At 62.4% G+C, this 113,691-nt stretch carries 101 protein-coding genes, 4 tRNA genes, 3 rRNA genes, 2 other RNA genes and 5 pseudogenes (2 of these 115 only partly in view); 38 read left to right on the forward strand and 77 right to left on the reverse strand.

Translation table 11 applies throughout. The features are described from left to right. The 15 genes from ftsZ to rnpB all read right to left on the reverse strand — a co-directional run. Positions 1-263 carry the start of a cell division protein FtsZ gene (gene ftsZ, locus LK440_RS13090; RefSeq protein ID WP_005011962.1) on the reverse strand. 922 nt of this gene lie to the left of the window's left edge, so 263 of the gene's 1,185 nt are visible here — the first part of the coding sequence; it begins with the start codon at positions 261-263; its stop codon lies off the left edge, out of view. 195 nt (positions 264-458) lie between these two features. Continuing rightward, on the reverse strand, positions 459-1,685 hold the full coding sequence (gene ftsA / locus LK440_RS13095) for a cell division protein FtsA (protein WP_005011957.1): 1,227 nt from the start codon (positions 1,683-1,685) through the stop codon (positions 459-461). 4 nt (positions 1,686-1,689) lie between these two features. Continuing rightward, complete coding sequence (locus LK440_RS13100; RefSeq protein WP_005011954.1) at positions 1,690-2,514, reverse strand: cell division protein FtsQ/DivIB; 825 nt, start codon at positions 2,512-2,514, stop codon at positions 1,690-1,692. An 8-nt stretch (positions 2,515-2,522) separates the two neighbouring features. After that, positions 2,523-3,476, reverse strand: a complete 954-nt coding sequence (locus tag LK440_RS13105; protein WP_005011952.1) for a D-alanine--D-alanine ligase — start codon at positions 3,474-3,476, stop codon at positions 2,523-2,525. Beyond that, the gene (gene murC, locus LK440_RS13110) at positions 3,473-4,879 is read right to left on the reverse strand and encodes a UDP-N-acetylmuramate--L-alanine ligase (RefSeq protein ID WP_005011951.1); all 1,407 of its coding nucleotides are present in this window, start codon (positions 4,877-4,879) and stop codon (positions 3,473-3,475) included. Before murC ends, LK440_RS13105 begins: the two co-directional genes overlap by 4 nt. Beyond that, on the reverse strand, positions 4,876-5,949 hold the full coding sequence (murG, locus tag LK440_RS13115) for an undecaprenyldiphospho-muramoylpentapeptide beta-N-acetylglucosaminyltransferase (protein ID WP_005011950.1): 1,074 nt from the start codon (positions 5,947-5,949) through the stop codon (positions 4,876-4,878). The genes murC and murG overlap by 4 nt, the downstream gene beginning before the upstream one ends. Further along, positions 5,946-7,139 (reverse strand): putative lipid II flippase FtsW, encoded by a 1,194-nt coding sequence (gene ftsW, locus LK440_RS13120; protein WP_005011949.1) that lies wholly within the window; start codon positions 7,137-7,139, stop codon positions 5,946-5,948. The genes murG and ftsW overlap by 4 nt, the downstream gene beginning before the upstream one ends. Further along, positions 7,136-8,668, reverse strand: coding sequence for a UDP-N-acetylmuramoyl-L-alanine--D-glutamate ligase (murD, locus tag LK440_RS13125; RefSeq protein WP_005011948.1), 1,533 nt, complete (start codon positions 8,666-8,668; stop codon positions 7,136-7,138). The genes ftsW and murD overlap by 4 nt, the downstream gene beginning before the upstream one ends. Then, positions 8,665-9,834 (reverse strand): phospho-N-acetylmuramoyl-pentapeptide-transferase, encoded by a 1,170-nt coding sequence (mraY, locus tag LK440_RS13130; protein WP_005011947.1) that lies wholly within the window; start codon positions 9,832-9,834, stop codon positions 8,665-8,667. The genes murD and mraY overlap by 4 nt, the downstream gene beginning before the upstream one ends. Beyond that, positions 9,824-12,646, reverse strand: coding sequence for a bifunctional UDP-N-acetylmuramoyl-L-alanyl-D-glutamate--2,6-diaminopimelate ligase MurE/UDP-N-acetylmuramoyl-tripeptide--D-alanyl-D-alanine ligase MurF (gene murF, locus LK440_RS13135; RefSeq protein WP_005018819.1), 2,823 nt, complete (start codon positions 12,644-12,646; stop codon positions 9,824-9,826). The genes mraY and murF overlap by 11 nt, the downstream gene beginning before the upstream one ends. Beyond that, positions 12,643-14,376 (reverse strand): peptidoglycan D,D-transpeptidase FtsI family protein, encoded by a 1,734-nt coding sequence (locus tag LK440_RS13140; RefSeq protein WP_005018817.1) that lies wholly within the window; start codon positions 14,374-14,376, stop codon positions 12,643-12,645. The genes murF and LK440_RS13140 overlap by 4 nt, the downstream gene beginning before the upstream one ends. Then, positions 14,373-14,660, reverse strand: coding sequence for a cell division protein FtsL (gene ftsL / locus LK440_RS13145; protein ID WP_005011928.1), 288 nt, complete (start codon positions 14,658-14,660; stop codon positions 14,373-14,375). The genes LK440_RS13140 and ftsL overlap by 4 nt, the downstream gene beginning before the upstream one ends. Continuing rightward, positions 14,660-15,733, reverse strand: coding sequence for a 16S rRNA (cytosine(1402)-N(4))-methyltransferase RsmH (gene rsmH, locus LK440_RS13150; protein ID WP_005011927.1), 1,074 nt, complete (start codon positions 15,731-15,733; stop codon positions 14,660-14,662). The genes ftsL and rsmH overlap by 1 nt, the downstream gene beginning before the upstream one ends. An 8-nt stretch (positions 15,734-15,741) precedes the next feature. Beyond that, a complete protein-coding gene (gene mraZ / locus LK440_RS13155; protein ID WP_005011924.1) occupies positions 15,742-16,170 on the reverse strand; it encodes a division/cell wall cluster transcriptional repressor MraZ in 429 nt (142 codons plus the stop codon). Between the two features lie 293 nt (positions 16,171-16,463). Next, an RNA gene (gene rnpB / locus LK440_RS13160) (RNase P RNA component class A) lies at positions 16,464-16,867 on the reverse strand. 77 nt (positions 16,868-16,944) lie between these two features. On the opposite strand from rnpB, the gene LK440_RS13165 reads away from it, so the two are divergent. Continuing rightward, complete coding sequence (locus LK440_RS13165) at positions 16,945-18,753, forward strand: ATP-binding cassette domain-containing protein (protein ID WP_005011919.1); 1,809 nt, start codon at positions 16,945-16,947, stop codon at positions 18,751-18,753. Positions 18,754-18,790: 37 nt separating this feature from the next. Here the strand turns inward: LK440_RS13165 and pyrC are convergent, their stop codons facing one another. Beyond that, positions 18,791-19,849 carry a dihydroorotase gene (gene pyrC, locus LK440_RS13170; RefSeq protein ID WP_005011918.1) on the reverse strand — a complete coding sequence of 353 codons (1,059 nt, stop codon included), beginning with the start codon at positions 19,847-19,849 and terminating at the stop codon, positions 18,791-18,793. Positions 19,850-19,861: 12 nt separating this feature from the next. Further along, positions 19,862-21,055, reverse strand: coding sequence for a M20 aminoacylase family protein (locus LK440_RS13175; protein ID WP_005011916.1), 1,194 nt, complete (start codon positions 21,053-21,055; stop codon positions 19,862-19,864). Between the two features lie 148 nt (positions 21,056-21,203). Here LK440_RS13175 and LK440_RS13180 point away from each other — a divergent pair, with 148 nt between their 5' ends. Then, complete coding sequence (locus LK440_RS13180) at positions 21,204-21,482, forward strand: SWIB/MDM2 domain-containing protein (RefSeq protein ID WP_005011912.1); 279 nt, start codon at positions 21,204-21,206, stop codon at positions 21,480-21,482. Positions 21,483-21,699: 217 nt separating this feature from the next. On the opposite strand, the gene LK440_RS13185 is transcribed toward LK440_RS13180, so the two are convergent. The 8 genes and pseudogenes from LK440_RS13185 to LK440_RS13220 form a co-directional block, all read right to left on the reverse strand. Beyond that, entirely contained in the window at positions 21,700-22,074 is a 375-nt protein-coding gene (locus tag LK440_RS13185; protein WP_005011909.1) for a DUF4870 family protein, read from the reverse strand. A gap of 237 nt (positions 22,075-22,311) precedes the next feature. Next, positions 22,312-23,165: pseudogene (locus tag LK440_RS13190) on the reverse strand (IS3 family transposase). Positions 23,166-23,667: 502 nt separating this feature from the next. Then, positions 23,668-23,780: ribosomal RNA gene (gene rrf, locus LK440_RS13195) — 5S ribosomal RNA — on the reverse strand. 137 nt (positions 23,781-23,917) lie between these two features. Further along, positions 23,918-26,797 (reverse strand): 23S ribosomal RNA (locus LK440_RS13200). A 314-nt stretch (positions 26,798-27,111) separates the two neighbouring features. Continuing rightward, positions 27,112-27,187, reverse strand: a tRNA-Ala gene (locus tag LK440_RS13205). A 20-nt stretch (positions 27,188-27,207) separates the two neighbouring features. Then, positions 27,208-27,284: transfer RNA gene (locus tag LK440_RS13210), tRNA-Ile, on the reverse strand. A 97-nt stretch (positions 27,285-27,381) separates the two neighbouring features. Continuing rightward, positions 27,382-28,913: ribosomal RNA gene (locus LK440_RS13215) — 16S ribosomal RNA — on the reverse strand. Together the 16S, 23S and 5S rRNA genes with 2 tRNA genes alongside form the textbook arrangement of a ribosomal RNA operon. Positions 28,914-29,828: 915 nt before the next feature. Then, the gene (locus LK440_RS13220; protein ID WP_005018783.1) at positions 29,829-30,305 is read right to left on the reverse strand and encodes an Lrp/AsnC family transcriptional regulator; all 477 of its coding nucleotides are present in this window, start codon (positions 30,303-30,305) and stop codon (positions 29,829-29,831) included. A gap of 140 nt (positions 30,306-30,445) precedes the next feature. Between LK440_RS13220 and hppD the strand changes: the two genes are divergently transcribed. Then, a complete protein-coding gene (gene hppD, locus LK440_RS13225; protein WP_005018766.1) occupies positions 30,446-31,558 on the forward strand; it encodes a 4-hydroxyphenylpyruvate dioxygenase in 1,113 nt (370 codons plus the stop codon). 61 nt (positions 31,559-31,619) lie between these two features. Here hppD and msrA read toward each other — a convergent pair whose 3' ends face one another. Beyond that, positions 31,620-32,177 carry a peptide-methionine (S)-S-oxide reductase MsrA gene (gene msrA / locus LK440_RS13230; protein ID WP_005018764.1) on the reverse strand — a complete coding sequence of 186 codons (558 nt, stop codon included), beginning with the start codon at positions 32,175-32,177 and terminating at the stop codon, positions 31,620-31,622. 16 nt (positions 32,178-32,193) lie between these two features. After that, a complete protein-coding gene (locus LK440_RS13235; RefSeq protein ID WP_005018762.1) occupies positions 32,194-32,529 on the reverse strand; it encodes a c-type cytochrome in 336 nt (111 codons plus the stop codon). 178 nt (positions 32,530-32,707) lie between these two features. Between LK440_RS13235 and lgt the strand changes: the two genes are divergently transcribed. After that, positions 32,708-33,502, forward strand: coding sequence for a prolipoprotein diacylglyceryl transferase (lgt, locus tag LK440_RS13240; protein WP_005018757.1), 795 nt, complete (start codon positions 32,708-32,710; stop codon positions 33,500-33,502). On the opposite strand, the gene LK440_RS13245 is transcribed toward lgt, so the two are convergent. The 4 genes from LK440_RS13245 to LK440_RS13260 form a co-directional block, all read right to left on the reverse strand. After that, positions 33,471-34,232 (reverse strand): SIMPL domain-containing protein, encoded by a 762-nt coding sequence (locus LK440_RS13245; RefSeq protein WP_005018754.1) that lies wholly within the window; start codon positions 34,230-34,232, stop codon positions 33,471-33,473. The genes lgt and LK440_RS13245 overlap by 32 nt on opposite strands. A gap of 93 nt (positions 34,233-34,325) precedes the next feature. Then, a non-coding RNA gene (ssrS, locus tag LK440_RS13250) (6S RNA) lies at positions 34,326-34,509 on the reverse strand. A 36-nt stretch (positions 34,510-34,545) separates the two neighbouring features. Beyond that, positions 34,546-34,857: a cell division protein ZapA gene (locus LK440_RS13255; RefSeq protein ID WP_005018752.1), complete on the reverse strand. Its 312-nt coding sequence runs from the start codon at positions 34,855-34,857 to the stop codon at positions 34,546-34,548. Continuing rightward, positions 34,857-35,303, reverse strand: a complete 447-nt coding sequence (locus tag LK440_RS13260) for a hypothetical protein (protein WP_025341334.1) — start codon at positions 35,301-35,303, stop codon at positions 34,857-34,859. The genes LK440_RS13255 and LK440_RS13260 overlap by 1 nt, the downstream gene beginning before the upstream one ends. 482 nt (positions 35,304-35,785) lie before the next feature. Between LK440_RS13260 and LK440_RS13265 the strand changes: the two genes are divergently transcribed. Together LK440_RS13265 and LK440_RS13270 are read left to right on the forward strand one after the other, a co-directional pair. Beyond that, positions 35,786-36,241 carry a tripartite tricarboxylate transporter TctB family protein gene (locus LK440_RS13265; protein WP_005018747.1) on the forward strand — a complete coding sequence of 152 codons (456 nt, stop codon included), beginning with the start codon at positions 35,786-35,788 and terminating at the stop codon, positions 36,239-36,241. A gap of 21 nt (positions 36,242-36,262) precedes the next feature. Next, complete coding sequence (locus tag LK440_RS13270; RefSeq protein WP_005018744.1) at positions 36,263-37,768, forward strand: tripartite tricarboxylate transporter permease; 1,506 nt, start codon at positions 36,263-36,265, stop codon at positions 37,766-37,768. Between the two features lie 55 nt (positions 37,769-37,823). Here the strand turns inward: LK440_RS13270 and LK440_RS13275 are convergent, their stop codons facing one another. Next, positions 37,824-39,044 (reverse strand): ISL3 family transposase, encoded by a 1,221-nt coding sequence (locus tag LK440_RS13275; RefSeq protein ID WP_005012861.1) that lies wholly within the window; start codon positions 39,042-39,044, stop codon positions 37,824-37,826. A gap of 199 nt (positions 39,045-39,243) precedes the next feature. On the opposite strand from LK440_RS13275, the gene LK440_RS13280 reads away from it, so the two are divergent. The 3 genes from LK440_RS13280 to LK440_RS13290 all read left to right on the forward strand — a co-directional run bounded on the left by LK440_RS13280 (position 39,244) and on the right by LK440_RS13290 (position 42,554). Then, positions 39,244-40,149: an NAD(P)-dependent oxidoreductase gene (locus LK440_RS13280; protein ID WP_005018740.1), complete on the forward strand. Its 906-nt coding sequence runs from the start codon at positions 39,244-39,246 to the stop codon at positions 40,147-40,149. A 158-nt stretch (positions 40,150-40,307) separates the two neighbouring features. Then, the gene (locus LK440_RS13285; RefSeq protein ID WP_005018738.1) at positions 40,308-41,237 is read left to right on the forward strand and encodes a LysR family transcriptional regulator; all 930 of its coding nucleotides are present in this window, start codon (positions 40,308-40,310) and stop codon (positions 41,235-41,237) included. A 96-nt stretch (positions 41,238-41,333) separates the two neighbouring features. Then, positions 41,334-42,554 (forward strand): ISL3 family transposase, encoded by a 1,221-nt coding sequence (locus LK440_RS13290; protein WP_005012861.1) that lies wholly within the window; start codon positions 41,334-41,336, stop codon positions 42,552-42,554. Positions 42,555-42,607: 53 nt separating this feature from the next. Here the strand turns inward: LK440_RS13290 and LK440_RS13295 are convergent, their stop codons facing one another. From LK440_RS13295 to LK440_RS13315, 5 genes are all read right to left on the reverse strand, one after another. Continuing rightward, a complete protein-coding gene (locus tag LK440_RS13295; protein ID WP_005018735.1) occupies positions 42,608-44,128 on the reverse strand; it encodes a tripartite tricarboxylate transporter permease in 1,521 nt (506 codons plus the stop codon). Between the two features lie 5 nt (positions 44,129-44,133). Further along, entirely contained in the window at positions 44,134-44,583 is a 450-nt protein-coding gene (locus LK440_RS13300) for a tripartite tricarboxylate transporter TctB family protein (RefSeq protein ID WP_005018732.1), read from the reverse strand. A 228-nt stretch (positions 44,584-44,811) separates the two neighbouring features. Then, positions 44,812-46,314: a sensor histidine kinase gene (locus LK440_RS13305; RefSeq protein ID WP_025341333.1), complete on the reverse strand. Its 1,503-nt coding sequence runs from the start codon at positions 46,312-46,314 to the stop codon at positions 44,812-44,814. 22 nt (positions 46,315-46,336) lie between these two features. Next, positions 46,337-47,023 (reverse strand): response regulator, encoded by a 687-nt coding sequence (locus LK440_RS13310; RefSeq protein ID WP_005018726.1) that lies wholly within the window; start codon positions 47,021-47,023, stop codon positions 46,337-46,339. Then, on the reverse strand, positions 47,004-47,573 hold the full coding sequence (locus LK440_RS13315) for an RNA pyrophosphohydrolase (protein ID WP_005018723.1): 570 nt from the start codon (positions 47,571-47,573) through the stop codon (positions 47,004-47,006). Before LK440_RS13315 ends, LK440_RS13310 begins: the two co-directional genes overlap by 20 nt. Before the next feature lie 65 nt (positions 47,574-47,638). Here LK440_RS13315 and LK440_RS13320 point away from each other — a divergent pair, with 65 nt between their 5' ends. The 8 genes from LK440_RS13320 (at position 47,639) to ybgF (ending at position 54,574) form a co-directional block, all read left to right on the forward strand. Then, positions 47,639-49,369: a proline--tRNA ligase gene (locus LK440_RS13320; protein WP_005018720.1), complete on the forward strand. Its 1,731-nt coding sequence runs from the start codon at positions 47,639-47,641 to the stop codon at positions 49,367-49,369. A gap of 53 nt (positions 49,370-49,422) precedes the next feature. Next, the gene (gene ybgC / locus LK440_RS13325) at positions 49,423-49,845 is read left to right on the forward strand and encodes a tol-pal system-associated acyl-CoA thioesterase (protein ID WP_005018717.1); all 423 of its coding nucleotides are present in this window, start codon (positions 49,423-49,425) and stop codon (positions 49,843-49,845) included. A 2-nt stretch (positions 49,846-49,847) separates the two neighbouring features. After that, positions 49,848-50,522 carry a protein TolQ gene (tolQ, locus tag LK440_RS13330; protein WP_005018715.1) on the forward strand — a complete coding sequence of 225 codons (675 nt, stop codon included), beginning with the start codon at positions 49,848-49,850 and terminating at the stop codon, positions 50,520-50,522. Then, a complete protein-coding gene (gene tolR / locus LK440_RS13335) occupies positions 50,522-50,983 on the forward strand; it encodes a protein TolR (RefSeq protein ID WP_005018713.1) in 462 nt (153 codons plus the stop codon). Before tolQ ends, tolR begins: the two co-directional genes overlap by 1 nt. 34 nt (positions 50,984-51,017) lie before the next feature. Then, a complete protein-coding gene (gene tolA / locus LK440_RS13340; protein ID WP_005018710.1) occupies positions 51,018-51,938 on the forward strand; it encodes a cell envelope integrity protein TolA in 921 nt (306 codons plus the stop codon). A 16-nt stretch (positions 51,939-51,954) separates the two neighbouring features. Next, positions 51,955-53,271, forward strand: coding sequence for a Tol-Pal system beta propeller repeat protein TolB (gene tolB, locus LK440_RS13345; RefSeq protein ID WP_005018709.1), 1,317 nt, complete (start codon positions 51,955-51,957; stop codon positions 53,269-53,271). Positions 53,272-53,302: 31 nt separating this feature from the next. Beyond that, entirely contained in the window at positions 53,303-53,797 is a 495-nt protein-coding gene (gene pal, locus LK440_RS13350; RefSeq protein ID WP_005018707.1) for a peptidoglycan-associated lipoprotein Pal, read from the forward strand. An 87-nt stretch (positions 53,798-53,884) separates the two neighbouring features. Beyond that, positions 53,885-54,574: a tol-pal system protein YbgF gene (ybgF, locus tag LK440_RS13355; RefSeq protein WP_005018704.1), complete on the forward strand. Its 690-nt coding sequence runs from the start codon at positions 53,885-53,887 to the stop codon at positions 54,572-54,574. A gap of 48 nt (positions 54,575-54,622) precedes the next feature. On the opposite strand, the gene LK440_RS13360 is transcribed toward ybgF, so the two are convergent. Further along, a complete protein-coding gene (locus LK440_RS13360; RefSeq protein WP_227944841.1) occupies positions 54,623-55,054 on the reverse strand; it encodes a YbaK/EbsC family protein in 432 nt (143 codons plus the stop codon). Positions 55,055-55,101: 47 nt separating this feature from the next. Further along, a complete protein-coding gene (locus LK440_RS13365; protein ID WP_005013747.1) occupies positions 55,102-56,052 on the reverse strand; it encodes an IS481-like element IS481 family transposase in 951 nt (316 codons plus the stop codon). A 211-nt stretch (positions 56,053-56,263) separates the two neighbouring features. Here LK440_RS13365 and LK440_RS13370 point away from each other — a divergent pair, with 211 nt between their 5' ends. Further along, on the forward strand, positions 56,264-57,061 hold the full coding sequence (locus LK440_RS13370) for an alpha/beta fold hydrolase (RefSeq protein ID WP_005018699.1): 798 nt from the start codon (positions 56,264-56,266) through the stop codon (positions 57,059-57,061). Positions 57,062-57,093: 32 nt separating this feature from the next. On the opposite strand, the gene fusA is transcribed toward LK440_RS13370, so the two are convergent. The 5 genes and pseudogenes from fusA to LK440_RS13395 all read right to left on the reverse strand — a co-directional run bounded on the left by fusA (position 57,094) and on the right by LK440_RS13395 (position 62,820). Next, entirely contained in the window at positions 57,094-59,208 is a 2,115-nt protein-coding gene (fusA, locus tag LK440_RS13375) for an elongation factor G (protein WP_005018697.1), read from the reverse strand. 152 nt (positions 59,209-59,360) lie between these two features. Next, positions 59,361-60,214: pseudogene (locus LK440_RS13380) on the reverse strand (IS3 family transposase). A gap of 157 nt (positions 60,215-60,371) precedes the next feature. Further along, complete coding sequence (locus LK440_RS13385; protein ID WP_005018693.1) at positions 60,372-60,836, reverse strand: universal stress protein; 465 nt, start codon at positions 60,834-60,836, stop codon at positions 60,372-60,374. An 85-nt stretch (positions 60,837-60,921) separates the two neighbouring features. Next, positions 60,922-61,266, reverse strand: coding sequence for a TIGR01244 family sulfur transferase (locus tag LK440_RS13390; RefSeq protein WP_005018691.1), 345 nt, complete (start codon positions 61,264-61,266; stop codon positions 60,922-60,924). A 72-nt stretch (positions 61,267-61,338) separates the two neighbouring features. Further along, complete coding sequence (locus LK440_RS13395; RefSeq protein WP_005018689.1) at positions 61,339-62,820, reverse strand: aminotransferase-like domain-containing protein; 1,482 nt, start codon at positions 62,818-62,820, stop codon at positions 61,339-61,341. Positions 62,821-62,947: 127 nt separating this feature from the next. Here LK440_RS13395 and LK440_RS13400 point away from each other — a divergent pair, with 127 nt between their 5' ends. Genes LK440_RS13400 through LK440_RS13410 form a run of 3 tightly spaced genes read left to right on the forward strand, consistent with a single transcriptional unit; the run spans position 62,948 to position 65,432 of the window. Beyond that, the gene (locus LK440_RS13400; protein ID WP_005018686.1) at positions 62,948-63,832 is read left to right on the forward strand and encodes a DMT family transporter; all 885 of its coding nucleotides are present in this window, start codon (positions 62,948-62,950) and stop codon (positions 63,830-63,832) included. Positions 63,833-63,856: 24 nt separating this feature from the next. Next, positions 63,857-64,489 carry a LysE family translocator gene (locus LK440_RS13405; RefSeq protein ID WP_005020419.1) on the forward strand — a complete coding sequence of 211 codons (633 nt, stop codon included), beginning with the start codon at positions 63,857-63,859 and terminating at the stop codon, positions 64,487-64,489. 46 nt (positions 64,490-64,535) lie between these two features. Then, positions 64,536-65,432, forward strand: coding sequence for an alpha/beta hydrolase (locus tag LK440_RS13410; RefSeq protein WP_005018681.1), 897 nt, complete (start codon positions 64,536-64,538; stop codon positions 65,430-65,432). Here the strand turns inward: LK440_RS13410 and LK440_RS13415 are convergent. Further along, positions 65,422-66,321, reverse strand: a complete 900-nt coding sequence (locus tag LK440_RS13415) for a ChbG/HpnK family deacetylase (protein WP_227944731.1) — start codon at positions 66,319-66,321, stop codon at positions 65,422-65,424. The genes LK440_RS13410 and LK440_RS13415 overlap by 11 nt on opposite strands. 21 nt (positions 66,322-66,342) lie before the next feature. Between LK440_RS13415 and LK440_RS13420 the strand changes: the two genes are divergently transcribed. Next, complete coding sequence (locus tag LK440_RS13420; RefSeq protein ID WP_017685334.1) at positions 66,343-66,750, forward strand: GtrA family protein; 408 nt, start codon at positions 66,343-66,345, stop codon at positions 66,748-66,750. Here the strand turns inward: LK440_RS13420 and LK440_RS13425 are convergent. Together LK440_RS13425 and LK440_RS13430 are read right to left on the reverse strand one after the other, a co-directional pair. Then, complete coding sequence (locus LK440_RS13425; RefSeq protein WP_005018676.1) at positions 66,686-68,275, reverse strand: ArnT family glycosyltransferase; 1,590 nt, start codon at positions 68,273-68,275, stop codon at positions 66,686-66,688. The two genes, LK440_RS13420 and LK440_RS13425, sit on opposite strands and share 65 nt — an antisense overlap. Then, complete coding sequence (locus tag LK440_RS13430; protein WP_005018673.1) at positions 68,272-69,318, reverse strand: glycosyltransferase family 2 protein; 1,047 nt, start codon at positions 69,316-69,318, stop codon at positions 68,272-68,274. The genes LK440_RS13425 and LK440_RS13430 overlap by 4 nt, the downstream gene beginning before the upstream one ends. 161 nt (positions 69,319-69,479) lie before the next feature. On the opposite strand from LK440_RS13430, the gene LK440_RS13435 reads away from it, so the two are divergent. After that, positions 69,480-69,995, forward strand: a complete 516-nt coding sequence (locus LK440_RS13435; RefSeq protein ID WP_025341329.1) for a GNAT family N-acetyltransferase — start codon at positions 69,480-69,482, stop codon at positions 69,993-69,995. Here LK440_RS13435 and LK440_RS13440 read toward each other — a convergent pair. The 5 genes from LK440_RS13440 to LK440_RS13460 are packed head-to-tail and all read right to left on the reverse strand — an operon-like array spanning position 69,989 to position 76,436. Continuing rightward, on the reverse strand, positions 69,989-70,165 hold the full coding sequence (locus LK440_RS13440) for a hypothetical protein (RefSeq protein ID WP_005018666.1): 177 nt from the start codon (positions 70,163-70,165) through the stop codon (positions 69,989-69,991). The genes LK440_RS13435 and LK440_RS13440 overlap by 7 nt on opposite strands. Positions 70,166-70,169: 4 nt before the next feature. Then, complete coding sequence (locus tag LK440_RS13445) at positions 70,170-71,582, reverse strand: efflux transporter outer membrane subunit (protein WP_005018665.1); 1,413 nt, start codon at positions 71,580-71,582, stop codon at positions 70,170-70,172. Between the two features lie 12 nt (positions 71,583-71,594). Next, positions 71,595-72,722 (reverse strand): ABC transporter permease, encoded by a 1,128-nt coding sequence (locus tag LK440_RS13450; RefSeq protein ID WP_005018662.1) that lies wholly within the window; start codon positions 72,720-72,722, stop codon positions 71,595-71,597. After that, positions 72,723-75,446: a ribosome-associated ATPase/putative transporter RbbA gene (gene rbbA / locus LK440_RS13455; protein WP_005020418.1), complete on the reverse strand. Its 2,724-nt coding sequence runs from the start codon at positions 75,444-75,446 to the stop codon at positions 72,723-72,725. It abuts the gene before it with no gap. Between the two features lie 3 nt (positions 75,447-75,449). Further along, the gene (locus LK440_RS13460; RefSeq protein WP_005018658.1) at positions 75,450-76,436 is read right to left on the reverse strand and encodes an HlyD family secretion protein; all 987 of its coding nucleotides are present in this window, start codon (positions 76,434-76,436) and stop codon (positions 75,450-75,452) included. Between the two features lie 374 nt (positions 76,437-76,810). Between LK440_RS13460 and LK440_RS13465 the strand changes: the two genes are divergently transcribed. Continuing rightward, positions 76,811-78,031 carry an ISL3 family transposase gene (locus LK440_RS13465; RefSeq protein WP_005016668.1) on the forward strand — a complete coding sequence of 407 codons (1,221 nt, stop codon included), beginning with the start codon at positions 76,811-76,813 and terminating at the stop codon, positions 78,029-78,031. A gap of 44 nt (positions 78,032-78,075) precedes the next feature. Here the strand turns inward: LK440_RS13465 and LK440_RS13470 are convergent. The 3 genes and pseudogenes from LK440_RS13470 to LK440_RS13480 form a co-directional block, all read right to left on the reverse strand. Then, positions 78,076-78,150 (reverse strand) — tRNA-Val (locus LK440_RS13470). 49 nt (positions 78,151-78,199) lie between these two features. After that, positions 78,200-78,934, reverse strand: a complete 735-nt coding sequence (gene dnaQ / locus LK440_RS13475; protein ID WP_005018655.1) for a DNA polymerase III subunit epsilon — start codon at positions 78,932-78,934, stop codon at positions 78,200-78,202. 7 nt (positions 78,935-78,941) lie between these two features. Further along, positions 78,942-81,869 (reverse strand): annotated as a pseudogene (locus LK440_RS13480) (efflux RND transporter permease subunit); the annotation flags it as partial. Between the two features lie 74 nt (positions 81,870-81,943). Between LK440_RS13480 and LK440_RS13485 the strand changes: the two are divergent. After that, positions 81,944-83,164 (forward strand): ISL3 family transposase, encoded by a 1,221-nt coding sequence (locus LK440_RS13485; RefSeq protein WP_005011985.1) that lies wholly within the window; start codon positions 81,944-81,946, stop codon positions 83,162-83,164. 1 nt (position 83,165) lies between these two features. Here the strand turns inward: LK440_RS13485 and LK440_RS13490 are convergent. The 4 genes and pseudogenes from LK440_RS13490 to LK440_RS13505 all read right to left on the reverse strand — a co-directional run. Next, positions 83,166-83,324: pseudogene (locus tag LK440_RS13490) on the reverse strand (efflux RND transporter permease subunit); the annotation flags it as partial. Positions 83,325-83,339: 15 nt separating this feature from the next. After that, entirely contained in the window at positions 83,340-84,422 is a 1,083-nt protein-coding gene (locus LK440_RS13495) for an efflux RND transporter periplasmic adaptor subunit (RefSeq protein ID WP_005018652.1), read from the reverse strand. 124 nt (positions 84,423-84,546) lie between these two features. After that, entirely contained in the window at positions 84,547-85,008 is a 462-nt protein-coding gene (gene rnhA / locus LK440_RS13500; protein WP_005018651.1) for a ribonuclease HI, read from the reverse strand. 68 nt (positions 85,009-85,076) lie between these two features. Further along, a complete protein-coding gene (locus LK440_RS13505) occupies positions 85,077-85,841 on the reverse strand; it encodes a class I SAM-dependent methyltransferase (protein ID WP_005018650.1) in 765 nt (254 codons plus the stop codon). 17 nt (positions 85,842-85,858) lie between these two features. Between LK440_RS13505 and gloB the strand changes: the two genes are divergently transcribed. From gloB to LK440_RS13535, 6 genes are all read left to right on the forward strand, one after another. After that, the gene (gloB, locus tag LK440_RS13510; protein ID WP_005018649.1) at positions 85,859-86,668 is read left to right on the forward strand and encodes a hydroxyacylglutathione hydrolase; all 810 of its coding nucleotides are present in this window, start codon (positions 85,859-85,861) and stop codon (positions 86,666-86,668) included. A 7-nt stretch (positions 86,669-86,675) separates the two neighbouring features. Then, entirely contained in the window at positions 86,676-88,088 is a 1,413-nt protein-coding gene (locus tag LK440_RS13515) for a transglycosylase SLT domain-containing protein (protein ID WP_005018648.1), read from the forward strand. A gap of 58 nt (positions 88,089-88,146) precedes the next feature. After that, a complete protein-coding gene (gene fabI, locus LK440_RS13520) occupies positions 88,147-88,932 on the forward strand; it encodes an enoyl-ACP reductase FabI (RefSeq protein WP_005018647.1) in 786 nt (261 codons plus the stop codon). A gap of 114 nt (positions 88,933-89,046) precedes the next feature. Next, a complete protein-coding gene (locus LK440_RS13525) occupies positions 89,047-89,427 on the forward strand; it encodes a hypothetical protein (protein WP_227944732.1) in 381 nt (126 codons plus the stop codon). Positions 89,428-89,474: 47 nt separating this feature from the next. Beyond that, positions 89,475-91,550, forward strand: a complete 2,076-nt coding sequence (locus LK440_RS13530; RefSeq protein ID WP_227944733.1) for a TonB-dependent receptor — start codon at positions 89,475-89,477, stop codon at positions 91,548-91,550. A 93-nt stretch (positions 91,551-91,643) separates the two neighbouring features. Continuing rightward, positions 91,644-92,336 (forward strand): tellurite resistance TerB family protein, encoded by a 693-nt coding sequence (locus LK440_RS13535; RefSeq protein WP_169510514.1) that lies wholly within the window; start codon positions 91,644-91,646, stop codon positions 92,334-92,336. Here LK440_RS13535 and LK440_RS13540 read toward each other — a convergent pair whose 3' ends face one another. The 3 genes from LK440_RS13540 to LK440_RS13550 form a co-directional block, all read right to left on the reverse strand. Further along, the gene (locus LK440_RS13540) at positions 92,337-93,278 is read right to left on the reverse strand and encodes a tripartite tricarboxylate transporter substrate binding protein (RefSeq protein WP_370510758.1); all 942 of its coding nucleotides are present in this window, start codon (positions 93,276-93,278) and stop codon (positions 92,337-92,339) included. It lies immediately after the preceding gene. A gap of 103 nt (positions 93,279-93,381) precedes the next feature. Further along, positions 93,382-94,272 carry a carboxylating nicotinate-nucleotide diphosphorylase gene (gene nadC, locus LK440_RS13545; protein ID WP_025341328.1) on the reverse strand — a complete coding sequence of 297 codons (891 nt, stop codon included), beginning with the start codon at positions 94,270-94,272 and terminating at the stop codon, positions 93,382-93,384. 103 nt (positions 94,273-94,375) lie between these two features. Then, positions 94,376-95,272: an NUDIX hydrolase gene (locus LK440_RS13550; protein WP_005018636.1), complete on the reverse strand. Its 897-nt coding sequence runs from the start codon at positions 95,270-95,272 to the stop codon at positions 94,376-94,378. 154 nt (positions 95,273-95,426) lie between these two features. Between LK440_RS13550 and LK440_RS13555 the strand changes: the two genes are divergently transcribed. Further along, the gene (locus LK440_RS13555; protein WP_005018635.1) at positions 95,427-95,642 is read left to right on the forward strand and encodes a hypothetical protein; all 216 of its coding nucleotides are present in this window, start codon (positions 95,427-95,429) and stop codon (positions 95,640-95,642) included. A 19-nt stretch (positions 95,643-95,661) separates the two neighbouring features. Here LK440_RS13555 and LK440_RS13560 read toward each other — a convergent pair whose 3' ends face one another. Both LK440_RS13560 and LK440_RS13565 read right to left on the reverse strand, forming a co-directional pair. Then, entirely contained in the window at positions 95,662-96,510 is an 849-nt protein-coding gene (locus tag LK440_RS13560) for a winged helix-turn-helix domain-containing protein (protein ID WP_005018634.1), read from the reverse strand. Positions 96,511-97,018: 508 nt separating this feature from the next. Further along, entirely contained in the window at positions 97,019-99,121 is a 2,103-nt protein-coding gene (locus LK440_RS13565) for an outer membrane protein assembly factor BamB family protein (RefSeq protein WP_005018633.1), read from the reverse strand. Between the two features lie 227 nt (positions 99,122-99,348). On the opposite strand from LK440_RS13565, the gene nudC reads away from it, so the two are divergent. Further along, entirely contained in the window at positions 99,349-100,122 is a 774-nt protein-coding gene (gene nudC, locus LK440_RS13570) for an NAD(+) diphosphatase (protein WP_005018632.1), read from the forward strand. Positions 100,123-100,152: 30 nt separating this feature from the next. Next, positions 100,153-100,563 (forward strand): cupin domain-containing protein, encoded by a 411-nt coding sequence (locus LK440_RS13575; RefSeq protein WP_005018631.1) that lies wholly within the window; start codon positions 100,153-100,155, stop codon positions 100,561-100,563. A gap of 11 nt (positions 100,564-100,574) precedes the next feature. Here the strand turns inward: LK440_RS13575 and LK440_RS13580 are convergent, their stop codons facing one another. Beyond that, positions 100,575-101,012, reverse strand: a complete 438-nt coding sequence (locus LK440_RS13580) for a universal stress protein (RefSeq protein ID WP_005018630.1) — start codon at positions 101,010-101,012, stop codon at positions 100,575-100,577. A gap of 222 nt (positions 101,013-101,234) precedes the next feature. Here LK440_RS13580 and LK440_RS13585 point away from each other — a divergent pair, with 222 nt between their 5' ends. Continuing rightward, positions 101,235-102,803 carry an argininosuccinate lyase gene (locus LK440_RS13585; RefSeq protein ID WP_005018629.1) on the forward strand — a complete coding sequence of 523 codons (1,569 nt, stop codon included), beginning with the start codon at positions 101,235-101,237 and terminating at the stop codon, positions 102,801-102,803. Positions 102,804-102,851: 48 nt separating this feature from the next. Here the strand turns inward: LK440_RS13585 and LK440_RS13590 are convergent. Next, a pseudogene (locus tag LK440_RS13590) lies at positions 102,852-103,669 on the reverse strand (LysR family transcriptional regulator). 101 nt (positions 103,670-103,770) lie between these two features. Between LK440_RS13590 and LK440_RS13595 the strand changes: the two are divergent. Beyond that, positions 103,771-104,226, forward strand: coding sequence for a multidrug/biocide efflux PACE transporter (locus tag LK440_RS13595; RefSeq protein WP_005018628.1), 456 nt, complete (start codon positions 103,771-103,773; stop codon positions 104,224-104,226). Between the two features lie 9 nt (positions 104,227-104,235). Here LK440_RS13595 and LK440_RS13600 read toward each other — a convergent pair whose 3' ends face one another. Genes LK440_RS13600 through LK440_RS17900 form a run of 4 tightly spaced genes read right to left on the reverse strand, consistent with a single transcriptional unit; the run spans position 104,236 to position 107,155 of the window. Continuing rightward, positions 104,236-104,706 carry an MFS transporter gene (locus tag LK440_RS13600; protein WP_005018627.1) on the reverse strand — a complete coding sequence of 157 codons (471 nt, stop codon included), beginning with the start codon at positions 104,704-104,706 and terminating at the stop codon, positions 104,236-104,238. Then, positions 104,703-105,923, reverse strand: a complete 1,221-nt coding sequence (locus LK440_RS13605) for an ISL3 family transposase (RefSeq protein WP_005012861.1) — start codon at positions 105,921-105,923, stop codon at positions 104,703-104,705. The genes LK440_RS13600 and LK440_RS13605 overlap by 4 nt, the downstream gene beginning before the upstream one ends. A 25-nt stretch (positions 105,924-105,948) precedes the next feature. Beyond that, positions 105,949-106,371, reverse strand: coding sequence for an MFS transporter (locus LK440_RS17895; protein WP_250637134.1), 423 nt, complete (start codon positions 106,369-106,371; stop codon positions 105,949-105,951). After that, positions 106,304-107,155: an MFS transporter gene (locus LK440_RS17900; RefSeq protein WP_250637133.1), complete on the reverse strand. Its 852-nt coding sequence runs from the start codon at positions 107,153-107,155 to the stop codon at positions 106,304-106,306. Before LK440_RS17900 ends, LK440_RS17895 begins: the two co-directional genes overlap by 68 nt. Before the next feature lie 82 nt (positions 107,156-107,237). Here LK440_RS17900 and LK440_RS13615 point away from each other — a divergent pair, with 82 nt between their 5' ends. Then, the gene (locus LK440_RS13615) at positions 107,238-107,645 is read left to right on the forward strand and encodes a carboxymuconolactone decarboxylase family protein (protein ID WP_005018626.1); all 408 of its coding nucleotides are present in this window, start codon (positions 107,238-107,240) and stop codon (positions 107,643-107,645) included. Positions 107,646-107,822: 177 nt separating this feature from the next. On the opposite strand, the gene LK440_RS13620 is transcribed toward LK440_RS13615, so the two are convergent. The 5 genes from LK440_RS13620 to LK440_RS13640 form a co-directional block, all read right to left on the reverse strand. Continuing rightward, the gene (locus LK440_RS13620) at positions 107,823-108,479 is read right to left on the reverse strand and encodes a glutathione S-transferase (RefSeq protein WP_005018625.1); all 657 of its coding nucleotides are present in this window, start codon (positions 108,477-108,479) and stop codon (positions 107,823-107,825) included. A gap of 190 nt (positions 108,480-108,669) precedes the next feature. After that, a tRNA-Ser gene (locus LK440_RS13625) sits at positions 108,670-108,760 on the reverse strand. 94 nt (positions 108,761-108,854) lie between these two features. Beyond that, complete coding sequence (locus tag LK440_RS13630; RefSeq protein WP_005020411.1) at positions 108,855-109,754, reverse strand: LysR family transcriptional regulator; 900 nt, start codon at positions 109,752-109,754, stop codon at positions 108,855-108,857. Positions 109,755-110,026: 272 nt separating this feature from the next. After that, positions 110,027-110,458: an MFS transporter gene (locus tag LK440_RS13635; protein ID WP_052109218.1), complete on the reverse strand. Its 432-nt coding sequence runs from the start codon at positions 110,456-110,458 to the stop codon at positions 110,027-110,029. Next, complete coding sequence (locus LK440_RS13640; protein ID WP_052109217.1) at positions 110,404-110,967, reverse strand: MFS transporter; 564 nt, start codon at positions 110,965-110,967, stop codon at positions 110,404-110,406. The genes LK440_RS13635 and LK440_RS13640 overlap by 55 nt, the downstream gene beginning before the upstream one ends. 90 nt (positions 110,968-111,057) lie before the next feature. Between LK440_RS13640 and LK440_RS13645 the strand changes: the two genes are divergently transcribed. Beyond that, positions 111,058-111,828 (forward strand): AraC family transcriptional regulator, encoded by a 771-nt coding sequence (locus tag LK440_RS13645; RefSeq protein ID WP_025341326.1) that lies wholly within the window; start codon positions 111,058-111,060, stop codon positions 111,826-111,828. Here the strand turns inward: LK440_RS13645 and LK440_RS13650 are convergent. Next, a complete protein-coding gene (locus tag LK440_RS13650) occupies positions 111,825-113,345 on the reverse strand; it encodes a SpoVR family protein (RefSeq protein WP_005018622.1) in 1,521 nt (506 codons plus the stop codon). The genes LK440_RS13645 and LK440_RS13650 overlap by 4 nt on opposite strands. Next, on the reverse strand, positions 113,342-113,691 hold the end of the coding sequence (locus tag LK440_RS13655) for a YeaH/YhbH family protein (protein WP_005018621.1). The gene runs 913 nt beyond the window's last position; 350 of the gene's 1,263 nt are visible here — the last part of the coding sequence; its start codon lies beyond the right edge, outside the window; its stop codon occupies positions 113,342-113,344. The genes LK440_RS13650 and LK440_RS13655 overlap by 4 nt, the downstream gene beginning before the upstream one ends.

The raw sequence follows: 113,691 nt of genomic DNA on the forward strand, positions 1-113,691 counted from the left end.
ATTTCCTCGCGCGCCGTTTCGGCGGCCGCACGACCCTGTTCGGGCTTGGCGCCTGCGCCCAGACCCGTACGGCCCAGACGAATCTGCACCGGAGCGTTGGTCGCCGCCAGCGCCTGGGCATCCGTGTTGGCGCAGATGAAATCGACGCCGCTCACACCGCTACGGATCATATGCGCGACGGCATTGCCGCCCGCCCCCCCAACACCCACGACCTTTATGACGGTCCCTTTGGTGTTGTTCTCAAGCATCTCAAAGTTGATCATGATGACTCCCTCACAAGTCCGATTTCCAAAAGCCTGATTTCCAAACGCCGAAATCCCCAACAACCTGTTTTCTATCGCCTCAATTCCGCAGCCGACTGGCTATCAATCCGCTACGGAGTTGGGACGCTCCCTCTTCCGCCACCGGCCGCAGGCTGCACGGCTGACAACGAGGAATGGACCCGCACCCACCCCTGCTCAATTCATGAACCACTCTTTCATGCGCGCCAGCAGGCTCTTGAAATTACCTGTCTGGGCGGCAACCTTGCGGCCACGCACGCGCTGCATGCGCGCTTCCTGCAACAAGCCCATCACCGTCGAGAAACGCGGATTGCGCATCACGTCGGCCAGGCTGCCTTCGTACTCGGGTACCGCGACGCGCACCGGCTTGAGGAACACATCCTCGGCCAGTTCGATCATCCCGGGCAGTTGCGCCGAGCCGCCGGTCAGCACCACACCGGAGGCGAGCAGATCCTCGTATCCGGAGTCGCGCACGACCTGTTGCACCAGCGAAAACAGTTCTTCGACACGCGGCTCGATCACCGCGCCCAGCGCCTGGCGCTTGACCTGGCGCGGGCCACGATCGCCCAGCCCAGGCACCTCGACGGTCTCGTCCGGGCTGGCCAGCACCTGCTTGGCCACGCCATAGCGCAGCTTGATTTCTTCAGCGTCCGGCGTGGGCGTGCGCAGCATCGCCGCGATGTCGTTGGTGATCTGGTCACCAGCGATGGGGATCACAGCGGTATGCCGGATGGCCCCGCCCGTGAAGATGGCCACATCCGTGGTACCGCCTCCGATGTCGACCAGCACCACGCCCAGCTCCTTCTCGTCTGCCGTCAGGCAGGCAAGACTGGAGGCCAGAGGCTGCAGGATCAGATCCTGGACTTCCAGGCCGCAACGGCGCACGCACTTGACGATGTTCTGCGCCGCGCTGACCGCGCCGGTGACGATGTGCACGCGCACCTCGAGGCGCAAGCCGCTCATGCCGATAGGCTCGCGGATATCTTCCTGGCCGTCGACGATGAATTCCTGCGTCAGCACATGCAGAACCTGCTGGTCGGTCGGGATGTTCACCGCCTTGGCCGTCTCGATCACACGCGCCACGTCGGTCGCGGTGACTTCCTTGTCCTTGACCGCGACCATGCCGCTCGAGTTGAAAGAGCGGATGTGGCTGCCGGCGATGCCGGTATAGACGTCGCGGATTTTGCAATCTGCCATCAGCTCGGCTTCTTCGAGCGCGCGCTGAATGGAGTTGACGGTGGTCTCGATATTGACCACTACGCCCTTGCGCATGCCGCGCGACTCGTGCTGCCCCAGCCCGAGTACTTCGAAGCGGCCTTCGGGCAGGATTTCGGCCACCACCGCAATCACCTTGCTGGTGCCGATATCGAGGGCGACGATTAGGTCCTTGATGTCACGGGTCATGGCGTCAATTTTTCTTGGCAGGTTTCGATTTGGAATGTGATTTGTTTTCCGACGGCGGCAAGGGCGCGAGCGCCAGGGCGAAGCCGTTGGGGTAACGCAGGTCCGCGCCCGTCACGGTGCGCCCTTCCAGATGGCCGGCCACACCCGGCCAGACTTGCACGAAGCGTTGGATGCGCGCGGCAAACGGCAGCGCGCCGGGCAAACCGTGCGGGTCGGGTGCATCGGCACCCGGATCGCGACCCAGATCCAGTGTCATGCCATTGGAGAGCACGGCTTTCCAGGCATAGCGCGGGCTCAATTCGAGTTCCTTGACGTGCAGATCGAGCGGCGCGAACCAGCGCGCCAGCTCCGCATACCGCTGAACCACCAGGCTCTCCGCACCATCCGGACCCGCGAACTGCGGCAAGGCATCCTCGTCCTCCAACTCGCCGGTGTTGGCAGTGAAGGACTCGCCCCAGGTGTTGATCATCTGGTTTTCGTTCCAGAGCGCCAGGGGCTGCTGCTCCTCGACCCGCACGCGCAGGATGTTCGGCCAAATGCGGCGCACGGTGGCATGGCGCACCCATGGCACCGATTCGAAAATCTCGCGTGCCTCGTCCAGATCCACGGTAAAGAAATTGCCCTTGAAGCGGCCGGCAATGGCCGAGCGCACCGCGCCGGGCGACACATAATGCAGCTCGCTGTCCGGCATGGGCTCGAGCTCCACGGCGGCCAGATTGAAATAGGGCCGTTGCGCCACCCACGCCACGCCAGACAGCAGCAAGGCAGCAACCGCCAGCACGGCAAGCGTGTTGGCGATCAGGTTGATGGTGCGAGCCTCGTTCCACACAGGGGATCCTATTGTTCAGTACGCGCCGCAGCGCGCAGCTTGCAGGAGGCTTCGGCCAGAATGGCCACGCAAAGGTCGGCGTAGTTCAGGCCGACCGCGCGAGCAGCCATGGGGACCAAGGAGTGGCTTGTCATGCCAGGCGATGTATTCAATTCCAGCAGCCAGGGCCGGTTCTGGTCATCGAGGATGAAGTCGGCGCGCCCCCATCCTTCGCAACCCAGAACACGATAGGCCAGCACGGCGATTCGCTCGACGTCCGCGGCCACGCCCTCGGGCAGATCGGCCGGGCAGAAATATTTGGTGTCGTCGGTGAAATACTTATTCTGGTAGTCGTAGTTGCCATCGGGCGCGACGATCTCAATGACAGGCAAGGCGCGGGCGCCCCGCCCGGTGCCCAGCACGGCGACGGTCAACTCGCGGCCGCGCACGAACTGCTCGGCCAGGACGACTTCGTCGAAATGCGATGCAGAGGCGTAAGCCTGCTTGATATCCGAATAGCCGGCGACCTTGGTGATCCCGACCGTCGAACCCTCATGCGGCGGCTTGAGAATGAGCGGCAGCCCCAAACGGTCCGGCACCTGGCGCAGATCGGTCTGCCCATCGATTTCTTCGAAGGCGGGCGTCGGCAGGCCATGCTGCAGCCAGATGCGCTTAGTCAGTATCTTGTCCATCGCCACCGCCGACGCGGCCACGCCACTGCCGGTGTAGGGGATGTTCAGAAGCTCCAGCGCCCCCTGAATGGCGCCATCCTCGCCATAACGGCCATGCAACGCAATGAAGACCCGATCGAATCCTGCCGCCTGCAACTCGGCCAACCCCTGCAAACCGGTATCGAACAGATGAGCATCCACGCCCGCGCTGCGCAGTGCGTCATGCACTCCCGCGCCCGACATCAACGAGACCTCACGCTCGGCGGACCGGCCGCCATAGAGCACGCCAACTTTTCCGAAATCGTGCGTCATGCCCACTCTCCCAACTGGGATGGAACCTTGCTGATGGAACCCGCCCCCATGATGATCAGCACGTCGCCGTCGCGCATGAAACCGCGTACGGTCTGGGGCAGCTCTGTCACATTCTCGACAAACACCGGCTCGACCTTGCCGGTCACGCGCAACGCACGCGACAAGGCGCGCCCATCGGCGGCCACCAAGGGCGCCTCTCCGGCCGCGTAGACCTCGGTCAGCAGCACGGCATCGGCCGTACCCAGAACGCGCACGAAATCTTCGAAGCAATCGCGGGTGCGTGTATAACGATGTGGCTGGAAGGCCAGCACGATGCGCCGTTGCGGCCATGCGCCACGGGCAGCGGCCAGCGTCGCGGCCATTTCCACCGGGTGGTGGCCATAATCGTCGACCACGGTGTACTTGCCGCCTCCGTGCTCGGCCGAAACGGGGAAATCCCCCCATTGCGTGAAGCGACGGCCCACGCCCTTGAAGGCGGCCAGCGCCTGACAGATGGCCTCATCGGATACACCCAGCTCGGAGGCCACGGCGATCGCTGCAAGCGCGTTGCGCACATTGTGCAGACCAGGCAGGTTCAGTTCGACCTCCAGCGTCGGCAACTCGATATCGCGGTCGCGACGGCGCACCGTAAAGCGCATGCGAGTGCCCTCGGCACGCACGTTCTCGGCGCGCACTTGTGCTTCGGCGTTCAATCCATAGGTCGTAATGGGCCGCGACACGAAAGGCATGATTTCGCGCACATTGGCGTCGTCGACGCACAGCACGGCCGAACCGTAGAACGGCAAACGCTGCGTGAACTCGATGAAGGCGCTCTTGAGGCGCGCCACATCGTGCCCATAGGTATCCATGTGATCGGCGTCGATGTTGGTGATGATGGCCATCACCGGCAGGAGATTCAGGAAAGAAGCATCCGACTCATCCGCCTCGACCACGATGAACTCGCCCTGGCCCAGTTGCGCGTTGGCGCCGGCGGAATTCAAGCGCCCGCCGATCACGAAAGTGGGATCCAGTTCACCGGCAGCCAGCACGCTGGCAACCAGGCTGGTCGTGGTGGTTTTGCCATGCGTGCCCGCCACGGCGATGCCGCGCTTGAGCCGCATGAGCTCGGCCAGCATGACCGCGCGCGGCACCACCGGGATGCGTGCGGCACGCGCGGCGATGACCTCGGGGTTGTCGCCGGCCACGGCGGTCGAGGTGACGATGGCATCGGCACCCGCCACGTTCTCGGCCGCATGGCCGATGGCAACCTGCAGCCCCAGATCGGCCAGGCGCCGGGTCACGGCCGACTCGTTCAGATCGGAGCCGCTGACGCGGTAGCCCAGATTGAGCAAAACCTCGGCGATGCCGCTCATGCCCGAGCCGCCCACGCCGACAAAATGGATATGTTGGATACGATGTTTCATGATCGACGCCTCGCTGCCGCCATGCAGACGTCGGCGATATGTTCCGCCGCATCCGGGCGCGCTTGTGCGCGCGCCCGCTCGGCGACGGCTTGAAGTTCAGGACGATTGCGCTGCCCCAGCCAGCCGGCCAGCCATTCTGGGGTAAGAGCGTTTTGCGCTTGCAGCCAGGCAGCCTGCACCTCGCTCAGATAACGGGCATTGGTGGTCTGGTGATCGTCGATGGCATGCGGAAACGGCACGAACAACGCCGCCACGCCCGCTGCAGCCACTTCGGCCACCGTCATGGCGCCCGAACGGCAGATCAGCAGATCCGAATTGGCCAGCGCGCCTGCCATATCCTCGATGAAAGGCAGGCACTCGGCCTGCACGCCAGCCTGCGCGTACGCGGATTGGAGAGCCTGCAAATGCTGAGCGCCCGCCTGGTGAACGACCACCGGCCGCTGCTGCGGTGCAATGCGGGCCAACGCCTGCGGCACCACGGTATTGAGCGCCTGAGCCCCCAACGACCCGCCCACCACCAGGACGCGCAACGGCCCCTGGCGCTCGGCGTAACGCAGCGCCGGCGCAGGCAGCTTGCACACGTCGGCCCGAACGGGGTTACCGACGTCATCCGCGCCCGGCAACACATTCGGAAAGCCCGTGAGCACACGGTTGGCCATGCGCGCCAGCCAGCGATTGGCCGTGCCTGCCACAGCGTTCTGCTCGTGGATCACCATGGGAGTGCGTCGCAATGCCGCGACCAGCCCGCCCGGGAAGGCCACATACCCCCCCATGCCCAGCACCACATCGGGCTTGATGGCCGACAGATGGCCCCAGGCCTGCACCACGGCTCGGGTCAGGAGCAAGGGCAGCTTCACGAGCGCAGCGGCACCGCGCCCCCGTACCCCCCGAAAGCGCAGCGGAGCCAGGGCGATGCCCTGAGCCGGCACGAGCTTGCCTTCCATTTTGTCGGGGTTGCCCAGCCAGCGCACCTGCCAGCCGCGCTGGCGCAGGATATCGGCGACGGCCAGGCCCGGCATGATGTGCCCGCCGGTGCCTCCGGCCATGATGAGAATGGTGGGCGCGCTCATACGCGGCCCCCGCGCATCATCGTGCGGTTCTCGTAGTCGACCCGCAACAGCATGGCCAGGGCGCAGAGGTTCATCACAATGCCCGAACCGCCATAACTCATCAGCGGCAGGGTCAGCCCCTTGGTCGGCAAAAGCCCCAGGCAGACCCCCATGTTGATGAAGGCCTGCACGCCGAACCACATCGCGACGCCATCGGCCAGCAAACCGGCAAAGGTGCGCTCCATCGCGATGGCCTGCCGGCCGATATCGAAACCGCGCTGCACGATGATGCCAAACAGCACAATGACGAGCATGACGCCGGCAAAGCCCAACTCCTCGCCCACGACTGCCATCAAAAAGTCGGTATGCGCCTCGGGCAGGTAATGCAGTTTCTCGACGCTGGCGCCCAGGCCGACCCCGAACCATTCGCCACGTCCCAATGCGATCAGCGAATGAGAGAGCTGGTAGGCACTGCCATAGGCGTTCTCCTGATTCCAGGGATCGAGATAGGCAAACAGCCGGGCGCGGCGCCACGGCGACAGCCAGATCAGCATCAGGAAGGTGCCCACCAGCACCGCCAGAAGACTGCTGAAATACTTGCCATTGATGCCGCCCAGAAACAGGATGCCGATGGCAATGGCGACGATCACCATGAAGGCACCCAGGTCCGGCTCGAGCAGCAACAGCATGCCTACCCCGCCCAGAGCGCATGCCATGGGGAGAAAACCGCGCGCAAAAGCCTGCATGTGCTCCTGCTTGCGCACGGTGTAATCCGCCGCATAGAGAAGAGCGGCCAGTTTCATCAGCTCGGAGGGCTGGAAGTTCAAGGGCCCCAGCGGGATCCAGCGATGCGCGCCATTGACCTCGCGACCAATCCCTGGAATGAGTACGGCCACCAGCAGCACCAGCGACACCATGAATAACGGCATGGCCAGGCGTTGCCAGACACGTATCGGCATGGTCAGGACCACGGCGCCGGCCACCAGGCCGACCGCAACGAAGATCCCATGGCGCAGCACAAAATAGTAGCGGCCGTAAGAGGCATAGCGCGGGCCGTCAGCCAGGCCGATGGACGCCGAATACACCATGAGCAGACCCAGCAGCAGCAGCGTCGAGGCCGCCACGATGAGGGGCAGATCGGTATTGCGCATACGGGTGCGCCCGGGACGCACGGCGTTGACGCTGGCGGTCAGCTCGGCAAACAGGCTCATGCCACCTCTCCCTGATCGCGGGCCAACTCATCGACCTCTTGCGCGAAGACTTCGCCGCGATGAGGATAGTTGCGGAACATATCCAGGCTGGCGCAGGCCGGCGACAGCAGCACGGCATCACCGGCTTGCGCCAGTTCGGCAGAGCGGCGCACGGCCTCGCGCATGTCCTGAGCCTGGACCAAGACCACGCCGGTGTCGGCCAGTATGTCGCCAATGGCCGGGCCGTCGACACCAATCAACACGACGGCACGGGCATGCCGGGCAACGACGGCCCGCAAGGGAGAGAAATCCTGTCCTTTGCCCTGCCCGCCGGCAATCAGCACTACGCTCTGACCCAACCCTTCGAGGGCAGCCACCGTGGCGCCAACATTGGTGCCCTTACTGTCATTGATGTAATCAACGCCGCCTACGTTGCGCACAAAGGCCGCACGGTGCGGCTCGCCGGCATACTCGCGCAACGCGCGCAGCAAGGCTCCCCAGCCCAGCTCGAGCACCCGTGCCAGTTGCAACGCCGCCAGAGCATTGAGCGCGTTGTGCACGCCACGGATGCGCAAGGCATCGACCGGCATCAAGCGGCTCATGCGGCCAGCATTGCGCACAGGCGGCGGCGCGTCCTTTTTGCGGCGCACGGGCGCGGCCTGATCGTCGAAGTCGCTTGGCTCGCAAGCCACCAGCCAGGACACGCCCTGCCCGAGCTCCAGGCCCATATCACCGACCCATTGCGGCAGATCACGCCCGAAGCTGCGCGCGTTCAGGCCCTTGAGGTCGCTGACCATCGCGGTGGTCAGGGGGTCATCGCGATTGACAATCGCCACACACGCCATCGTCAGCAGGCGGGCCTTGGCTTGCGAGTAGGCCTGCATGCTGCCGTGCCAATCCAGATGATCCTGGGTGACATTGAGCACCACGGCAGCATCCGCGCTCAGACTGCGGGTGGTTTCCAACTGGAAGCTGGAAAGCTCCAGCACCCAGACGTCAGGCAGCTGGTCTTGATCCAGAGCCTCCATGAGCGCGGTCAGCGCAGCCGGGCTGATATTGCCTGCCGCACGCACGCTCAGGCCACTGGCCTCGATCAACTGCCGGGTCAGTGCCGTCACCGTGGTTTTGCCATTGGTGCCAGTCACGGCCAGCACGCGTGGCCGGTAGTCGCGTGCCTCAGCCAAACGAGCCAACGCGCGCGCAAACAGTTCGATCTCGCCTACGACCTCGACGCCACGTGTGGCGGCGGCCCTGAGCAGGCTTGCCGCAGGCTCCTGTCCCGGCGACAGCCCTGGGCTGAGCACGAGTTGCGAGACGCCATCGAGCAGCGCTTCATCGAACTGACTGGCGCAGCCCAGATGGTATTGGACGTCAGCCTCGCGCAGCGCCACGCGCAGGGCATCCAGGCCCCCCGGCTGCGTACGCGTGTCAGCCACGCGAAGGCGTGCGCCCTCACGTGCGCACCAGCGCGCAGCGGCCGCGCCCGTCTCGCCCAATCCGAGGATCAGGACCAACGGTGCGTCGGCACGGGAGGTTTCTTCAGTGTTCATCGCAACTTGAGGGTCGAAAGGCCAATCAGCACCAGCATCATGCTGATGATCCAGAAACGTACGACGACCTGGGTTTCCTTCCAGCCGCCAACCTCGAAATGGTGGTGCAGTGGCGCCATCCTGAAGATCCGCCTACCCTGCCCGTATCGTCGCTTTGTGTATTTGAACCAGGCCACCTGCAGCATTACCGACAGGGTTTCGACGACGAACACGCCGCCCATGATGAAGAGCACGATTTCCTGGCGCACGATCACGGCGATCGTCCCCAGGGCTCCGCCCAAGGCCAGCGCGCCGACATCACCCATGAACACTTGCGCCGGGTAGGCGTTGAACCACAAGAACGCCAACCCCGCCCCCCCTATGGCCGCACACAGCACCATGAGTTCGGCAGCTCCCGGGATATAGGGAAACAACAAGTACTTGGAGTAATCGACCCGGCCGACCACGTAGGCAAAAATACCCAGCGCGCCCCCGAGCATGACGGTGGGCATAATGGCCAGGCCATCCAAGCCGTCGGTCAAGTTGACGGCGTTGCTGGTGCCAACGATCACAAACCAGGTCAAGGCCACGAAACCAAGCACGCCGAGCGGATAGCTGACCGACTTGAAAAACGGCACGATCAGATCGGCGCGCGTAGGCAGCGGCATGCTGAATCCGCTGACCACCCAGGCTTTAAAGAGCGGCCACAGCTCCGTGTTGGCCGGTGCCGAGACGGCAAACGCCAGGTAGACCGCGGCCACCAGGCCGATCGTCGCCTGCCAGAAAAACTTCTGCCGCGCAGGCATGCCCTCCGGATCGCGATGCACCACCTTGCGGTAATCATCCATCCAGCCGATCCAGCCAAATCCGAAAGTCACCAGCAGAACCACCCAGACAAAGCGATTGGTCCAGTCGGCCCACAACAAGGTGCTGATGGCGATAGAAATCAGAATGAGCGCTCCGCCCATGGTGGGCGTGCCGGTTTTGACCAGATGGGTCTGAGGGCCGTAGGCGCGTACGGCCTGGCCGATTTTCATTTCCGTCAGCTTGCGAATCACCCGCGGACCCGCGGCCAGACCAATGAGCAAGGCCGTGGCGCACGCCAGCACGGCGCGCAAGGTGATGTACTCCAGCACCCCGATGGCGCGTACATCGTCAGACAACCAACGAGCGATCTCAAGCAGCATGCTTGTCCTCTTGGCCGAGGGCCGTCTGGTTGTCGTTCACAGAAAAAGCCGTCACTACCCGCTCCATGCGCATAAAGCGCGAACCTTTAACCAATACGCTGGCCGCACCCAGGCCGCGCAATGCGGCAACGACTTCGTCTACCGATGCGCAGGCGAGCGCCGTCGCGCCGAATTCGGCAGCGGCCGCACGGCTGGCGTCACCTAGCGTGAACAGCGCGTCGATCCCATGATCGCGCGCATACCCGCCGACCTCTCGGTGCATGGCGGGCCCGTTGTCCCCGACTTCGCCCATGTCCCCGAGCACGAGTGCGCGCGGGCCGGGCAGTTGCGCGAGAACCTCGATGGCCGCGCGTACCGAATCGGGGTTCGCATTGTAGGTGTCATCAATGAGCAGCGTTCCGTCACTCATTTCCTTGCGTTGCATGCGGCCCTTGACCGCAGCAAAGCCCTGCAGGGCACGAATCGCGCTGGCCAAAGGCGCTCCTGCGGCCAGCGCGCAGGCAATCGCGGCCAACGCGTTGCGCAAGTTGTGCTCACCAGGCACGGGCAATGCCAGTTCTGCCACCCCGGCCGGTGTTACCACCCGACACAAGGTGCCCATCAGATCGGCGCGCACATCTTGCGCGTAGACATCGAGACCGGGCTGCAGACCGAAACGCAATACACGCCGCGCACCGGCCAATTCGTCCCAAACGGCGGTATAACGATCATCGCCGGGATAGACAGCCACCCCATCGTCCGGCAATGCCGCAATCACCGCTCCGTTTTCGCGCGCGACCGCCTCGACGGTATGCATGAACTCCTGGTGCTCGCGTTGGGCGTTGTTGACCAGAGCCACCGATGGCTGGGCCATTTGCGCCAGGAGTGCGATTTCGCCGGGATGGTTCATGCCCAGTTCGAAGACGGCGGCACGATGCTCCTGGCGCAGCCGCAACAGCGTCAGCGGCAAGCCGATGTCATTGTTGAAATTGCCGGCCGTCGCCAGGCGATGTGCCTGGCCCTGCCAATCGGCCAGAACGGCCGAGATCATTTCCTTGGTGGTGGTTTTGCCATTGCTGCCCGTCACGGCAATCGCAGGCAGCACAAAGCGCGACCGCCAGGCTTTAGCCAGACGTCCAAGTGCCTGACGAGTGTCACCGAGCACCAGTTGCGGCAGCGCCGCGTCGGCCACGGCATGCGCGACCACGGCGGCGCACGCTCCGGCGGCTGCAGCCTGGGCCAGATAGTCATGACCATCAAAGGACTCGCCAGCCAACGCCACAAAAAGTTGCCCGGCAGCGATACTGCGAGTGTCGGTCGACACACCGCTGACATGAGACAACGCAAAAGCGGCGCGCGCCCACTCACGATCATCGAAGGCGACCTTGCGGCCCGCGATTTCCTGGTAGGTTTCGTGCCCCTTGCCGGCCAGCAGAACGATGTCTTCGGGTCTGCTGGCCCAGATGGTCTGCAAAATGGCCAACGCACGGTCGACCTGGGTCTGAACAGAACCGCTTTGCCCCACCCCTGCCAGTATCTGCTCGATGATGGCTTGCGGGGATTCGCTGCGCGGGTTGTCGCTGGAGACGATGATCCGGTCGGCCAGCCCTGAGGCAATTCGACCCATTTCGGGGCGCTTGCCAGGATCCCGGTCTCCGCCGCAACCGAACAGGCACACGAGCGCGCCACCGCGCGCCTGCGCGACAGGCCGCAACGCCGATAGCGCGCGCGCCAAGGCGTCTGGCGTGTGGGCGTAATCCACCACGACCAGAGGCGATGTCAAGGGCGCCGCCAATGGCAGCGCCGTGACCGTCTGAAGCCGGCCGTCGACGGCTGCGGCCGCTGCGATCTGACGCGTGACCGCCGAGACAGGCCAGCCCAGCTTCAGCAGCATGCCCGCCACCAACAGCAGATTGGACACATTGTGCCGCCCCAATAGCGACGTGACGACCTGAGCCTCCCCCTGCGCCGTCCTCAATGTGAAGACCTGCCCATGCGCGGTAGCCTGCAGATCGCAGACATAGATCTCTGCGTCAGCGGATTCGATCGAGTATCCGCTGGCAAGCCCCGCCGGCAGGGTGGCCAGCAAACGTTGGCCGGCGGGATCGTCGGCGTTGATCACCGCGGCCTGCAGCCCGGGCCAATTGAACAGCAAAGCCTTGGCGGCTTCGTAGTTCTGCATCGTCCCGTGGTAGTCGAGGTGATCTCTTGTCAGATTCGTAAAGCCGGCGACAACCAGACGCACGTGGTCCATGCGCCCCTGTTCCAGCCCGATGGACGACGCCTCCATGGCGACCGCCTGCGCGCCGGCATCACGCATGGCCGCCAGCCAGCGGTGCACGGTGACCACATCCGGCGTGGTCAGGCTGCCGCCCAACGAGCGGCCGTCCGGCAATACGCCGCCCAAGGTGCCTATCGTGCCGCAAGGCTTGCCCAGACCGGTCAGAGCCTGAGCCAGCCAGTGCACGCACGATGTCTTGCCATTGGTGCCGGTGACGGCCAGCACGTTCAGGCTGGCCGAAGGCTCGCCGTACCAGGCGTCAGCCAGCGCTCCGAGCATGGCGCGCAAGCCTGCCACGGCCATCAGGCGGGTGTCTCGCGGCAAGCTCAGACTCAGCCCATCGGCGTCATAGACCACTGCCGCCGCGCCCGCAGCCAGCGCCTGCTCGATATAAAGGCGGCCATCGCCATGCACGCCGCGGCACGCGAGGAACACGTCGCCTGGACGCACCTCGCGCGAGTCCAGGTGCAGGTCGGCCTGCGCCCCCACTCGGCCGCGCAGGTCCTGCAAGACCGGCTGAACGCTCCCGGCGACGGTGCGTACGTGACTCATCGCGCGCCCCCGCCCTCGACCCCGGCCACGATGGTGGACTCGAACGGCGCATCGGGTTGCACACCCATCAGGCGCAGCGTACCGCCGACGATGCTGGAAAACACCGGCGCGGCGATGGCACCGCCGTAATAGCCGCCGACCTGCGGCTCATCGATGGACACTGCCACCACGACCTTGGGATTGGAGACTGGCGCAAAACCCACGAAGGAGCTGCGATAACGGTGGGTGCTGTACTTGCCGTCGACAATTTTGCGTGCGGTGCCGCTCTTGCCGGCCACGCGATAGCCCTGCACCTGTGCGGCTTTCGCACCATCCGGGCCGGCAGCGGCCTCGAGCATGGAGCGGATCAAGGCGGTCGTTTTAGGCGAATAGATTTTTACGCTGGTCGGGTCGCTATCGCGCTTGACCAAGGTCAGCGACACCATGTCGCCATCGCGGGCGAAGGTCGTATAGGCCCGCGCGACTTGCAGCAGCGACACCGACAGGCCATAACCGTAAGCCATCGTGGCTTTCTCGATCAGGCGCCAGCGGTCCCATGGCCGCAAACGGCCGGGGGCCGCACCCGGGAAGCCCAATTGCGGTGCCTGTCCAAGGCCCAACTCCGTGAAACGATCCCACATTTCACGGGCCTGCAGCTTCTCGGAAATCATGGTCATGCCGATATTGCTGGAGCGGCGCAGCACCCCAGCCACGTCCAGCATGCCATTGCGGCTGACATCGCTGATGGTGGAGCCCTGGTACTGAAACCGCCCGTTGCCCGTATCGAACATGGTCGAGGTGCTGATGCGCCCCAGATCCAACGCCAGGGCTGCAGTGAAGGGCTTCATGATGGAGCCCGGCTCGAAGGTATCGGTAATGGCCTGATTGCGCAGCGTGGTGACTTTCCAGTTCTCGCGGCGATTCGGGTCATACGACGGCAGATTGGCCAGGGCAAGCACCTCACCGGTGTGCACGTCCAGCACGACGGCCGTGGCAGCGCGTGCCTGGTGCTTATCCAGGGCGTTCTGCAGCTCTTTGTAGACCAGGTACTGCAGACGGGTGTCGATGGACAGCCGCAGATCACGGCCGTCGACTGGCAGTGTGACGGCCTGCACATCCTCGATGACGCGCCCGAGGCGATCCTTGATCACGCGCCGTGAGCCCGGCCGGCCGGAGAGCTGCTGGTTGAAGGTCAGCTCAACGCCTTCCTGCCCCTGATCCTCTACGTTATTAAAGCCCACGATGTGGGCTGTCACTTCGCCTTCAGGGTAATAGCGGCGAGACTCGGGCTGCTGATGAATGCCAGGCAAGCCCATCTGCTTGACCTTGTCGGCCACATCCATGGGCACCTGGCGCTTGATGTAGACGAAATTTCGGTCATCGTCGGTCAGCCGGCGGCGCAACTCCGCTGCCGGAATCTCCAGCAGCTTGCCCAGCGTATTGATCTGCTCTGGGGTGGCGACCTTGGCGTCCTCCGGAATGGCCCAGATGGCGCGTGCCGGGACGCTGGAGGCCAGCACCACATTGTTACGATCCAGAATCTTGCCACGTGTGGCCGACAGCGTCAGCGTGCGCTCATAGCGCCGCTCGCCCTGCTGCTGCAGAAATTCGTTGGTCAAGCCTTGCAGAAACAACGCTCGGCCGGCCAGCACGGCCAGCCCCGCGAACAGCATGATCAGCACCAGGCGCGCACGCCACATCGGTAACTGGCCGCGCAACACGGGGTTGTCGAAGAAAGGAACACGTTTCACTGTGCGCCTCCTACGATCGGAGCCGGCTGCACCATATAGATGGTGCGGTCCGGCACGATGGGAATCATCTTCAAGTCTTCACGCGCGGCACGGTCAACACGCGCGTTGCGCGCCAACTCCGCCCGCTCGAGTTGCAGCCTGCGCCAGTTGGTATCCAGATCGCGCGCTTCGGCCTGCCCACGCCCCAACTCGATATAGAGTTGGCGCGCCTGGTAGCGGCTCGTGACCAGAGAGATGGCCGAGAGCATCAGCAAAGCAGCAACGATGAGGCTGGCGCGACCCATCAGCGGCGCCTCCCCTTGGCCGCTGGCGCGGCACCTGGCACTGCCGGCACAAAGCCGGCGGCTCCGTCAGCGGGCAGCGACTGCGCCGTGCGCTCGGCCGCACGCAAAATGGCCGAACGCGAACGCGCGTTACCGGCGACTTCTTCGTCATCGGCCACGACTTTGCCCAGTGATTGCAAAATGGGTTGGGGCAATTCGCTTTCCCGCAGAGGCAGGCGCGGATGCGCGGCAGCGGGCCGGGCCGCCGCCGCGATGCACTGCTTGACCATCCGATCTTCCAGCGAGTGAAAACTGATCACTGCCAACCTCCCCCCTGGGGCAAGCAGCTCTATAGCTGACGCGAGGGCGCGCGCGAGCTCTTCGAGTTCCCGATTGATGTAAATCCGTAAAGCTTGAAAGGTGCGTGTGGCCGGATGCTGCCCCTTTTCGCGCGTGCGGACGGCGCTGGCGACGCACTCGGCAAGCTCGAGCGTGGTGCGCAGCGGCCGTGTTGCGCAGCGAGCAGCAATCGCCTTTGCAACCTGAAAAGCAAACCGTTCTTCGCCATAATCTGCGATCACCTCCCGCATCTCTTCCACACTGGCTTGCGCCAGCCATTCCGCAACCGTGGGGCCACGGCTCGTATCCATCCGCATATCCAGCGGGCCATCTCTCATGAAAGAGAAGCCCCGCTGCGCGTCATCGATCTGAGGTGACGACACACCCAGATCCAGCATCACGCCATCGACCTGTTCGATGCCGCGATCCATCAAAGCTTCGGCCATGGTGGCAAAGCCCCCATGCACCACCTGCACCCGCCCATCCTCAGCGGCCAAGGCCTGGGCCACCGCAATGGCCTGAGGGTCTTTATCGAACACCACCAGGCGCGCCTGGGGTCCGAGCCGGCTGAGCAGCTCGCGGCTGTGGCCGCCACGGCCAAACGTGCCATCCACGAACGTGCCGCCAGCGCGCCGGCTTTCTGCGGCCGCCTCATCCCGGGGCCGTGTGCGAGAGGCGCCCCTGCCGCCAAAATCGGCTTGCAGCAAGGCATCCACCGTCGGCTCCAGCAGAACGGGCCGGTGCTCGAATTCCATAGTCGGTTTCAGAACGAAAACTGATTCAACACGTCCGGCATCCCCTGGGCCATATCTTCCGCCTCGCGGCGGGCCAGGGAAGCGGCATCCCAGAGCTCGAAGTGCGCGCCCATACCGAGCAGCATCACGTCGCGCGTCATTCCGGAAGCGTTGCGCAGTTCAGGAGCGATGAGGACCCGGCCGGAACCGTCGATCTCAACGTCCTGGGCATTTCCTAATAGCAGCCGCTGCAAACCGCGCGCCGACATCGGAAAGGCCGCGATTTGCTCGCGCTTCTTTTCCCACTCGGGTCGCGGATAGACCAGCAAGCAGCCATCCGGATGGCGAGTCAGGGTCAGCCGGCCTTCGGCCTGCGACACCAGGGCGTCACGATGCCGGGTCGGGATCGAGATCCGGCCCTTGGCATCCAACGTGAGCGCGCTGCTTCCCTGAAACACGGATCTGCCCCACTTAATTGCACAAATTCCTACTTTTTCCCACTCTACGGGAAGGCTTAGGAAGGGTCAAGCCAGCGGTTGCAATTTTTTCAATCACAATAAGGACTTAGAGCAATTTGTAAATGAGGGAACAGAGAAAACATCCTGATAAATCAGCATGTTGCGCCGCGAACTCAAAGTCCTTAATCAAGAAGTGATCACAAACAAGTGGTTTCTCGCTCGGACGAGCCGACAGATCAGGGCGGCAAAGGGCAGCGGCCGGCTCAAAGGCCGGCCGCGATGCGATGAATAAAAAGCAGAGCAGATCTATAGGCCGGATTCTGTACGCCAGGCTACCCTGGCGGGCAATCATTCCTCTGGGCGAACCATTGCTGGAACGCTCTAGCCACCTACCCGCATACTCGAGCGAGCCGCTCTTCCAGGCCCGAAGGCCGTGCGCATGCCTATTTGATGTTGCTCCGGATAGAGGTTGCCGCGTTTCACCCTGCGACGCCGGCAGCCGTTTCCAGCTGTCACGGCACGGAGTGGCCGTGCCGGTGCATTCTTGCGAATGCCCGCCCCGCAGACTCGTCTCTGTGGCCCTAGTCCTCGGCTTGATGCTTGCGCACCTCGCCGGACGGCCGTTAGCCGCTATCCTGCCCTGTGGAGTCCGGACCTTCCTCGATGAACTGGTCACCGCGATTGCCCGATCTGCCCTGCGGCCGGCATTGTAGTACAAGCAGCCTGTCCGCCCGGTTCCTGCGACAATACGGATTACGTTCCGCGCAGAATCTCATGGCTCAAAACACGCTCATCTCCCTGACCAACGTCCAGCTGGCTTACGGCCACCACCCCTTGCTCGACCATGCCGACTTCGCCATCCAGGAAGGCGAACGCATCGGCCTGATCGGGCGCAACGGCGCCGGCAAATCCTCCCTGCTACGCCTGCTCGACGGCCGCAACCAGCCTGACGACGGCGATATCAGCCGCAGCTCCGGGCTGCGCGTGGTGACGGTCGAGCAGGAGCCCATCCTCGACGAAACCCGCAGCGTCTATGACGTGGTGTGCGACGAAGAAGCCAACCCCGAAGACTGGCAACGCCCGGCTCGTGTCCGCGCCACGCTGGAAAAGCTCGGCTTGCCCACCGATGCATTGATCGCCGGCCTGTCCGGCGGCACACGCAAGCGCGTCGCGCTGGCTCGTGCGCTGGTCGACCAGCCCGATTTGCTTCTGCTGGACGAGCCCACCAACCACCTGGATTTCGAAGGAATCGCCTGGCTCGAAGAACTCTTGCGCACCTGGAAAGGCGCCGCCGTCATCATCACTCACGACCGGCGTTTTCTGGATGCCATCGCCACCCGCATCGTCGAACTGGACCGCGGCCGCCTGTTGAGTTTCCCCGGCAATTTCAGCCAATGGCAGGAGCGCAAGGCGCAATGGCTGGAAGCCGAACGCCTGGAGCAGGCCCGTTTCGACAAGCTATTGGCGCAGGAAGAGGTCTGGATACGCAAAGGCGTCGAGGCACGGCGCACCCGCAATGAAGGCCGCGTGCGCCGGCTCGAACGTTTGCGCGTCGAGCGCGCCGACCGACGCGAGCGCATGGGCAACGTCAACCTGGCCGTTGCCCAAGGCCAGCGATCCGGCAAGATCGTCTCTGAACTACGCGACGTCAGCAAAACCTTCGGCGACAAAGCCGTGGTGCGCGATTACTCGACCACCATCCTGCGCGGCGACCGCATCGGCATCATCGGCCCCAACGGCGCAGGCAAGACCACGTTGCTCAAACTCATCCTGGGCCAATTGGCGCCCGACAGCGGCACGGTGCGTACCGGCACGAATGTCGAAGTCGCCTATTTCGACCAGATGCGCGCGCAGCTGGACGAAAATGCGGCGCTGGCCGACATCATCAACCCCGGCAGCGAATGGGTCGAAATCGGCGGCACGCGCAAGCACGTCATGAGCTACTTGGGCGACTTTCTGTTCTCGCCGGCGCGGGCGGGCTCGCCCGTGCGCAGTCTGTCAGGCGGCGAGCGCGCGCGCCTGCTGCTGGCACGGCTGTTCGCACGACCCGCCAACATCCTGGTGCTGGACGAACCCACCAACGACCTCGATATCGAAACGCTGGAGCTGCTCGAAGAGTTGCTGCAGGATTATGCCGGCACCGTCCTTCTGGTCAGCCACGACCGCGCCTTCCTGAACAACGTCGTGACCCAAACCATCGCCTACGAAGGTGATGGCCATTGGCGCGACTATGTCGGAGGATATGACGAGTGGATGCTGCAGCGCCCTGCGCCCGTGGCCAGCCAGATCGACAGCGCGCCGGCCACAGCGCCGGCTGCGCCAGCGCCGCGCGCCAAGCCGGCACGCTCGGCCAAGATCAGTTCCTGGGAGTTGCGCGAGCTCGAAGAACTCCCCGATGTGATCGCAGCCTTGGAAGCCGAGCAAGGGGCGCTGAGTGCCAAACTCGCTGATGGCAGCCTCTACAGGGAAGCGCCGGATGAGGTCGAGCGGATCCAGACAGAACTGGCTCGCATCGAAAAAGACCTCGAAGCCAAATTCTCGCGCTGGGAAGCGCTCGAAGAGCGGCGCGGCGCGGGCGCTTGACGCATCCCGCCCCTGGCCGGGCTGCGCTCAAGATGGCTCAGGCCTGCACACTCCAGTGCAGCGCCTCGCCCGCGGCCAGCGGTACGATCGAGGAATTGCCATAAGGCAATTCCTGCGGAATCGTGTACGCCTGGCGCACCAGAGTCAGCTTGCCCGAATTGCGCGGCAGGCCATAGAAGTCCGGGCCGTGATGGCTGGCGAAGCCTTCCAGCTTGTCCAGTGCTCCCGCGTTGTCGAATGCCGTGGCGTAGAGTTCCATCGCATGCAATGCGGTGTAACAGCCGGCGCAACCACAGGCATGCTCTTTCAGGCCCTTGGCGTGCGGCGCGCTGTCCGTACCCAGGAAAAAGCGCGGGCTGCCACTGGTGGCTGCCTCGACCAGGGCCTGACGATGCACTTCACGCTTGAGAATCGGCAGGCAATAGTAGTGCGGGCGCACTCCGCCTTGGAAGATCGCATTGCGGTTGTACAGCATGTGCTGGGGCGTGATCGTTGCCGCGATGGGGCCTTCGGCGTCGCGCACATACTCGGCGCCGTCCTTGGTGGTGATGTGCTCGAACACGACTTTCAGGCCCGGGTAGGCGCGGCGCAGCGGTCGCATGACGCGGTCGATGGAGACGGCCTCGCGGTCGAAGACATCGATAGCCGGATCCGTCACCTCGCCATGCACCAGCAGGGGCATGCCAGCTTTCTCCAGCGCCGCCAGAGCGGGGCCGCACTTGCCCAGCAAGTCCGTCACGCCCGCATCGGAATTGGTCGTCGCGCCGGCCGGATACAGCTTGACGGCAAACACCTGACCGCTCGCCTGGGCACGCTCGATTTCGGCAGCCGGCGTGTTGTCCGTCAAATACAGCGTCATCAAAGGCGTGAAGTCGACACCCTCGCCCAGGCTTGTGTTCAACGCGGTGAGGATGCGGTCGCGATAGGCCAGTGCCTGCTCGGTGGTGGTCACCGGCGGCTTGAGGTTGGGCATGATGATGGCGCGTGCGAACTGCCGCGCCGTATCGCCGACCACCGCTTCCAGGGCGGCACCATCGCGCAAATGCAGGTGCCAGTCGTCGGGGCGGGTAATCGTGAGTTGGGCTGGGTTGGACATGGTTGAGGGCCTTTAGTCGGCCAAGGGCATACCGAGCTCGGCCAGGGCAGCAAACCTCGCACTGCCCAGCGGAATGACGGCGTCATTGAAATCAAAATGGGAGTTGTGCAGCACGCAGCCCGATTCCGCCCCGCCTTGGCCAAGGCGGAAGTAGGCACCGGGCTTGGCTTGCAGCATAAACGAAAAATCCTCCGAGCCCATGGACGGGATCAGATCACGTACGACCTTCTCCTTGCCCACCATCTCGGTGGCGATGTCGGCCACCAGCGTGGCGTGCTGCGGCGTGTTCAGGGTCGCCGGATAGATGCGCTCGTAGTTGACCTCCGCTGTCGCGCCAAACGCGCCTGCAATCGCTGTGGCCAGTTCGCGCATGCGCGTCTCGACCATTTCCTGCACCGACTTGCGAAACGTACGGACGGTGCCGACCATCTTTGCTTCGCGCGGAATGACACTCATGGCGCCAGGGTGGCCGGCCTGCAGCGAGCCGATGGACACCACGGCAGAATCGAGCGGATTGACGTTGCGCGAAACGATAGTCTGCAACGCCGTGATGAGATGGCCCGCAACGGTCACGGGATCAATGGTCTGGTACGGATGTGCGCCGTGACCGCCGTGCCCGTTGATCACAATCTCGAAGCGATCGGCCGCCGCCATCATCGGCCCCGGATTGACGCCGACCGTCCCCGCAGGCAGCCCCGGCCAGTTGTGCAGGGCATAGATGGCGTCGCAGGGAAAGGTATCGAACAAGCCATCGTCAAGCATGGCCTTGGCGCCGCCCCGGCCCTCCTCGGCGGGCTGGAAGATCAGGACGGCCGTGCCGTCGAAATTGCGGCTTTGCGCCAGATAACGCGCCGCGCCGAGCAGAATCGCTGTGTGACCATCATGTCCGCAGCCATGCATCAAGCCAGGCTTGGTGGACTTGTAGTCGAACGCGTTATCCTCGGTCATGGGCAGCGCGTCCATGTCGGCGCGCAGGCCGATCATACGCCCACTATCGCAGCGCCTGCCGCGGATAACGCCCACCACCCCGGTCTTGCCTATCCCCCGGTGCACCTCTATCCCGAGCGCCTCCAGGGCGCCGGCAACAATGCCCGAAGTCCGCACCTCTTCGAACCCCAGTTCGGGGTGCGCGTGCAGATCGCGGCGCAGGGCCGTGAGTTCGTCATGGAAAAGCCGTATCGATTCAAGCGTGGAGCGTGCGTACATAGGACGTTACAGGAACCTGGCTAAGGGGTGTGTGTAGGCCGATTTTAGTTGCTACAGAGGATAAATGACTTTGTCTTTACCCAGTAGACACGTTATGCTGCGGCCCGCAGGACTTTTTTTCCAACTTTCAGAGAAGGAGCGCCGCATTATGGCCACACCCTCCAAAACCGCGACCCCGCGCAAACCGAATGCCGCGTTTATGAAGCCCCTGACTCCCAGCGCCGAGCTGGCCGCCGTCATCGGTTCGGAAGCCGTGCCGCGCACCGAGGTCACCAAGAAGATCTGGGACTACATCAAGAAGCACAACCTGCAAGACGCCAGCAACAAGCGCAACATCAACGCCGATGCCAAGCTGCTGCCCATCTTCGGCAAAGATCAGGTCACGATGTTCGAACTGACCAAACTGGTCAACGCTCACCTGAAGTAAGCACCAGGGTCGCGGGCGTACTCCGTACGTCCCTTCCTTGCTTGGCCGGCTCCCTGAGCCCGCCGACGCTGACCGGTAGTCGCCTGTCCTGCCTACCTGGCCATGCTGTCATGCATGATCTTTCCTGCTTGCCCTGACGCTTCATCTGCGCCTATGCGCACCCCGGGGCAGAATGCAAAAAAGCCGGCAGCAAGCCGGCTTTTCTGCAACGAGACGCTCAGGCGTAGCTCGACGGAGGGTTTCCCTCCAGCAACGCCAGCCATCCCCTGATCAAGCGATATAGCACCCAAACGACGGTGGCTATCATGCCGATCCAACCAATGTAGATCAGTGTCAGCACAAAGCTGATGGCCAGCCACAGCAGCGACCACCAGAAGGTGCGCAGCAACCAGTCAAAGTGCGAAGCATAGACCGTCCCTGCGGTGTCCGAGCGCTTCAAGTACATCAGCACCACGGCCGCCAGCGTTGCCACGCCAAGAATGCCGCCGGTCAGAAAACCCAACGCAAACAGGCCATAGGAAACATGCGCCAAGGTGCGCAGATCCAGGGGATGGGAACCCGGTAGGGGATTGGGAGATTCGCTCACGATCACTGCTCCATCGAATACATTCGCCCAATCTTACCGCACTATGCCGGAAGTTCCCGATGGGCGTTGTTATTTAGGTACGCACCAGAAAATAGCTCTTGCAGCATGGCTAGATGCGAGGGATTTTCATCACCGAGGCCGTGCCGCTGGATCTTTTGTCTCGCCCCGCCAGCGAATTCGCTGGTGCACAGCGCGTCAGCCCCTCGTGCGGCGATTTTGAAGAGATCTGACCTGCCCCCAGATTTAGTACGGCACCGACATAGAGCCCAGGGGTAAAAGACCTTCTTTCTGATGAGCCTGCACGAATTGCGCCGGCGTTAAATATCCGAGCGCGCTGTGAGGCCGATCGGTGTTGTACTCGACTCGCCAGTTTTCGATCAAGCTTTTAGCCTGTCGCAGGGACAAGAACCAGTGCTCGTTAAGGCATTCGTCGCGGAACTTGCCGTTGAAACTTTCGATATAAGCGTTCTCCACCGGCTTACCCGGCCGAATAAACGACAGCTTTACGCCTGCTTGGTAGGCCCAGGCGTCCAAGGCTCTTCCGGCGAACTCTGGCCCGTTGTCCACGGTAATAGATCGCGGCAGGCCACGCATCTCCGCCAGCCGTTGCAGCACCATGGCAACACGCAGTCCCGGCAACGACGTATCGACCTCGATGGCCAGGCATTCGCGAGTGTAGTCATCGACGATAGTCAAACAGCGGAATCGGCGGCCATAGGCTAGGCCGTCGGCCACAAAATCCATTGACCAACTCTGATTCGGCGCGATTGCCGCTGGGCGAACCACGCGCTCGGTCATTAATGTCCTGACCGCCTCGCGTTTGGCCTGCGGGCTGACTACTTTCGGCTTAGCAGATCCTGAAGCGCCGCCTTGTCCAGCATCGACTCGGCCAACAGCTTCTTGAGCTTGTTGTTCTCCTGCTCCAGCTCCTTGAGCCTCTGAGCGTCCGACACCGTCATGCCACCGAACTTCGCCTTCCAGTTGTAGTACGTTGCCTCGGAGATTCCGTGCTTGCGGCACAACTCTGCGGGCTTGGCACCTGCATCGGCTTCCTTGAGCACGCCGATGATTTGCTCTTCCGTAAATCGTTTCTTCATTGCCATTCCTTTGGGAACGGACTCTACATCGATTTCGTACTAATCACGGGGAGCAGGTCATACCGAGCGCGTAACCCAGGAAACAAGGGCCCGGCATGCGTCTTCGCCCGGCATGACTCCCGCTCGATCACGCGTCAGCAGAAAACACACCGCTTGCGCAACGCTCTAGAACGGCTAGCTGCGCAATGCTGCCCACAGTGGCGCCAGGCAGCGTTCCGGCATCGTCGAGTTGCACGAGCAGCGGCGCGTAGGCTTGCGCCCCAACCTTCTGTGCAGAAAGCCTCGCCTGCGTGGCGACGCTAGGGTCAGGCCAAGCCGCCATGCGTCAGGTCCGGCGTCAATCAAGCAAACGACAGGGACTGGCAAAGAGGCGTTGGCAGAGGGGGGAGGCAACCATGTCCGACATCGGGTCGAACATGTGGAGATCGCCTCACGGGTGTAAATGTTTTGCGCAAAACAAAACCCCGTAAGCGGATAGCTTACGGGGTTTTGAGGAATAAAAGCCTGACGATGACCTACTTTCACAGACGTACGTCCACTATCATCGGCGCGAAGGCGTTTCACTGTCCTGTTCGGGATGGGAAGGAGTGGGGCCACCTTGCTATGGTCGTCAGGCGTAACCGGCTAAGCGGTTGACGCGTTGTCAACGGCTTGAATTTGGAAGAAGCAGCAACTGAGGTTGCGTTGATGTATGTTCAGACGGCACTGGCGCGAACTGGCCAGCAATCGTATATGTAAGACTAAAGAGTTATAGGATCAAGCCGCACGGGCAATTAGTATCGGTTAGCTTAACGCATTACTGCGCTTCCACACCCGACCTATCAACGTCCTGGTCTTGAACGACCCTTTAGGGGGATCTAGTCCCCGGGATACCTAATCTTCAGACGAGTTTCCCGCTTAGATGCTTTCAGCGGTTATCTCTTCCGTACTTAGCTACCCGGCAATGCCATTGGCATGACAACCGGTACACCAGAGGTACGTCCACTCCGGTCCTCTCGTACTAGGAGCAGGCTCCGTCAAGTATCCAACGCCCACGGCAGATAGGGACCAAACTGTCTCACGACGTTTTAAACCCAGCTCACGTACCTCTTTAAATGGCGAACAGCCATACCCTTGGGACCGGCTACAGCCCCAGGATGAGATGAGCCGACATCGAGGTGCCAAACACCGCCGTCGATATGAACTCTTGGGCGGTATCAGCCTGTTATCCCCAGAGTACCTTTTATCCGTTGAGCGATGGCCCTTCCATTCAGAACCACCGGATCACTATGTCCTGCTTTCGCACCTGTTCGACTTGTCAGTCTCACAGTCAAGCACGCTTATGCCATTGCACTATCAGCACGATTTCCGACCGTACCTAGCGTACCTTCGAGCTCCTCCGTTACACTTTGGGAGGAGACCGCCCCAGTCAAACTGCCCACCATGCACTGTCCCCGATCCGGATAACGGACCAAGGTTAGAACCGCAAACAAACCAGGGTGGTATTTCAAGGTCGGCTCCCTCGAATCTAGCGACTCGAGCTCAGCGCCTCCCACCTATCCTACACAGGCCGGTTCACAGTCCAATGCAAAGCTACAGTAAAGGTTCATGGGGTCTTTCCGTCTAGCCGCGGGTAGATTGCATCATCACAAACACTTCAACTTCGCTGAGTCTCGGGAGGAGACAGTGTGGCCATCGTTACGCCATTCGTGCAGGTCGGAACTTACCCGACAAGGAATTTCGCTACCTTAGGACCGTTATAGTTACGGCCGCCGTTTACCGGGGCTTCGATCAAGAGCTTGCACCCCATCACTTAACCTTCCGGCACCGGGCAGGCGTCACACCCTATACGTCGACTTTCGTCTTTGCAGAGTGCTGTGTTTTTAATAAACAGTCGCAGCCACCGATTCTCTGCGACCCCATCATGCTCAGCGCGCAGGCGCCTCACACTACCGGGGCATACCTTCTCCCGAAGTTACGGTATTAATTTGCCGAGTTCCTTCTCCCGAGTTCTCTCAAGCGCCTTGGAATATTCATCCCGTCCACCTGTGTCGGTTTGCGGTACGGTCTCGTACAGCTGAAGCTTAGAGGCTTTTCTTGGAACCACTTCCAATCACTTCGCGAGACATGCTCGCTCGAGCCACACCCTTGATTTACGCGCCCGGATTTGCCTAAGCGCCATCTTCAATGCAGCAACAGGGACATCCAACACCCTGATGATCTTCCGCGATCCGTCCCCCCATCGCACTGTACGACGGTGCTGGAATATTAACCAGCTTCCCATCAGCTACGCATCTCTGCCTCGCCTTAGGGGCCGACTCACCCTGCGCCGATGAACGTTGCGCAGGAAACCTTGGACTTACGGCGAGGGGGCTTTTCACCCCCTTTATCGCTACTCATGTCAGCATTCGCACTTCTGATACCTCCAGCAGCCTTCACAAGCCACCTTCGCAGGCTTACAGAACGCTCTCCTACCGCGTGTACATAGTACACACCCGCAGCTTCGGTTTATCGCTTAGCCCCGTTACATCTTCCGCGCAGGACGACTCGATCAGTGAGCTATTACGCTTTCTTTAAAGGGTGGCTGCTTCTAAGCCAACCTCCTGACTGTCTATGCCTTCCCACTTCGTTTCCCACTTAGCGATAATTCGGGACCTTAGCTGGCGGTCTGGGTTGTTTCCCTCTTGAGTCCGGACGTTAGCACCCGGTGCTCTGTCTCCCAAGCTGTACTTGCAGGTATTCGGAGTTTGCCATGGTTTGGTAAGTCGCCATGACCCCCTAGCCATAACAGTGCTCTACCCCCTGCAGTAATACTTGAGGCACTACCTAAATAGTTTTCGGAGAGAACCAGCTATTTCCAGATTTGTTTAGCCTTTCACCCCTATCCACAGCTCATCCCCTAGTTTTTCAACACTAGTGGGTTCGGTCCTCCAGCACGTGTTACCGTGCCTTCAACCTGGCCATGGGTAGATCATCTGGTTTCGGGTCTACACCCAGCGACTGGACGCCCTATTCGGACTCGCTTTCGCTACGCCTTCCCTATTCGGTTAAGCTCGCCACTGAATGTAAGTCGCTGACCCATTATACAAAAGGTACGCCGTCACCCCATAAAGAGGCTCCGACTGTTTGTATGCATACGGTTTCAGGATCTATTTCACTCCCCTTCCGGGGTTCTTTTCGCCTTTCCCTCACGGTACTGGTTCACTATCGGTCGATCACGAGTATTTAGCCTTGGAGGATGGTCCCCCCATCTTCAGACAGGATTTCACGTGTCCCGCCCTACTTCTCTTACGCCTAGTTCCACACTCTGCATTTCGTCTACAGGGCTATCACCTGCTACGGCCGGACTTTCCATTCCGTTCGACTATGCAAAATGCTAAATCGTAAAGGCTCTTCCGATTTCGCTCGCCACTACTTTCGGAATCTCGGTTGATTTCTTTTCCTCGAGCTACTGAGATGTTTCAGTTCACCCGGTTCGCCTCCACTGGCCTATGTATTCAGCCAGGGATACCGCTTGCGCGGTGGGTTTCCCCATTCGGATATCTGCGGATCAATGCTTGTTTGCCAGCTCCCCGCAGCTTTTCGCAGGCTACTACGTCCTTCATCGCCTGTGATCGCCAAGGCATCCACCATATGCACTTAGTCGCTTGATCCTATAACACTAAAGTCTTATAGGTGCTGTTCATTCGTGCTTGTGCCGTTCATAAGTTCAAAGCATCTGACCAAACGCTTGCGCGCCCAGCCAGTTCTTGAGACTTGGAACAAAATCATGCAATCACAACCCGTATCCGTCCTCATCGACTCGCGCCGACTACTAAACGAACACTTTACGTTGTGTTTCTTCCAAATTGTTAAAGAACATATATAGCTGTCGGGCCAAAACCCAACGCTTAACACTGACTCGCAGCACTAAGCGTTGCTCTCTCGCCTTCTGGTCTCGCCCCACACCCATCCTCTGGACAGGCTTTGGTGGAGGTGAACGGGATCGAACCGATGACATCCTGCTTGCAAAGCAGGCGCTCTCCCAGCTGAGCTACACCCCCATTTCCCTCTCAGGAAACCTTGGTGGGTCTGGTTGGATTCGAACCAACGACCCCCGCCTTATCAAGACGGTGCTCTAACCGACTGAGCTACAGACCCGCGAAACCTTTCTCTCTCGGATCAGCAGCCACCGATCCAGCAGCTATATAACAACAACCGATAAGCGTGGACACTTGACACGAGCACTCAAGCTCTTAAAGGAGGTGATCCAGCCGCACCTTCCGATACGGCTACCTTGTTACGACTTCACCCCAGTCATGAATCCTACCGTGGTAATCGCCCCCCTTGCGGTTAGGCTAACTACTTCTGGTAAAACCCACTCCCATGGTGTGACGGGCGGTGTGTACAAGACCCGGGAACGTATTCACCGCGACATGCTGATCCGCGATTACTAGCGATTCCGACTTCACGCAGTCGAGTTGCAGACTGCGATCCGGACTACGACCGGGTTTCTGGGATTGGCTCCCCCTCGCGGGTTGGCAACCCTCTGTCCCGACCATTGTATGACGTGTGAAGCCCTACCCATAAGGGCCATGAGGACTTGACGTCATCCCCACCTTCCTCCGGTTTGTCACCGGCAGTCTCATTAGAGTGCCCTTTCGTAGCAACTAATGACAAGGGTTGCGCTCGTTGCGGGACTTAACCCAACATCTCACGACACGAGCTGACGACAGCCATGCAGCACCTGTGTTCCGGTTCTCTTGCGAGCACTCCCAAATCTCTTCGGGATTCCAGACATGTCAAGGGTAGGTAAGGTTTTTCGCGTTGCATCGAATTAATCCACATCATCCACCGCTTGTGCGGGTCCCCGTCAATTCCTTTGAGTTTTAATCTTGCGACCGTACTCCCCAGGCGGTCAACTTCACGCGTTAGCTGCGCTACCAAGGCCCGAAGGCCCCAACAGCTAGTTGACATCGTTTAGGGCGTGGACTACCAGGGTATCTAATCCTGTTTGCTCCCCACACTTTCGGGCATGAGCGTCAGTGTTATCCCAGGAGGCTGCCTTCGCCATCGGTGTTCCTCCGCATATCTACGCATTTCACTGCTACACGCGGAATTCCACCTCCCTCTGACACACTCTAGCTCGGTAGTTAAAAATGCAGTTCCAAGGTTAAGCCCTGGGATTTCACATCTTTCTTTCCGAACCGCCTGCGCACGCTTTACGCCCAGTAATTCCGATTAACGCTTGCACCCTACGTATTACCGCGGCTGCTGGCACGTAGTTAGCCGGTGCTTATTCTGCAGGTACCGTCAGTTGCACAGGATATTAGCCCGTGCCGTTTCTTTCCTGCCAAAAGTGCTTTACAACCCGAAGGCCTTCATCGCACACGCGGGATGGCTGGATCAGGGTTGCCCCCATTGTCCAAAATTCCCCACTGCTGCCTCCCGTAGGAGTCTGGGCCGTGTCTCAGTCCCAGTGTGACTGGTCGTCCTCTCAAACCAGCTACGGATCGTCGCCTTGGTAGGCCGTTACCCCACCAACTAGCTAATCCGATATCGGCCGCTCCAATAGTGCGAGGCCCGAAGGTCCCCCGCTTTCCCCCGTAGGGCGTATGCGGTATTAGCCACGCTTTCGCGTAGTTATCCCCCGCTACCGGGCACGTTCCGATACATTACTCACCCGTTCGCCACTCGCCACCAGGCCGAAGCCCCGTGCTGCCGTCCGACTTGCATGTGTAAAGCATCCCGCCAGCGTTCAATCTGAGCCAGGATCAAACTCTTCAGTTTAATCTCTGTGTTGCGCCATCAGTGTTACCCAATGACGACTTTCGCTTGCTCAAAGGAAGTGAGGGATAGTTTCGAAAAACTATTCCTTACTTCATATATGAGCACTTGATAGTTTCGCTTCCCGACCAGGCTGAAACCCAGTCGTTGCGCACTCACATCAAGTGCCCACACTTATCGGTTGTTTAATTGTTAAAGAGCGGTACTGCCAAACTGCTTCGCTTGCCTGCCAACGTCGTGCAACTTACAGCGCCTTGCCTTGCTGTCGTCGCTGCATCGTTGTCAGCAGCAGAGAAACGAGATTATGAAGAAGTTTTTTAAGTTTGTCAACTCGGCTTCGCTTTTTTCGCGACGCTCGCAAAATTTCTTCTGCTCACGTTTGCCTTGCCAACTCACCACCTCCTCAGAGACTCGCGCCCCCGGGATCACCCCTCGGCAACCCTGCTTAGCAACTAGCGAAGCGTCCTGCGCCTTTCAGTGCAGATCAGGATTAACCCTGACGTTTCGTTAACTGCCAAGCCCGAAACTATAACACAACTTTTGCAGATCATGCAACCGAAGCCGCTTTATTTCTACACCGTCGTGCAACACTGGAATCCCGGCCGGCTCTTCGCCTAATCCTCACTCCCCGTGTTCGAAATCACTTCCCGCTTCCTGCGCCCCGCTCATGCGGCAATCGCCTCGGAAACCGAAAAACCAATCTCGCTTCGGTCCTCACTACACCGACTGCGTTGCATCTGCGTTGCTGTCTGTGCTGCGAGGGGGCGAACTATAGCATAGAAAAAAATCGTGTGTCACGGCTTTGACACCTTTTTTATAAAAAACCTGTTTTTTGTGCCGTGACCACGGGCCTTACGCCCCCGATTTTTTGTCCCCCCTCTATATAGAGGGGCCGCTACAGTCGCTACAGAGCCAATATTAGACGTGCAGCTCGGTCGTTTCCTTGACCTGTTGCAAGGCAAAGAAGGATTTCATGTCGACTACCGCAGGGTGCAGCATGAGTGTATCCATGGCAAATCGAGAGAAGTGCGCCAGATCCTGCACCTGGACACGCAACAGATAGTCCATGTCGCCCGACATGGCATAGCACTCTACGACCTCCGGCCAGAGCAGCACATCGCGATGAAAGTCAGCCATCGACGCGTGACTGCCGCCCACATGCTTGTTCAAGCGTATGGTTACGTAGGCCAGCAGCCCCAGGCCGACTTTGTCGGCATCCACCAGCGCTGCATATCGCTTTATGTACCCCTGTTCTTCCAGTCGACGCACACGGCGCAGGCAGGGGCTGGGAGAGAGAGACACCCGGTCGGCCAGCTCCTGGTTGCTTAAGCTCCCGTCGCGCTGCAGCTCGGTCAGAATTCGCCGATCTGTCCTATCAAGTCCGTTTTCGGACATATTTGTCCCCTAAATCCACATACAGAGCTATTGTATTGCGCATGGTATGGGTATTGGCGCTATTTTTGCAATCGCCTGCCGCCGCAAATGCCTAGAATTTTGGGTTTCGCACACCAACAACGAGACAAGGACGCGCAGCCATGACTACGCCATTCCAGCCCTGGGACAACCCCATGGGAACCGCCGGTTTTGAGTTCATCGAATACACCGCCCCCGATCCCGTGGCGCTGCGCAAAGTGTTCGAACTGCTGGGCTTCAAGGCAATTGCCAAGCACCGCCACAAGGATGTGACGCTTTACCGTCAAGGCGGCATCAACTTCCTGATCAATGCCGAGCCCGATTCGTTTGCGCAACGCTTCGCCCGCCTGCATGGGCCGTCTATCTGTGCCATCGGCTTTCGCGTGGACGATGCCGCGCGCGCGTACAAACGTGCCCTGGAACTCGGCGCCTGGGGGTTCGATTCGCACAGCGGCCCCATGGAGCTGAACATTCCCGCCATCAAAGGCATCGGCGACTCGCTCATCTACCTGGTCGACCGCTGGCGCGGCAAGACGGGGCACGGCGGCATCGGTGACATCAGCATCTACGACGTCGACTTCGTCCCGCTGGACCCGGCCAATGCCCAGGATGACTTGACCTACGCCGGCGCCGGCCTGACGCTGGTCGATCACCTGACCCACAATGTGCACAAAGGCCGCATGGCCGAGTGGGCAGAGTTCTACGAGCGCTTGTTCAATTTCCGCGAAGTACGTTACTTCGATATCGAGGGCAAGGTCACAGGTGTGAAGTCCAAGGCCATGACCTCGCCTTGCGGCAACATCCGCATCCCCATCAACGAAGAGGGGACCGAAGAAAAAGGCCAGATCCAGGAGTATCTGGACCTCTATCGCGGCGAGGGTATCCAGCACATTGCGATGGCCACGAACAATATCTACGAAACCATCGAGGCGCTGCGCAACAACGGCGTCGTCTTTCTCGACACGCCCGAAACCTATTACGAACTGCTCGATCGTCGCTTGCCGCAACACGGCGAAAACGTGGAAAGACTGCAGAAGAACCGAATTCTTCTCGACGGAGCACCCGGCGGCGGGCTGCTGCTACAGATCTTCACGGAGAACCAGATCGGCCCGATCTTCTTCGAGATCATCCAGCGCAAGGGCAATGATGGATTCGGCGAAGGCAACTTCAAGGCTTTGTTCGAGTCGATCGAGCTCGATCAGATGCGCCGCGGCGTAGTCAAATCGGCCGACTGACCGCGGCACGGCCGAGAAAAAACAAAGCCCCGATTGGGGCTTTGTTTTTTAGGCATCCGTCTCAGCGTTTGAGGCGATCGTGAAACTGCTTGCGAAATTTCGCGACTTTGGGCGCGATCACGAACTGGCAATAGCCCTGTTCGGGATGCAGCTCGAAGTAATCACGATGGTAGTCTTCAGCCGGCCAGAAGCGGGTCGGGGCAAGCAAGCGGGTGACGACTGGCGCATCGTAGATGTGCGCAGCATCGACCTCGGCGATGACAGCCTGAGCCTGCTCGCGCTGCGCTTCGGTTTGCCAGAATATCGCCGACTCATATTGAGGGCCGACATCGTTGCCTTGACGGCCCGGCGTGGTCGGATCATGGGTAGCGAAGAAGACCCGCAGCAGATCGGCATAGCTCAACTCGGCTGGATCGAATTGCACCTCGGCAACTTCGATGTGACCGGTATTCTTATTGCACACCTGTTGATAGCTGGGATTGTCGACGTGGCCGCCCGCATATCCCGGCCGCACGCTGACGACGCCACGCAAGTCTTTCAACACCGCTTCGACGCACCAAAAGCAGCCACCGCCAAGCACTGCGATTTCGAGGCCGGGACGAGCAGAGGATTCGGACATGATGATTTCCTAGAGATCAGGGTTTCTTCGCCGGGGTCAGGGACAGCACCCATTGGGCCAACTGCCTGGCCTCTTCGGGCGAAACGTGGGATTGCGCAGGCATGGGGACAGCGCCCCAGGCACCCCGCCCGCCCATACGGATCTTGTTGGCCAAATAGTCGATAGCTTCAGGGTGCCCGGCATAACGCTCGGCCACGCTGTTCAACGGTGGGCCCACACGCTTGCTGTCGACCTGGTGACAGGCCATACAGGCCTTGCTCCTGGCGAGTTCAAGACCTGTGGTCTGCGCTTGAGCCACGGACGTCAGCAGCAAAACCGCGCCGCCCACAACCAGCTTGAGATTCAAAGACATAATACGGACTTCCGCTACACAGGGCGCACGCCAGACCGCCCCCTACTGCAAGGATGGTAACCGAGTTTTCCAAGAGGAACGATTCCCTTCACAAGTCTGTCCGTCCAACTATTCCTGCTCGCCAGGAACATGACAGGCACGCCGGTTATCATCGACTAAATTTTCTCACAGACCTCTCATGCTTCAAGCACCTCAATTCGACCCCGTCGCCCTGCGTCTGGGTCCGCTCGCGATTCACTGGTATGGCCTGATGTATTTGCTGGCGTTCGCGCTGGTCTACCTGTTGGGCCGCTATCGCATCAATCGCGGCCAAGGCGGCAACCTGACCGCCAAGGATCTCGAAGACCTGATTTTCTACAGCGTCTTGGGCGTGGTATTGGGCGGCCGCCTGGGTTATGTGCTGTTTTACAAACCCGGCTATTACCTGAGCCACCCGCTGGAGATCGCCTTCCTGTGGGAGGGAGGGATGTCATTTCACGGCGGCCTGATCGGCGTCATCCTGGTGATGCTGCTGTTCGCTCGTAAAAAAGGGGTGAGCTTTTTCACGATCAGCGATTTCATCGCTCCGCTTATCCCCCTGGGGCTGGGCGCCGGACGCATGGGTAATTTCATCAACGGCGAACTCTGGGGCCGGCCTTCGACGGTCTCCTGGGCAATGGTTTTTCCACAATCGGGCGACAGCCTGCCCCGCCACCCTTCGCAGTTGTACGAACTCGGGCTCGAGGGTTTGGTACTGTTTGTGATTCTGTGGTGGTTTTCGAGCAAACCACGCCCTACCGGCCAGGTTAGTGCGCTGTTCTTGATGGGGTACGGCGCCTTCCGGTTTTTGGTGGAATTTACCCGCGAACCGGACAACTTCCTGGGCCTGCTGGCCGGCGGCATGAGCATGGGGCAATGGCTGTCATTGCCTATGTTCCTGGCCGGCCTGGCAGTGTTTGTCTTTACTGCAAAACGATCGTCCCGCCAACCGTGACGCTGACGGTCACCTCGCCGGCCTCCAGGGGTACGCCCGGAGCCGGCGCGGCCGCCGCATCAGCCTTGGCCATCTGCGCCGACATCATGCGCGGCATGGGGGCCGAAGCGCCTCCGCCTCCGCCCAGCTCCAGTTTGGCCAGCCGATAACCGGAAAAGCCAAAAGCGTTGGCCGGCGCCAGCGCGCGCTCCTTGAAGGCCTGAGCTGCCTGGCCCAGCAGCTTGCGTTCCTCGGATTCGCGCCCCTCGCGCGACAGGAAGAATGCAATATTCGAGATTGCCGTCTTGTCCGCCAGTTTGGCGGCCAGTGCCGAGGCGGCCTCGAAATCCTTGGACTCCAGCACCACCTCGCCCTGCCCCCTCCAACTGACGATCTTCCCCTTGGGGTTGGTGTTGGGCCAGACGTTGTAGCCGCCAGAGCGCACCTCGATATTTTTGGCGCCTCGGGCGCGCTTGACGACCTCATCCAGCGCGGCGGTCAAGCGCTTGCCCGTCGCGGCCTGGTCATTGCCCTCTACCTCGACCGACAGGCTGATGCGCACCGTGTCCTGCCTGACCTCGGCCGAGGCCGAGGCCTGCAAGCTGAGTTCGGGCGCGGTGCTGCGCGCGGCTGCCTCGGACGCGGCCGGGGTCGAGGTTTGCGCAAAACTTGGCGATGCGCCGGACAACGCCACAGCGGCGCAGCAGGCGGCCGCGATTCGGGTGAGCGACAACGCAAAGGATCGGTGCATGAGGAAACCCGTAAGGTGGGTGGGAAGGCAGGCCCGGGCGAATCCGGCCCCGGGGCAGGCCCTCGCTTCGAGGCGAAGCAGGCCTGCCGGGATAGATGCCCCGCGTGTGCCGTCTAGGCCGGCATCTCGAACCCTTAGGTTCAAGGTGGTCGCGATCCGAAGAGCATCGGGTTCGTCAACAAGTGACGATCACTCCAGCTCAACACTCCCGCAACCATTATGCCGATAGCATCGGTTCAGAGAATGTATGGCCAAGTCACGAGCACCGCAGGGACAAACTGACAACGCAGCGTCCAGGGGACATCAACTACGTTTAAATAAGCTTTTCCTGGCCCGACAGTGCGCCATCGAGCAACAGGTTCATTTCTTCGATTCTACGCTTGAAGTCGCCAACTGCCAAACCTCCAAGCGGGCCGTCGGGGGCCTTCATGGCGAGCAGCTCCCCGGCAATCTGCAAGGCAGCCATGACGGCGATGCGTTCATTGCTGGAAATTTTCCCGGTGCCCTGGATGCGCAGCATGAGGTGATCCACATGACGCACCGCGGCAAGCAGCACGGGTTTTTCTTCGGCCGAGCACGCGAGTGAATAGTCGCGGCCCAGGATAGAGACATCTAGGCGTTCCATCAGGCTTGTTCTCCCGCTGCGGCGCCAGGAAGGCGCGCCAGTACCGCGTCGATGCGCTCGCGCGCCGATGAGGCGGCCAGGCGCAGACGCTGCACCTCGGCATCACGCGCGGCCAGCGCGTGTTGCATCTGGCGTTCGTGCTCGCCTATCCGGGCCTCGAGCGCGAGGCGGTCGGCGGACTCGCGCGCCAGTTGCTCACGCAGCGCGGCTTCGGCCTGTTGGGATTCGGCCTTGCAAAGGTCGAGCGCGCCGCTGTGGTCGCGCATCTGTTCTTTGAGGGCCTGGAGTTCGGCTTCGCGGTCGGCGCAGCGCTGTTTGAGCGCGCGCGCTTCCGCATCGCTGTCGTTGAGACGAATACGCAACGCATCACGCTCGGCGTGCAGTTGCCGGGTGCGTTGCACCAATTGCCCAATTCGGGCGGCGAGTTGATCGAGGTCTTGCAGCATGGGCACTATCGTAAACCATCCGGAACCGATTCGGGCCTCTTCACGCAAGCTGAGAAAACCGGCAATATTCAGTACCACCTGAAAGCTTTTTGTCAGATGCCTGTCGCGGCCCGCAAGAAAGGCCACCCTCGCAGCAGCCCCCGGATGGCTTTCGCGAAACTTTCTTCAAGCTTTCATTTAGCTTTCAAAACGCCTTCAAACTGACGCCGCGGTTACAGAATAGACCCGGATCATCCCCTATTTGTGCCAAAACTGCGGGAAAACCCCAGTGATTCTGGCGCAAGCCAGGGTTTGCATGCGTGATCCCCTCCATTACCATTCGGCCTTCAAAAAAGCGCAATCTCGCTTTCAACAAAAGCGCTGAAAGCTTTCAACAACAACGAATGGCACCCCCTAGTGCCTTTTTTGTGCCCGCCAGCAGTGGCCAACACCGTAGCGGGCTTGCACCAATCTACACGCTGTAAAACAGGAGCCAACCAATCATGCAGCTACGCAATCGACAGGATTTCTGGTCGGGGGTGATGTTCATCATCTTCGGGCTGGGATTCTCCTGGCAGGCCAGCAGCTACCAAATGGGTACTGCGGCCCGCATGGGACCGGGGTACTTCCCCTTCTGGCTGGGACTCGTCCTTGCCTTGCTGGGCGCGATCGTTCTGATCGGCTCGCTTTCCAAGAAGGCCACCGAAACACACGTAGACCGTTTCGATTGGCGCATCGTATTTCTGGTCATTGGCTCCGTCATCGTCTATGCCCTGGTGCTCAAGCTCCTGGGCGTCTACATCGCCGTCTTTCTGCTGGTTGTGCTCAGCAGCCTGGCAAGCCATGAGTTCAGTCTCAAGGTCGCGTTGGCCAACGGCGTTTTCCTGGTGGTGTTCACGTACCTGGCCTTCATCAAGGGTCTGGGCCTGATCTTCCCGCTGTGGCCGTCGTTTATCTAAGGCTAGAGGAGAACACTCGCCATGGAATTGCTTGACAACCTCCTGCTGGGTTTTTCGGTGGCCATCAGCCCCGAGAATCTGGCCTATGCCCTGCTGGGCTGCATTCTGGGTACGCTGATCGGCGTGCTCCCCGGTATTGGCCCGGTTCCGACCATCGCCATGCTGCTGCCCATCACTTACGTGCTGCCGCCGGTTGCCGGCCTGATCATGCTGGCCGGGATTTATTACGGCGCTCAGTATGGCGGTTCGACGACGGCCATTCTGGTAGCCCTGCCCGGTGAGACATCCGCGGTGGTGACCGTGCTGGATGGCCACCAGATGGCCCGTAACGGCCGAGCTGGCTCCGCGCTTGCCATCGCCGCGCTGGGTTCGTTCTTCGCCGGCTGCGTGGCAACCCTGCTGCTGGCTGCCTTCGCGCCCCCGCTGGCCGAAGTGGCTTTCAAGTTCGGCCCTGCCGAGTACTTCTCGCTGATGGTGCTGGGTCTGGTCGGCGCTGTCGTGCTGGCTTCGGGCTCCTTGCCCAAGGCCATCGCCATGATCATTCTCGGCCTGCTGCTGGGCATGGTCGGCACCGACGTGAACTCGGGCGTCGCACGTTTCGACTTCGGCGTTCCCGAACTGCAAGACGGCATTGACTTCGCCATCGTGGCCATGGGCGTGTTCGGTTTCTCCGAAATCATGAACAACCTCGAGCAGAAGGAAAACCGCGTCGACATCACCGACAAGATTGGCTCCCTGTACCCGAACAAGCAGGAATTCAAGGAAGCGGCTCCCGCTGTACTTCGCGGTACTGCATTGGGCTCGGCGCTTGGCATTCTGCCTGGCGGTGGTGCCGTGCTGTCGTCGTTCGCCTCCTACACGCTCGAAAAGAAGATCTCGAAGAATCCCGAGCGCTTCGGCAAGGGTCATCCGGCCGGCCTGGCAGGCCCGGAGTCGGCCAACAACGCGGCAGCTCAGACTTCCTTCATCCCGCTGCTGACCCTGGGCATCCCGGGCAACGCCGTGATGGCGCTGATGGTTGGCGCCATGACCATCCACAACATCCAGCCGGGTCCGCAGGTCATGTCCAGCCACCCCGAGCTGTTCTGGGGCCTGATCGCCTCGATGTGGATCGGCAACCTGATGCTGGTGATTCTGAACCTGCCTCTGATCGGCTTGTGGGTCAAGTTGTTGAAGGTGCCTTACCGCGTCCTCTTCCCGGCCATTCTGGTGTTCTGCACCATCGGCGTGTATTCGTTGAACTACAACAGCTTTGACATCTTCATGACGGCCGCTTTCGGTGTCGTGGGTTATGTCTGGTCCAAGTTGAAGTGCGAAGGTGCACCGCTGCTGCTGGGTTTGGTGCTGGGCCCCATGATGGAAGAAAACTTCCGTCGCGCCCTGCTGCTGTCGCGTGGCGACTTCTCGACCTTTATCACCCGCCCGCTGTCGGCCTCGCTGCTGGCCCTGGCCCTGGCTCTGGTGGTGGTGGTCGCGCTGCCCGCGATCCGCAAAAAACGCGAAGAGACCTTCGTCGAAGAAGATTAAGCAATCCTTTTGCGAGCAACGTCAACCGGGCCCTTGGGCCCGGTTTTTTTTTGGTTCATCGAGGAATACCGGGGAATGCAGACCGGATCTTGAGGAAGAAGTACTCCTGATCGCGGTAGCCGTAGGCGCGGCGCTTGATGACTTTGATGGTGTTGTTGATGCCCTCGACGATGCTGGTGTTGAGCCGGTGGCGACAGCGAGACAGAATCCCGTGCAGATAGGCTTTTAGCTTGAGCGCGAAGTGAGCCAAGGCGGCGATGCCGCTGCCCCGAGCCTGTTGCAGCCAGTGATCCCATGCCTGGCGGGCGTAGCCGGGGTGTTGGTAGAACCACAGCTGTTTGAGCTCATCGCGCATCAGATAAGCGGTGAGCAAGGGCTGGTTGGCCTGGAGCAACTCGTCCAACTTTACCGATTGGCACGGATCGAGGTTTTTGCGATTGCGCAGCAGTAGCCAGCGACTGGACTTGATCACCCGGCGGGCCGGCTTGTCGTGCCGCAACTGGTTCGCTTGGTCTACACGCACCCGGTCTATCACTTCACGGCCGTACTTGGCCACGACGTGGAACAGGTCGTAGACGATCTCGGCGTTGGGGCAGTTGGCCTGGATCTCCAGCTCATAGGCCGTCGTCATGTCGATCGCTACGGCCCGGATCTGCTGGGCAACCCCAGTTGGCAGTTGTTCGAAGAAGGCTCTGGCCGTCTCGCGCGAGCGGCCATCACCGATCCATAGCACCTGACGGCGGATCGGATCGACAACGACCGTGGCATAACGATGGCCCTTGTGTAGAGCGAACTCGTCCATCGCTAGGTAGTGGATCTGGCTCCAGTCCGGCTCTTGGATCGCCCGTCGCAGCAGGGCCTTGTCCAGCGCCTTGACCGTGTGCCAACCCAGTTGGAAGAAGCGCGCCACGGCCAGAATGTTGCTGGACTCAAGCAACTGGCTGACCGCCTCGGCCAGCCGGTCGGTCACTCGCTGGTAACGGCCCAGCCAGCTCAGCCTCTCCAGATGCGGTCCACCGCACTGCTCGCACCAGACCCGCCGACGCGGCACTACCAGCGTCACTCGCAGCGCCATTAGCGGCAGATCCCGCACCCGGCGCGTGGTCGTCTCATGCACCTGCCGACATCGGTTGCCGCAGTGCTCGCAGTGCATCGTTCGCGCTGAAGGCTTCAGGTAAATCGTGACCGTCCGGCTCTCACCTTCAGGCCACACGACCCGCTCCACCCGATAACCTTCCCACCCACCCAACCTCTCGATCGTCTTGCGGTCCAGCATGATCCCGGCCTTGATCCTTGAAAAATCAAGGATCAAGCGTAACGGCAATCAAGCACGGCTCCACGCTATTCCGCGATGAACCTTTTTTTTCGCCGGTGCCGCGCGCGCCCGACAGCCTGCCCAGATCCCCCTCGCCGCAGGCGAACGATTGCGGTAAGTTAACGGATTCGCTGTCTCACACTCACCGGGAACATCAGGCATGGCAAGCATCGGCTCCAAAACCTATGACAACGTCGCGGCCAAGAAGGTCGCCTTCCTCGGGCTCGGCGTCATGGGCCTTCCCATGGCAGGCCATCTTGCCAAGGCCGGACACGACGTAACGGTCTACAACCGCAGCGCCGCCAAGGCCCAGGCCTGGGTGCAGGAGTTCGGCGGCAAATCTGCCCCAACGCCTCGCGACGCCGCAAAGGGCGCAGACATCGTGTTTGCCTGCGTGGGCAATGACGACGACTTGCGCAGCGTGGTGCTGGGCGAAGAAGGTGCCTTTGCCGGCATGACCAAGGCGTCGACATTTGTCGACCACACGACCGCTTCGGCGGATGTGGCGCGTGAGTTGTATGCGCGCGCCAAGGAGCTTGGACTGAATTTCGTCGACGCCCCCGTCTCGGGCGGCCAAGCCGGTGCGGTCAACGGCGTGCTCACCATTATGTGCGGCGGTGAGGCGCCCATATTCGATGCCGTCAAGCCTGTGGCCGCCGCTTATGGGCGCGCGGTCACTCTGGTGGGCGCGCCCGGCGCGGGGCAACTGGCCAAAATGGTCAATCAGATTTGCATCGCGGGGGTCGTACAGGGGCTTTCGGAAGCCATCGCCTTTGGTCAGGCTGCGGACCTGGACATGAAGGTCGTGCTCGACGTCATCAGCAAAGGCGCCGCGCAGAGCTGGCAGATGGAAAACCGTGGCGGCACCATGGTCGACGACAAGTTCGATTTCGGTTTTGCGGTGGACTGGATGCGCAAAGACCTGGGCCTGGTGCTGACGGAGGCCCGCAACAATGGTGCCCGCCTGCCGCTGACGGCCCTGGTCGATCAGTTCTACGGTGATGTTCAGAAAAAAGGCGGCGGCCGCTGGGATACCTCCAGCCTCATCACCCGCCTGCGCGACTGAACGCCCAACGGAAGCGATGACCACGACGAGGGCAGCAAGCCCTCGTTTTTTTTTCCCCACCCTCTGGCGGGGCGGTGCCCGCCTGCGCGCCGAAACGGGGCTTCATCTGTGCCGTGAACCGGCCTATGATGAAGCAGGTGTTCCCTCACAGAACGAACATGCAAGACCTCAACGACCTCTTTTATTTTTCTCAAGTCGTCGACCAGGGCGGCTTCAGCGCGGCGGCGCGGGTCCTCGATCTGCCCAAATCGCGCTTGTCGCGGCGTATTTCTCAGCTGGAAGAACGCTTGGGTGTGCGGCTGTTGCAGCGTACGACGCGGCGCCTGCGTCTGACCACGGCAGGCGAACGCTATCTGCATTACTGCCGCGAGATGACCTCGGCGGCACGCGCGGCCGATGAAGCCATGCGGCAAATGCAGACGCAGCCGGCGGGCCCGGTGATCGTAAGCTGTCCGATCTCCATTGCGCAGCAGTTGCTCGCCCCCTTGTTGCCCGAATTTCTGGATACCTGGCCCGAGGTATCCATTCAAATGCTGGCGACGAACCGGTGGGTCGACCTGATCAGCGAAGGTGTCGACCTGGCGCTGCGCGTGCGCACCAAGCTGGATACCGATGCCGAACTGGTGGTGCGGCAACTGGGCGCGGCCACCAGCACACTGGTGGCCAGTCCGGCTTACTTGCAGCGTCACGGTACCCCGGAGTCGCCCGAAGCCTTGGTCCAGCACAACACACTCAGCTTCAACGACCCGCAAACCGAAGTCATCTGGTCGTTGCACGATGGTCAAGGCCAAGAACGCGCCATCACGGTGGCCCCCCGCCTTTGCTGCAATGATTTCATCGTGCTTACCGAGGCTGCCGTCCGGGGACGCGGGGTGGCGCTGCTGCCTTCGGCGGCCACGGAGGCGGAGTTACGCCGGGGCGAACTGGTGCCGGTGCTGCCGGACTGGCGCTCGCCCGAAGGCATCGTGCATTGCATCTACCCCTCGCGGCGCGGAATGATTCCGGCCGTGCGGGCCTTTCTTGACTTCCTGTTCGAACGCCTGCCACCGAGCTATGAGCGCATGGGATTGAAGCCCGTGAGCCGCTAGCGCAGGCAAAAAAAGGTTCATCGCGGAATAGCGTGGAGCCGTGCTTGATTGCCGTTACGCTTGATCCTTGATTTTTCAAGGATCAAGGCCGGGATCATGCTGGACCGCAAGACGATCGAGAGGTTGGGTGGGTGGGAAGGTTATCGGGTGGAGCGGGTCGTGTGGCCTGAAGGTGAGAGCCGGACGGTCACGATTTACCTGAAGCCTTCAGCGCGAACGATGCACTGCGAGCACTGCGGCAACCGATGTCGGCAGGTGCATGAGACGACCACGCGCCGGGTGCGGGATCTGCCGCTAATGGCGCTGCGAGTGACGCTGGTAGTGCCGCGTCGGCGGGTCTGGTGCGAGCAGTGCGGTGGACCGCATCTGGAGAGGCTGAGCTGGCTGGGCCGTTACCAGCGAGTGACCGACCGGCTGGCCGAGGCGGTCAGCCAGTTGCTTGAGTCCAGCAACATTCTGGCCGTGGCGCGCTTCTTCCAACTGGGTTGGCACACGGTCAAGGCGCTGGACAAGGCCCTGCTGCGACGGGCGATCCAAGAGCCGGACTGGAGCCAGATCCACTACCTAGCGATGGACGAGTTCGCTCTACACAAGGGCCATCGTTATGCCACGGTCGTTGTCGATCCGATCCGCCGTCAGGTGCTATGGATCGGTGATGGCCGCTCGCGCGAGACGGCCAGAGCCTTCTTCGAACAACTGCCAACTGGGGTTGCCCAGCAGATCCGGGCCGTAGCGATCGACATGACGACGGCCTATGAGCTGGAGATCCAGGCCAACTGCCCCAACGCCGAGATCGTCTACGACCTGTTCCACGTCGTGGCCAAGTACGGCCGTGAAGTGATAGACCGGGTGCGTGTAGACCAAGCGAACCAGTTGCGGCACGACAAGCCGGCCCGCCGGGTGATCAAGTCCAGTCGCTGGCTACTGCTGCGCAATCGCAAAAACCTCGATCCGTGCCAATCGGTAAAGTTGGACGAGTTGCTCCAGGCCAACCAGCCCTTGCTCACCGCTTATCTGATGCGCGATGAGCTCAAACAGCTGTGGTTCTACCAACACCCCGGCTACGCCCGCCAGGCATGGGATCACTGGCTGCAACAGGCTCGGGGCAGCGGCATCGCCGCCTTGGCTCACTTCGCGCTCAAGCTAAAAGCCTATCTGCACGGGATTCTGTCTCGCTGTCGCCACCGGCTCAACACCAGCATCGTCGAGGGCATCAACAACACCATCAAAGTCATCAAGCGCCGCGCCTACGGCTACCGCGATCAGGAGTACTTCTTCCTCAAGATCCGGTCTGCATTCCCCGGTATTCCTCGATGAACCAAAAAAAAGGGCGGCACCAAGGCCGCCCCACACGCTGAACCGTATTATCTTCAGGCCGCTGTTTGAGCCGTTTGCGGCTTTTTGCGGTTGCGCCGTGCGAAAGCCCAGATCTGCGCGAGAATCAGCAGGGCACTGGCCCCGATGAACCAGGCACTGATGGGCCGCTCCACAAAAATCATCATGTCGCCCCGCGACAGCAGCAAGGCCCGGCGGAAGTTTTCCTCGACCATCGGCCCCAGCACAAAGCCCAACAAGATAGGCGCGACCGAGAAATCCAGGAACATCAAAAATGCGCCGATCACACCGAATGCCAGCACTTCCCATATCTGGAACAAGCTGTTCTGCGTACTGAATACCCCCACTGCAATGAAGAACAACGCAGACGGAAACAGATAGCGATAAGGCACCTGCAGCAACTTGACCCATACGCCGATGAGCGGGACGTTGAGCACCATCAACAACACGTTGCCCACCCAGAAACTGGCGATCAGCCCCCAGAAGATGTCCGGATGCTCAGTAATGAGCTGGGGACCTGGCTGGATACCCTGAATGAGCAACGCACCAAGAATGAGGGCCATCACCGCATCGCCAGGGATGCCCAGGCTCATCGTCGGAATGAAGTCGACCTGCGTTTTGGAGTGCGAAGAGGCTTCGGGCGCGGCAACCCCCGCGATCATGCCCGTGCCGAATTTTTCAGGTGTTTTGGAAACCTTGCGCTCGAGCGCATAGGCGATGAAGGTCGTGATGGTCGGGCCCGTGCCAGGCATGGCGCCAAACAGCGTGCCGACCAGCGTGCCCCGCACCATGGGCATGAAGGCTTCCTTCATCTCGGCTTTGGATGGCCGCATATCCCGCACACGCAGCTTGGCGCCGGTGCTGATCGAGGCCATGCGATTGACGCTCATCAGGAAGTCGGCCACGCCGAACAGGCCCATCGAAATGGCCACCAGCTCCAGCCCATCGGACAGATCCAGCAGACCGAATGAAAAACGGATCGTGCCCGTGTTCACGTCGGTTCCGACCACGCCGCACAGCAGGCCAAACAGTGTCATGGCCACGCCCCGCAGCGGCGAACCGCGCGACATGGTGGCGCCGGCCAGCAGGCCCAGCAGCATGATGGAGAAGATTTCGGTCGGGCCGAATTTGAATGCCACCTCGACCAGCAACGGCGACGCGAAGACCATCACGATGATGCCGATGGAGGCGGCAAAGAACGAACAGATCATCGTGATGCCAAGCGCTGTCCCGCCTTTGCCCTGCTTGGTCAATGGATAGCCGTCCAGGCAAGTCACGGCATGCGGCGGGTGCGAGGGCAGGTTCAGCAGAATTGCGCCGATCGCGCCCCCGTACTGCGAACCGTAGAAAATACCGGCCAGCATCAGAATCGCTGGCACCGGCTGCATGACGTAGGTCAGCGGCAGCAGGATGGAGATAGCCGACAGCGCGCCCATACCGGGCAGCACGCCAATAAGGTTACCCACCAGCACGCCAAAAAACGACCACATCAGGTTGTGCCACTGGAACGCGACACCGAACCCGTACCAGAGGTCAGTCAAAGATTGCATGATCATGGTGCTCAACCCCAGCGAAACAGCGGCAGCTGCAGTTGCAGCGCCCACCAGAAGACAACGACGGCGATCGCGCACATCGACAAGGACAGGAACAAAGCCTGTTTCAACGTGTTGGTGCGATCACCCAGCGCGGAGATGAACACGATGGCGAACGTGGCCGGCAGAAGGCCTCCCCACTCACCGAGGAGCAGAAACGCGAGAATGCCCAACAGAATGCAGACGCTGCCACGGATGTCCGGAAATGCGTGGTTATGCCCAGCCGGCTCCGGCGTCTCGGGCGCCTCTTTGCCAAGGTCCGCCGCGCCCTTGGCACGTGCCGACATGGCAATCAACAAACCGACAAAAGCCAACAGAGCGCCTACTGCTGCGGGGAAAAACCCCGGACCCATGTGGGACAACGTGCCCAGATGGTAGTCAGTACCGGCATACACGGCCCCAAGGCCGACCAGCACCATCAACACGCCCCCGTAGTAGTCCTTTTTATAACTAGATAAGTCCACGCTTGCTCCTCGCGCGCCCTGGGCGCGGTTGATCCGCCTGCGCCCCAAAAGCGAGCGCGGCCTGTCCCGTTTTCAATGGGACCGGCACGCAGAATACGAAGCGAAGCTGCTAATCCGCTTTCTATTGACTGTCGGGCTCCTGAATCCCGGGGTTATCCCTAGGCAGATTCAGCATGTTTTACGTCAGGGACGGCTGTCAGGGCCTGTCGGGGAGATCGCCACATCGATTATGGGCATCCAGAAAACGGCAGCCAGGCCGTGTCCGCCCTGCTCGTTCGGTTCACCATCGCAGAGGTCGATGTCACCATCGTTGCGCCGCGCAAAGCCACGCGCGATAGCCAGGCCCAGACCCGTGCCCGAAGAGGCGGCCGAGCGCTCACCGCCAATGCGGTCAAAACGGGCAAAGGCCCGGGCACGCAACACGGGGTCGATGCCCGGGCCGTTATCGGCGACGATGACTTCTGCCCGATCGGCTTTTTTGACCACGGAAACTGTGATCCGCGCGCCTGGCGGGGCATAGTTGATGGCGTTGTGCACGAGATTTGAGAGCAACTCGTGCAGTTCTGCCTCGCTGCCCATCACCGGTACCACCACCTGCCCGAAGTCCTCACGAGCGGTGTCTTCGCCGCGCGCATCGACCCAGCCCAGATCCTGGCGTTTTTCGTGGGCAAGAGGCAGATACTGCAGCACGACCCCGCGCGCCAGATCGTTCAGATCGAGTACCTGCCGTGGCGTGACCTCGGCCTGGTTGGCATGCGCCAGGGACAGCAACTGCTCTGTCAAACGGCGAGTACGGCCCAACTGGTCGACGATGGCGCGCAAGCCCTCCTGCGCACGCGCCGGGTCGCGCTCGCGCAAGGCGTATTGCGCCTGCGTGAGCATGATGGCCAGCGGGGTACGCAATTGATGCGAGGCGTCCGCCAGGAATTGCGCCTGTCCGTCGATGACGTGACGATGGCGGGCAATGTGGTAGTTGACGGCTTCGACCAGCGGCGCGACTTCGCTAGGCACGCGTGAAGCATCCAGCGCCGTGAGGTCGTCCTGGCGGCGCGAGCGGATGTCATTGCGCAGGCGCACCAGGGGCCGCAAGGCCCAGGTCACTCCCCACCAGACCAGTAACGCCACCAAGGCCAGCATGCGTGCATCACGCAGGACCTCCTGGCGCTGAGCGGCGGTTTCGGCCGCCAGCCGCTTGCCCATGCTTTCGGCCACGATGACCAACACCTGCCGGTGCTGCCCGTGATAATAGAGGTCGCGCAACACCGCCACGGCTCGCACTGGGTCATTGCGATAGACCGCGTCGTAAAAAATGGGCTGCCCATTGCCTTGGGGCCACACTGGCGGGCGCGGCATTTCGGGCATGCCGGCCAGGCTGCGACCGTCTTTCGGCTGCTCCTTGGCCCCTTCCGGCCAGGGAGGGTCGATTTCTTCGATGCGGAAATATTTGCGCAGGCCTACCCGCGATTCCAGCATGACCTGGGCGTACAGGGGCGTAGCCACCTGCAGGCTGCCATCAGGATGGAACTCAAGGCTGCTCTCGAGCACACGAGCCGGCTCCAGCAAGGCCGAGTCATAGGCCTCGTTGGTGATGGCCGACAGCGTGCGATAGTCGTTCAGGCTGTCGATGACCAACAGCAGAATCACCCCGGGCAGCAGCAGCGAAATCAGCAGCGCCCGGATGCCCAGCAAGGGCCGGCGCCACCGGCGCTCAGGACTCGGTGGGCTCACGCGCCACGCTTTCGAGCATATACCCCAGGCCCCGTACCGTCACGATACGCACGTCGCTGCCAGCGAGTTTCTTGCGCAACCGGTGCAACACCACCTCGATGGCGTCCGGATTGGCCTCGCTGTCATGTGTGAACACCTTGCCGAACAACTGCGCCTTGTCCACCGGATAGCCACTGCGGGTCAGCAAGGCCGCCAGCGCGGCGTGCTCGCGCGGGGTCAGAAAGAGCAACGCGCCATCCAGCGTGAACGCCCGGCTCTCGCCGTCGTATGACAGCGAACCGCATTGCAGCCGCGGATGCTGGCGGCCCCGACTGCGCCGCACAAGCGCGGTCAGGCGGGCTTCCAGCTCTTCAAGGGCGAAGGGTTTGGTCAGGAAGTCGTCGGCCCCCAAATTCAGGCCCCGGACACGATCCTGCAAGGCACCCTGCGCCGTCAGCAGCAATACCGGAGTGCGGTCGTCACGGTTGCGCATCTCGCGCAGCAAGACCAGGCCGTGCTTGTCGGGCAGACGCAGATCCATGACGATGGCATCGTACTCATTACCGGCCATCAGGCCTTCGGCCGTGCGTGCATCCGGCGCATGATCGGGTAGAAACCCGCTCTGCGCCAGCGCACGCATGAGCCAAGAGGCCATGTCGCGCTCATCTTCAACCAGCAATATGCGCATGTCCGTCTGTTTCCGCGGAATTATCAGAAGAGCGAGGTCCGTGCACACGCTGGCGCAAATAGCGCGTTTCGTGATGCCTGCGGAACAGGATCGTAGCCAGCTCGTTCAAGGCCTGTGTGTAAACATCGCGCTTGAACTCGATCACCGCGTCCAAGGGCACCCAATACTGGCTCCAGCGCCAGGCGTCGAACTCCGGATGCTGCGTCGAGCGCAGGCATACGTCGCTGTCGCGCCCAACCAGGCGCAGCAGGAACCAAATCTGCTTTTGTCCTTTATAGTGGCCACGCCACTCACGCCGGACGAAGTGATCCGGCACGTTATAACGCAACCAGTCACGTGTACGCCCCAAAATACGGACATGCTCGGGCTTGAGGCCCACTTCCTCATGGAGTTCGCGATACATGGCCTGCACCGGGCTTTCGCCATATTTGATGCCGCCCTGCGGGAATTGCCAGGCATGCTCCCGGATTCGCTTACCCCAAAAGACCTCGTTTTTACCGTTGACGAGAATGATGCCGACATTGGGGCGGTAGCCTTCGCGATCAAGCATGGGCCACCCCCACCGAATTCAATACAATTACGGACGATTATACGTATCTGCTGCCACCTTTAAACATGCGCGCATCCAACTACCATCTCAACACCCTGAAAGAGGCTCCTGCCGAGGCAGAAGTCGCCAGCCATAAACTCATGACGCGGGCCGGCATGATCCGGAAACTGGCCGGCGGCATTTACACCTACATGCCCCTGGGCCTGAAGGTCATCCGCAAGGTTGAAGGCGTCATCCGTGACGAAATGAATGCCGCGGGTGCCGTGGAGCTGCTGATGCCGGTCGTGCAACCGGCCGAGCTCTGGGTAGAATCGGGCCGCTGGGAGCAATACGGCCCCGAACTGCTGCGCATCAAAGATCGGCACCAGCGCGACTTCGTGCTGCAGCCGACCTCCGAAGAGGTCATCACCGACATCGCGCGCAATGAGATCCACAGCTATCGTCAGCTGCCGGTGAATTTCTATCACATCCAGACCAAGTTCCGGGATGAGCGCCGCCCACGCTTTGGCGTGATGCGCGGACGCGAGTTCACCATGAAGGACGCCTACTCCTTCGACCGGGACGAGGCTGCCGCCGGCCGCAGCTACGACATCATGTTCGATGCCTACCACCGGATTTTCCGCCGTCTGGGACTGGAATTCCGTGCCGTGGCCGCCGACACCGGCTCCATTGGCGGGTCGCGCAGCCATGAGTTCCAGGTGATCGCCGATACCGGAGAAGACCTGCTGGTCTTTAACCCTGATTCGGATTACGCAGCCAATATCGAACTGGCCGAAGCGCCCTGCCTGCTGGCCGAACGCGCCGCGCCGACCGAAACCATGCAGGAGGTGTCCACCCCGGGTGCGGCCAAATGCGAGGACGTCGCCAAGCTGCTCGGCCTGCCGTTGACTCAGACCATCAAGCCCATCGTCCTGGCCACCGAGTCCGAAGACGACGGCGTGCAGATCTGGCTGCTGCTGCTGCGTGGCGACCACGAACTCAATGAAATCAAGGCAGGCAAACTGCCGGGGCTGAAGAACTTCCGCTTTGCCACCGAGGCCGAGATCGTCGAGCACTTTGGCTGCAAGCCGGGCTATCTGGGCCCCATCGGCACGATCAAGCCAGTCCGCATCATCGCCGACCGCACGGTGGCCAACATGGCCGATTTCGTTTGCGGCGCCAATCGTGAGGACTTCCACCTGCGTGGCGTGAACTGGGGCCGCGATCTTGCCGAAGCCGAGCTGGTGACGGACTTGCGCAATGTCGTCGCCGGCGACCCTTCCCCCGACGGCAAGGGCACGCTGGCCATCCAGCGCGGCATCGAAGTCGGCCACGTGTTCTTCCTGGGCACCAAGTACTCCGAAGCCCTCAAGGCAACCTTTCTGGACGAGACGGGCAAGCCGGCCGTCATGCAGATGGGTTGCTACGGCATTGGCGTGACCCGCATCGTCGGAGCGGCCATCGAACAGAATTTCGACAGCAAGGGCATCATCTGGCCACGCGCCATCGCTCCCTTTGAAGTCGTGATCTGCCCGGTTGGCTGGGGTAAAAGTGAAACGGTGCGTAACAAGGCCGAAGCGCTGTACGCCGCCCTGCGCGAGCATGGCGTGGATGTCATTCTCGATGACCGCGATGCCCGCCCGGGCGTGATGTTCGCTGAATGGGAGCTCATCGGCGTGCCGCTGCGGGTCACCATTGGCGACCGTGGCCTGAACGAGGGCCTCGTCGAAGTCCAGACTCGCCGTCAGACAGAGGCTGAAAAAATTTCGCTGGATTCGGCACTGAAAGAGATACTGAACAAGCTCGAAACGCTGTAGACTCCGCCCCGGGTCGTCATTGACCCGGGTTTCCCCTAGGCCGTTTATCCATCGTGAGCCAGCCGACGTCTGCCGAATCCACTCTGAGCGTACGTGTCTACTATGAAGACACTGACGCCGGCGGAGTGGTTTTCTATGCCAATTACCTCAAGTTCTTCGAGCGTGCCCGCACCGAATGGCTGCGCAACCTCGGAGTCGATCAGTCTCGGCTGGCGCGCGAGGAAAAGCGGCTGTTTGTCGTCCAGAGTCTGGAGATGGCCTACCGGTTGCCGGCGCGGCTCGATGACCTGCTTACGATCCGCAGCCGTGTCACACGACTGGGCCGCGCTTCTATACACTTTGCGCAGCGTGCCGAACGGGATGGGGAACTGCTAGCCGAAGGGCAAATCCAAATCTGCTGCGTAGACTCGGAACGCTTGCGACCCGCGGGGTTGCCCGATTTTCTCCGCGCCCTACTGGAATTCACTCAGGAATAACCATGCAAGTCACCAGCGACATGTCGATGTCCTCGCTGATTCTCAATGCCAGCGTGCCGGTTCAATTCATCATGCTGCTGCTCCTGGGCATCTCGGTTATGTCCTGGACATATATCTTTGCCAAGAGAATGGCGATCAAGCGCGCGCATCAGCAAACGCGCCGCTTCGAGGATGACTTCTGGTCGGGCGGCGATCTGGCCATGCTGCAGCAGGCCGTGGCCAGCCGCCGCGATGAGCAAGGCGCCCTGGCCCGCATTTTCGACGCGGGCATGACGGAGTTTCTCAAGGCCCGCCGCGGCGGCGGCGACTCGGTCGAGCTGCTGGACGGCCCGCGCCGCGCCATGCGTGCCGCCTACCAGCGTGAGATGGACTCCCTGGAGTCGCACCTGAACTTTCTGGCCTCGGCCGGCTCGGTCAGCCCCTACATCGGGCTGCTGGGTACGGTATGGGGCATCATGCACGCCTTCATCGGCTTGTCGAACATGCAACAGGCCACGCTGGCGTCGGTGGCCCCCGGGATCGCCGAGGCCCTGATTGCCACTGCCATCGGCCTGTTTGCCGCCATCCCCGCCGTGGTGGCCTATAACCGCTTCACGAACGACATCGACCGCATTTCGATCCGTTTCGACAGCTTCGTCGACGAGTTCCTGAACATCTTGCAGCGGCAGGTGCGCTAATGCCTTCGGTACGCTCCAGCGGCCGTGGCGGCCGCCGCATGAAGGCCGACATCAACGTCGTGCCCTACATCGACGTCATGCTGGTGCTGCTGGTGATCTTCATGGTCACCGCCCCGCTGATCACGCCCGGGCTGATCCAGTTGCCCTCGGTGGGCGCGGCGGCCGATGTTCCCGCCAAACCGCTGGAAGTCCAGATTTCCCAGGATGGCCAGATTGCCCTGCGCATGCGTGAACCGGGCGCCGAACTGCAGGATATCGCCCGCACGGCGCTGGTCAGCGAAGTGCGTTCGCGCATCACCGCCGAGACACCGGTGGTGATCGCCGCCGATGGCAAGGTCCCTTACGAAACCGTGGTCAAGGTAATGGACGAGTTGCGCAGCAATGGCGTCACGCGCCTGGGCCTGCTGGTGGATCAGGGTGGCAGTTCGCAGCCGCCGTCCACGCCCGCCAAGAAACGCTGACCGGCGCACATCGCCCGCCTGACCTCGCAAGCCCATGCCCCCGATTATCCGATCCGACAGTAAAACCCCGTGGTCCCCTGAGCGCAAGGACAATGCCAAGTCCCTGGGCCTGGCGGTGCTGGCACACATACTGTTGGTCATCGTGCTTTTCTTCGGGCTGAACTGGCACACCCAGAACCCCGGCCCGGTGCAGGTCGAATTGTGGATGGACGGCGATACGCCCGATGCGACGCCGCCCAAACCGACTCCCGAACCCGAGCCGGAACCCGCGCCGCCGCCCAAGCCCGCCCAAACGCAGCCTGAACCGCAACCCGATCCGGAAATTGCGCTGGAAGCTGCACGCAAAAAACGCGAGCAGGAAGAGAAAGCCCGGCAGGCCGCCGAGGCCGCCAAGGAAAAAGCCCGTCTGGAAGAAGAACGCCGCCAGGCCGAGTTGAAAGAAAAGCAGCGCCTGGAGCAGGAGCGCAAGGCAGCCGAGCAGAAAGCCAAGGAAGCCGCCGACAAGAAGGCCAAGGAAGACGCCGCCAAGAAAGCCTCGGCCGAGAAAAAGGCCAAGGAAGAAGCGGCCAAGAAGGCGGCTGCCGACAAGGCACTGCGCGATGCTTTCCGCAACGACATCCTGGGCAATGCGGGTCGCCCCGGAGGCACCGCGGACCGCAACCAGGCCGGCGGAGGCCGAGACGATGGCTATGGCGCCAAGGTACGTGCCTGCGTGCAACCCCGCGTAGCCTTCCCGACCCCGCCCCGCGCCGGATCGGCCAATCCGACGGCGGAATACCGAGTACAGTTAGGAGGTGACGGCAAGGTGGGCAACGTAACGCTCACCCGTTCCTCCGGCAATGCCGGTTTCGACCGCGCGGTCGAAAACGGTATCCGCAGTTGCAACCCCTTCCCCAAGCCTTCGACGGGCCGTTACGAGCCCCTCATCGACGTCGTGTACCGTATGTATGATTGACAGGAGATTGCTGACCATGACACCCGCTTCCAGCCGAGCCTCCCTGCCGGGGGTTTTGCGATCGTATGGCCTTGCGCTGCTGCTGCTCATGGCGGCCTTCATCGTCTGCCAACCGGCCCACGCGCAACTGCGCGTGGACATTTCCGGCACGGGCGCCACGCAATACCCCATAGGCATCGCTGATTTCGCCGGCGACGATGTACGCGGCCGCGCCCTGGCCGACATCATCCGCGCCGACCTGACCCGCACGGGCCAGTTCCGCCTCATCAACACCGCAGGCGCCGGCCTGACCGTGGACTCGCCCATTGCCTATGATGACTGGCGTGGCCGCGGCGCGGACTTCCTGGCCTACGGCAGCATCACCCGTGGCGCCGATGGCCGCTATGAAGTGCGCTATCGCCTGGCCGATACGGTCAAGAAAGGCCAGCTCGACGGCGTGGCGTTTTCGGGCACGGAGCAGGAACTGCGCCGCATCGCCCACCAGATCGCTGATCGCATCTACGAGAAAATCACCGGCGTGCGCGGCGTCTTCGCCACTCGCATCGCGTACGTGGTCAAACAAGGCAATACCTACGAACTGCAGGTGGCCGACGCTGACGGCCAGAACCCGCAGGTTGCCTTGCGCTCGCGCGAACCCATTATTTCGCCCACCTGGTCGCCGGATGGCTCCAAGTTGGCCTATGTGAGCTTCCATTCGGGCAAGCCCGTGGTGTATGTCCAGACGCTGGCCAGCCGCTCGCAAATCCCGGTGGCCAACTTCAAGGGCAACAACAGCGCCCCGGCCTGGTCGCCGGACGGTTCGCAGCTTGCCGTGGCCCTCACCCAGGACGGCTTGTCGCAAATTTACATCGTCTCGGCCGATGGAAGCTCAAAACCGCGCCGTATTACGCGTTCGCCCGGCATCGACACCGAACCGAACTTTACGCCTGACGGCCGTTCCATTATCTTTACCAGTGATCGCAGCGGCGGTCCGCAGATCTACCAAGTCGGCCTAGATGGCGGAGAAGCCCGTCGCCTGACGTTTAACGGTAGTTACAACATTTCACCCCGAATTTCTCCTGATGGATCGACGCTGCTGTACGTTGCAAGACGCGACGGCGCGTTCCGAATCGCCTCGCTAAACCTGTCCACTGGCACCGAAACTCTGCTGACGGATGGTCGTGATGACCAGTCGCCGAGCTTCGCGCCCAACGGCATGCAGGTGCTCTACGCCACCATACAGAATGGCCGTAGCGTGCTTGCTGGTGTATCGAGCGATGGCCGCGTGCGGCAGACCCTGTCAGTCCTGAATGGAGAAATACGTGAACCTACGTGGGGCCCATTTACCCGATAACACGTGTGACTCTCTTTGCAAAGGAACTATCATGAAGTCGCGCATTGCCAAAAGCCTAACCATTGCTGCCCTGGCTGCCACTCTGGCCGCTTGCAGCTCCGTCCCTCTCGACGATAAAGCCGGTCAAGGTGGTGGCACCCAGGGTTCGACCACCGGTCAAATCCTGGATCCCTTCAACCCTCAAAGCATCCTGGCGCAACAGCGCTCGGTGTACTTTGATTTCGACAGCTACGGCGTGTCGGATCAGTACCGCGGCCTGGTCGAAACCCATGCCCGTTACCTGGCCTCGCACCCGCAACAGCACATCAAGATCGAAGGCAACACCGATGCACGCGGCGGCGCCGAGTACAACCTGGCCCTGGGCCAGCGTCGTGCTGATGCCGTTCGTCGTATGATGACCCTGCTGGGCGTCGCTGATGCACAGATCGAAACGATTTCCTTCGGCAAAGAAAAGCCCAAGGCTCTCGGTACGACTGAAGCTGATTACGCTGAAAACCGCCGCGCCGATATCGTTTATCAGCGCTAAGTTTTAGCGGGAATCAAGTGCCCCACATGCGTCGGGACGGTCTGCCGACCGTCCCGGCGTTTTTGCTTTAAGAGATCTGGAATTTCTATGCGCGATCGAGTTCTCTCCCTGCGTAGCCTGACACTGGCTGCCAGCCTGGCCCTAGCCACCCTGGCTGCGCCTGCCCACGCTTTTTCCGACGATGAGGCCCGACGTGCCATCCTGGAGCTGCGGCAGCAATTGCAGCAACAGAACGAACAGAATTCACGCGCCCGCCTGCAACTGGCGGATCAGCTCCAATCGCTGCAACAAGAAATCGCTCAATTGCGCGACCAGCTTGAATTGGTGTCGCGCCAGCAGCCCAGCAGCAGTCAGACGCAAGGCCAGCAACATCCCGGCAATCCCCAAGGCGTGGAAGTCGGCGATCCGCAGGAACAAACCGCTTTCGACGGCGCGACCGATTTGTATCGCAAGGGTCAGTACAAAGAGGCAGCCGAATCGCTGGCCGCTTTTACCGCCCTCTATCCCAACAGCCAACTGGCACCGACCGCGCAGTTCTATCTGGGTAGCGCGCGTTATGCCTCGCGCGATTACAAAGGCGCCATCGAGCAGTTGAGCAGCCTGCTGCAGAAATCGCCTGACAATGCACGCGCACCGGATGCGCTGCTGGTCATTGCCGGCAGCCAGATCGAATTGAACAACCGCGCGGGCGCCAAGACGACGCTGCAGCGCATTGTCCGTGACTACCCGAACTCGCCGGCGGCCAACACCGCCAAGAGCCGCCTGCAGTTACTCTGAGATAGCAGCGCGTGGCATAGCGGCGGCCGGCTGGCCGCCGTTTGCTTTTCAGGTGCGCAGCGCGACGTCGGCTCTCTCCGCGCCGGTCATGGCCGCCAACTGCGCCGGTGTCAGATTGAAGACCGCATTGGGATGCCCGGCGGCCGCCCACAGGCTGTCGTAACGAAACAGATCGCTGTCGAGCAGCATCACGGGCGGGGTGCTGTGCCCGATGGGGCAAACGCCACCAATGGCGTAGCCGCTGGTGGCGCGCACGAAGCGGGCATCGGCTTTGCCCAAGGGGCCGACAAGCGCCGCGACCTTGGCCTCGTCGACGCGGTTGATGCCGCTGGCCACCACCAGTACGGGTGCATCATCGGACAGACGACGGAAGATGATGGATTTGGCGATCTGCGCCACCTCGCACCCCAGACCGGCTGCAGCCTGGGCGGATGTCTTGCCACTGGCCGGCAGCATTACCACGGGCTTGTCGTGCCCCATGGATTGCAGCAGCAAGGCAACGCGGCGGGCCGAATCCGGCAGCTCGGCTAGGTGTGAACTGTCAATAGGTTGTATTCGTCCAGGTTGAGTCTGGAGATGGGTACAGCGCGCCCGATGCCTTGGTGGGGTCGATGCCAGTTGTAGTGGTGTAGCCAGGATTTCATGGCATCGGCTCGGTGTTGGGAGTTCTGGTAGGTGTGAGCGTAAGCCCACTCACGCAAGGCCGACTGGATGAAGCGTTCGGCCTTGCCATTGGTCTGTGGGCGGTAAGGTCGGGTAAAGCGGTGCTTGATGCCCAGCTCATGGCACAGCGCGGCGAAGGCGCGGCTGCGAAAGGCCGAGCCATTGTCGGTGAGCAAGCGCTGGATGGTCACGCCCAGGCGCTGGTAGTAGGCCACTGCGTCCTTGAGGAACTGGACGGCGCTGGGGAAGCGCTCGTCGGGGTGGATGTCGGTGAAGGCCACGCGGGCGTGGTCATCGATGGCCACGAAGACGAAGTCCCAGCCGGCCCCCTCAACGGTATCGCGTCGGTTGCCCGTGACCCGGTGGCCAGGGCGCTGGATACGTCCCAGCTTCTTGATGTCGATGTGCAGCAGATCGCCGGGGGCCTGATGCTCGTAGCGCACCACCGGCTCGGCCGGCTCCAGGTCGGCCAGGTGCGACAGACCGGCGCGGGCCAGGACGCGGCTGACGGTGCTGGCTGACACGCCCAGCGCCTGGGCGATGCGCGCTTGGGTCAGCCGCTTGCGGCGCAGCTCCACGATAGCCAGCGCCTTGGCCGGCGCAATCGCTCGGGGCGAGACCGTCGGGCGCGAGGACGCATCGGCCAAGCCCGCCTGGCCCTGAGCCAGAAAGCGGCCCAGCCATTTGCGCACAGTCGGCGCGGTGACCCCATAGGCGCGGGCCGCTTCAGGCACACAAACTTGATGGGCGATCAATTGCTGGACCATTTCGAGGCGACGTAGGAAGGTCAATCGGGCATGCTTATGGGTGTTCATCCGGCCGGGCTCCTTGAGTGAACTGGGGGGTTGGCGATTTCCAGTTTCTCAAATCCGGTTCGGATGAACCATGCATACAACCTATTGAATCTTCACAGCTAGGGCAGTGGCAAGCATGAAGGCACTCCGGAAGAGGAAGTGATCAGTGTATCAGTCGGCAACAACGCGCCTGCACACTACAATCTGGCGCGACTGCGCCCATTTCCCCGTTATGCGTTCCGAACCTGAACTCGATCTGAAGACCGTCGACCTGGACGGCTATCCCCTGACGTACGCCGAAGCCGGCCAAGGCGATCCGCTGGTGCTGGTGCATGGCTCGCTATGCGACTGCCGTTACTGGAAGCCGCAACTCACCTCCCTGGCACGCCACTTTCATGTCTTCTCGCTATCCTTGCGCCACTACTGGCCCGAGGACTGGGACGGCAGCGGCGAGGGGTTTTCCATCACCCAGCACACCGCGGATGTCCTGGCCTTCATCGATGCCCTGGCAGGTGGGTCTGCCCACCTCGTTGGCCATTCGCGTGGGGGCCGCATTGCGGTGGAGGCGGCGTTGCACGCCCCCGCCCGCGTGCGCAGCCTGGTGCTGGCCGACCCCGGCATGACACGACCCGGCGAAGATGAGCGCGGCGACTTCCGTCAGCGTGCCCTGACGCTGATCCAGGCCGGTGACCCCGACGCCGGCCTGGCGCTTTTTATCGACACGGTGACGGGCCCGGATACGTGGCGCCGCATGGTGCCGTGGTTCAAGGATATGGTGCGGGACAATGCCAAAACCGTGCTTGGCCAGGCCCGCGAACCCACGGTGCCAGTGGGCGATGTCGCCGCCCTGTCCATGCCCGTGCTGCTTATCGGCGGGGCACTGAGCCCCCCGCCCTATCCGGCCATGCTGGATCGTCTGCAAACGCTTCTGCCACAGGCGCAGCGCATCGCGATCGCGGGCTCCTCGCATGGCATGAATCTCGGCAACCCGCGCGCCTTTAATCAGGCCATTGTGGACTTCCTGGCCTGAGCCACGGCGCGCGGCAGGTACTGCCCAGCGTCTTAGCCGCGCCCGCCGGCGCGCGCGGCGATGACCTGCTCGGCCACTTGGCGCGGCGCCTCGGCATAATGTTTGAACTCCATGGAGTACGTCGCGCGCCCTTGTGTCAACGAGCGCAATGAGGTGGAGTAGCCAAACATTTCGGCCAAGGGGACTTCCGCACGCACGAGTTTGCCACCTCCGCCTGCAATGTCTTCCATGCCTTGCACCATGCCACGACGGGAAGACAGATCTCCCATTACATTGCCGGTGAAGTCTTCCGGCGTTTCGACCTCGACCTGCATCATGGGTTCGAGCAGCACCGGGTCGGCGCGACGCATGCCTTCCTTGAACGCCATCGAGCCAGCCATGCGGAAGGCGTTCTCGTTGGAATCCACATCATGGTAGGAACCGAAGGTGAGCGTGACCTTGACATCCACCACCGGATAGCCGGCCAGCACCCCCGTGTTCAGGGTATCGACAATGCCGCGCTCGACCGCCGGGATGAATTCGCGCGGGATGACCCCACCTTTGATCGCATCGACAAATTCAAACCCCTTGCCGGCAGGTTGCGGCTCGACCGAAATGACCGCATGGCCATACTGGCCCCGCCCGCCGGACTGTTTGACGAACTTCCCTTCCACCCCTTCGACCTTTTTGCGCACGGTTTCGCGGTAGGCGACTTGCGGCTTGCCAACTGTGGCCTCGACGCCGAACTCGCGGCGCATGCGATCGACCAGAATCTCGAGGTGCAGCTCGCCCATGCCCGAGATGATGGTCTGCCCGGACTCCTCATCGGTGCGCACTCGGAACGAAGGATCTTCCTGAGCGAGCCGGTTGAGCGCGAGGCTCATTTTTTCCTGGTCGGCCTTGGTTTTGGGTTCAACGGCCTGCGAGATGACCGGCTCGGGCAAGATCATGCGTTCGAGCGCGATCACATGCCCCGGGTCAGTCAGAGTGTCGCCGGTGGTCACATCCTTCAGGCCCACGGCAGCGGCGATGTCGCCGGCATAGACTTCGCTGATCTCTTTACGCTCATTGGCGTGCATCTGGAGGATGCGCCCGAGGCGCTCTTTCTTGCTCTTGAGCGGGTTGAACACCGAGTCGCCGGATTTGACGACACCGGAGTAGGCGCGAAAGAACACTAGCTGCCCGACAAACGGGTCGGTCATGATTTTGAAAGCCAGCGCGGAGAACGGATCCTTATCCGAAGGATGGCGCTCTATCTCGTGATCGCGCTCGTCATGACCCTTGATCGCGGGCACGTCCAGCGGCGAGGGCAGATAATCAATGACGGCATCCAGCATCGCCTGCACGCCCTTGTTCTTGAACGCGCTGCCACAGAGCATGGGCACGATTTCGTTGGCCACAGTACGTTGACGCAGGCCGGCCTTGATCTCCGCTTCGGTCAGAGTCTCGCCGGAGAGGTACTTTTCCAGCAGCACTTCGTTGGCTTCGGCGGCCTTCTCGATGAGTTTGTCACGCCAGCGCAGCGCCTCGGCCAGCATGTCAGCCGGGATATCGGCGTACTCGAAACGCACCCCCTGGCTGGAATCGTCCCAAAGGATGCATTTCATTTTGACCAGATCGATCACGCCGCGGAAATGATCCTCGGCGCCCAGCGGCAACTGCACCGGCACGGCGTCACCTTTGAGCCGTTCGACGATCTGCCGCTGCACTCGCAGAAAATCCGCGCCCACGCGGTCCATCTTATTGACGAAGGCAATACGCGGCACCCGGTACTTGTTGGCCTGCCGCCAGACGGTTTCGGACTGAGGCTGCACACCGCCGACCGAGTCATACACCATGCAGGCGCCATCCAGCACGCGCATGGAACGCTCGACCTCGATGGTGAAGTCCACGTGCCCGGGCGTATCGATGATGTTGATACGATGCTCGGGATAGTTGCCTGCCATCCCGCGCCAGAAGGCCGTGGTAGCGGCCGAGGTGATGGTGATGCCGCGTTCCTGTTCCTGCTCCATCCAGTCCATGACCGCCGCGCCCTCGTGCACCTCGCCCAGCTTGTGGGTAATACCGGTGTAAAAGAGGATGCGTTCGGTTGTCGTGGTCTTGCCAGCGTCGATGTGAGCGCTGATGCCTATGTTCCGATAAAGCTCGATTGGCGTCCTGCGAGTCATGGTGGCCCCTTACTCAAGGCGTTGGATCATGGAAGGCACAACAGGAAAATCATCGTGTCCTGGAGAATCTCCAGACCAACTAGCATAGTACGCAGCGCCAGGCGGCGCAGTATTTGACCTCGTCCTCGAGTGGGTCTGACCTGCCCCCAGATTTAGTACGGCACCGACATAGAGCCCAGGGGTAAAAGACCTTCTTTCTGACGAGCCTGCACGAATTGCGCCGGCGTTAAATATCCGAGCGCGCTGTGAGGCCGATCGGTGTTGTACTCGACTCGCCAGTTTTCGATCAAGCTTTTAACCTGTCGCAGGGACAAGAACCAGTGCTCGTTAAGGCATTCGTCGCGGAACTTGCCGTTGAAACTTTCGATATAAGCGTTCTCCACCGGCTTACCCGGCCGAATAAACGACAGCTTTACGCCTGCTTGGTAGGCCCAGGCGTCCAAGGCTCTTCCGGCGAACTCTGGCCCGTTGTCCACGGTAATAGATCGCGGCAGGCCACGCATCTCCGCCAGCCGTTGCAGCACCATGGCAACACGCAGTCCCGGCAACGACGTATCGACCTCGATGGCCAGGCATTCGCGAGTGTAGTCATCGACGATAGTCAAACAGCGGAATCGGCGGCCATAGGCTAGGCCGTCGGCCACAAAGTCCATTGACCAACTCTGATTCGGCGCGATTGCCGCTGGGCGAACCACGCGCTCGGTCATTAATGTCCTGACCGCCTCGCGTTTGGCCTGCGGGCTGACTACTTTCGGCTTAGCAGATCCTGAAGCGCCGCCTTGTCCAGCATCGACTCGGCCAACAGCTTCTTGAGCTTGTTGTTCTCCTGCTCCAGCTCCTTGAGCCTCTGAGCGTCCGACACCGTCATGCCACCGAACTTCGCCTTCCAGTTGTAGTACGTTGCCTCGGAGATTCCGTGCTTGCGGCACAACTCTGCGGGCTTGGCACCTGCATCGGCTTCCTTGAGCACGCCGATGATTTGCTCTTCCGTAAATCGTTTCTTCATTGCCATTCCTTTGGGAACGGACTCTACATCGATTTCGTACTAATCACGGGGAGCAGGTCAGGTCATTGGCCCGGCACACGCGCCCGCCAAAAGAACAAAACCCCGCGCACCGCCTAAGCGGTGCGCGGGGTTTTGCCCAAAAAAGGAAAACCGCGCCTTACTTCTTTTCTTCCTTGACGCGATAGACCAGCACCGCCGTTGCGGCCAACGACAGCACTTTGGCCGTCACGCTGCCCAGCAACAGGCGCGACAGGCCGCTGCGGCCATGGCTGCCGATGAAGATGAGGTCGCAACCGGTATCGGTGGCGGCCTGCACCACGCCATCAGCGACGTTGAAGTTGGAAACCGCGCGAGACTCCACCGTCACGCCGGCGGTATGCGCCCGATCGATGATCTGCTTGAGATACTGCTCGGCCTGTTCGGCGGCGGCCTTCTCGTAGTCTTCGTCGGTAATGGCATAGGCCGCAGCCATGCCGTCAAACCCGATGGTTGCCGCAAACGGCTGCGTCACGTGCAAGGCCACGACTTCGGCACCGATCGAGCGCGCGAAGGTAATACCGGCATTGGCTGCCTGTGCAGAGAGAGGGGAACCGTCGGTGGGAATCAGGATCTTTTTAAACATGCTGCCTGCTCCTTCTAGTAGGAATCAACATGCTACCGGAAAACCCAGGCAGCACGCAGGAATATGCCCGCTGGATTGATGACCCTCAAGCCAGCTGCTGTGCGGCGACGAAAAGGTTGGTGCAACGCGTGCCGGTACGGCAATAGGCCAGCACGGGCGCCGGCAGTGTGTTCAACAATTCGGCGAAACGGGCCACATCGGCGGCCGTCATGGCGCTGCCAACCACGGGCTGATACTCCACGGCCAGACCCGCTGCGGCAGCAGCCTTTGCTACGTCGGCCGCCTGCGGTTGATCCGGGCCGCCTTCGAAATCGGGGCGATTGATGATCACGCTTTTGTAGCCGGCCTCGGCCACGCCAGCCATGTCATCGGGGCCGAGCTGGGGCGCCACGGCGAAACTCTCGGTCAGGGGACGAATCGGCACACTCATGAGGGAAGTCCTTGGGGTAAAGCCCTGCGCGCGCCGCGTCGCGGCCAGACCCGCGCAGAGCGGGAATGATGCTCAAAGTATAGTGGCCCCGGGCCGGTTTCCGGGCTCTGCCATGAGATCAGACAAAATACGCCACGCCTCGGGAGCGTCGATCATGGCCACCGAAAAACGCAGCATGGTCGACGGCTGCTGCGACGGCGAAAACAGCGTGCCGGGTGCCAGCAGCATGCCCCGGTCGGCAGCCTGACGGGCCAGCGCCTCGGAGTCGCGTCCGCAATCGGCCCACACAAACATGCCGGCGCCCGGTTCATGCGGTACGGCAAAACCCAAGACTTGCAGGCGGCGCAGACAGTCGCGTCGGGCCTGATCCACCCTGACGCGAACCCTATCCAGGTGCCGGCGATATTGCCCGTCGACCAGGATGCGATGCACGACTCGCTCGCCAAGCTCGGGAGTGGTCAGGCCGGCGAGCATTTTCAGGTCCGCCAGCGGCTGCAGTATTTCCGCATGAGCCGCCACGTAGCCGACCCTGAGGCTGGCGGCCAGCATCTTGGAAAACCCGCCCACGAGGATGACCCGGTTCAAGCGGTCCAGCGCAGCCAGGCGCACGGCCCCGCCGGGATGCAGTTCGCCATAGGTATCGTCCTCGACCACCATGAAATCGTGCCGTTCCGCCAGACGCAGAACACCATAGGCCGCCCCGGCCGACAGCATGTGACCGGTGGGATTGTGTACGGCGGCATTGATGATGAACAGCTTGGGTTTGTGCTCTGCCGCCAATAACTCCAGCATCGCCAGATCCGGACCATCCGGGCCGCGCGGCACACCGATGACCCGGGCCCCAAAGGCGGCCAGGCGACCAAAAAAGACGAACCAGGCAGAGTCTTCCACCAGAACGGTGTCACCCGGTTTGACGAGGTGGCGTGCGATGAGATCCAGCCCGTGCGTCACGCCATTGGTGGTCAGGAGATGATGCTCCGGATGAGCGGGCACCCCTTCGCCCTGGAGCATGGAGGCAATCTGCTGCCGCAAGGGCAGGAAGCCCTGTTGCCGACCATAGGAGACCAGATTGGCCCGCGCCGAGCGCCCTACCGCGCGTATGGCGCCGGCCACCATCTCGGGATCCAGCCAATCGGCCGGCAGCAGGCCCGCCCCGCCCGGCGAGCCGGGGGTGGTATCGCGAAACATACTGCGCAGCAACCAGGTGACATCCACCCGGGCCGGAACCGCCAGCCCGGGTGCAGGCGATACCTCGGGCGACAGAGCGCCCGTGTTGCGGGCACGTACGAAAAACCCGACGCCCCGACGCGACTGCACCACCCCCCGGGCCACGAGCCGGTCATAGGCTTCGACGACGGTAAAACGGCTTACGCCCGCCTGTTGCGCCATGCTGCGTATGGAAGGCAGGCGGGTACCGGGGCGCATGCCTTGTTCGTCAATACGCCGCGCAAGATCGTCGGCCAATTGGGTGACCAGGGTCGCGTCGCTTTCGCGCACCGGTTGCCAGTCGGCGGGCAATGAGGACGACGCCGCCGCGTCGGATGCAACTGTCATGGGAGATCTACCAGGCCAGTGATAAGAGTGAACTGCAAAAGTGTACCGGTACTGTACCGCTTACTGTGCGTAGAGTGACAGGCTTACCCGCTACAGGCAAGTCCTGCCCCCGACTTCACGGCCCGCCATGTCCAGAACCCACTCCCCTCCCAACCTCGAAGGCTATGCTTTCGGTCTGCTTGGCGTCCTCGTGTTCTCCCTGACGCTGCCCATGACACGCCTGGCTGTGGCGGAGATGCCGCCCTTGCTCGTGGGGCTAGGCCGGGCGCTGGTCGCGGCGCTGCCCGCAGCCGTTCTCCTGCTGGCGACGCGCAGCCGCCTGCCTACCCGCTCGGAGTTCAGCGGCATCGTGCTGGCTGCCGCGGGGATCGTGGTGGGCTGGCCGCTGACCTCGACGCTGGCCATGGCCAGCGTGCCGTCGTCCCACGGCGAGGTGGTCAATGGCTTGCTGCCGTTATCGACGGCCCTGTTTGCCTGCTGGCGCAGCGCAGAGCGTCCCTCACCCGCTTTCTGGGCTTGGGCCTTGGTAGGGGCGCTGCTGGTGATGGGTTTTATCCTGAGCCAGGGCCATGGCGCCCTGCAGCCTGGTGATTTCTGGCTGCTGGTGGCCGTGGTGCTGGGCGGCCTGGGCTATGCCGAAGGCGCAAGAGCATCACGCACATTGGGTGGCTGGCGCACGATCTGCTGGGCGCTGGTCATCAGCGCCCCCTTTCTCGCCGGCCCGGTCTGGTGGCTGGCGGCTCATGCCGCCATGCCTGGCGCCCATGCGCTGTGGGCCTTCGGCTATCTGGCTTTTTTCTCCATGTTTCTGGGGTTTTTTGCCTGGTATCGGGGCTTGGCGGTGGGCGGGATCGCCCGGGTAGGCCAACTCCAATTGCTGCAACCCTTTTTGACCGTTCTGGCCGCCGCGCTGCTCTTTCAGGAACAGGTCCCCCCCGATACCTATATCTTTGCCCTGGCGGTGGTGCTGGTCATCGCGGGTGGTCGCCGTAGCCTCGTCCGCACACGCTAACCTCTTCTCCCCTCGGCTGCCCTCATGTCCATCGACTCTCTGCCCATCCTGTCGCTGTCGCTGCTCGGCCCTCTGGCCTTGTTCGCGCTGGTATCGTCCATCCCCCCCGGGCCCAACAACGTCATGCTGGCCTCATCGGGGCTGACATTCGGTTTTCGCCGCAGCATTCCGCACATGCTGGGAGTGACCATCGGATTCTCCTTCATGATTCTGCTGGTGGGGCTGGGCCTGGGCGCGCTTTTCAATCAGTTTCCCTGGCTCTATTCGGCCCTCAAGTACGGCGGCGCCCTCTATCTGCTGTACCTGGCCTGGAAGATCGCCTGCTCCGGCCCCCTTGAAGATGGCACCCAGCGCGCCCGCCCGCTGACCTTCGTTCAAGCCGCGCTGTTCCAATGGGTCAACCCCAAGGCCTGGGTCATGACGGTGGGCGTCGTGGCCACCTATACGCCACAGCAGGGTTTCCTTGGCAATCTCTGGGTCGCGGCCGTGGTCTGCGGGCTGGTCAATCTGCCCAGTATCTCCATCTGGGTGTCTTTCGGCATGGCGCTGCGGCGCATCCTGCATCGCCCGGGTGCGGTACGCATCTTCAACCTGAGCATGGCGTTACTGCTGGTGGCCTCGCTCTACCCCATTGCCCTGGACTTGGCAGCCCGGTAGACGTGATGGGGAACCGGATCATCCCCGGGAGGTCTGATCTTGCACCATGGCCGTTTTTTCCCGAACCTCCCGCCGCCTGGCCGCCTCGGCCGCGCTGATCGCCGTCGGCGCCGTTGGCTGCTCCGAACTGGACAGTTGGCAGCGCCAGGCGATTTTCGCCCCACAGGCGGAACAACAACACTGGTGGCGCGAGCCGCCGGCCGGCACCGATGTCTTCGATCTTCCGCTGGCTGGCGGGGAAGCCATCAGGGCGTGGTATTGGCCCAGCCCCTTGCCGAACGCACCAGCCGTACTGTATCTGCATGGCGCGCGCTGGAATCTGAACGGCAGCGCCTTTCGCATGGAAGCCTGGACCAAGTTGGGGTATTCGGTGCTGGCCATCGACTACCGGGGCTTCGGTGCGTCCAGCCCCCGCCTGCCCTCAGAGCGCTCGGCGTTGCAAGATGCCCAAGTCGCGCTCAGAGAACTGGCTCGCCGCCAACCCGATCCGGCGCGCCGCTTCGTCTATGGGCATAGCCTGGGCGGCGCCATCGCCATCGACCTGGTGTCACAGCCGTCCCAACCCGAGATTGCCGGCCTGATCGTCGAGTCCAGCTTCACGAGTATTGCGGCGATGATGACCCAGTACAAATGGGGTACTGTGCCCGGCGCCTCATGGCTGGTGACTCAACCCTTCGACTCGCTGGGCAAATTGGCCCGTTTATCCACGCCCCTGCTACTGTTGCATGACACGGCCGACCGCGTCGTGCCCGACCACATGAGCGACGAGCTCTATGCCGCCGCCGTCAACGTCCCACCGCCCCTCAGGCGCCTGGTGAAGATAGAAGGCGGGCCCCATTCGGGCGGTGTACGGTCTGGTATCCGGTACAACCGGGCCGTGGCGGACTTCGTGCGGGGTGCCGGGCACGCCCGGCGCCTCGCGGACCAGCCTCTCAGCGGCTGATCACGGGCCGGTCGGCCTCATCCCAGGCCAGCCGCCGGGCGCTGCGCTGGGAGGCATTGACCGGAATCATCTGACTCAGCCTCGTCACGGACAACCCGTTGCCGACCAGCCACTCGCGCAGCTCGGCGCTGGCCAAGACCTCGAACTCCGCCACCCGCTGCTGGCCGTGCTCGACAGGGCCGGGCAGCGCCGGATGGCACATGATCAGATCCCCATCGAGCGCATTGGCAAGCCAGTGATGCAGCAGCGTTGCATAGTGGCGCTTGCCGCCCGTAAAGCCGTAGGCCCCGAAGAAGCGGCCATTGGCCGGCCAGCCTTGCTGGCACAGTTGCCCTGCCAGCGCATGCCCGCCCAGGCCGGCAATGACATGCGCCTTGGCCACGGCAGCCCATGGCAGTCCCTGCAGCGCCCCTGGCTGCGTCAGACGCAGCCAGGGGCGCTGACCCGGATAGCGCCGCTGCAGGGCCTGCAGCAGAGGGCCGCGCACCCCGGGGAGTTGATGCACATGCTGATGCCCGTCGATATAGTGGGGGGCCTGCCCCATCTCATCCTCGAAGGCGTCGAGCTGACGCTCGATGGCCTGGCTGATCCTCTGCGGATCCAGGCGTCCCGCGTAGGCGCGCACCAACAAGGCACACAGCGGCAACATGTCCCTGTCCGCTGCCGACAATGGTTCAGACAGGTTCAAGTGCAGCCCGATGTCGGTGTCGCTGGCCTTCAGTTGCGCAACGTGGCGCGCAAAGCTCGCTCCGCCCGACATGCAGCTGACTGCGCTCAGGATGCCGGCATCCAGCAATTGAAAAATTGCGTGGTCGATGCACGCATCCATGCCAAAATCGTCGCCGCAGACGGCGACACGCCGCCCCTGAGCCGATGTTTTCATTGCCATACCCCTATCTTTGCCTTCCGCATGCCCACACTGTTGCGTCAAATTGCCTTGTTCATCGTTGTGGGGTGCGCGGCCGCTGCCACCCACTGGCTGGTCGCCGTAGGCTTTGTCGAATACGCCGACCTGGCTCCGGCCTGGGCCAATGTGGTGGGCTGGCTGGTTGCCTTCGTCGTGTCCTTCACGGGTCACTACCAACTGACTTTTCGTCATCTGACGCTCTCTTGGATCCTAGCCGCGCGGCGTTTCTTCCTTGTGTCAGCGGCCGGCTTCGCGGTCAACGAGGCGGCCTACGTCTGGTTGCTGCACACCACCCGGCTGCCCTACGACGTGCTGCTCGCGTTGATTCTGATCGGCCTGGCCGTGCTCACTTTTGTGGCGAGCCGCCTGTGGGCGTTCCGCCACACACCCTCTGACGCACCGCGTCGCTGACATCCAGCAACCAGACCTGCCGGCGGCCATCGACAAAGCGGGGCGACTGTCCGCGTATGGCGGCATAGTTGTCGCCATCGGCGGGCTGGCCCCAAACCCAGAAACGTGCACCATTGGGTGCCGCGCACACGCGTTCATTGAAGGTGGCGTTGGAGACCAGCACACGCTGCCCGATCGCAGGCTCGAACATCGCCGCGTCAAAGAGCTCCTTGCGCCAGTTGTCCCGAGTCGGAATTTCGGGGTTGGACCAGTCGTCGACGACCCACACCGGCTCGGTCGAGGCCGTGTAGATTCCCAAGTCGAAGGGAAAGTGGTGCAAAGCCACCATGGTGTCGTAGGGCTGCGCTTCGGCTCGGACTTGCTCGCCCAGCGGACCGCTGCCGCCACGCGGATTGAAGGTCGCCACGAGTATGCCCGCCAAGCACAGCACCGCTGCGACCGCCAGCGACGCCCAGACCCTGCGGTACATGCCCCGGTTCCACGCGGGCATCACCGTCTCGGTCACGAGAAACGCCAGCGCGGGGACGGCAGGCAGGATATAGCCGATCAGTTTGGAGCTGGGCAGCGAGAAAAAACCCACCGCGACGACCAGCCATATCAGCATCAGGCGACGCAGCCCGTCGCTGTCTTCCGCTCCCCAGAAACTGCGACGCAAGGCCCCTCCCATCCACAAGGACCATGGCAGCGTCAGTCCAGCCAGCACCGGCGGATAAAACCAGAAAGGCTGGACGTTGTTGAATCCGGATAGCGCGAAGCGCTCGAAATGCTGATAGATGAAGAAATAGTGGAAAAAGCCGGGGTAGCGCACCTGCATGTACGCGAACCAAGGCAGCGCAACCACGGCAAAAGCCGCCAGTGCCGGCGGCCAGATCAGGGCTTTGAAGCCCCGTCCGTCGCGCCGCATCACCAACCAGCCCAGCAAGATAGCCCCGGGCAGCACAATACCGATCAACCCCTTGGCCAGCACGGCCAGGGCGGCCAGCACGGCTGTCGCCAGGGACATCCGTCGCCAGGGCAGGCCGCCAGCGACTCGCAAGATGGTGTCTGCACCCGCGAGCACACAGAGAGTGATCATGCCGGCCACTGACATATCCATATTGGCGAACTGCGCTCCACCGTAGAAAAACGGCATGGTGCACAGCACCCCCACGACGCCCAGTGCGAAGCGCTCGCCCCGATAACGTCGGGTGAAGGCGTAAATGCCGGCGACGCTGGCCCAGGCGATGAGCAACGAGGGAAGACGTGCGGCCCATTCCGTGAGTCCGAACAGCGCAAACGATATCTGAGCCAGCCAGTAATAGAGAGGCGGCTTATGAAAGTAAGGCATGCCGTCCATGAGCGGCACAAAGGGCGAGTGGCTGCGCAGCATCTCCCAGGCCACACCGGCATAGCGGCCCTCGTCGGGCAGGGTCAGCGGACGCGACCAGGCCAGTCCCATCAGCCACAGCGCCACCCCGGTCAGGACCAGCCAGGTGTAAACCCGAGGGCGTGCCGCCACGCGCGCAGCAAAAGCAATCGTGCTCATCGCGACCCCGCCTTGCGCGTGGCGCGCGCACGGCCGCGTCGCTGACGTGCTACGTACAACGGCCTGCCTTTGACCTCGTCGAAGATGCGTGCGACATATTCACCGACCACCCCCAGAGAGAGCAGGTTGATGCCGGCGAAAAACAGCAAAGCGGTCATGATGGTGGTCCAGCCGGATACCGCGTTGCCAACGATCAGATAGGCCGCGACCAGATAGGCGCCGTACATCAACGACAGCAGCGCAAACGCCAACCCGAGGACACTGAGTGCCCTCAACGGCCAGGTCGTGAAGGCCGTCAGCCCATCGAGGGCCAGGCCGAACAGCCGCATGGGCCGGAAATGGCTGCGTCCGTGCAGACGGGTATCTGGGGTATACGGCAGCGCTTCGCTCCTGAAGCCCACCCAGGCATAAAGCCCTTTCATGAAACGGGTACGCTCGGGCAGCGCGACAAGCGCCTCGACCACACGGCGGTCCATCAGGCGGAAATCCCCCGCGCCGGCTGGCACCTGAACCCGGCTGCCGGAAAGCAGGCGGTAGAACCAGCGCGAACCCCAGCGCTTGAACGAGGTTTCGTCGTTACGGTCGCGGCGCACCGCATAGACCATTTCGGCGCCTGCGCGCCAGCGGCGCAGCATCTCTTCGATAAGAGAAGGCGGATGCTGCATGTCGGCATCCAGACAGATCACCACCTCGCCATCTGCGGCTTCAAGCCCGGCGCTGATGGCGGCTTCCTTGCCGAAATTGCGCGCCAGTTGCACGTAACGAAAGCCATCGATCGCGGACCATTCGGCCATGAGGTCCGGGGTGGCGTCGCTGCTGCCATCGTCGATCACGATAATCTCCCACCCGGAGCAAAGTGCATCCAGACGGCTGCGCAACAGGGGCAGAAGAACGCGCAGGTTATCCGCTTCGTTGAGGCAGGGTACGATGCAGCTGACCTGAGCCTCGACAAAGAAGGAACGGGTTTCGCCTGCCAGTTCGAGTGGGGCGGTGGCGGACTGACGCGAGAGCGGAAAAGCCTTGGAGCGGAATTCGACTTGCATGGTGCGGACCCAAAAGAGGGTTGAATGTGCAGCAAGTATGCAAATCGCACCGTCAAATTTTTATCAAATCAGCCCAGTCCCGCGAAAATCCACGCATGGTTGCATGCATTTGCGGCAGCACGCAGAAAAAACCACGCAAGCAGCTGTTTTTATTGATGTTTATGTCTTCCACTCTTATTTGCCGCGCGTTGAGCGCCAGCGATCTGCCCCTGATTCTTCGTCTACAGGCCGAGCTTTACCCTGCCGAGCTTCACGAAAGCGCTGCCTTTTTCATGAATCGCATTGCGCTGGCCGCGGCAACGTGCCGCGTCGTCATGAACGCGCAGCGGCTGGCCGGCTATCTGATTGCCTACCCCTGGGACTCGGGTTTGCCGCCTGCGCTGGATCTGCCGCTGGACGCGCTGCCCGTTCGCGCGGACTGTTGGTTCGTGCACGATTGTGCCGTCGCTCGCTGGGCACAAGGCAAAGGGGTCGCTCGCATGATGCTGCGCGACAGTGCCCGCTCGGCCGCACAGGCCGGCCTCACACGCGCCAGTCTGGTATCGCTGGCGTCGGCTGTGACCTACTGGGAAAAACAAGGGTATGCCGCCGCGACGTCTTCGGCTGATCTGGCGCGCAAACTGGCCGGCTACGGCACAGGCGCGGTTTACATGAGCCGCGCGTTGCCTGCTCAGTAAAAAGAACTGAAGGTGATATAGGCCTTGTAGAGTATGGTCAGCAACGCCACGATCAAGCCCAACCCCATCAAACCCAGACCCAGATTGCGGTCACGCAATCCAAACCCCAGCAGCATGAGCGCCACGGCCAGGCACACGATGATGAGCATGGTGTTGGTATTCGGATGCATCGGTTCATTCTCCTGATCGGGGTGTGTCGGTGTCGTTCCAGCCTCCGCCCAGGGCCTGATACAGCTTGACCGTGACCTGGGCACGGGCGGTGCGCACCTGCGCCAATTCGTCGTCTCGGTGCAGGGAGTCCAACTGGGCTTCCAGCACCTCCTGCAATGTCTGTCGGCCGGCGTCGTACAGCCGCCCCGCCTGCGTGGCGTTGCGCCGTGCGGTACCAGCGGCCTGCAAGAGCAACTGCTCGCGCTCATCCAGCCCGCGCCGCATGCCATAGGCATTATCGACGTCCTGCAGCGCGTCCAGGATACTCTGATCGTAGCGCGCCAAGGCCGCTTGCAACCGAGCATCGGCGGCCTCGACATTGGCCGCAATCCGGCCAGCCGTGAAAATAGGCAGGGTCACGCCAACACCGAAGAGCCCCGCGCTTCCTTGGAGAGCAGGCAGGCCGGCCACATCCAGTCGTCCATCACGCAGCAAGAAACTCAACGAAAAGCGCGGAAACCATTCCGCCCGGGCACTGCCCAGGCGGGCGGCATAGGCGCTGACTTCGTGAGCGTGTGCGCGTACATCCGGGCGTCGTGCCAAGACTTCCGACGGCACAATGCCACCCGGCGCATCGGGCACGGCAACCGTCGGGGGCTGTTCTGGCAAGGTTCGCAGCGCCTGCGCCGGCTGCCCCGTGAGCACCGCCAACCGACGCAGCCGCACGTCGAACTGGCTGACCAGCAGCGGCTGCTGCGCGCGGATGTTTTCGGCTTGGGCTTGAGCCCGATCCACGTCATAGCGTGTCACCTGCCCGGCGCCAAACCGCCCTCTGGCATAGCGCAGCAACTTGTCGCTGGCGTCGATGCTGGCCTGTAGCACCCGCAGCCGGGCCTGCAGCCCACGCTCCTGCAGATAGGCCTCGGCAATATCGGCGGCCACCAGCATGCGCACACCATAGAGCCGCTGCTGCATGGCCGCAGCCGCTTCGCTGGCGGCAGCGGCATCGCTGCGCCGGCCCCCAAAAATGTCGACCTCCCAGACTGCCGCCACGCCAGCCAGGTAATCGGTCACCATCGCCGTGTCACGCGGCAAACCATGCGGTTGCCGAAGCTCGGCCTTGCCCCGCTGGCCGCCGGCGTGCGCGCCAAGATTGGGGTAGAGCGCCGAGTCCACCACCACCGCCAGCGCACGTGCCTCGCGCAGGCTGGCTTCGGCGGCCTTGAGGTCATTACTGTTGGCAAGGCCTTGCTCGATCAGGCCCGTCATGACCGGATCGTTCCAGCCCAGCCACCAGGCGCTCAGGCGAACGTCTGCGGCGCCCTGCGCGGGCACCTGATCGAAGTGTCCGGGCAACACCCGTTGCGGCGGCGCCTCGACACGCACGGCGCAAGCCGCGAGTAGCGCCGGCAAAAGAAAGGGTAGGAGTCGTGGCATCGAAGTCATCAGTCATCCCTGCCGTGCCAGCATCGAGCGAAACCGGCGCAGCGCCAATCCGAGGAAGATTCCTCCACACACAGCAATGGCCAGAAATTGCGGCCAGACAATAGCGAAACCGGCGCCCCGATACAGAACCGCCTGGGTCAACATAACGAATTGCGTGGTGGGCAGGATAGGCACCAGGCTTTGCATGACCGAGGGCATACTTTCGACCGGCGTGGCCGCGCCCGACAGCAGGTAGGCCACGACATAAACGGGCACGGCCAGAAGGCCGAACTGCGGCATCGTCGGCGCCAGGGTAGCCAAATACATCCCCAGTGCCGTCACCGAAAACAGGTAGATCGCCAGGCCTGCCATGAACAGCCACTCGGAGCCGTGCAGCGGGATGCCCAGGCCCGCCTGAACGACCCAGCGCAAGGACAGCATGGCTGCCACGAGAATCACCAGGCCATTGGAGAGGATCTTTGCCATCGCGATCTCGCTGGCGCGCACGGGCATGACCAGCAGGTGTTCGATCGTGCCGTGCTCGCGCTCGCGGATGACGGCTGCACCGACCAGGATGATGGCCAGCACGGTGACGTTGGTCACGATCTGCATGACAGCCGTGTACCAGGGCGATTGTGCATTCGGGTTGAACAGTTGCCGCGTGACCGGCACGACGGGCAACTGCGCCTCGATCCCCTGGGCATGGAGAAAGCCCAGAACTTCGCGCGCGATGATTTCATTGAGATAAGTCACGCCCAGGCCGGCCTGGGTCATGGCCGTGGCGTCGACCAATATCTGCACCGAGGGCTGGCGCCGCGCCAGCACGTCGCGCTCGAAATTGGGCGGAATTTCCAGCACGAAGATATATCGCCCGCGGTTCAGAGCAGCGTCGACCTCATCGCGGCTGATCGCCTCGGGTGGTTTGAAATACGGAGGCAGGATGGCATCACGCAGCCGATAAGACAAGTTGGACCGATCATTGTCGAGCACGGCGACCGAGGCGTTGGCCACCTCGGCCTTGACGCCATTGGCAACCGAATAGATCGCGGCGGAGAAAGCGAACACGATCAGTAGCAGCAAGGTGTAGTCGCTGGCCAGGCTGTGGAATTCCTTGCCGCACAACCGCATCACATTGCGTAGCCATTGCCGCATTCAAGCCTCCTGTTTGCGCAACAAAAGGCGAGCTGCTCCGATATAGAGCAGCGCGAACGCGGCCAGGGCAGCGTACATCGACAAGAAACTGTGCCAACCCAGGCCCTTGGTAAAGCCGCCCAGACTGATGAGCTGAAACCACGAAGACGGAAAGCCCACCCCCACCCAGTAACTGCTGCCAGTCAGCGTCGACACCGGGTACAGCAGCCCCGAGAAATTGACGGAAGGAATCAGGCAGAGAATGGCCGTGCCGAAAATCGCGGCTACCTGGGATCGCACGAACGTGGACATCAGCAGCCCCAGCGCCGTGGCGGCAAGCACAAAGAGCAGCGCACCGAGCGACAAACTGAGAAACGACCCTCGTAACGGCACCCGCAGCAGTACGATGCACAAAAACACCAGGCTGAGATAACTCATCATCGCCAACACCACATAGGGCATCTGCTTGCCCAGCAGGTACTGACCAACCGTGGCCGGCGAGGCATACAAATTGGTAATGGAGCCCATCTCCTTTTCGCGCACCACACCCAATGCGGTCAGCATGGTCGGGATGAGAATCAACGCCAACATCAAGATGCCGGGCGTGATGGCGTAGATGCTGCGAAATTCCTGATTGAACATGAAACGCGGATCGACGCGTGCCGGCAGCGAGACCGCCCCCTGCGGACGGGCCGCCATCAGGCTGGCGTTATATTCCAGCATGATTCCCGTCACGTAACCGCGCACATTCTCGGCGGTGAATGGCTGGGCGCCGTCAATGTAGAAACCAATGCGCGGTTTGTTGCCGGCCAAAAGTTCGCGCCCATAACCCGGCGGAATGTCGATGACCAGTTTGACCGATGCATCGGTGAGCCGCTGGGTGATCTGAGCATCGTTTGACAGCGGTGTCTGCGACCGAAAATAGCGCGACCCGGAAAAGTGTTCCAGCAACCGGCGGCTCTCGATGCTTTGGTCGCGGTCAAGCGCGGCATACCGGACGTTCTCGACGTCAAAGGACACGCTCCAGGCAGCGATGCACAGCAATACGATGGGGCCAAGAAGCGCGAACGCCAACCGCATGCGATCACGGCGCAATTCCAGTGCTTCGCGCTGCGCGAAGGCCCAGGTGCGCCGCCACCAGGCCAACGGGCCGGCTGGCACGCCCGGCGCGCTGCCGGCCAGATCGGCGTGGGGCGCGCTGGCCGTCTCCAGGGTCTGTTGCGGATCGGCGTGCTCGAGATAGGCGACAAATGCATCCTCCAGAGAGGCCGCATGCTCGCTGGCGGTAAGCTCGGCGGGTGTTCCGACAGCCAACACACGCCCGCGGTGCATGAAGGAAATCCGGTCGCAACGTTGCGCTTCATTCATGAAGTGCGTGGACACGAAGATCGTTACACGATCCTGACGCGACAGACGCAACAGATGGCGCCAGAACATATCGCGTGCGGCAGGATCCACGCCGGAAGTCGGCTCATCCAGAATCAGCACCTCGGGCCCGTGCAGGCAGGCTGCGGCCAATTGCAGACGCTGGCGTATCCCCAACGGCAGGCTCACGGGATGACTGTCGGCGACGTCCAGCAGCTCGAAAGCGTCCAGCGCACGTTCGACCGCCTGCCGCGCCTGAGCGCCCTCCATGCGGTAGAGATGCGCGTGGAGCAACAGATTCTTCTTTACCGTGAGCTCTTCATAGAGCGAGAACGATTGAGACATGTAGCCGACCTTCATGCGGGTGGCCATGTCACTGGCATCGCCTGGCTGGCCAAGCAAACGCGCCGTGCCACTGGAGACATCCAGCAAGCCGGTGAGCATTTTCATGGTCGTCGTCTTGCCACACCCGTTCGAGCCCAGAAAGCCGAAGATCTCGCCGCGCTCGATCTTGAAACTGACGTGATCGACTGCCACGAAACTGCCAAATTTCCGCGTCAAATCCACCGCCTCGATGGCGGCAGGCCCCGGCTGTGGCTCAAAGGGCGTGATGTCCAGCGGTTTCTGCTCGCCACGCCGCTGCGGCGGCAGGAAACTGATGTAGGCCTGCTCCAGCGTCTGCGCCTGCGCGCGCTGCATGACGGCGGCGGTAGCGTCGCAGACCAGCACGTTGCCGGCGTCCATCGCCACCAGGTGGTCGAATCGCTGCGCCTCTTCCATGTAGGCCGTGGCCACGACCACCGTCATGCCCGGCAATTCGCCGCGCAACGTGTCGACCAACGCCCAGAATTGGCGCCGCGACAGGGGATCTACCCCCGTGGTGGGCTCGTCCAGGATGAGCAGCTCAGGGTTGTGGACCAGCGCACAACACAGACTCAGCTTCTGCTTCATGCCGCCGGAGAGTTTTCCGGCGGGCCGGTCAGGAAAGGGAGCCAACGCGGTGGCGTGCAACAGGCGCTCGATGCGGCGTTTACGTGCCAGCGCATCCAGGCCATAGAGCCGCGCGAAGAAATCCACGTTCTCATAGACCGACAGGGTGGGATAAAGATTACGTCCCAGACCTTGCGGCATGAACGCCAGACGGCCGGCCAACTCGTTACGAAAGGCCGGGCGAGCAATATCTCCGCCCAACACCCGTATCCGACCCGTCTGCAGCCGTTTGACGCCGGCAATCAGGGACAGCAGCGTCGACTTGCCCACGCCATCCGGGCCGATCAGCCCGATGGTCTTGCCTGCCGGCAACGTCAACGACACCTCGCGCAGCGCCCACACCTGGCCATAGCGATGCGACACATCCTCCAGGACGATGGCGTCATCCATCGGTCAGTCTCCGGGCAACGCGACGTCCAACTCCGCGGGCCAGGCAGCATCGGCCTGCAGGTTGACGTAGGCATTGCCCGTCATTCCCGCTTTAAGCAGCGAGGCATAGCGCCTGGCAACGTCCGGTGGCACTTGCAGCTTGACGCGGTACATGAGCTTGTCGCGCTCGCTGACGGTCTCGACGTACTTCGGCGTGAATTGCGCCTCCGAGGCCACGAAACCCACTTTGGCGGGAATCACCGCCGCGGGCACCCCATCGAGCACGAGCCGGGCATCCTGACCAATCCGCAGATGGCCGGCGACTCGCGCGGGCCAGAAAACGGTCATGTAGATATCTGCGGTATTGAGCAGCGTGAGCACTCGCCCGCCCGCAGGCAGCACCGCTCCGACTTCAACGACGCGGTACTCGATGCGGCCGGCAACAGGTGCGCGAAGATCCATATCGTCGATGACGCTCTGGATACGGGCGATCTGCGCCTGGGCCTCGAGCCCCGCGGCCATGGCCTCGCCGACAGCCGCGTCCGCCGCCGCCAGGCCGGCGCTCTCGCCTTGCAAGGACAGTTGGCGGCGTTGCAACTCGATCTTCGAGACCAAGTCATCGCTGCGCAAGCCCTGCGTCTGCTGCAGTTCGATACGAGCCAGTTTTTCGCGTACCTGGCGCGCACCGGTTTCGGCTCGCGCACGCGCCACCGCCTGCTGCGCCCGCCCCTGCGCGGCCTGCGCGCCTGCCAATTGCGTGCGCATTTCGGTGGTATCCAGCCGTGCCAGGATCTGATCGACGGCCACCTCGTCGCCTTCGCTGACGGAGAGTTCGCGCAGCCGTCCCGCGTACTTCGTAGCGATGTCGATGCGGCCGACCTCGAGCCGGCCATTGGCACTGCCGATAGTGTCCGGCATATCCTGACCGCGATACTGGTTGACCCAGACCGCTCCCGCAGCGGCCAGCACAAGCAGCACGGCCACCGATCCCCAAACCAGCGACTTTTTCATCCGATCTCCACGACAGACAGTGGATGCCGGGCGCAAGACCGTGCCGCAGGCAGCGTCGCGCAAGTGCGCAACGTTTGCGAGCCGGACCGCTCAAGCGCCAGGCAGCGCCATATTATCTGCCGGCTCCTGCGCGCGGTTTGCGTCACGGCAGCCGGTCTTGCGTCAGATCAAGCCCTGCTAAACGCTCAGGCAGGCTGATAGGACCATACACGAAGCGGCGGCAAACCCCAACGTCCAACGCAAAAATGGCGCCATCGGCTAGGTAACGCAAAGGAGAAAACCAAAAGAAAAAGGTTCATCGCGGAATAGCGTGGAGCCGTGCTTGATTGCCGTTACGCTTGATCCTTGATTTTTCAAGGATCAAGGCCGGGATCATGCTGGACCGCAAGACGATCGAGAGGTTGGGTGGGTGGGAAGGTTATCGGGTGGAGTGGGTCGTGTGGCCTGAAGGTGAGAGCCGGACGGTCACGATTTACCTGAAGCCTTCAGCGCGAACGATGCACTGCGAGCACTGCGGCAACCGATGTCGGCAGGTGCATGAGACGACCACGCGCCGGGTGCGGGATCTGCCGCTAATGGCGCTGCGAGTGACGCTGGTAGTGCCGCGTCGGCGGGTCTGGTGCGAGCAGTGCGGTGGACCGCATCTGGAGAGGCTGAGCTGGCTGGGCCGTTACCAGCGAGTGACCGACCGGCTGGCCGAGGCGGTCAGCCAGTTGCTTGAGTCCAGCAACATTCTGGCCGTGGCGCGCTTCTTCCAACTGGGTTGGCACACGGTCAAGGCGCTGGACAAGGCCCTGCTGCGACGGGCGATCCAAGAGCCGGACTGGAGCCAGATCCACTACCTAGCGATGGACGAGTTCGCTCTACACAAGGGCCATCGTTATGCCACGGTCGTTGTCGATCCGATCCGCCGTCAGGTGCTATGGATCGGTGATGGCCGCTCGCGCGAGACGGCCAGAGCCTTCTTCGAACAACTGCCAACAGGAGTTGCCCAGCAGATCCGGGCCGTAGCGATCGACATGACGACGGCCTATGAGCTGGAGATCCAGGCCAACTGCCCCAACGCCGAGATCGTCTACGACCTGTTCCACGTCGTGGCCAAGTACGGCCGTGAAGTGATAGACCGGGTGCGTGTAGACCAAGCGAACCAGTTGCGGCACGACAAGCCGGCCCGCCGGGTGATCAAGTCCAGTCGCTGGCTACTGCTGCGCAATCGCAAAAACCTCGATCCGTGCCAATCGGTAAAGTTGGACGAGTTGCTCCAGGCCAACCAGCCCTTGCTCACCGCTTATCTGATGCGCGATGAGCTCAAACAGCTGTGGTTCTACCAACACCCCGGCTACGCCCGCCAGGCATGGGATCACTGGCTGCAACAGGCTCAGGGCAGCGGCATCGCCGCCTTGGCTCACTTCGCGCTCAAGCTAAAAGCCTATCTGCACGGGATTCTGTCTCGCTGTCGCCACCGGCTCAACACCAGCATCGTCGAGGGCATCAACAACACCATCAAAGTCATCAAGCGCCGCGCCTACGGCTACCGCGATCAGGAGTACTTCTTCCTCAAGATCCGGTCTGCATTCCCCGGTATTCCTCGATGAACCAAGAAAAAGCCCGCTGCCAAGAGCGGGCTTTTTCAGGTGTTTGGTGGGTGGTACAAGTTTCGAACTTGTGACCCCTGCCGTGTGAAGGCAGTGCTCTACCACTGAGCTAACCACCCTGAAAGAAGCGAGATTCTAGCACGTTTTTTTAAGCTCGCACAAAGAGACTCAAGCAGCCTGAGCGGGCGCGCCCGAAGCCTCGTCGAGCGTGCGCCAAAGGCAGGCTGCGCCGACAGATTTGTCCAGGGCCGCGAGATAGGCTTCGTGCGCGGCAAGATCCTCTGCAGAGGCGGCGATGACGGGTAGCACGGAGGCATCGAAGCGGCTGAGTTCGACCTGGGACCCACCGCCGCCCTGAGCATCATCGACGTCGATCAGCAAGGCGTCCTGGCCGCGTGTCATGGCCAGCCAGACCTCGGCCAACAACTGCGAGTCCAGCAAGGCGCCGTGCAGAGTGCGGTGCGCGTTGGAGATGCCGTAGCGGTCGCACAAGGCGTCGAGCGAATTGCGCTTGCCGGGATAGAGCGTGCGCGCATGTGCCAGCGAATCCACCACGCTGCCGCAATAGTTGTCCAGGGTCTTGAGTCCGGCCTTCTGCAGTTCGGCGTTGAAGAATTTCACGTCGAACCCGGCGTTGTGCGCGATGAGTTCCGCGCCATCGATGAAGGCGAGAAATTGAGCGGCCACCTCGCCAAAACGTGGCTTATCGGAGAGGAACTCGGTCGTCAAACCGTGCACGGCCAACGCTTCGGGATCGCTGCCGCGGTCCGGATTGAGGTAGATGTGCAGGTTGCGCCCGGTCACCCCGCGATTGACGATCTCGACGCAGCCAATTTCCACGATGCGGTGACCCTGGGCGGGATCCAGGCCGGTGGTTTCGGTATCGAAAATGATCTGACGCATGGGCGGACTACTCTGAAACGGGTGTGGATTCGGCGGCCTTGCCCCGAAGGGCAGGCCGCGTGGAAACGATGAGGGAGTACGCCACCGGAACCACGAACAAGGTCAATAGTGTACCCAGGCTAAGGCCGCCGACCAGTACCCATCCAATCTGTTGCCGCGATTCGGCCCCGGCCCCGTTTGCCAGTGCCAGCGGAACCGTGCCCAATACCATGGCACCCGTCGTCATCAGGATGGGCCGCAGACGCAACACGCTGGCTTGAACCACCGCATGCATGACGTCATGGCCCTCTTCGCGCAATTGATTGGCGAACTCCACGATGAGGATGCCGTGCTTGGTGATCAGCCCGACCAGGGTGATCAGGCCGATCTGGCTGTAGATCGACAGCGTGCCACCGGTCAACCACAAGGCAAGCAGGGCGCCGGTCATGGACAGCGGCACCGACAGCATGATGATGAACGGATTGCGCCAGCTCTCGAACTGGGCCGCCAGCACCAGATAGATGAAGGCCAGCGCCATGGCAAACACCAGATAGATGCTGCCCGACGAGTCGCGGAACTCCCGCGATTGGCCATCCAGGTCCGTGACGACGGTATGCGGCAATACCTCGCGCGCCACCTCGTGCATATGATCCAGCACTTAGCCCAATGCGTATCCCGGAGCCACCGAGGCATCCACCTTGACGGCGCGCAACCGATTGAAGTGGTTGAGCGATTGGGGCGAGACGCCCTCGCGCACGGCCAGGAGGTTATCGAGTTGCACCATGCTGCCGTCCCGGGCCCGTACATAGATGCCAGAGATGTCCGTCGGCGTGGCGCGGTCACGCGGCGTGACCTGCACGATCACATCGTATTGTTCGCCCTCGTCCTTGTAGCGGGTGACTTGCCGGCCGCCCAGCATGGACTCCAGGGTGCGGCCGACGACGTCGACGCTGGCACCGACGTCGGACATCTTGTCCCGATCCACGTGCACTCGCAGCTCGGGGGTATTCAGGCGCAGGTCCGTGTCGAGGTTCTGCAGGCCGGGATAGTCACGCAGTGCATTCAGGAATACGCCGACCAGCTTGGCCAGTTCCGGGTACGGCGCCTGGCTCATGATGATGAACTCCACCGGCTTGGAACGCGACGACTGGCCTAGCGAAGGCGGGTTGGTCGGGAAGGCGCGCACGCCCGGCAGTGCCGAGAACTTGGGCTGCAACTCGCGCGTGATCTCCTGCTGCCGCCGGGCGCGGTCTTCCCAGGGTTTGAGGCGCAGGATCGCCGTGCCGTCGGTCACGGTAGGAAAACCCACGGTCGTCTGGCTGACACTTGTCTCGGGAATGGACTCGTAGAACTTTTCTATCGCCAGCATGTTCTCCAGCGTGTAGCCCAAGGTCGCGCCCTCGGGAGAGGACACGATGCCGAAGATGACGCCCCGGTCCTCGATAGGGGTGAGCTCGCTTTTGACAACCTTAAAGAGCACACCGCTGGCTGCCGCGACCGCCAGGCCCACGACAATCACGACCCCCCGATGCGCCAGCGACCAGCCAAGCGAGCGCCGGTATCCGCGGCTGAGCGCCTCCAGCCAGCCCTCGATCAGGTTGTAGGCGCGGTTATGCCGGGTTTGATGGCGCAGCAGCAGCGAGCACATCATCGGCGTGAGGGTGAGCGCCACTACGCCTGAAACGAGCACGGTCGCGGCCAGTGTCAGCGCAAACTCGATGAACAGGCGGCCGGTGCGCCCCGTGGCAAAGGCCAGCGGCGCATACACCGTGACCAGCGTCATGGTCATGGCCACGACCGCAAAGCCGATCTCGCGCGACCCTTGAATGGCCGCCTGCCGGCGCGGCACGCCATTTTCGATGTGCCGGAAAATATTCTCCAGCACGACGATGGCGTCGTCGACCACCAGCCCGATGGCCAGCACCATGGCCAGCAAGGTCAGCGTATTGATGGAAAAGCCAAACATATACATGATGGCGCAGGCCCCGATCAGAGAGACCGGGATGGTGACGATGGGCACCAGGCTGGCACGCAGGTTGCGCAGGAAAAAAAAGATCACCAGCACCACCAGGACGATGGCTTCGACGATGGTGTGATAAACCGAATCGATGGAGCGCTCGATGAAGACCGAGGTGTCGTACGAAATATTCAACTTCATGCCCGCGGGCAGGCTTTCGTTCAGGCGTTCGACTTCCTGGCGGGCGGCCGCGGATAGCTCCAGCGGGTTGGCCGTGGACTGCCGGGTGATACCGATGTTGAGGGCGCTTTTGCCATTGAAGCGGGAGAGCACCCGGTCATTGGCCGCGTCGATTTGAACCCGGGCAACATCGCGCAGGCGAACCGGATAGCCTTTGACATTGGCAATGATGATGTTCTCGAACTGCGGAATGGTCTGCAGGTCGGTCGACGAGACCACCGAAAACTCGCGGGCCCGCGATTCGATCCGCCCCGCCGGGATCTCGACGTTCTGGCTGCGCAGCGCCGCCTCGACGTCCAGAACGGTGAGGTTGTAGCCCGCCAGTTTGTCGCGGTCGACATAGATACGCATCGATGGCAGCCGCTCGCCGAACACTCTCACCTCGGCGGCGCCGGGCAGCACCGACAGGCGCGTCTTGATATAGCGGTTGATATAGTCGGAAGTCTGGATGGCCGAGTAATGTCCGGACTCGACCGCGATGTAGATAATGGGTTGAGAGTCCGCCTCGACCTTGCCGATGATGGGTTCATCAATCTCGTCGGGAAGAAAGCGCCGCGCGCGCGAGACCTTGTCGCGGACCTCGGCGGCGGCCGCATCAGGGCTGCGTGAAAGGTTGAACTTGATGTTGATGAGGCTGCGCTCGGAGCGGCTGCGCGAGGTCATCACGTCCACCCCCTCGATGCCAGCCAACTGGTTCTCCAGCGGCTTGGTCACCTGGGATTCGATCACCTCGGGCGAGGCGCCTTTATAAGGTTCATCGCGGAATAGCGTGGAGCCGTGCTTGATTGCCGTTACGCTTGATCCTTGATTTTTCAAGGATCAAGGCCGGGATCATGCTGGACCGCAAGACGATCGAGAGGTTGGGTGGGTGGGAAGGTTATCGGGTGGAGCGGGTCGTGTGGCCTGAAGGTGAGAGCCGGACGGTCACGATTTACCTGAAGCCTTCAGCGCGAACGATGCACTGCGAGCACTGCGGCAACCGATGTCGGCAGGTGCATGAGACGACCACGCGCCGGGTGCGGGATCTGCCGCTAATGGCGCTGCGAGTGACGCTGGTAGTGCCGCGTCGGCGGGTCTGGTGCGAGCAGTGCGGTGGACCGCATCTGGAGAGGCTGAGCTGGCTGGGCCGTTACCAGCGAGTGACCGACCGGCTGGCCGAGGCGGTCAGCCAGTTGCTTGAGTCCAGCAACATTCTGGCCGTGGCGCGCTTCTTCCAACTGGGTTGGCACACGGTCAAGGCGCTGGACAAGGCCCTGCTGCGACGGGCGATCCAAGAGCCGGACTGGAGCCAGATCCACTACCTAGCGATGGACGAGTTCGCTCTACACAAGGGCCATCGTTATGCCACGGTCGTTGTCGATCCGATCCGCCGTCAGGTGCTATGGATCGGTGATGGCCGCTCGCGCGAGACGGCCAGAGCCTTCTTCGAACAACTGCCAACTGGGGTTGCCCAGCAGATCCGGGCCGTAGCGATCGACATGACGACGGCCTATGAGCTGGAGATCCAGGCCAACTGCCCCAACGCCGAGATCGTCTACGACCTGTTCCACGTCGTGGCCAAGTACGGCCGTGAAGTGATAGACCGGGTGCGTGTAGACCAAGCGAACCAGTTGCGGCACGACAAGCCGGCCCGCCGGGTGATCAAGTCCAGTCGCTGGCTACTGCTGCGCAATCGCAAAAACCTCGATCCGTGCCAATCGGTAAAGTTGGACGAGTTGCTCCAGGCCAACCAGCCCTTGCTCACCGCTTATCTGATGCGCGATGAGCTCAAACAGCTGTGGTTCTACCAACACCCCGGCTACGCCCGCCAGGCATGGGATCACTGGCTGCAACAGGCTCAGGGCAGCGGCATCGCCGCCTTGGCTCACTTCGCGCTCAAGCTAAAAGCCTATCTGCACGGGATTCTGTCTCGCTGTCGCCACCGGCTCAACACCAGCATCGTCGAGGGCATCAACAACACCATCAAAGTCATCAAGCGCCGCGCCTACGGCTACCGCGATCAGGAGTACTTCTTCCTCAAGATCCGGTCTGCATTCCCCGGTATTCCTCGATGAACCCTTTATAAGTGGTATCCACCGAAACGATGGGCTCGTCGATCTTGGGATACTCGCGCACCGTCAACCGCGAATAAGAGATCAGGCCGACCAGGATGATGATCAGCGACAGCACCGAGGCAAACACCGGCCTGCGGATACAGATTTCGGATATGACCATGGCTGGCCTCCTGGCTTACTTGGCCGCGCTATTGACGATGGACACCGGCGCGCCGTCGGTCAGGCGCTGTAACCCGGCAATGACGACCTGGTCGCCAGCGGCCAGGCCAGTCAGAATTTCCGCCCGCCCTTCGCGGCGCTCGCCCACGCCGACCTCGATCTTTTCGGCCCGGCCCTCGCGCACACGATAGACATATTGGCTCTGGCCCACCGGCGCCAGCGCCGTTTCGGGCACGGCCAGAGCGCGATCCTGGCCAAACTGCAATTGCACGCGCGCAAACATGCCCGGGCGCAACACATGATCGGTATTGGGCACCGTGGCACGCAAGAGAATGGATCGTCCACCGGCGTCGACCAGCGGGCTCACGGCATAGACCTGGCCACTGCGTTCCTGCCCCGGCAACGCATCGAGCCGCACCCCCAGCGTCTGACCTGCCTTGACCTTGCTCAAGTACATCTCCGGCACGCGGAAATCCACTTTCAAGGGATCGATGGCCTCCAGCGGCGCCAGATCCTGGCCCTGGTTGACGTAATCGCCTACCGAGACATTGCGCAGGCCGACCATGCCTGCGAAGGGCGCGCGTATGGTCATCTTGTCGAGTTTGGCCTGCGCAAGCGCTACGGCAGCCTGCTGGATCTTCAACGTGCTGGCCGACTCGTCGCGCGCCTGCTGGCTGACAAAGCCGCGGCCATACAGGTCGACGGCGCGGCGATACTGGCTCTCGGCCAGCGCCAGATTGGCGCGCGCCTGTTGCAGCTCAGCGGCGGGTACTGAATCATCCAGCCGGATCAGAACCTGGTTGCCCGCGACGGACTCACCTTCTTTGAAGTCGATCTTCTGGATTCGCCCAGCCACTTCCGGGCGCAGCACGACCGCCTCGTCCGAGCGCAGACTACCTACGGCGGACAGGCCTCGGGCAAAAGGCTGTTCTTGGACGTAGGCGACCTCAACGCGCGTGGCGTTAGGCGCAGCCGGTACGGCGGCCGTTTTGGCTGGCGGGCTGGCAGATGAGGCCAACCAACGGGGCAGATAGACACCCGCGGCCGCTCCAGCGGCCAGACCAACCACGAGCGTGGCGAGCAATGCTGCTTTTTTCATGCTGGGATGTGAAGCGCCAGCATGGAAACCCGCCGGCATGGAGTGGGAGCATGGCACTGTAGCATCCGGGCTTACATCCTGGCACAGGCCCGGCGGCCGATTCCCTAGGGGGTTTCCCCTGGCTCTAGCGTCTGCCCACGCTGGCCACCCCCTGATTGGCCAGCATATCGGCCATTTCGTTGCCCGGATCGCCATTGTGGCCGCGTACCCAGCGCCAACTGACGCTATGACGGGCCACCTGCGCATCCAGGTCCTGCCAGAGCTCGACATTCTTGACCGGTTTTTTGTCCGCGGTAAGCCAGCCGCGCCGCTTCCAGTTGGGCAGCCACTCCGTCATGCCCTTCATGACGTACTGCGAATCGGTATGGACGACGACCGTGCACGGCCGCTTGAGTGCCCGCAGCCCTTCGACGACGGCGAGAATTTCCATACGATTATTGGTCGTATTGGCATCGCCCCCGAAAAAGGTTTTCTCGTGGCCGCCACTGCGCATGAGAACGCCCCAGCCCCCCGGGCCCGGATTGCCTTTGCAGGCCCCATCGGTCCACATTTCAACAAGATCGGCAGGTGCGGCTGGCGTCGACATAGCATTCCATCAGAAAACAGGGCAAAGAAGATACTGGATTTTGGCCGAGCGTGCAGCGCACCCGGCGCCTAGCCTCCGCCATCGGGGGCCTGGCGGTTGACCACGACCTGAGCCGCCGAGGCCGCCTTGGTTTTTTTCTTCCAGGCCGGGCCAATCAGGCGCATGCCGCCGACACGTTTGACGGCCGACACGACATAGACCGCGCCGCCCAGGCGCCACCAACGCTCGCCCATCGCCTCGAGGAAGTGCCAGCGCTGCAGCCACTGCTCGCTGCGGCAAGCGGGCGCGAATCGCCCATGCCGCCCTCGATCGACGTCAAACGAAAGCAGCTTGAGCCAGTCGCGTAACCGTGGCAGCGAAACCTGGGATTTCAAAGGCACGGGCAGCCAGGGCTCCATGCCGGGCAAGGCGTTGCGCACCCCCCATAGGCTCCAGGGGTTAAAGCCGGAAATCACCACCCGCCCTTCGGGCATCAATACACGTTCGACTTCGCGTAGCACCAGGTGGGGTGCCTCGGCGCACTCCAGCACATGAGGCAGCAGCAACAGGTCCACGCTTTGAGATTCGAAAGGCAGCAATTCCGGTTGCGCCAGGATCCGGGCTTGCCAGTTGACCTCGCCGTCGAGCGTCTCGGCCCCGATCCAACCCTTGAAGGGCATGCGGTTGCTCAGCAGCAGATCGGGCGAGCTCAACCCCATTTGCCAGGCGTAGAAGCCAAACACGTCGGCCACCTCTTCATCGAAGCGGGCGCGCTCCCATTCCAGGACATATTTGCCTGGCGGCGTCTGAAACCACTCAGCCAGTTCTACAATCGGCGCTGTCATTTCCGCCATTTCGCCCTCCTCATACGATGCCAGCCCAAACTCTTACCGCGGGCCAAGCCGGCCTGGTCGTGCCCATCGAGGCCTTCACCGACAACTATATATGGGCGGTGGTCCACGACGGCTGTGCCGTCGTGGTCGACCCCGGTCAGGCCCCGCCCGTGCAAGCGTTTCTCGACCGCCACGGACTGCGGCTGCGCGCCATTCTACTCACGCATCACCACGCCGATCACGTCGGCGGCGTTTTGCAACTGCTCGCCCAAGGTCCGGTCCCCGTCTACGGCCCGGCGCGTGAATCACTACCCCATTGTGATTTCCGCATGCAGGAAGGGGATCTGGTGGACATCCCGGAGCTAGGGATTTCCCTGACTGTGCTGGATGTGCCGGGTCACACCGCAGGCCATATCGCCTACGTGGGCCATGCCGGCAAACAGCCTCTGCTGTTCTGTGGCGACACCCTGTTTGCCGCCGGCTGTGGACGGCTGTTCGAAGGCACCCCCGAGCAGATGCACGCTTCGCTGAGGAAATTGGCGACTTTACCGGAAGATACACAGGTTTTCTGCGCTCACGAGTACACTCTAGCGAATTTGCGCTGGGCCACGACGGTTGAACCAGCCAATCCTGCCCTGCAACTGTGGCAGGAACAGGCCCGCCAAATGCGTGCAGACGGTCGCCCCACTTTGCCTACGAGCATAGGCAAGGAAAGGGACACCAATCCGTTTTTGCGTACCCAACAGGCAGATGTTGTCAAAGCCGCCATGGCGTGGGCCGGACGCCCCTTGTCCAGCTCCGTGGATGTCTTTGCCGCTCTGCGAGACTGGAAGAACAACTTCAAGTGAACCACCGATGAGCCTGCTTCGACTTCTGCTACCTGTCCTCCTCGTAGTCCTTGCCGGTTGTGCCGGCACCGGACATAAGCAGAACGCCGAAGGCAGTTCGACGCGCTATGTGGCCAAGGACACGTCGCGCACCGTGGATCTGACCAGCCCGCCGCACGACGCCTGGGATCGCATCCGCCGCGGTTTCGCCATTCCCAATCTCAATACCGACCTGTCGCAGCAATGGACGGACTATTACGCCGCCCACCCGGAGTCCGTGCAGCGCATGGCCGAGCGCGCCGGCAAGTATCTGTATTTCATTGTCGATGAAGTCAATCGCCGCGGCCTGCCGACCGAGTTGGCACTGCTGCCCTTCGTCGAGAGCGCCTATAACCCGACCGCGCTTTCGCGGTCGCAGGCCTCGGGGCTGTGGCAGTTCGTGCCGGCCACGGGACAACATTTCAACCTGAAGCAGGATTGGTGGCGGGACGAGCGCCGCGACCCGATCGCATCGACCTACGCCGCGCTGGACTATCTGGAAAAACTGTTCGAGATGCAGGGCGACTGGTACTTGGCCTTGGCCTCCTATAACTGGGGCGAAGGCTCGGTGCAGCGCGCCATGGCCAAGAATGAAGCCGCAGGGCTGGCCACCGACTATCTGTCGCTGACCATGCCGGACGAAACGCGCAACTACGTGCCCAAGTTGCAGGCCATCAAAAACATCATCGCCAATCCGCGCAAGTACGCCGTTGCCCTGCCCAAGGTGGACAACACGCCGTACTTCGTGACGGTACAGAAAAACCGCGATATCGATATCGAGCTGGCTGCCAAGTTGGCCGAAATGCCACTCGACGAGTTCAAGGCGCTCAACCCTTCGTTCAACCGCCCCGTCATTCGCGGCGAACATGAACCCACACTGTTGCTGCCCGCCGACCGGCTGGCGGTCTTTAACGCCAATTTGCAGAACTACAAGGGCGACCTGAGCACGTGGTCGACCTATGCGACACGGCGCGGCGAGAACTACGCCGCCATCGCCAAACGCTACGGTGTATCGGAAGCGCGCCTGCGCCAGATCAATGAAGTGCCCGCACGGCAGAAGGTTGCCGTCGGCCAGGTACTGCTGGTGCCGGCGGCTGGCGGTGTCGACAAACCCAGCGGCAACGAAGCCGTGCAGTTGGCGTCGCTGTCCACGCCCGTAGGCGCGCTGGACAAAGCCGTAGCGCCCAAATCGGCCGCCCGTGCGCTGCCCACGACAGCGCGCGCCACCAGCGCCCGCCCCAATGTGCGCACGCATAAGGTTGGCACTGGCGACACCTTGTTCAGCCTTGCCAAGCGCTATGGCACGACGGTCGATGCGCTGCGCGCCCTGAACAACCTCAAAGGCAACAATCTGAAGGTCGGTTCGCAGTTGCGTGTGCCTGGCACCGGCACGCGCGGCTGATCCTGCAGGATGCCCGTAAAATAACGGCCTTCAAGCAAGGCAACCAAAGGAAAACATCATGGGCTTTCTCGCTGGCAAGCGCATCCTCGTCACTGGAGTGCTCTCGAACCGCTCCATCGCCTACGGCATCGCTCGCGCCTGCCATCAACAAGGCGCCAAACTGGCTTTCACCTATGTCGGCGACCGCTTCAAGGAGCGTGTCACTGAATTTGCTGCCGAATTCGGCAGCGACGTCGTGCTGCCCTGCGATGTGGCGGAAGACAGCCAGATCGAGGCGACGTTCGCCGGGCTCAAAGAACGCTGGGGCGGCCTGGACGGGCTGGTCCACTCCATCGGCTTCGCGCCGCGCGAAGCCATCGCCGGGGACTTCCTCGAGGGGCTATCGCGCGAAGCATTCCGCGTCGCCCACGACATCTCGGCCTACAGCTTTCCGGCCATGGCCAAGGCAGCGCTGCCGCTCATGGAAGGCCGCAAGGCATCGGTCCTGACCCTGACCTACCTCGGCGCCGAGCGCGTGGTGTCCAACTACAACACCATGGGCCTGGCCAAGGCGTCGCTGGAAGCCAGCGTGCGCTACCTGGCCACCGCCCTGGGCCCGCTGGGCATTCGCGCCAACGGCATTTCCGCGGGTCCCATCAAGACGCTGGCCGCCAGCGGCATCAAGGACTTCTCATCCATCCTGAAGTTCGTCGAGGCCAATGCGCCCCTGCGCCGCAATGTGACGATCGAAGACGTCGGCAACGTCGCGGCCTTCATGCTCTCCGATCTCGCGGCCGGGGTCACGGGTGAAATCACCCATGTCGACGCGGGCTTCTCGACGGTCGTACCGGGCATGGAAGGCTGATCGTCCTCTATCCCAACCGAAGGCGCCTCGTGCGCCTTTTTTTATTGACCACGCCGCGTTTTCTGTTTTATTTATAGAATAATATAACGTTTCTTTTTTAAGCCCTGCCGGCCCATGCCGACCGCTGCCCGCCCCCTGTCCTGTTTACGTTCCGCGCGCGGCACGCTCCTTGCACTGGCATGGTTGATGATCTGCGCGGCCGGCATGCCGCTGGCCACCGTGCTGCACGCGCTGACACACCTGCCCGCTCAGGTCAGCGACAACGGCACGCGGCGCCAGGGCGATGAAGGGCAAGGCACCGAGCAACACAACTGCGATGTGTGCTCCGCCCTTGATGCCTTCGAAGAAGCTCTGCTCGGCGCCCTGCCGCCGATCACGGGAGCCCCCCCACAGCCGCCTGCGCTTGCCTGGGCCGCGCGTTCGAGCCAGTTGGTTGCCCCTCGCTGGTTCGAGCCGCGCGCCCCGCCTGCGCGCCCTCCGATCCTGCCTGCCTGACCTTTTCTGGATCGCGCCTCGCGGCGCCCTTGGGAATTTTTTTCGATATGTCCGCTTTCCTGCTGAAGGCGCGCCTGCCTGCGCGCCCGCTACCTTACGCCCTGGCCTGCGCCAGCCTGCTCGTCCTGCAACCGTCTCACGCCCAAAGCGACCCGGCCACCGCCGCGACGCTGGCACCGGTGATCGTCACCGGCAATCCTTTGGGCAGCGAGGCCTTGAGCATCCCGTCGACCGTCCTATCCGGCGACGCGCTCGATCTGCGCCGCGCCGACTCGCTGGGAGAGACGCTCAACGGCCTGCCAGGCATTTCGACCACGACTTACGGACCCATGGTCGGACGGCCCATCATCCGCGGCATGGACGGCGACCGCGTCCGCCTGCTGAGCAATGGCGTGGGGACGCTGGACGCCTCCTCGCTGTCGTATGACCATCAGGTGCCCAACGACCCCATGGCCTCCGAACGCATCGAAATTCTGCGCGGCCCCGCCGCGCTGCTTTATGGGGGTAACGCCATCGGCGGCGTGGTCAACACCATCGACAACCGCATCCCCTCCGAGCCCATCGACGGTGTTCAAGGGCAGGTGCAGACCCAGTACACCAGCGCCAACAACGGCCGCAGCGGCGGGGCCCAGGTCGAAGCCGGCAACGGCAACTTCGCTCTGCACGCGGATGTTTACGGCCGGGATACCGACGCCTTGCGCATTCCGGGTGACGCGCGCTCGGCGCGATTGCGCGCCGCCGAGCCCGACGTGTCGAGTGCACGCGATCGGCTGCCCAATAGCGATGGACGCGACAGCGGCGGCGCCATCGGTATGAGCTGGACCGCAGACCATGGCTACGCGGGGCTGTCCTATAGCGGCTACGACTCGGATTATGGCTCGGTGGCCGAATCGGACGTGCGTATCCGGCTGCGCCAGCAGCGCTTCAATGCGGCGGGGGAAGTGCGAGACCTGGATGGCCTCTTCTCACGTCTGGCTTTCAGCTTTGGCTATACCGATTACCAGCACAAGGAGATCGACGATGGCCAGACAGGCACGACCTTCAAGAATCACGGTTATGAAGCACGCCTCGAAGCCCAGCATGCCGACATCGGGCCGATAAGCGGTGTGTCGGGCCTGCAACTGGGACAGGCGCGCTTCTCCGCGCTAGGCGACGAGGCCTTGGTGCCCACCACCCGGACCGACTCGCTGGCCCTGTTCGACGTGGAGAGCTGGCGCGTCAATGAGCGTTTTACCCTGAGCGCCGGCGCGCGGGCGGAGCTCACCAGGCTCGATCCCGCCGATAACGGCAACGAGCGCTTTGCCGACAGCCAAAAGCGTCGATTCACGGCGGGCAGCTTCTCCCTGGGCGGAGTCTACCTGCTGAACCCGGTGTGGTCACTGGCCAGCAATCTTTCGTATACGGAGCGGGCCCCTACGTTTTACGAGTTGTATGCCAATGGGCCGCATGAAGCGACCGGGCAATATCTGGTGGGCAACCCGGACCTGGGCAAAGAGCGGGCGTGGTCTGGCGATGCCGCGCTACGCTGGAAACATGAGGCCGACCACGGCAGCGTGGGCGTGTTCTACAGCAGTTTCGGCAATTATCTGGCCGAGCTGAACACGGGGCGAATGCGCGACGATGACGGCAATGTGCTGGCCGCTGCCGATGAGGATGCACTACCCGAAGCCGTCTATCGCGGGGTGCGTACCGAGTTCTACGGCATCGAGGCCGAAAGCAGTACGCGCATCTTTCAAAGCGGTGGCGATACCGTGGATCTGGCCGTCGGCGGCGACTACACCCATGCGCGCAATCTCGACAGCGGCGAGCCACTACCGCGGATTGCTCCCCTGCGCTTGATGGCGGGATTGGACTGGCGGCGCGGGCCCTGGGATGCGGGCGCCCAAATCACCAAGGCCTTCGCGCAACATCGCCAACCGGAGGACGACACGCCCACCTCCGGGTATTACCGTCTGGACGCTCACGCAGGCTACCGCTTCAAAGTGGGCGCAACGCGCTGGCAGGCGTACGTGCGCGGCATCAACCTGACCAATCAGGAGATCCGTTACGCCACGTCCGTGCTGCGCGACGTGGCACCGCAAAGCGGGCGCGCCATGCTGGTGGGGCTCAAAGGCAACTTCTAAGGCAAGAGGGTACGCCCCCCGGTTTCTGACAAAAAGCTGAACCAAATCGGATTGCAGCGATCAGAGCATTTTGACTTGTTCAAGGAGCGCGACTTGAGCGCACGCCAACTACTCGATCAATTGCTGCGATCCGGCCAGAACCTGGCTCAACAAGCCGCAGGGTCTTCTTTCCCAGCGAAAGCCGGCAACGAAGGGGGGTCACTGCTGGCCGGCTTGGGTGGCGGCGCCTTGGGCGCCGGCGCGCTCGGGCTGCTGTTGGGCAGCAAAAAAGCGCGAAAAATCGGCGGTAAAGTGGCCATGTACGGCGGCATGGCGGCCCTGGGCGCGCTGGCGTATCGGGCCTATGGCCAATGGCGAACAACTCAGTCGCCAGCGCAGGATGCCCCCGCCGCAGACGCCTCTCAGGCCGTCGCCGGACTACCCACTCCGGCTGCCGAGGTTCAAAGCCGTGCCGTATTGGTGGCGATGATCGGTGCGGCCAAAGCCGATGGACACATCGGCCCCACTGAGCGTCAGTTGCTTGAGCAAGAACTCGCCCGGCTCTCTGGAGACGCTGCCGACCGTGCGTGGTTGCAGGCGGAACTGGCCGGCCCGGTGGACCCGGCCGCGGTCGCGCGCGCCGCGCAGGGGCCGGAGATGGCGGCGCAGATGTATCTGGCCAGCCTCCTGATGGTTGACGAGCAAAGCTATATGGAGCGCGCCTATCTCGACGAACTTGCCCGTCAACTGAAGCTGGCTCCTTCCTTGCAGCGACAACTCGAAACCGAGGTGGTTCAGTTGTCCTGATCAGTCCACCCGCAGACCCATGTTGGCTGTCAGGGCGCCAAACCGGCAGATATCATCGTGCACGAGCCGATCGAAGTCCGCCGGGCTGCTGGCCACAGGGTTGAATCCCAGCTCCTTGAGCTCGGCCTGCATGGCGGGACGCATCATAATGGTGGTCAGCGCGTGGTTCAACCGCGCGATGATCTGCGGGGGCGTTCCGGCCGGCGCCAGCAAGCCATGCCACTGATCCAGCTCATAACCGGGCCAGCCCAGCTCGGCCACGGTAGGCACGTCGGGCAGAAGCGGAGAACGCTGAGCCGCGGTCACGGCCAGTGCCCGCAACTTGCCTGATCGGATGAACGGCGCGGCACTCGAGGCGGTGATGACGCCCAACGACACATGGCCGGAAAGCACATCGGTCAGCGCCGGGCCGCACCCTTTATAAGGGACCTGTTGCAAGGAGGCTTTAGCGCGCGCTCGCAACAACTCCGCGGCTAGATGCTGCGGTGTGCCGTTGCCGCAGGACGCATAGGGCATCGGGTCTTGGGGCAGCCCGAGCCGCAAGGCCTGGCTCAGGCTGCTCAAGGGAGAATTGGCTGCTGTCACGATCACCGAGGGCACGAACGCCACGTTGATCACGGCAGTGAAATCACGCTCCGGGGAGAAGTCCAAGTGATGAAAGACGCCCGGGTTAATGGCAAACGAACTGTTGACCATCAGCAGGGTGTAGCCATCCGGCCTGGACTCGGCCACGGCACGCGCGCCGATATTGCCGCTGGCGCCGGGACGGTTTTCCACCACCACGGGCTGCCCGAGATCCTGCTGCAAGGCCGCCCCTAGTTTGCGCGCCAGCAGATCAGTGCCACCGCCCGGAGGAAAGGTCACGATGATGGTGATGGGCCGCGCAGGGAAATCCATTGCTGCCAGACTGGGCGCGCAGGCCGCGCCCAGGGTCAGAAACATCGATAAGAGAGCAAACAGTCGCCGCATGGTTTTCTCAGGATGAGCGCCGCCACGGCGCCCCGATTCCGGCACCGTCAACGACGTGCAAAAACGAAAGAAGAAGTCAGCTGTCCAGGCCGATATCCAATACCCGCGCGCTGTGCGTGAGCCAGCCCACAGCCATCAGATCGACGCCGGTTGCCGCCACGGCAGGGGCCGTCTGCGGCGTGATACGACCGGAAGCCTCGGTAATGGCGCGGCCATCCACCCGCCGCACCGCCTCGCGCAGGGTGTCGTGGTCCATGTTGTCCAGCAATACGACGTCCACCCCCGCCGCCAGGGCCTCATCCAGCTGCGCCAGCGTGTCGACCTCGAGCTCGATCTTCACCATATGGCCCACAGCCGCGCGCGCGCGCGCCAGCGCCGGCGTGACGCCCCCGGCAAAGACGACGTGGTTGTCCTTGATGAGCACGGCGTCATCCAGGCCATAACGGTGATTGCTGCCACCGCCCACACGGACGGCGTATTTCTGCACGGCCCGCAGTCCGGGCAGGGTTTTGCGTGTGCAGGTGACTTTGCAGCGGGTATGCGCGATGGCGTCGGCGATCGACGCCGTGGCGGTCGCCACACCGCTCAGATGGCCCAGAAAATTGAGGGCCGTGCGCTCGGCGGTCAACATGCCGCGCGCCGGCCCTTCAATCAGGGCGATTTCGCTGCCAGGCTCCAGACGCGCGCCGTCGGCCAGCAGCATCTGAAAGCGGATCTCGGGATCGACCAGCCGGAAAGCCAGCCGCGCCAGATCCAGGCCGGCCAGCACGCCCGACTGGCGTGCGACCAGACGAGTCTGGCCGCGCGCTTCGAGCGGCACAATGGCATCACTGGTGATGTCACCGGCGCGGCCCAAGTCCTCCAGCAGCGCAGCGCGCACCAAAGGCTCCAGCATGACCTGGGGCAGACTCGGGAAGGTGCGCACCGTCTCCTGGGCGCTTGTCGCTGCAGCGATTTTTATGCTCATTTTGAGTATATATGGGGTTAAAAAAATGGCTTGGGCCTCGGTGACTTATGCTAATCCTGAGCATAAATAACTGTCAAGTCACCGGCCCGCGAACAGGTAGCAGTCAATATTGCCGCGCCAGGGGCAACTTGCTGCCCGAGATCGCCCGCTCCAGCATGACATCGCTGCGGAAGCGGAACAACTTGGCCGGCCTGCCTGCCGTGCCGCTAGACATGGCGCCCGTTTCCTCTACCAGATCCTGCTGCTCCATCAGTCGGCGGAAATTCTGTTTATGCAGCTGGCGCCCGGCCAATGCCTGCACCGCATTCTGCAACTGCAACAACGTGAATTCAGCGGGCATCAGCTCAAAGACCACAGGCCGATACTTGATCTTGGCGCGCAGCCGCGCGATGCCCGTAGCCAGAATACGGCGATGGTCGTGGGCCATGGACTGCCCCGGCACGGCCTCTCCCGCACCCGACTCCGGCACCATCCCAGCCTCGTAGAGCAGTTCGTAACGCTGCAGGACCATATCTTCGTTCCAGGTCGCGCCGTCCAACCCGAATCCATAGGCCAGCCGCTGCGAGCGACGCGCGTCCCCCTTGGCCCATCGACGCAGGCGACGCTCGATATCGGCCAGGATGGCCGGCGTGCCCTCGCGGCGATCTTCCCAGGGGAAGTAGCGGTACCAGTCCTGCCAACCCACCTGCGCCACACCGGGATCGCCCGCTTCGCGCGTGAGCGCCAGGTAGCTGACCGAAATAACCCGCGCGCCCGCGTCGTTGGAGCGATCGCTATCGGCGAAGGTATAGAGTTGCTCGACGTAGCCCAGCGGGTGCTGCGTCTGGGTTTCGACCCAGGCTCGCAGGCCGGCCTGCAGCGAACGGTGGCTCAGTTCGAAGGGGCCTGCAGGCAGCAATTGACCGCAATCGGTGGTCAAGACGCGAGGCTGCCCCGCCGTTACGGCGACGAGCACAGCCACCAGCTCGGCGGAGAGAGATCGGTCTAAGGTGTTGGTCAAGGAAATCCTGGAAGGAACACACGGCCAGGCCGCCTCCAATTATAGGGGGCGCACGCCGTCACACCTGGACACCTGGCTCGACGCACGTCCAGCGTACTATGCACGAACAGGCTGCTGTCCCGGCCTGCGTATGGCAGCACACAGGAGTCGAACCATGGCAATTGCTCGTGAGTTTCTCCCGCCGTCCAGCGTCACCCGGCAGCGCCAATTCTCTGGCACGGCAGAAATGCCCATGCCCAGCGCAAACCGTCAGGTCGCCGGCATGCCGCGCGCAGGCCGCAACATGACGGCTCCGGGCGACCCCGGTGTGCTTGCCGCCGAAGACGACGTACTGCCCAGCGCCGTGCGCCGCAACGGCGACGACGCTTGAGGCGACCGCTCAGCGCAGCCTACTCGCTGCCGCTGAACATATAGCCCCAACCATGCACGGCGCGGATGGGCAGGCGTAACTGCCGGTCCGTGGCCTTGCGTCGCAGTCGGCAGATCAACACATCGACATACCGCAGGCGAGCCCCCTCGCCTCGCCCCGGCCTGACGTCGACCACATTCAGCAGATCGTCCCGGCTCAGGCGCTGTGTGGGCGCCTGTACCAGAGCAAGCAGCAAGGCCCGTTCGGTCCCGGACAGCGGCATTTGCGCGTTATCGGGGCTGGCCAGAACCCAGCCGTCTTCCAGCAAGCGCCAATGGCGTTCTGCGGGGACAGCGTCGGTATCGCCGCCAGGCGAGGCGGGCAGAATGCGGGCAGCGGGCACGCCACGCACCGGTTGCGCGGCGCCCCGGCGAGCCAAAGCCTGCAATACCGCAGCGATTTCTTGATGACTGCTCGTTTGCTCCAGACAGGTATCCACGCCGCACAGCAACAGTTGCACTCGTGCCTCGGAGCTCAACGGCGGCGTCAAGGCCACAATCCCCACGCTAGGCGCCAGGGTGCGCAGCCGCGCTGCGGCCACGAGCGCCTCCCCCTGGGATGCCATGAGAATCACAAAGCTGTGCCGATGCTGGCCATGCAGTTCATACATGGTGGCAAGCTCGCTGCAACATGCCATGGGAAAACCGGAGTCGATCAGTGATTGCGATAAGGCTGCGCTCTGAGCCGGATCCGCGCACAGCAGCAACACGCTCGCATCGGGGACATTGGCCGGCAGCTCGCTCACCCCCTGGCGGGCAGCAGCCTCCGCCGGCATGCGCAGCGCCCCCTCGACGGTGGCAAACAACTGAGTGGAAAACGCGGATTTCATACCGTTCTGCCCAGCCTTATAAATACACCTGCGTGTAAAAAAACAGACCTCAGACCTCAGTCGTACCTGTGCCTACTGGCTTGTCCCAGCAGGACAACGACGTGGCGTTCTCGATGTCAAACACGTGCTGCCTGGATATGCCTTGACCCGACTTTGCGTGACGGGAACGTCTAGTCCGCGCCGTTCGGATAACGCGGCGTAAACGCGCGCGCGACACACGAGCATGCCCTCCGAAGGACGAAGGAATATCGCCGCTGGCATGCACATAGGCTGCCGCACGGGCCTGGCTTGCCATACGCGTTTGCTTGTCGTTGAGGCACAAGGCGGACGCCGGGCTGACTATCCAGCCTCTGCCTTACCTAGGCCATCTCTGCGCATGGCAGCGCGAGCGCTGCACGACCGTGGGCTTGAAAGATCAAGCCACGAAGTATCGGGGCGCAGTGTATTGCACTTTGCGCCCTGATGCCCAACTCTTTTAAGAAATTAAGAATTTTTAGGGACACATCGATTATCGCGCCAGCGCGTAAGCGGTCAGCCGCGCTCCCCGCACGCCGCCCTGCTGCACGCCGCTGGCAGTCGCCACGACAACGAATTGGCGACCCGCTGCGGTCTGATATGTCAGGGGCGTCGCCTGCGCTCCCGTCGGCAGGCGGCTTCTCCAGAGTACGTCGCCCGAATGCAGATCCACGGCACGCAACGACTGCTCCTGCCCTGTGGCAATGAAAACCAACCCTGCGCGTGTAATGAGCGAGCCAGCCGGCAGCAGAGTATGCCGGCGCGCGAACGACCAGACAGACTCAAATGCCGATCCCAGCCGGCTGTTCCACAGAACCTGTCCATCGTTGAGATCCACGCCGGTGAGGTAGTGGTGCGGCGGCGCACTACAGGACATGCCCAGAGGCGAGATCAACGGCTCCTGCCCGCGCGAGGCGGCTGCCGGCGCCCAACTGAGGATCAACAGCTTGCGCTCGGGATCGGCCGCCACCCCGCCCCAACTCGCAGGCGCCAGCGTACCCGGCAGCGTCAGAAAGGTTGCGCGCCCGGGCTGCCGCCCGGCGGAGCGCTGACGGACCCGGCACCAGAGCTGGTCGAAAGGCGTGAGCCCCCACATCGCCTCCTCGCCGTCCGGCCCGACGGGATCGAACTTCACCTCCAACCGCAATGGCCTGCCGTCTCGCCGGTCCAGCAAGAATAGCTGCCCACGACGAGTGGCCTGTATCAACACCGGCAGCCTGCGGCCCTGGACCTGCAAATCCAGTAACGTTGGTTGCGCGGCTTGATCGCCGCCCCAGATGTCGTGCGGCGTGGTCTGAAACACCCAGCGTTCCTGGCCGGTCTGTGCATCCAGTGCGATGACGGCACTGGAGTAGCGCTGCACGCTACCGGGACCTGCAGGATCGCCGCCGTAGTAATCGGGCATGGCATTGGCGGTAGGCACGTAAATGGCGCCCAACGACTCGTCGACGGACAGGGGCGCGCTGGCATGCGCCAAGCCGAGCAACGCCGGTTGCCCGTCGGGCATGGCCGGATTGAAACTCCATGCGGCCTGGCCCGTACGGGCATCGAAGGCGCGCAAGGCCCCGGCCGCTTCGCCCTGAGTGTTCGGGCCGCGCTGCCAGCCCGCCACCACCACCTTGTCGCGCACCACGCGCGGCGCCGAACTCATGTAAAGCTGGCCTGGCAGGGGTGCTGCCGTATTGAGGTCGATCTGCCCCTGCCCCCCGAAGCCGCGGCAGGATTGATCGCTGGCGGCATCCACCGCGATCAGCCGTGCATCGTCGGTCGTGGCATACAGGCGCGCCGCGCAAAACGCCTGCGCATCCATACCTGGCACCCGGTAGTAGGCCAATCCACGGCAGGTGGGCGTGGCGCCACGCTGCTCATCGCGATGCCGCCAGCGCAACTTGCCGGTGTCCGCATCCAGGGCAATCAAACCGCCGGCACACAGGTACAGGTGGCTGCCCACCTTCAGCGGCGCGATCTCGAACGCGCGGGCCGACTCGCTGTCTTCGCCCTGGTAAGTCCAGGCGACCTGCAACGCGGCCACATTGGCTGGGCTGATCGGCGTCAACGGCGAAAACCGCGTTCCCTGCGGATCGCCCGCCCACTCACCGTCGCCTTGCACAGGCGCCGCGTGTGCCACGGCAGCAGGCAGTATTTCACGTGGGCTGACCGAGTCGTCACGCAACAGACTGGCCACGATAAGGGCCGCGAACATCAGCAGGAAGAAAGCCGTGATGAGACGGGCGGCACGATTCGAGCGCGGCCCGCGGGCCAACGAGCGCACCACCGGAGGCAGCCAAAAGCCCAGACCCAGCAGGCACAGAAACGCCAGCCGCGCCAGCAGCGCCCAGAAATCCAGTCCCACCTGCAGCAGGGACCAGAGCATGGTCCCGGCCAGCGTGGCGGAATAAAGCCAGGCGCTCCAGGCGTTGCAATGCCACAGCAGCACGCCGCTGGCTACCAGCGCCACGCCGGTGACGCCGTAATACCAGGAGCCTCCCAACAGGGCCAGTTTGATGCCGCCGACGGTCAGCACCACGCCGCAGACGGCCAGCACAATGGCCAAGCCATGAGCCGCCACATGCGATTTGCCGGCGACCGCAGTCATAAAACACCCCCAGGTCCGCCGTGACCGGCGTCGCGCCCTCGCCCCCGCCGCGCAGCGCGCGGCAGGTCCCTTTACCTCTGGATGCCCGAAACGCCACTGCTTCACTCGCTCCGGTTGAGGTCTATGCTATCAGAGGACGGCACTGGTATATGCTTGTGCAGCCCGCCGGCGGCGATCCGCGCGCCATGCCATTGCTGCCTTTACTTGACCCTGCAAGGAAACTATTCGTGAACTTTATTTTTCGCGGCGACGAACTGCTGGTGAGTGAAACGGGCCTCGGCCTGCCCGATGCCAGCGTCTGCGGCGCACTGGGCATCCACCCCGACTCCATGCAGCCGCTGTGGCACCTGCAGCACACCCATTACCGAAGCATTCACGTCGCGCGCGATCTCGCCGCACCCGATGGCTATGCCTTTCGCAAGCTGCGCGCCCTGCTGCCGGAGTTAGGCGAGCAGGCAGCGCTGGCCGGTCGCGCTTTCCAGATCGCCGAGTGGGTACGGACCCATCGCTTCTGCGGTGTCTGTGCCACGCCCATGCAACATGCGACCCATGAGCTATGTCTGCAGTGCCCGAACTGCGGCCTGCATGCCTACCCGCGCATTTCGCCCGCGATGATGGTGCTGATCAAGCGCGGCGACCACATCCTGCTGGCCCGTCACGCGCGCTACGCCACGGCGCGCTACACCGCATTGGCCGGTTTCGTGGAGGCCGGCGAAAGCATCGAAGACGCCGTCCACCGAGAAGTCGCCGAGGGGGTCGGCCTCAAGCTGCGGGATCTGCGCTACTTCGGCAGCCAGTCATGGCCCTTTCCTCACTCGCTGATGATCGCCTTCACGGCCGAGTACGACGGCGGGGAGGTTCAGATCCAGGAAGATGAAATTTCCGACGCACAGTGGTTCGGCCCGGGCGACGTCATCCCCAACATCCCCATGGTTCAGTCGATCGCGGGCCGCCTTGTCCGCGCCAACCTGCCACCAGGCGTTCATCTGGTTGAAACCTGATTTTCGGATGCGGCGCGTACCGGCAGTATCATGCGCTCAGCCGCGCGCCGCCCGGCCTTAACCCGAGAAATCAACGTGTCCGACTCCTCCTCCCGGCTGGTGCGCTTTGGCACCGGTCCGCTGATCCAAGCCGAAATCGGCAAGCCACGCCGCCCCATCGAGGGCAATACCGAGTTTCGCACCGTCAACGCCTTTGAAGCCAATGAGGGCCGCGTGCTGTCTGGCATCTGGGAAAGCACGGCGGGAAAATTCCGCTCCGACACGACGGGCTACATCGAATTCGGCTACATCCTCGAAGGCCAGGCGCGTCTCGTCGATCCCGACGGCACGGTCCATGAACTCCGGCCTGGCGATCCTTTCATCATGCCGCAGGGCTACAAAGGCCACTGGGAGGTCGACACCTTCGTCAAGAAGGTCTATTTCATCACCCACGTGGCCTGAGCCGCCCGGCTTCAGCGATACACCAGTACCGGCAAGTCCGAATGGGCCAGCACCTTCTGTGTCACGCTCCCCAACAACATGGCCGACAGGCCACTGCGGCCGTGCGAGGCGATGGCAATCAGATCGCACCCCTTGTCCCGGGCAGTCGCCACGATGGCCTCATACGGCTGGACATTGATGGCCGTTACCGCTTCGCAAGGCACGCCGGCATCGGCCGCACGCACGGCCGCCTTCGCGAGCCATTGCTCGGCCTGCACGCGCTCTTCGCGCTCGTACTCTTCCAGGGTGCCGCGTAGCTGCACCGACTCGCCGGCCGAGGCGCGCACCGGTTGAATGACCTGAATCAGCGTCACGCGCGCATCGAGCTTGCGCGCCAGGGCCAGGCCCTGCTTTACCGCGCGCTCGGCCAGATCGGAACCGTCGGTGGGGATCAGGATGTGCTTGTACATAGAGCCTCCTCTTTCTGGGTGAAAGGCCTCGCGAGACCTTGGGAGAAACACAGTAACGCGGCCATGCCTGAACCATATTGCGCCGGATCAGGCCGGCGTGCAAACCCTTCCGCGGCACGCATCAAGGAAATCCGCCATTCCTGCGCCCGCAGCCAGGCGGTATGCTCTGAACACGAGCGGCCAAGACGGACAGCTTGCGCCGCACTCTGGAGACTCCCCCTGATGAAGCACACCCTTTGCCTGCTTGCCCTGGCCCTGGGCAGCGCCACCGCTGGCGCACAATCCCCCGCACCCGCGCCGGCAGCCACCACCACCAAGACGCCCGCGGCATCGACGGCCAAAGCCGCGCCCGCGGCCAAGCCGCCCCGTGACGAGTTTTTCTGGCTGGGCGAGATCAACAAAGCCACTGCCGTCATCAATACCGAACAGGGGCTGCTGGACAAGGCCCTCGCGCCCAACGTTGCAGCAGGCGTGGCCCAGGTGATCGAGGCCGGCAACCAGCCAGGCGGCAAGCGGCCGTCGAGCGTTATCACCTTCGAACCCCTGATGATCAAGGCCGCCGGTCAGGATGTCACGCTGCTGCACGCCGGGCGCTCCAGCCAGGACATGCACGCGACCTATCGCGCCGCCATCCTGCGCGAGAACATGTTGACGCTGGCCGACCAACTCAACCGCAGCGCCACCACGCTGGTCGATCTGGCCGCCAAGAACGTCGACACCGTCGTGCCCAATTACACCAACGGCGTGGCGGCCCAGCCCAACAGCTACGGACACTATTTGCTGGGCCATGCCGCAGGCCTGGCGCGCGACGCCCAGCGCATCCGCGAAGCGTATGCCCGCATCGACCGTTCGCCCATGGGCACCACCGTGCTCAACGGCAGCAGTTGGCCGCTGGATCGCAAACGCATGGCCGACTATCTAGGGTTTGGCGCCATCGTCGACAATGCCTACGACGCCGCCCAGATCTCCTCCATGGACGAACCCGTGGAGGTCGCCTCCATCGTGACAGCCATCGGGCTGCATGCAGGCAATTTCGTGCAGGACATCATGCCGCAATATGCGCAGACCCGGCCCTGGATCCTGCTCGAAGAAGGCGGCGGCAACACCTATGTTTCCAGCGCCATGCCGCAAAAGCGCAACCCTGGACTGCTGAACTCGCTGCGCAGCGACGCGTCGACGGCCGTAACGCTGGCCATGGGGCCAATCATCCAGATGCACAACATCACCCCGGGCATGCCGGATCCCAAAGAAGTCGACCAGAACAGCGCCATGGTGGAAAGCGCCACCAAGGTGCTCAAGAAATGGGACCGCGTCATGAAGGCGCTGGTCATCAATCGCGATCGCGCCCTGGAAGAACTCAATAGCGACTGGACAGCGTCGCAGGAGCTGGCAGACGTACTGATGCGCAAGTACCAGGTCCCCTTCCGCGTGGGGCATCATTTTGCCTCGGAGATCGTGACGCTGGCGCGCAGCAAGAACATCAAGCCGCTGGACTTTCCGTATGCTGAGGCGCGCCGCATCTACCATGAGGCCGTGCAGGGGACCAAGTACCCGCAGGATCTGCCCATGAGCGAGGCCGAGTTCCGCGCCACGCTCGACCCGGTGGCGATCATCAAGCATCGTGCGACCACCGGCGGGCCGCAACCCGCGGAGATGAAGCGCATGCTCAAGGAAGCCCGTGCTCAGTTGGCCGACAATGCGGCCTGGATCAAGGGCAAGCGCGAGCACATCGACGGCTCGCTGGCGCGTCTGGACCAGGACTTTAACAAGCTGCTGCCAACGGGCCGCTAAACCACAACCTGCCTCAGGACCAGGGGTGCGCACCCCTGGCCGCTCGCACTACACGCCAGCCAGGCTGTGCAAGAGCCAGGCGCCCGCAGGGCCCAGCGTCCGTCTCGCAGACCATACCGCGTCAACCTTGATATGCCGGGGCCAACCCGGCACGTCCAACTCGCGCAGGCGTGCCTGCCCGAAACGCTGCACCATCCAGCGCGGCAGTTCCGTCCAGCCAAAGCCCAGACTCGCCATCTCCAGCAGCATGAGATAGCTTGGTGCCGACCAGACCGGGCGGGCCGGCGGCATCGGTGCATCCGCCATCGCCAGCGTGCTCAGCCGCAACTCTCGCGCATTGGCCAGATCCTGCAGGCTGACGCGCGACTGGGCCGCCAGCGGATGGTCCGCGCCACGTCTGGCGGATAATCGCTCTGCGCCGCCATCAGGCCCAGATGGGCCCGTCCCTGCTGCACCAGCGCCACCACATCCTCATGCTCGGCGATCAGGCACTCGAAGCGCAAGGCGGGGTAGCGTTTATCAATGGCACTCAGGGTGGCTTCAAACGTGTCTGACTGAAACGTATCCGACAACACCACCGTCAGGCGCGGCTCCAGGCCATCGGCCAATTGACTGGCGGCACGGTTCAAGCGCTCGTTGGCCGCCAACACCTGCTGCGCATGCGCCAGCAGGGTTTGGCCGGCCTCAGTCAGCACCGGTTGGCGCTGACTGCGATCAAACAGCACCAAATTCAGATCGACCTCCAGATTGGCGATGGTTTCGCTGACCGTGGACTGACGCTTGCCCAGGGCTCGCGCCGCTGCCGAGAACGACCCGGCCGCGGCGACCTGGGCAAAGGTCGCCAGGGACTCCAGGGAATGGCGCATGGGATGCTCCGTGTCTTGTCCATCGGTTTTTCCGATAGATATCAACTTTATAGTATCGGATTATTCGGAGAAAATGCGGACATTGACGATCGAGGTTGGCCATGACACAAGCCCAAAAAACACTCAAAGAACGTTTTGTCCATGCGTTTCTGTTCGAGATTCTCGCCATCGGCCTGTGCGCGCCGGTCGCGGCATGGCCCATGGGCAAGTCATTGTTCGAGATGGGCGTGCTTACGGCCGTCATCGCCTGGATCGCCCTGCTCTGGAACATGCTCTACAACGCGGGATTCGACCGCCTTGAAAACCGTATGGGCTGGACTCGCACGCTGCGCCTGCGCGTCGTCCATGCCCTGGGGTTTGAGACCGGCCTCATCCTCATCGTGATTCCATTGGCCGCGTGGTGGCTGCAGATAAGCCTCTGGGAGGCCTTTGTGCTGGACATCGCGTTGGTGCTTTTCTATCTGCCCTACGCGTTTTTCTACAATCTGGCATACGACAAGGCCCGGGTACGCGTGTTGCGCTGGCTCGACCAGCGCAACCGCTATGCCCAGGCCTGAGCCCGCCTCCTACTCCAGATGCGGGTGACGGTCAGCCAGACGCTGACGCTTTTCGCGCAGTTTCTCTATCTGGCCTTCCAGCTCGGCGATCTCCGCCTCCACGTCGACCAAAGACTGTTCAATATCGTCATAAACCTCCAGCAACAAAGCTTTGGCCTCGCGCCGGTCCGACGCGTTGGGGGTATCGCCGCGCAAGGGTTTGTTGGCCGTCTCCGGCAGGAAAAATGACGTGATCAGTCCAATGGCTGCGGCCACCATCAGGTAAAAGGCCGGCATCAACAGATTGTCGGTCTCCTCCACCAACCAGGCGGCCAAGGTCGGCGTCAGACCCGCCACGATGATGGCCACGTTGAACGAGCTGGCCAAGGCGCTATAGCGGATCCGCGTCGGAAAGAGCGCGGGCAAGGTCGATGCCATCACCCCCGTCATGCAATTGAGCAATACCGCCAGCAGTAGCAGACCGAGAAAGATCAGGTTCATCGAGGAATACCGGGGAATGCAGACCGGATCTTGAGGAAGAAGTACTCCTGATCGCGGTAGCCGTAGGCGCGGCGCTTGATGACTTTGATGGTGTTGTTGATGCCCTCGACGATGCTGGTGTTGAGCCGGTGGCGACAGCGAGACAGAATCCCGTGCAGATAGGCTTTTAGCTTGAGCGCGAAGTGAGCCAAGGCGGCGATGCCGCTGCCCCGAGCCTGTTGCAGCCAGTGATCCCATGCCTGGCGGGCGTAGCCGGGGTGTTGGTAGAACCACAGCTGTTTGAGCTCATCGCGCATCAGATAAGCGGTGAGCAAGGGCTGGTTGGCCTGGAGCAACTCGTCCAACTTTACCGATTGGCACGGATCGAGGTTTTTGCGATTGCGCAGCAGTAGCCAGCGACTGGACTTGATCACCCGGCGGGCCGGCTTGTCGTGCCGCAACTGGTTCGCTTGGTCTACACGCACCCGGTCTATCACTTCACGGCCGTACTTGGCCACGACGTGGAACAGGTCGTAGACGATCTCGGCGTTGGGGCAGTTGGCCTGGATCTCCAGCTCATAGGCCGTCGTCATGTCGATCGCTACGGCCCGGATCTGCTGGGCAACCCCAGTTGGCAGTTGTTCGAAGAAGGCTCTGGCCGTCTCGCGCGAGCGGCCATCACCGATCCATAGCACCTGACGGCGGATCGGATCGACAACGACCGTGGCATAACGATGGCCCTTGTGTAGAGCGAACTCGTCCATCGCTAGGTAGTGGATCTGGCTCCAGTCCGGCTCTTGGATCGCCCGTCGCAGCAGGGCCTTGTCCAGCGCCTTGACCGTGTGCCAACCCAGTTGGAAGAAGCGCGCCACGGCCAGAATGTTGCTGGACTCAAGCAACTGGCTGACCGCCTCGGCCAGCCGGTCGGTCACTCGCTGGTAACGGCCCAGCCAGCTCAGCCTCTCCAGATGCGGTCCACCGCACTGCTCGCACCAGACCCGCCGACGCGGCACTACCAGCGTCACTCGCAGCGCCATTAGCGGCAGATCCCGCACCCGGCGCGTGGTCGTCTCATGCACCTGCCGACATCGGTTGCCGCAGTGCTCGCAGTGCATCGTTCGCGCTGAAGGCTTCAGGTAAATCGTGACCGTCCGGCTCTCACCTTCAGGCCACACGACCCGCTCCACCCGATAACCTTCCCACCCACCCAACCTCTCGATCGTCTTGCGGTCCAGCATGATCCCGGCCTTGATCCTTGAAAAATCAAGGATCAAGCGTAACGGCAATCAAGCACGGCTCCACGCTATTCCGCGATGAACCAAAGATCAGCCCGATGTTGTCGCTGGCAATCATGCCAAACGACGGAATGGCCAGCACCAGCACCCCGATGCTGCCGATCAGCAGAAACGGCCGCCGCCCCACCTTGTCGCTCATGAAACCCACGACCGGTTGCACGAACAGCATGCCGATCATGACGACCACGATGATCAGAACCCCGTGGGATTCCGAGTAGCCCAGGCTGTTCGACAGGTACGTCGGCATATACGTCAACAGCATGTAATAGGTGATGTTGGTCACCAGCACCATGCCGATGCTGATCAGGAGAGCGCGCCGGTATTTAGAGAAAATTTCCCGAAAAGAAATCGTCGGCCGGTCTTGCACTGCATCGCGATCCTCCTGCTCCATTTTTTTCGAGCTGCTGGGTAAAGGCCGGGGTTTCCTCGGCAGCATGACGCAGGTAAAGGCCCAGCAAGCCCAGTGGTCCGGCCACGAAGAAAGGCAGACGCCATCCCCACTCTAGGAAAGCCCCTTCACCCAGCAGTGTCTGCAAGAGCACGACCAGTCCCGCGCCCAGCACAAAGCCGGCGATGGAACCGAAATCCAGCCAGCTGCCGAGAAATCCCCGCCGCCTGTCCGGCGCATACTCGGCCACGAAAATCGCCGCGCCGGTGTACTCACCACCCACCGAAAACCCTTGCGCAAGCTTGCACAGCAGCAGCAGCACCGGCGCCCACAGGCCAATGGTCTCGTACGAAGGGATCAGCCCGATGCAGAAGGTGCTGATCGCCATGATGATGATGGTGATGGACAGCACTTTCTGGCGACCATATCGATCGCCCATCAGGCCAAAGAACACGCCGCCCAGAGGCCGAACAAGGAAAGGCACGGAAAACGTGCCCAATGCAGCGATGGTCTGCACCGCCGGCGAGGCATCGGGGAAAAACACTTTCCCCAACGCATAGGCCACGAAGCCGTAGACGCCAAAGTCAAACCACTCCATCGCATTGCCAAGCGCTGCAACCGTCACAGCCTTCTTGAGCTTGGTATTGTCAATAACCGTGATATCGCCAATCTGCAAAGGCCGTGCATTTTGTGAGGATTGCTCCGCCATGATTTCTCCTCTTATGAGCGAAGATAAGGTGCATGCACTATGTATTTCCACTCCATCATACGCGTGCGCAAGCGCCATTGAGCGCCAAGACAGATTACGATCCGATGACCACGGAACGCGCGCGGCATCCCGCCGCAACCCCACCCACACGGAGCGCCGCATGGCCACACAGAAACTGCTGACCGACGAAGACGTCCGCAACAACCCACAGGCATGGGCCGTATTCGAAGACATCCGCGCCACACGCAACTCCGATTTCGTCAACAACTTCTGGCGCGCCCTGGCCAATGACCCGCCCCACCTGCAACGCGTATGGGAGCAGCTCAAACAGGTAATGATGACCGAAGGCGAACTCTCACCGCTGGTGCGCGAATTGATCTATATCGCAGTGTCCACCGCCAATGGCTGCAGCTACTGCATCCACTCGCACACCGCCTCGGCACGCGCCAAGGGCATGACCGCGGGCCAACACACGGAACTGCTGGCAGTGATCGGCATGGCAGCCCAGACCAACGCCCTGGTGACAGCCATGCAAGTGCCCGTGGACGACGCCTTTCAGGTGCCCTGAGCCGGAAATGGGCCATGGGGGCTCCGCTATACGGATGACAGGGCGTCAATATCTGCCAAGCCCTGGCATTGACGCGGTGTTACGGTGCAACCGCGTGCGCAGGCTGGCTCCATCACACATAGTGTCGGTTCAGATCCGGCGTTATGCACGACGTCCCAGTGGTCACCACGATGGCCACTACCGGCCTGCCGGAAACCGGGGACCTTCGGTGTCGGCTATCCAGACGGGTTTTTTTTGCATGATCGCTTCAAAATCGCGGCTGGCCAGGAAATCATCGAGCCAGCGATGCAGCGCCGGCCATGGCTGGGCGGCAAACCACGGCAGATCGACATGCGCGAACTGCCGCACAAAAGGCGCGATAGCCATATCGGCCAGACACGGCCTGCTCCCGAACAGATAGCGGCCAGCCAGCAGGCGGCGCTCAAGCGCCGCCAGGAAATCCGCCGCCGAGGCTCGATGCACGAGCGGATCGACGCCTTCGTACCGCACCGGATACTTGTAGCGGTCCAGATCGGCCTTGAAGGGCCCATCACACCTTCCGATCAGGATTTCCATGTCGTCCACCTGGCCGGTCTCGGGAACGAGCCATTGCGGCAGGTCCTGAGGCTGCAACGCCCACCGCATGATGTCCAGGCTCTGATCGATCACCTGCCCATCGGCGAGCACGAGCACCGGCACGGTGCCCTTGGGCGAGGCCGACAACATCGCCGCCGGTTTCGCACGCAGGCTCACCTCACGCAGTTCGCAAACACGGCCCCCGGCGAGCATCGCAAGCCGCGCCCGCATGGCGTAGGGGCAACGCCGAAAGGAATACAGAATGGGCAATGCGGTCACGGGTATCCTTACACATGAGCAGGCAGCGGCAGGCGCGCACGGCCCTCCCCGCTCATCTTAGAGGCCTGTGCCGGCGCGCCGCACGGTTGGCACTCGCCTGGCATCTGGATCTGACCCGCCGCCGCATTCCAGACGAAAAAAAACCGCTCAGGCAGGCGCGTGGCGGTTTTTTTGCAGGGCTTGGTATTCTTGGCGGACAGAGGGGGATTCGAACCCCCGATACGCTTATCACGTATACACGCTTTCCAGGCGTGCGCCTTCAACCACTCGGCCACCTGTCCTAATTTGGGTCGCTTCGGCAGGGAAATTATCGCTGCCGAAAACGCGAATCCGCGATTCTAGCAGAAATGCGCACGCTTGGCAGCGCGGGCGCCCTCATGGTGCGACGGCTGCCTGGCGCGCCAGGCCTTCGGCCGCGGCAATGGCCTGAGCCAGAAACGGCGAAGAGTCTCCGCGCCGCCAACTGAGGATGACAGGCGAGGAAAACGCCGGGGTATCCACCGGCAGGCAGACGATGTCGCTGCGGTTGGATCGCTGCACACTGGTGGGCACCAGTGTCAGGCCCAGCCCGGCCACGACCAGTCCCAACGCCGTTTGCAACTCGTTGGCTTCCTGGATGACGGTGGGCTGGTGGCCCGCGGCGCGAAACAGTCCCAGCACGTGGTCGGCGTAATTGGGCCGGGGCCGCGCCGGATACAGCACAAACGGCTGGGCTGCCAGCTCGGCGATGCTCAAGCGCGAGCGCTCTGCCAGGGGATGCGCGGCAGGCAGGACGGCGACCAGCGGTTCTTCCATCAACACCCGTCGCTCAATGGCCGGGTCGTCAAAGGGGATACGGCCTATCCCCAGGTCGATACGCCCGCTTTTGAGCGCCTCTATCTGGGGCAATGTGGTCATCTCGCTCAAGCCGACTTCGACTTGTGTGTCGGCCTGACGTAGGTATCGGATGAGCTCGGGCACGAAGCCGTAGAGCGTCGAAGGAACGAAGCCGATGCTGAACCAGCGGGCGGCCTGCGCGCCCAGCCGGCGTGTGCCGGTGAGGACCTCATCCAACCGGGCGGTCAGTTGCAGCGATTGTTCGTACAGGAAGCGCCCTGCCTCCGTGAGCTTGAGGCCTCGGCTGCCACGCTCGATCAGAATCACGCCCAGCTCTTCTTCCAACTGGCGGACCTGGCGCGACAGGGGCGGCTGCGCGATATGCAGGACGGCGGCGGCACGCGTGAAACTGCCTTCGCGCGCCACGGTTTGAAAATAGCGCAGATGCCTGAGCTCCATAGCCATACCCAAAAGGCATTAAAAGCGGCCAATATAGTCTTGGGCGTCGCTTTTTGCCAGGGCAACAGGATGCCTCCCCTGCCCCTCCTTCCATTCAGGTATGGCTGCTCGCACTATCGTCGCCGTCGCGACCGTACGGCTCGCCCCGCCCCCCATCTGCGTCCACCGGCGCCGCACCCATGGGCGGCAGCCCGAGCAACGGGGCGTTCATCGGGCCAAGGAAACCGAGCGGGTGGGTCGACGAGCGCAACATCACGATCTGGTAAGCAGAGTCAGGGTTGGGGGGCGACTCCGGCCTTTTGTCGCCCGTGCGCCTCGGCAGGCAGCATCGTCACCATGGCCGCCGTGCATGCGGCAATCAGCGCCATCACCAGCAACAGCGTCGTAAAGCCCACCTGTTTGACCACTGGCCCCAACAGCCAAACCGCCAATGAACTCACCCCGAACGACACGGTCAACCTCATGCCCGCCACGCGCGAGCGGCTGTGGTCATCAACATAGCGGACGATCATCGCGTCGGTAAACGGAATGGCACCAAAGATGAAGATCATCGCGCCCAGCAGCGCCGCGTACAAGGCCCAGCCCTGCGCCCACGCCGCCCACAACAGCAACGGCACCTGGATCAGCGCAATCGTCCGATAGAGCGACTTCAGCGGCACACGATCGATGAAACGCCCGACCACCACCTGCGCCAGCGAGGCCACGACATAAATGGCCGCCAGCCCAGTGTTTGGACGAGGTAGCCGGTAACCAGCGCCGCCACTGCCACGCCCAGGTTGCCCGCCAGTCCGTTGATGCCGATGACCGCCCCCGGCTTGGCGGCGTGTTGCACGATCATGGGAATACCCACCGGGTGATAGATCGACGCAAACAGGCCGACCAGCGCCAGACCGCCCGCCAACTGCCAGGCGTCGCGGGCCAGCGCGCACAACAGCGCAGACGCGCCTATGCCGAAGAAAAACAACAGCATCATGCGCCGCCTGCCCCAGAGGTCGCCGAGACGCCCCGACGGCCAGGAGCCAATGCCAAACAGGAAAAAAGCCGCCACGCCATAAGGCATCAGATCTTCCCACTGCGCAAAGCCGAAATCGGCGGCGATCGTGGCAACTGCCGCGGCAAAGATCAGCAGAAACATATGATCGATGGCATGGGCGATGTTCAGCAGCAAGGTGACGGGACGCGCGTGCGGACGCTCGGCATCAGTGACGGACATATCAGGCCTGACTCGAAAGAATGGATGCCGGCCAGTGTGCCCAGAAGCGGCTATTCTGTCTCTCTTGGTTTTGACGAAAACTATCGCAATATGGACAAGCGCCAACCGCATGCCCCCATCATCGAGGTGGGTTACCCCGACGCACCCGGGGTCGTGACCCGCCGCCGCGAGCTGGCCGCGGATTTCCATATCGAACCGCACTGGCACGAAAGAGCGCAGTTGCTCTATGCCTCGCATGGCGTGATGCGCGTATCCACGCCACGCCGCCTGTGGCTGGTGCCTCCTACGCGCGCGCTGTGGATTCCGGCGCGCGTCGTGCATGAGATCCGCATGGGCTCGCCCGTGGACATGCGATCGCTCTATATCGATGCCTGCCTGGTGCCCGGCATGCCGGATGACTGCGCGGTGCTCGAAGTCACGCCCTTGATGCGCGAACTGGTGCTGCGGATTTCCCTCACGCCACCGTCAAGCAGCACGGATCATGAGTTGCTCAGCACACTGCTGGTCAACGAAATGCCAAGACTTGCCCCGCGCGGCTTCGATCTGCCGCTGCCCGAGAGTGCGGCGCTGCGCGCGCTGTGCCAGGCCTTGATGGCCGACCTGAGCCTCGCCCCGAGCCCGGATCAGGCCGCCGCGCGCCTGGGCGTGAGCGCACGCACCCTGTACCGGCGCTTTCTCGACGAAACGGGCCTGAGCTACATCCGCTGGGCGCAACAAGCCCGACTGCTGGAGGCCGTTCGGCGTCTGGCCGAAGGCCAGTCGGTCACTACCGTGGCGCTGGATCTGGGCTACCAGAGCCCCAGCGCGTTTACCGCGATGTTCCGCCGTCAGCTGGGGCGCCCGCCGCGCCAGTGGCGCTAGGGCTCGATCTGACGGTAGGACAGCACCGTGCCATCCGGCGTCGCCTCCTCCAGCCGCACCCGGAATCCCCACAACCGCCCAAGGTGCTTCATGACCTGATCGGCCTCGCCGCTTTCCAGGGGCCGGCCGCGGCTTTGCTGATGTCGCAGCACCAGCGAGCGATCCGACTCGCGGTGATAGCGCACCACCTGAATATCGGGCACCTGGTTGTCTCGGTTGTGCTGGGCGGCCAGCAGCTTGCGGATTTCGCGATAGCCGTCGTCATCGTGAATGGCCGCCACCTCCAGCTTGGGATTGTCCATATGGTCCGCGATGGCGAAAAAGCGGAACTCCCGCATCAGGCGCGGCGACAGGTACTGCGAAATAAAGGATTCGTCCTTGAAATTCCGCATGGCAAAGTCCAGCGTCCTGAGCCAATCCGCTCCGGCGATGTCGGGAAACCATTTACGATCCTCGGCCGTGGGCGCCTCACAGATACGGCGGATATCGCTCATCATGGCATAGCCCAACGCATAGGGATTTATTCCCCCATAGCCGCGCTCGTCAAAACCGCGCTGACTCACCACATTGGTGTGGCTCTGAAGCACTTCGATCATGAAGCCGTCGTTGACCAACCTCAATTGGTGCATCCGGTTGAGCAAGGTGTAATGCCAGAACGTCGCCCATCCTTCGTTCATGACTTTGGTCTGGCTCTGCGGGTAAAAGTACTGCGCGACCTTGCGCACGATGCGCACCAGTTCCTTCTGCCAGGGTAGCAGCGTGGGCGAGTGCTTCTCGATGAAATACAGCAGATTTTCTTCCGGCTCAGGCGGAAACGCCCCGGACGCGCGCGCCTGCGGCGCGGCATCGACACGTGGCAGCGTGCGCCACAGGTCGTTGTACTGCAGGCGGGCATGTTCGGCGCGCTCGCTCTGCCGTTGCGCTTCCTCGCGCAACGAGATCGGTGGCGGGCGTTTGTAGCGGTCCACCCCATGCAGGCTCAGGGCATGGCAGGAATCGAGAAGCGCCTCGACCACGTCGATGCCGTAGCGTTCTTCACAGTCCATCACATACTTGCGCGCGAATACCAGGTAATCGAGCACACCGTCGGCGTCAGTCCATTGCCGGAAGAGATAATTTCCCTTGAAAAACGAGTTGTGGCCATAGCAGGCGTGCGCGATGACCAGCGCTTGCATCGCCATGGAGTTCTCTTCCATCAGATAGGAGATGCAGGGGTTCGAGTTGATGACGATCTCGTAGGCCAGCCCCTGCATGCCCTTGCGGTAGGACTGCTCGTTGCGGATGAACTCCTTGCCGTATGACCAGTGCGGATAGCCTATGGGTAGCCCGGCCGATGCGTAGGCATCGAGCATCTGCTCCGACGTGATCACCTCGATCTGATTGGGGTAGGTGTCCAGGCCGTAGTCGCGCGCAATCGCGCTGATGGCGTCGTCATAGCGCTGCAGGAGTTCGAACGTCCAATCCGACCCGTCGGACAGCGGCGCGCCGACCTCCTGCCCGGTTGCGATTGCGTTCATGCGGCCTCCTTCTTGAACAGCTCATGGAAGACGGGAAAGATCTCGCTGCGCTGGCTGATGCGACGCATGGCGAAATGCGGCGCCGTCTCCTGCTCGTACTCCGCCCACAGGCTGCTCTTGCGCGCCTGGACCGAGTCCGGCACTTCGATGTAGGCGAAATAGCGCGTGGCGGGCAGCAGCTTCTCGGCCAGAAATCGCGCACTCTTGCCCGCGTCGGCGCCGAAGAAATCGCTGTCGCTGGCCTGCGCGGCATAGACGTTCCACGCCGAGGGCGGATAGCGTTTCTGCACGATCTCGTGCATGAGCTCCAACGCGGACAGCACGATGGTCCCACCGCTTTTCGGAT

It is taken from the genome of Bordetella holmesii (assembly GCF_020735985.1).
GTDB classification, from domain to species: Bacteria; Pseudomonadota; Gammaproteobacteria; order Burkholderiales; family Burkholderiaceae_B; genus Bordetella; species Bordetella holmesii.

Bases quoted from the DNA above. Each gene is read 5' to 3' on its own strand.
- ftsA (WP_005011957.1), bottom strand. From the start codon at position 1,685: ATGACCCGTGACATCAAGGACCTAATCGTCGCCCTCGATATCGGCACC.
- LK440_RS13105 (WP_005011952.1), bottom strand. From the start codon at position 3,476: ATGACGCACGATTTCGGAAAAGTTGGCGTGCTCTATGGCGGCCGGTCC.
- murC (WP_005011951.1), bottom strand. From the start codon at position 4,879: ATGAAACATCGTATCCAACATATCCATTTTGTCGGCGTGGGCGGCTCG.
- murG (WP_005011950.1), bottom strand. From the start codon at position 5,949: ATGAGCGCGCCCACCATTCTCATCATGGCCGGAGGCACCGGCGGGCAC.
- ftsW (WP_005011949.1), bottom strand. From the start codon at position 7,139: ATGAGCCTGTTTGCCGAGCTGACCGCCAGCGTCAACGCCGTGCGTCCC.
- murD (WP_005011948.1), bottom strand. From the start codon at position 8,668: ATGAACACTGAAGAAACCTCCCGTGCCGACGCACCGTTGGTCCTGATC.
- mraY (WP_005011947.1), bottom strand. From the start codon at position 9,834: ATGCTGCTTGAGATCGCTCGTTGGTTGTCTGACGATGTACGCGCCATC.
- murF (WP_005018819.1), bottom strand. From the start codon at position 12,646: ATGAGTCACGTACGCACCGTCGCCGGGAGCGTTCAGCCGGTCTTGCAG.
- ftsL (WP_005011928.1), bottom strand. From the start codon at position 14,660: ATGGGTCGCGCCAGCCTCATCGTTGCTGCTTTGCTGATGCTCTCGGCC.
- rsmH (WP_005011927.1), bottom strand. From the start codon at position 15,733: ATGGAATTCGAGCACCGGCCCGTTCTGCTGGAGCCGACGGTGGATGCC.
- LK440_RS13165 (WP_005011919.1), top strand. From the start codon at position 16,945: ATGGCTCAAAACACGCTCATCTCCCTGACCAACGTCCAGCTGGCTTAC.
- pyrC (WP_005011918.1), bottom strand. From the start codon at position 19,849: ATGTCCAACCCAGCCCAACTCACGATTACCCGCCCCGACGACTGGCAC.
- LK440_RS13175 (WP_005011916.1), bottom strand. From the start codon at position 21,055: ATGTACGCACGCTCCACGCTTGAATCGATACGGCTTTTCCATGACGAA.
- LK440_RS13180 (WP_005011912.1), top strand. From the start codon at position 21,204: ATGGCCACACCCTCCAAAACCGCGACCCCGCGCAAACCGAATGCCGCG.
- LK440_RS13220 (WP_005018783.1), bottom strand. From the start codon at position 30,305: ATGTCCGAAAACGGACTTGATAGGACAGATCGGCGAATTCTGACCGAG.
- hppD (WP_005018766.1), top strand. From the start codon at position 30,446: ATGACTACGCCATTCCAGCCCTGGGACAACCCCATGGGAACCGCCGGT.
- msrA (WP_005018764.1), bottom strand. From the start codon at position 32,177: ATGTCCGAATCCTCTGCTCGTCCCGGCCTCGAAATCGCAGTGCTTGGC.
- LK440_RS13235 (WP_005018762.1), bottom strand. From the start codon at position 32,529: ATGTCTTTGAATCTCAAGCTGGTTGTGGGCGGCGCGGTTTTGCTGCTG.
- lgt (WP_005018757.1), top strand. From the start codon at position 32,708: ATGCTTCAAGCACCTCAATTCGACCCCGTCGCCCTGCGTCTGGGTCCG.
- LK440_RS13245 (WP_005018754.1), bottom strand. From the start codon at position 34,232: ATGCACCGATCCTTTGCGTTGTCGCTCACCCGAATCGCGGCCGCCTGC.
- LK440_RS13255 (WP_005018752.1), bottom strand. From the start codon at position 34,857: ATGGAACGCCTAGATGTCTCTATCCTGGGCCGCGACTATTCACTCGCG.
- LK440_RS13260 (WP_025341334.1), bottom strand. From the start codon at position 35,303: ATGCTGCAAGACCTCGATCAACTCGCCGCCCGAATTGGGCAATTGGTG.
- LK440_RS13265 (WP_005018747.1), top strand. From the start codon at position 35,786: ATGCAGCTACGCAATCGACAGGATTTCTGGTCGGGGGTGATGTTCATC.
- LK440_RS13270 (WP_005018744.1), top strand. From the start codon at position 36,263: ATGGAATTGCTTGACAACCTCCTGCTGGGTTTTTCGGTGGCCATCAGC.
- LK440_RS13275 (WP_005012861.1), bottom strand. From the start codon at position 39,044: ATGCTGGACCGCAAGACGATCGAGAGGTTGGGTGGGTGGGAAGGTTAT.
- LK440_RS13280 (WP_005018740.1), top strand. From the start codon at position 39,244: ATGGCAAGCATCGGCTCCAAAACCTATGACAACGTCGCGGCCAAGAAG.
- LK440_RS13285 (WP_005018738.1), top strand. From the start codon at position 40,308: ATGCAAGACCTCAACGACCTCTTTTATTTTTCTCAAGTCGTCGACCAG.
- LK440_RS13290 (WP_005012861.1), top strand. From the start codon at position 41,334: ATGCTGGACCGCAAGACGATCGAGAGGTTGGGTGGGTGGGAAGGTTAT.
- LK440_RS13295 (WP_005018735.1), bottom strand. From the start codon at position 44,128: ATGATCATGCAATCTTTGACTGACCTCTGGTACGGGTTCGGTGTCGCG.
- LK440_RS13300 (WP_005018732.1), bottom strand. From the start codon at position 44,583: ATGGTGCTGGTCGGCCTTGGGGCCGTGTATGCCGGTACTGACTACCAT.
- LK440_RS13310 (WP_005018726.1), bottom strand. From the start codon at position 47,023: ATGCGCATATTGCTGGTTGAAGATGAGCGCGACATGGCCTCTTGGCTC.
- LK440_RS13315 (WP_005018723.1), bottom strand. From the start codon at position 47,573: ATGCTTGATCGCGAAGGCTACCGCCCCAATGTCGGCATCATTCTCGTC.
- LK440_RS13320 (WP_005018720.1), top strand. From the start codon at position 47,639: ATGCGCGCATCCAACTACCATCTCAACACCCTGAAAGAGGCTCCTGCC.
- tolQ (WP_005018715.1), top strand. From the start codon at position 49,848: ATGCAAGTCACCAGCGACATGTCGATGTCCTCGCTGATTCTCAATGCC.
- tolR (WP_005018713.1), top strand. From the start codon at position 50,522: ATGCCTTCGGTACGCTCCAGCGGCCGTGGCGGCCGCCGCATGAAGGCC.
- tolA (WP_005018710.1), top strand. From the start codon at position 51,018: ATGCCCCCGATTATCCGATCCGACAGTAAAACCCCGTGGTCCCCTGAG.
- tolB (WP_005018709.1), top strand. From the start codon at position 51,955: ATGACACCCGCTTCCAGCCGAGCCTCCCTGCCGGGGGTTTTGCGATCG.
- pal (WP_005018707.1), top strand. From the start codon at position 53,303: ATGAAGTCGCGCATTGCCAAAAGCCTAACCATTGCTGCCCTGGCTGCC.
- ybgF (WP_005018704.1), top strand. From the start codon at position 53,885: ATGCGCGATCGAGTTCTCTCCCTGCGTAGCCTGACACTGGCTGCCAGC.
- LK440_RS13360 (WP_227944841.1), bottom strand. From the start codon at position 55,054: ATGGGGCACGACAAGCCCGTGGTAATGCTGCCGGCCAGTGGCAAGACA.
- LK440_RS13365 (WP_005013747.1), bottom strand. From the start codon at position 56,052: ATGAACACCCATAAGCATGCCCGATTGACCTTCCTACGTCGCCTCGAA.
- LK440_RS13370 (WP_005018699.1), top strand. From the start codon at position 56,264: ATGCGTTCCGAACCTGAACTCGATCTGAAGACCGTCGACCTGGACGGC.
- fusA (WP_005018697.1), bottom strand. From the start codon at position 59,208: ATGACTCGCAGGACGCCAATCGAGCTTTATCGGAACATAGGCATCAGC.
- LK440_RS13385 (WP_005018693.1), bottom strand. From the start codon at position 60,836: ATGTTTAAAAAGATCCTGATTCCCACCGACGGTTCCCCTCTCTCTGCA.
- LK440_RS13390 (WP_005018691.1), bottom strand. From the start codon at position 61,266: ATGAGTGTGCCGATTCGTCCCCTGACCGAGAGTTTCGCCGTGGCGCCC.
- LK440_RS13395 (WP_005018689.1), bottom strand. From the start codon at position 62,820: ATGACAGTTGCATCCGACGCGGCGGCGTCGTCCTCATTGCCCGCCGAC.
- LK440_RS13400 (WP_005018686.1), top strand. From the start codon at position 62,948: ATGTCCAGAACCCACTCCCCTCCCAACCTCGAAGGCTATGCTTTCGGT.
- LK440_RS13405 (WP_005020419.1), top strand. From the start codon at position 63,857: ATGTCCATCGACTCTCTGCCCATCCTGTCGCTGTCGCTGCTCGGCCCT.
- LK440_RS13410 (WP_005018681.1), top strand. From the start codon at position 64,536: ATGGCCGTTTTTTCCCGAACCTCCCGCCGCCTGGCCGCCTCGGCCGCG.
- LK440_RS13415 (WP_227944731.1), bottom strand. From the start codon at position 66,321: ATGGCAATGAAAACATCGGCTCAGGGGCGGCGTGTCGCCGTCTGCGGC.
- LK440_RS13420 (WP_017685334.1), top strand. From the start codon at position 66,343: ATGCCCACACTGTTGCGTCAAATTGCCTTGTTCATCGTTGTGGGGTGC.
- LK440_RS13425 (WP_005018676.1), bottom strand. From the start codon at position 68,275: ATGAGCACGATTGCTTTTGCTGCGCGCGTGGCGGCACGCCCTCGGGTT.
- LK440_RS13430 (WP_005018673.1), bottom strand. From the start codon at position 69,318: ATGCAAGTCGAATTCCGCTCCAAGGCTTTTCCGCTCTCGCGTCAGTCC.
- LK440_RS13435 (WP_025341329.1), top strand. From the start codon at position 69,480: ATGTCTTCCACTCTTATTTGCCGCGCGTTGAGCGCCAGCGATCTGCCC.
- LK440_RS13440 (WP_005018666.1), bottom strand. From the start codon at position 70,165: ATGCATCCGAATACCAACACCATGCTCATCATCGTGTGCCTGGCCGTG.
- LK440_RS13445 (WP_005018665.1), bottom strand. From the start codon at position 71,582: ATGCCACGACTCCTACCCTTTCTTTTGCCGGCGCTACTCGCGGCTTGC.
- LK440_RS13450 (WP_005018662.1), bottom strand. From the start codon at position 72,722: ATGCGGCAATGGCTACGCAATGTGATGCGGTTGTGCGGCAAGGAATTC.
- rbbA (WP_005020418.1), bottom strand. From the start codon at position 75,446: ATGGATGACGCCATCGTCCTGGAGGATGTGTCGCATCGCTATGGCCAG.
- LK440_RS13460 (WP_005018658.1), bottom strand. From the start codon at position 76,436: ATGAAAAAGTCGCTGGTTTGGGGATCGGTGGCCGTGCTGCTTGTGCTG.
- LK440_RS13465 (WP_005016668.1), top strand. From the start codon at position 76,811: ATGCTGGACCGCAAGACGATCGAGAGGTTGGGTGGGTGGGAAGGTTAT.
- dnaQ (WP_005018655.1), bottom strand. From the start codon at position 78,934: ATGCGTCAGATCATTTTCGATACCGAAACCACCGGCCTGGATCCCGCC.
- LK440_RS13485 (WP_005011985.1), top strand. From the start codon at position 81,944: ATGCTGGACCGCAAGACGATCGAGAGGTTGGGTGGGTGGGAAGGTTAT.
- LK440_RS13495 (WP_005018652.1), bottom strand. From the start codon at position 84,422: ATGAAAAAAGCAGCATTGCTCGCCACGCTCGTGGTTGGTCTGGCCGCT.
- rnhA (WP_005018651.1), bottom strand. From the start codon at position 85,008: ATGTCGACGCCAGCCGCACCTGCCGATCTTGTTGAAATGTGGACCGAT.
- LK440_RS13505 (WP_005018650.1), bottom strand. From the start codon at position 85,841: ATGGCGGAAATGACAGCGCCGATTGTAGAACTGGCTGAGTGGTTTCAG.
- gloB (WP_005018649.1), top strand. From the start codon at position 85,859: ATGCCAGCCCAAACTCTTACCGCGGGCCAAGCCGGCCTGGTCGTGCCC.
- LK440_RS13515 (WP_005018648.1), top strand. From the start codon at position 86,676: ATGAGCCTGCTTCGACTTCTGCTACCTGTCCTCCTCGTAGTCCTTGCC.
- fabI (WP_005018647.1), top strand. From the start codon at position 88,147: ATGGGCTTTCTCGCTGGCAAGCGCATCCTCGTCACTGGAGTGCTCTCG.
- LK440_RS13525 (WP_227944732.1), top strand. From the start codon at position 89,047: ATGCCGACCGCTGCCCGCCCCCTGTCCTGTTTACGTTCCGCGCGCGGC.
- LK440_RS13530 (WP_227944733.1), top strand. From the start codon at position 89,475: ATGTCCGCTTTCCTGCTGAAGGCGCGCCTGCCTGCGCGCCCGCTACCT.
- LK440_RS13540 (WP_370510758.1), bottom strand. From the start codon at position 93,278: ATGTTTCTGACCCTGGGCGCGGCCTGCGCGCCCAGTCTGGCAGCAATG.
- nadC (WP_025341328.1), bottom strand. From the start codon at position 94,272: ATGAGCATAAAAATCGCTGCAGCGACAAGCGCCCAGGAGACGGTGCGC.
- LK440_RS13555 (WP_005018635.1), top strand. From the start codon at position 95,427: ATGGCAATTGCTCGTGAGTTTCTCCCGCCGTCCAGCGTCACCCGGCAG.
- LK440_RS13560 (WP_005018634.1), bottom strand. From the start codon at position 96,510: ATGAAATCCGCGTTTTCCACTCAGTTGTTTGCCACCGTCGAGGGGGCG.
- LK440_RS13565 (WP_005018633.1), bottom strand. From the start codon at position 99,121: ATGACTGCGGTCGCCGGCAAATCGCATGTGGCGGCTCATGGCTTGGCC.
- LK440_RS13575 (WP_005018631.1), top strand. From the start codon at position 100,153: ATGCGCTCAGCCGCGCGCCGCCCGGCCTTAACCCGAGAAATCAACGTG.
- LK440_RS13580 (WP_005018630.1), bottom strand. From the start codon at position 101,012: ATGTACAAGCACATCCTGATCCCCACCGACGGTTCCGATCTGGCCGAG.
- LK440_RS13585 (WP_005018629.1), top strand. From the start codon at position 101,235: ATGAAGCACACCCTTTGCCTGCTTGCCCTGGCCCTGGGCAGCGCCACC.
- LK440_RS13595 (WP_005018628.1), top strand. From the start codon at position 103,771: ATGACACAAGCCCAAAAAACACTCAAAGAACGTTTTGTCCATGCGTTT.
- LK440_RS13600 (WP_005018627.1), bottom strand. From the start codon at position 104,706: ATGAACCTGATCTTTCTCGGTCTGCTACTGCTGGCGGTATTGCTCAAT.
- LK440_RS13605 (WP_005012861.1), bottom strand. From the start codon at position 105,923: ATGCTGGACCGCAAGACGATCGAGAGGTTGGGTGGGTGGGAAGGTTAT.
- LK440_RS17895 (WP_250637134.1), bottom strand. From the start codon at position 106,371: ATGGAGCAGGAGGATCGCGATGCAGTGCAAGACCGGCCGACGATTTCT.
- LK440_RS17900 (WP_250637133.1), bottom strand. From the start codon at position 107,155: ATGGCGCTTGCGCACGCGTATGATGGAGTGGAAATACATAGTGCATGC.
- LK440_RS13615 (WP_005018626.1), top strand. From the start codon at position 107,238: ATGGCCACACAGAAACTGCTGACCGACGAAGACGTCCGCAACAACCCA.
- LK440_RS13630 (WP_005020411.1), bottom strand. From the start codon at position 109,754: ATGGAGCTCAGGCATCTGCGCTATTTTCAAACCGTGGCGCGCGAAGGC.
- LK440_RS13640 (WP_052109217.1), bottom strand. From the start codon at position 110,967: ATGTCCGTCACTGATGCCGAGCGTCCGCACGCGCGTCCCGTCACCTTG.
- LK440_RS13645 (WP_025341326.1), top strand. From the start codon at position 111,058: ATGGACAAGCGCCAACCGCATGCCCCCATCATCGAGGTGGGTTACCCC.
- LK440_RS13650 (WP_005018622.1), bottom strand. From the start codon at position 113,345: ATGAACGCAATCGCAACCGGGCAGGAGGTCGGCGCGCCGCTGTCCGAC.